At 73.4% G+C, this 113,296-nt stretch carries 96 protein-coding genes, 1 tRNA gene and 5 pseudogenes (1 of these 102 only partly in view); 60 read left to right on the forward strand and 42 right to left on the reverse strand.

Features of this window, described 5'->3' with window-relative positions; all coding sequences use genetic code 11:
* The first annotated feature begins 950 nt into the window (after positions 1-950).
* From ACZ4Z1_RS06870 to ACZ4Z1_RS06920, 11 genes are all read left to right on the forward strand, one after another.
* Positions 951-1,736 carry a hypothetical protein gene (locus tag ACZ4Z1_RS06870; protein ID WP_468485516.1) on the forward strand — a complete coding sequence of 262 codons (786 nt, stop codon included), beginning with the start codon at positions 951-953 and terminating at the stop codon, positions 1,734-1,736.
* A 13-nt stretch (positions 1,737-1,749) separates the two neighbouring features.
* Entirely contained in the window at positions 1,750-2,109 is a 360-nt protein-coding gene (locus ACZ4Z1_RS06875; RefSeq protein ID WP_468485517.1) for a nuclear transport factor 2 family protein, read from the forward strand.
* Entirely contained in the window at positions 2,102-3,163 is a 1,062-nt protein-coding gene (locus ACZ4Z1_RS06880; protein WP_468485518.1) for an LLM class flavin-dependent oxidoreductase, read from the forward strand. Before ACZ4Z1_RS06875 ends, ACZ4Z1_RS06880 begins: the two co-directional genes overlap by 8 nt.
* Positions 3,156-3,815, forward strand: coding sequence for a flavoprotein (locus ACZ4Z1_RS06885; RefSeq protein ID WP_468485519.1), 660 nt, complete (start codon positions 3,156-3,158; stop codon positions 3,813-3,815). The genes ACZ4Z1_RS06880 and ACZ4Z1_RS06885 overlap by 8 nt, the downstream gene beginning before the upstream one ends.
* A complete protein-coding gene (locus tag ACZ4Z1_RS06890; RefSeq protein WP_468485520.1) occupies positions 3,812-4,825 on the forward strand; it encodes a phosphotransferase family protein in 1,014 nt (337 codons plus the stop codon). Before ACZ4Z1_RS06885 ends, ACZ4Z1_RS06890 begins: the two co-directional genes overlap by 4 nt.
* Before the next feature lie 236 nt (positions 4,826-5,061).
* Positions 5,062-5,208: an LxmA leader domain family RiPP gene (locus ACZ4Z1_RS06895; RefSeq protein WP_468485521.1), complete on the forward strand. Its 147-nt coding sequence runs from the start codon at positions 5,062-5,064 to the stop codon at positions 5,206-5,208.
* A gap of 153 nt (positions 5,209-5,361) precedes the next feature.
* Positions 5,362-6,690 (forward strand): M16 family metallopeptidase, encoded by a 1,329-nt coding sequence (locus ACZ4Z1_RS06900; RefSeq protein WP_468485522.1) that lies wholly within the window; start codon positions 5,362-5,364, stop codon positions 6,688-6,690.
* Positions 6,687-8,057, forward strand: coding sequence for a M16 family metallopeptidase (locus tag ACZ4Z1_RS06905; RefSeq protein WP_468485523.1), 1,371 nt, complete (start codon positions 6,687-6,689; stop codon positions 8,055-8,057). The genes ACZ4Z1_RS06900 and ACZ4Z1_RS06905 overlap by 4 nt, the downstream gene beginning before the upstream one ends.
* Positions 8,054-9,124, forward strand: coding sequence for a class V lanthionine synthetase subunit LxmK (gene lxmK, locus ACZ4Z1_RS06910; RefSeq protein WP_468485524.1), 1,071 nt, complete (start codon positions 8,054-8,056; stop codon positions 9,122-9,124). The genes ACZ4Z1_RS06905 and lxmK overlap by 4 nt, the downstream gene beginning before the upstream one ends.
* Before the next feature lies 1 nt (position 9,125).
* Positions 9,126-10,088: a T3SS effector HopA1 family protein gene (locus ACZ4Z1_RS06915; RefSeq protein ID WP_468485525.1), complete on the forward strand. Its 963-nt coding sequence runs from the start codon at positions 9,126-9,128 to the stop codon at positions 10,086-10,088.
* Positions 10,089-10,091: 3 nt separating this feature from the next.
* Positions 10,092-12,509, forward strand: coding sequence for an SDR family NAD(P)-dependent oxidoreductase (locus ACZ4Z1_RS06920; protein WP_468485526.1), 2,418 nt, complete (start codon positions 10,092-10,094; stop codon positions 12,507-12,509).
* 28 nt (positions 12,510-12,537) lie between these two features.
* Here ACZ4Z1_RS06920 and ACZ4Z1_RS06925 read toward each other — a convergent pair whose 3' ends face one another.
* Both ACZ4Z1_RS06925 and ACZ4Z1_RS06930 read right to left on the reverse strand, forming a co-directional pair.
* Positions 12,538-12,972 (reverse strand): MerR family transcriptional regulator, encoded by a 435-nt coding sequence (locus ACZ4Z1_RS06925; protein ID WP_468485527.1) that lies wholly within the window; start codon positions 12,970-12,972, stop codon positions 12,538-12,540.
* 70 nt (positions 12,973-13,042) lie between these two features.
* A complete protein-coding gene (locus ACZ4Z1_RS06930) occupies positions 13,043-13,462 on the reverse strand; it encodes a nitroreductase family deazaflavin-dependent oxidoreductase (protein ID WP_468485528.1) in 420 nt (139 codons plus the stop codon).
* A gap of 622 nt (positions 13,463-14,084) precedes the next feature.
* Between ACZ4Z1_RS06930 and ACZ4Z1_RS06935 the strand changes: the two genes are divergently transcribed.
* The 5 genes from ACZ4Z1_RS06935 to ACZ4Z1_RS06955 all read left to right on the forward strand — a co-directional run bounded on the left by ACZ4Z1_RS06935 (position 14,085) and on the right by ACZ4Z1_RS06955 (position 18,104).
* The gene (locus tag ACZ4Z1_RS06935) at positions 14,085-16,001 is read left to right on the forward strand and encodes an ATP-binding protein (protein ID WP_468485529.1); all 1,917 of its coding nucleotides are present in this window, start codon (positions 14,085-14,087) and stop codon (positions 15,999-16,001) included.
* Positions 15,991-16,440, forward strand: coding sequence for a roadblock/LC7 domain-containing protein (locus tag ACZ4Z1_RS06940; protein ID WP_468485530.1), 450 nt, complete (start codon positions 15,991-15,993; stop codon positions 16,438-16,440). Before ACZ4Z1_RS06935 ends, ACZ4Z1_RS06940 begins: the two co-directional genes overlap by 11 nt.
* Before the next feature lie 2 nt (positions 16,441-16,442).
* Positions 16,443-16,853 (forward strand): DUF742 domain-containing protein, encoded by a 411-nt coding sequence (locus ACZ4Z1_RS06945; protein ID WP_468485531.1) that lies wholly within the window; start codon positions 16,443-16,445, stop codon positions 16,851-16,853.
* 88 nt (positions 16,854-16,941) lie between these two features.
* Positions 16,942-17,499 (forward strand): GTP-binding protein, encoded by a 558-nt coding sequence (locus ACZ4Z1_RS06950; RefSeq protein ID WP_468485871.1) that lies wholly within the window; start codon positions 16,942-16,944, stop codon positions 17,497-17,499.
* Positions 17,496-18,104, forward strand: a complete 609-nt coding sequence (locus tag ACZ4Z1_RS06955; protein WP_468485532.1) for a GAF domain-containing protein — start codon at positions 17,496-17,498, stop codon at positions 18,102-18,104. Before ACZ4Z1_RS06950 ends, ACZ4Z1_RS06955 begins: the two co-directional genes overlap by 4 nt.
* Positions 18,105-18,241: 137 nt before the next feature.
* Here ACZ4Z1_RS06955 and ACZ4Z1_RS06960 read toward each other — a convergent pair whose 3' ends face one another.
* Positions 18,242-19,528, reverse strand: a complete 1,287-nt coding sequence (locus tag ACZ4Z1_RS06960) for an acyl-CoA dehydrogenase family protein (protein ID WP_468485533.1) — start codon at positions 19,526-19,528, stop codon at positions 18,242-18,244.
* Positions 19,529-19,907: 379 nt separating this feature from the next.
* Between ACZ4Z1_RS06960 and ACZ4Z1_RS06965 the strand changes: the two genes are divergently transcribed.
* Positions 19,908-21,122, forward strand: a complete 1,215-nt coding sequence (locus ACZ4Z1_RS06965) for a Gfo/Idh/MocA family protein (RefSeq protein ID WP_468485534.1) — start codon at positions 19,908-19,910, stop codon at positions 21,120-21,122.
* Between the two features lie 91 nt (positions 21,123-21,213).
* Here ACZ4Z1_RS06965 and ACZ4Z1_RS06970 read toward each other — a convergent pair whose 3' ends face one another.
* From ACZ4Z1_RS06970 to ACZ4Z1_RS06985, 4 genes are all read right to left on the reverse strand, one after another.
* Positions 21,214-24,456, reverse strand: coding sequence for an amidohydrolase family protein (locus ACZ4Z1_RS06970; RefSeq protein WP_468485535.1), 3,243 nt, complete (start codon positions 24,454-24,456; stop codon positions 21,214-21,216).
* 319 nt (positions 24,457-24,775) lie between these two features.
* Positions 24,776-26,407 carry a hypothetical protein gene (locus tag ACZ4Z1_RS06975; protein WP_468485536.1) on the reverse strand — a complete coding sequence of 544 codons (1,632 nt, stop codon included), beginning with the start codon at positions 26,405-26,407 and terminating at the stop codon, positions 24,776-24,778.
* 552 nt (positions 26,408-26,959) lie between these two features.
* Entirely contained in the window at positions 26,960-27,862 is a 903-nt protein-coding gene (locus ACZ4Z1_RS06980; RefSeq protein ID WP_468485537.1) for a transketolase family protein, read from the reverse strand.
* A 75-nt stretch (positions 27,863-27,937) separates the two neighbouring features.
* Positions 27,938-28,717, reverse strand: coding sequence for a transketolase (locus ACZ4Z1_RS06985; protein ID WP_468485538.1), 780 nt, complete (start codon positions 28,715-28,717; stop codon positions 27,938-27,940).
* 55 nt (positions 28,718-28,772) lie between these two features.
* Here ACZ4Z1_RS06985 and soxR point away from each other — a divergent pair, with 55 nt between their 5' ends.
* Positions 28,773-29,267, forward strand: coding sequence for a redox-sensitive transcriptional activator SoxR (gene soxR / locus ACZ4Z1_RS06990; protein ID WP_468485539.1), 495 nt, complete (start codon positions 28,773-28,775; stop codon positions 29,265-29,267).
* On the opposite strand, the gene ACZ4Z1_RS06995 is transcribed toward soxR, so the two are convergent.
* Entirely contained in the window at positions 29,258-29,551 is a 294-nt protein-coding gene (locus tag ACZ4Z1_RS06995) for a YiaA/YiaB family inner membrane protein (protein ID WP_468485540.1), read from the reverse strand. The genes soxR and ACZ4Z1_RS06995 overlap by 10 nt on opposite strands.
* 192 nt (positions 29,552-29,743) lie before the next feature.
* Here ACZ4Z1_RS06995 and ACZ4Z1_RS07000 point away from each other — a divergent pair.
* The 6 genes from ACZ4Z1_RS07000 to ACZ4Z1_RS07025 all read left to right on the forward strand — a co-directional run bounded on the left by ACZ4Z1_RS07000 (position 29,744) and on the right by ACZ4Z1_RS07025 (position 35,957).
* Positions 29,744-29,820: transfer RNA gene (locus ACZ4Z1_RS07000), tRNA-Pro, on the forward strand.
* Positions 29,821-30,201: 381 nt separating this feature from the next.
* Complete coding sequence (locus ACZ4Z1_RS07005; RefSeq protein WP_468485541.1) at positions 30,202-30,789, forward strand: hypothetical protein; 588 nt, start codon at positions 30,202-30,204, stop codon at positions 30,787-30,789.
* Positions 30,782-32,086, forward strand: a complete 1,305-nt coding sequence (locus ACZ4Z1_RS07010; protein WP_468485542.1) for an MAB_1171c family putative transporter — start codon at positions 30,782-30,784, stop codon at positions 32,084-32,086. The genes ACZ4Z1_RS07005 and ACZ4Z1_RS07010 overlap by 8 nt, the downstream gene beginning before the upstream one ends.
* Positions 32,087-32,188: 102 nt before the next feature.
* Positions 32,189-33,424, forward strand: coding sequence for a cytochrome P450 family protein (locus tag ACZ4Z1_RS07015; protein WP_468485543.1), 1,236 nt, complete (start codon positions 32,189-32,191; stop codon positions 33,422-33,424).
* A gap of 329 nt (positions 33,425-33,753) precedes the next feature.
* The gene (locus tag ACZ4Z1_RS07020) at positions 33,754-34,992 is read left to right on the forward strand and encodes a D-alanyl-D-alanine carboxypeptidase family protein (RefSeq protein WP_468485544.1); all 1,239 of its coding nucleotides are present in this window, start codon (positions 33,754-33,756) and stop codon (positions 34,990-34,992) included.
* 356 nt (positions 34,993-35,348) lie between these two features.
* A complete protein-coding gene (locus tag ACZ4Z1_RS07025; protein WP_468485545.1) occupies positions 35,349-35,957 on the forward strand; it encodes a DUF309 domain-containing protein in 609 nt (202 codons plus the stop codon).
* A 24-nt stretch (positions 35,958-35,981) separates the two neighbouring features.
* Here the strand turns inward: ACZ4Z1_RS07025 and ACZ4Z1_RS07030 are convergent, their stop codons facing one another.
* From ACZ4Z1_RS07030 to ACZ4Z1_RS07055, 6 genes and pseudogenes are all read right to left on the reverse strand, one after another.
* Positions 35,982-37,094, reverse strand: coding sequence for a TolB-like translocation protein (locus tag ACZ4Z1_RS07030; RefSeq protein WP_468485546.1), 1,113 nt, complete (start codon positions 37,092-37,094; stop codon positions 35,982-35,984).
* A complete protein-coding gene (locus tag ACZ4Z1_RS07035; RefSeq protein WP_468485547.1) occupies positions 37,085-38,344 on the reverse strand; it encodes an MFS transporter in 1,260 nt (419 codons plus the stop codon). The genes ACZ4Z1_RS07030 and ACZ4Z1_RS07035 overlap by 10 nt, the downstream gene beginning before the upstream one ends.
* Positions 38,345-38,364: 20 nt before the next feature.
* Complete coding sequence (locus ACZ4Z1_RS07040; RefSeq protein ID WP_468485548.1) at positions 38,365-39,348, reverse strand: metallophosphoesterase family protein; 984 nt, start codon at positions 39,346-39,348, stop codon at positions 38,365-38,367.
* Positions 39,349-39,471: 123 nt separating this feature from the next.
* On the reverse strand, positions 39,472-39,804 hold the full coding sequence (locus ACZ4Z1_RS07045) for a DUF427 domain-containing protein (RefSeq protein ID WP_468485872.1): 333 nt from the start codon (positions 39,802-39,804) through the stop codon (positions 39,472-39,474).
* A gap of 118 nt (positions 39,805-39,922) precedes the next feature.
* Positions 39,923-40,057, reverse strand: a complete 135-nt coding sequence (locus ACZ4Z1_RS07050; RefSeq protein WP_468485894.1) for a hypothetical protein — start codon at positions 40,055-40,057, stop codon at positions 39,923-39,925.
* A gap of 50 nt (positions 40,058-40,107) precedes the next feature.
* A pseudogene (locus ACZ4Z1_RS07055) lies at positions 40,108-40,383 on the reverse strand (thioesterase family protein); the annotation flags it as partial.
* 203 nt (positions 40,384-40,586) lie between these two features.
* Between ACZ4Z1_RS07055 and ACZ4Z1_RS07060 the strand changes: the two are divergent.
* The 5 genes from ACZ4Z1_RS07060 (at position 40,587) to ACZ4Z1_RS07080 (ending at position 48,081) form a co-directional block, all read left to right on the forward strand.
* Positions 40,587-40,889 carry a hypothetical protein gene (locus tag ACZ4Z1_RS07060; RefSeq protein WP_468485549.1) on the forward strand — a complete coding sequence of 101 codons (303 nt, stop codon included), beginning with the start codon at positions 40,587-40,589 and terminating at the stop codon, positions 40,887-40,889.
* Positions 40,890-41,831: 942 nt separating this feature from the next.
* On the forward strand, positions 41,832-43,895 hold the full coding sequence (locus tag ACZ4Z1_RS07065) for a SpoIIE family protein phosphatase (protein WP_468485550.1): 2,064 nt from the start codon (positions 41,832-41,834) through the stop codon (positions 43,893-43,895).
* 161 nt (positions 43,896-44,056) lie between these two features.
* Positions 44,057-45,469, forward strand: a complete 1,413-nt coding sequence (locus ACZ4Z1_RS07070) for a glutamine synthetase family protein (RefSeq protein ID WP_468485551.1) — start codon at positions 44,057-44,059, stop codon at positions 45,467-45,469.
* Positions 45,469-46,659: an amidohydrolase family protein gene (locus ACZ4Z1_RS07075; RefSeq protein WP_468485552.1), complete on the forward strand. Its 1,191-nt coding sequence runs from the start codon at positions 45,469-45,471 to the stop codon at positions 46,657-46,659. Before ACZ4Z1_RS07070 ends, ACZ4Z1_RS07075 begins: the two co-directional genes overlap by 1 nt.
* Before the next feature lie 144 nt (positions 46,660-46,803).
* On the forward strand, positions 46,804-48,081 hold the full coding sequence (locus ACZ4Z1_RS07080; protein WP_468485553.1) for an MFS transporter: 1,278 nt from the start codon (positions 46,804-46,806) through the stop codon (positions 48,079-48,081).
* 67 nt (positions 48,082-48,148) lie between these two features.
* On the opposite strand, the gene ACZ4Z1_RS07085 is transcribed toward ACZ4Z1_RS07080, so the two are convergent.
* The 3 genes from ACZ4Z1_RS07085 to ACZ4Z1_RS07095 are packed head-to-tail and all read right to left on the reverse strand — an operon-like array spanning position 48,149 to position 53,363.
* Positions 48,149-50,527, reverse strand: coding sequence for a phosphoketolase family protein (locus ACZ4Z1_RS07085; protein ID WP_468485554.1), 2,379 nt, complete (start codon positions 50,525-50,527; stop codon positions 48,149-48,151).
* A gap of 57 nt (positions 50,528-50,584) precedes the next feature.
* Positions 50,585-52,147, reverse strand: a complete 1,563-nt coding sequence (locus tag ACZ4Z1_RS07090; protein ID WP_468485555.1) for a M81 family metallopeptidase — start codon at positions 52,145-52,147, stop codon at positions 50,585-50,587.
* A gap of 37 nt (positions 52,148-52,184) precedes the next feature.
* Complete coding sequence (locus ACZ4Z1_RS07095) at positions 52,185-53,363, reverse strand: ROK family protein (protein ID WP_468485556.1); 1,179 nt, start codon at positions 53,361-53,363, stop codon at positions 52,185-52,187.
* 190 nt (positions 53,364-53,553) lie between these two features.
* Here ACZ4Z1_RS07095 and ACZ4Z1_RS07100 point away from each other — a divergent pair, with 190 nt between their 5' ends.
* From ACZ4Z1_RS07100 to ACZ4Z1_RS07115, 4 genes are read left to right on the forward strand one after another with little or no spacing between them, the layout of a single operon-like run.
* Positions 53,554-55,362 (forward strand): peptide ABC transporter substrate-binding protein, encoded by a 1,809-nt coding sequence (locus ACZ4Z1_RS07100; RefSeq protein WP_468485557.1) that lies wholly within the window; start codon positions 53,554-53,556, stop codon positions 55,360-55,362.
* Positions 55,359-56,315, forward strand: coding sequence for an ABC transporter permease (locus tag ACZ4Z1_RS07105; protein WP_468485558.1), 957 nt, complete (start codon positions 55,359-55,361; stop codon positions 56,313-56,315). The genes ACZ4Z1_RS07100 and ACZ4Z1_RS07105 overlap by 4 nt, the downstream gene beginning before the upstream one ends.
* An 11-nt stretch (positions 56,316-56,326) precedes the next feature.
* Positions 56,327-57,247 (forward strand): ABC transporter permease, encoded by a 921-nt coding sequence (locus tag ACZ4Z1_RS07110; protein ID WP_468485873.1) that lies wholly within the window; start codon positions 56,327-56,329, stop codon positions 57,245-57,247.
* 10 nt (positions 57,248-57,257) lie between these two features.
* Entirely contained in the window at positions 57,258-59,471 is a 2,214-nt protein-coding gene (locus ACZ4Z1_RS07115) for an ABC transporter ATP-binding protein (protein WP_468485559.1), read from the forward strand.
* Here the strand turns inward: ACZ4Z1_RS07115 and ACZ4Z1_RS07120 are convergent.
* Entirely contained in the window at positions 59,465-60,202 is a 738-nt protein-coding gene (locus ACZ4Z1_RS07120) for a L,D-transpeptidase family protein (protein WP_468485560.1), read from the reverse strand. The genes ACZ4Z1_RS07115 and ACZ4Z1_RS07120 overlap by 7 nt on opposite strands.
* Positions 60,203-60,819: 617 nt before the next feature.
* Between ACZ4Z1_RS07120 and ACZ4Z1_RS07125 the strand changes: the two genes are divergently transcribed.
* The gene (locus ACZ4Z1_RS07125) at positions 60,820-62,208 is read left to right on the forward strand and encodes an NADP-dependent succinic semialdehyde dehydrogenase (RefSeq protein WP_468485561.1); all 1,389 of its coding nucleotides are present in this window, start codon (positions 60,820-60,822) and stop codon (positions 62,206-62,208) included.
* 24 nt (positions 62,209-62,232) lie between these two features.
* Here the strand turns inward: ACZ4Z1_RS07125 and ACZ4Z1_RS07130 are convergent, their stop codons facing one another.
* From ACZ4Z1_RS07130 to ACZ4Z1_RS07150, 5 genes are all read right to left on the reverse strand, one after another.
* Positions 62,233-64,389: a SpoIIE family protein phosphatase gene (locus ACZ4Z1_RS07130; RefSeq protein WP_468485562.1), complete on the reverse strand. Its 2,157-nt coding sequence runs from the start codon at positions 64,387-64,389 to the stop codon at positions 62,233-62,235.
* A 309-nt stretch (positions 64,390-64,698) separates the two neighbouring features.
* On the reverse strand, positions 64,699-65,976 hold the full coding sequence (locus ACZ4Z1_RS07135; RefSeq protein WP_468485563.1) for a metallophosphoesterase: 1,278 nt from the start codon (positions 65,974-65,976) through the stop codon (positions 64,699-64,701).
* A 125-nt stretch (positions 65,977-66,101) separates the two neighbouring features.
* Positions 66,102-66,656 (reverse strand): DUF1990 family protein, encoded by a 555-nt coding sequence (locus ACZ4Z1_RS07140; protein ID WP_468485564.1) that lies wholly within the window; start codon positions 66,654-66,656, stop codon positions 66,102-66,104.
* Positions 66,657-66,750: 94 nt separating this feature from the next.
* Positions 66,751-67,602 carry a YndJ family protein gene (locus ACZ4Z1_RS07145; protein ID WP_468485565.1) on the reverse strand — a complete coding sequence of 284 codons (852 nt, stop codon included), beginning with the start codon at positions 67,600-67,602 and terminating at the stop codon, positions 66,751-66,753.
* A gap of 114 nt (positions 67,603-67,716) precedes the next feature.
* On the reverse strand, positions 67,717-67,902 hold the full coding sequence (locus ACZ4Z1_RS07150) for a hypothetical protein (RefSeq protein WP_468485895.1): 186 nt from the start codon (positions 67,900-67,902) through the stop codon (positions 67,717-67,719).
* Here ACZ4Z1_RS07150 and ACZ4Z1_RS07155 point away from each other — a divergent pair.
* A pseudogene (locus ACZ4Z1_RS07155) lies at positions 67,865-68,239 on the forward strand (helix-turn-helix domain-containing protein); the annotation flags it as partial. The gene ACZ4Z1_RS07150 and the pseudogene ACZ4Z1_RS07155 overlap by 38 nt on opposite strands.
* 44 nt (positions 68,240-68,283) lie before the next feature.
* On the opposite strand, the gene ACZ4Z1_RS07160 reads toward ACZ4Z1_RS07155, so the two are convergent.
* Both ACZ4Z1_RS07160 and ACZ4Z1_RS07165 read right to left on the reverse strand, forming a co-directional pair.
* Positions 68,284-69,087, reverse strand: coding sequence for a crotonase/enoyl-CoA hydratase family protein (locus ACZ4Z1_RS07160; RefSeq protein ID WP_468485566.1), 804 nt, complete (start codon positions 69,085-69,087; stop codon positions 68,284-68,286).
* Positions 69,084-70,742 (reverse strand): acyl-CoA dehydrogenase family protein, encoded by a 1,659-nt coding sequence (locus tag ACZ4Z1_RS07165; protein WP_468485567.1) that lies wholly within the window; start codon positions 70,740-70,742, stop codon positions 69,084-69,086. The genes ACZ4Z1_RS07160 and ACZ4Z1_RS07165 overlap by 4 nt, the downstream gene beginning before the upstream one ends.
* 133 nt (positions 70,743-70,875) lie before the next feature.
* Between ACZ4Z1_RS07165 and lspA the strand changes: the two genes are divergently transcribed.
* Positions 70,876-71,490, forward strand: coding sequence for a signal peptidase II (gene lspA, locus ACZ4Z1_RS07170; protein ID WP_468485568.1), 615 nt, complete (start codon positions 70,876-70,878; stop codon positions 71,488-71,490).
* Positions 71,491-71,560: 70 nt separating this feature from the next.
* Complete coding sequence (locus ACZ4Z1_RS07175; protein ID WP_468485569.1) at positions 71,561-72,331, forward strand: PaaX family transcriptional regulator C-terminal domain-containing protein; 771 nt, start codon at positions 71,561-71,563, stop codon at positions 72,329-72,331.
* A gap of 24 nt (positions 72,332-72,355) precedes the next feature.
* Here the strand turns inward: ACZ4Z1_RS07175 and ACZ4Z1_RS07180 are convergent, their stop codons facing one another.
* The gene (locus ACZ4Z1_RS07180) at positions 72,356-73,273 is read right to left on the reverse strand and encodes a triphosphoribosyl-dephospho-CoA synthase (RefSeq protein ID WP_468485570.1); all 918 of its coding nucleotides are present in this window, start codon (positions 73,271-73,273) and stop codon (positions 72,356-72,358) included.
* Positions 73,274-73,529: 256 nt separating this feature from the next.
* Here ACZ4Z1_RS07180 and ACZ4Z1_RS07185 point away from each other — a divergent pair, with 256 nt between their 5' ends.
* From ACZ4Z1_RS07185 to ACZ4Z1_RS07200, 4 genes are all read left to right on the forward strand, one after another.
* Entirely contained in the window at positions 73,530-73,925 is a 396-nt protein-coding gene (locus ACZ4Z1_RS07185) for a TOBE domain-containing protein (RefSeq protein WP_468485571.1), read from the forward strand.
* Positions 73,926-73,965: 40 nt separating this feature from the next.
* Complete coding sequence (gene modA / locus ACZ4Z1_RS07190; protein ID WP_468485572.1) at positions 73,966-74,754, forward strand: molybdate ABC transporter substrate-binding protein; 789 nt, start codon at positions 73,966-73,968, stop codon at positions 74,752-74,754.
* A gap of 22 nt (positions 74,755-74,776) precedes the next feature.
* Positions 74,777-76,876 (forward strand): ABC transporter permease, encoded by a 2,100-nt coding sequence (locus tag ACZ4Z1_RS07195; RefSeq protein WP_468485573.1) that lies wholly within the window; start codon positions 74,777-74,779, stop codon positions 76,874-76,876.
* A 558-nt stretch (positions 76,877-77,434) separates the two neighbouring features.
* Complete coding sequence (locus ACZ4Z1_RS07200; protein WP_468485574.1) at positions 77,435-78,184, forward strand: transglycosylase family protein; 750 nt, start codon at positions 77,435-77,437, stop codon at positions 78,182-78,184.
* Between the two features lie 397 nt (positions 78,185-78,581).
* On the opposite strand, the gene ACZ4Z1_RS07205 is transcribed toward ACZ4Z1_RS07200, so the two are convergent.
* On the reverse strand, positions 78,582-79,769 hold the full coding sequence (locus ACZ4Z1_RS07205) for a lactonase family protein (protein ID WP_468485575.1): 1,188 nt from the start codon (positions 79,767-79,769) through the stop codon (positions 78,582-78,584).
* A 263-nt stretch (positions 79,770-80,032) separates the two neighbouring features.
* Between ACZ4Z1_RS07205 and ACZ4Z1_RS07210 the strand changes: the two genes are divergently transcribed.
* Positions 80,033-81,118, forward strand: a complete 1,086-nt coding sequence (locus ACZ4Z1_RS07210; RefSeq protein WP_468485576.1) for a tetratricopeptide repeat protein — start codon at positions 80,033-80,035, stop codon at positions 81,116-81,118.
* Here ACZ4Z1_RS07210 and ACZ4Z1_RS07215 read toward each other — a convergent pair.
* The gene (locus ACZ4Z1_RS07215) at positions 81,015-82,442 is read right to left on the reverse strand and encodes a lipase maturation factor family protein (protein ID WP_468485577.1); all 1,428 of its coding nucleotides are present in this window, start codon (positions 82,440-82,442) and stop codon (positions 81,015-81,017) included. The two genes, ACZ4Z1_RS07210 and ACZ4Z1_RS07215, sit on opposite strands and share 104 nt — an antisense overlap.
* 96 nt (positions 82,443-82,538) lie before the next feature.
* On the opposite strand from ACZ4Z1_RS07215, the gene ACZ4Z1_RS07220 reads away from it, so the two are divergent.
* Positions 82,539-83,414 (forward strand): Fpg/Nei family DNA glycosylase, encoded by an 876-nt coding sequence (locus ACZ4Z1_RS07220; RefSeq protein WP_468485578.1) that lies wholly within the window; start codon positions 82,539-82,541, stop codon positions 83,412-83,414.
* A 338-nt stretch (positions 83,415-83,752) separates the two neighbouring features.
* Complete coding sequence (locus ACZ4Z1_RS07225) at positions 83,753-83,923, forward strand: hypothetical protein (RefSeq protein WP_468485579.1); 171 nt, start codon at positions 83,753-83,755, stop codon at positions 83,921-83,923.
* 78 nt (positions 83,924-84,001) lie between these two features.
* Here the strand turns inward: ACZ4Z1_RS07225 and ACZ4Z1_RS07230 are convergent, their stop codons facing one another.
* Positions 84,002-84,625, reverse strand: a complete 624-nt coding sequence (locus ACZ4Z1_RS07230) for a TIGR03086 family metal-binding protein (protein WP_468485580.1) — start codon at positions 84,623-84,625, stop codon at positions 84,002-84,004.
* A 57-nt stretch (positions 84,626-84,682) separates the two neighbouring features.
* A complete protein-coding gene (locus ACZ4Z1_RS07235; protein WP_468485581.1) occupies positions 84,683-86,581 on the reverse strand; it encodes an alpha-L-fucosidase in 1,899 nt (632 codons plus the stop codon).
* A 382-nt stretch (positions 86,582-86,963) separates the two neighbouring features.
* On the opposite strand from ACZ4Z1_RS07235, the gene ACZ4Z1_RS07240 reads away from it, so the two are divergent.
* Both ACZ4Z1_RS07240 and ACZ4Z1_RS07245 read left to right on the forward strand, forming a co-directional pair.
* Positions 86,964-88,514, forward strand: coding sequence for an AMP-binding protein (locus tag ACZ4Z1_RS07240; protein ID WP_468485582.1), 1,551 nt, complete (start codon positions 86,964-86,966; stop codon positions 88,512-88,514).
* Positions 88,515-88,677: 163 nt separating this feature from the next.
* Positions 88,678-90,534 carry a protein-arginine deiminase domain-containing protein gene (locus ACZ4Z1_RS07245; RefSeq protein WP_468485874.1) on the forward strand — a complete coding sequence of 619 codons (1,857 nt, stop codon included), beginning with the start codon at positions 88,678-88,680 and terminating at the stop codon, positions 90,532-90,534.
* A gap of 73 nt (positions 90,535-90,607) precedes the next feature.
* On the opposite strand, the pseudogene ACZ4Z1_RS07250 reads toward ACZ4Z1_RS07245, so the two are convergent.
* The 6 genes and pseudogenes from ACZ4Z1_RS07250 to ACZ4Z1_RS07275 form a co-directional block, all read right to left on the reverse strand.
* Positions 90,608-90,913: pseudogene (locus ACZ4Z1_RS07250) on the reverse strand (zinc-binding dehydrogenase); the annotation flags it as partial.
* A gap of 17 nt (positions 90,914-90,930) precedes the next feature.
* The gene (locus tag ACZ4Z1_RS07255; protein ID WP_468485875.1) at positions 90,931-91,137 is read right to left on the reverse strand and encodes a hypothetical protein; all 207 of its coding nucleotides are present in this window, start codon (positions 91,135-91,137) and stop codon (positions 90,931-90,933) included.
* Between the two features lie 52 nt (positions 91,138-91,189).
* Positions 91,190-91,369 (reverse strand): annotated as a pseudogene (locus ACZ4Z1_RS07260) (alcohol dehydrogenase catalytic domain-containing protein); the annotation flags it as partial.
* Positions 91,370-91,453: 84 nt separating this feature from the next.
* Positions 91,454-91,930, reverse strand: coding sequence for an RpiB/LacA/LacB family sugar-phosphate isomerase (locus ACZ4Z1_RS07265; protein ID WP_468485583.1), 477 nt, complete (start codon positions 91,928-91,930; stop codon positions 91,454-91,456).
* An 86-nt stretch (positions 91,931-92,016) separates the two neighbouring features.
* Positions 92,017-92,457 (reverse strand): triose-phosphate isomerase, encoded by a 441-nt coding sequence (locus tag ACZ4Z1_RS07270; protein ID WP_468485876.1) that lies wholly within the window; start codon positions 92,455-92,457, stop codon positions 92,017-92,019.
* Entirely contained in the window at positions 92,454-93,773 is a 1,320-nt protein-coding gene (locus tag ACZ4Z1_RS07275; RefSeq protein ID WP_468485584.1) for an aldehyde dehydrogenase family protein, read from the reverse strand. Before ACZ4Z1_RS07275 ends, ACZ4Z1_RS07270 begins: the two co-directional genes overlap by 4 nt.
* A 154-nt stretch (positions 93,774-93,927) precedes the next feature.
* Between ACZ4Z1_RS07275 and ACZ4Z1_RS07280 the strand changes: the two genes are divergently transcribed.
* The 3 genes and pseudogenes from ACZ4Z1_RS07280 to ACZ4Z1_RS07290 all read left to right on the forward strand — a co-directional run.
* The gene (locus ACZ4Z1_RS07280; RefSeq protein ID WP_468485585.1) at positions 93,928-94,356 is read left to right on the forward strand and encodes a MarR family winged helix-turn-helix transcriptional regulator; all 429 of its coding nucleotides are present in this window, start codon (positions 93,928-93,930) and stop codon (positions 94,354-94,356) included.
* A 138-nt stretch (positions 94,357-94,494) separates the two neighbouring features.
* On the forward strand, positions 94,495-96,648 hold the full coding sequence (locus ACZ4Z1_RS07285) for a restriction endonuclease (protein WP_468485586.1): 2,154 nt from the start codon (positions 94,495-94,497) through the stop codon (positions 96,646-96,648).
* A gap of 33 nt (positions 96,649-96,681) precedes the next feature.
* A pseudogene (locus tag ACZ4Z1_RS07290) lies at positions 96,682-97,674 on the forward strand (phosphotransferase family protein); the annotation flags it as partial.
* A 13-nt stretch (positions 97,675-97,687) separates the two neighbouring features.
* On the opposite strand, the gene ACZ4Z1_RS07295 reads toward ACZ4Z1_RS07290, so the two are convergent.
* A complete protein-coding gene (locus tag ACZ4Z1_RS07295) occupies positions 97,688-98,635 on the reverse strand; it encodes an aminoglycoside phosphotransferase family protein (RefSeq protein ID WP_468485587.1) in 948 nt (315 codons plus the stop codon).
* Positions 98,636-98,702: 67 nt separating this feature from the next.
* Here ACZ4Z1_RS07295 and ACZ4Z1_RS07300 point away from each other — a divergent pair, with 67 nt between their 5' ends.
* From ACZ4Z1_RS07300 to ACZ4Z1_RS07345, 10 genes are all read left to right on the forward strand, one after another.
* Complete coding sequence (locus ACZ4Z1_RS07300) at positions 98,703-98,960, forward strand: MBL fold metallo-hydrolase (RefSeq protein ID WP_468485588.1); 258 nt, start codon at positions 98,703-98,705, stop codon at positions 98,958-98,960.
* 121 nt (positions 98,961-99,081) lie between these two features.
* Positions 99,082-99,267 carry a helix-turn-helix domain-containing protein gene (locus ACZ4Z1_RS07305; protein ID WP_468485877.1) on the forward strand — a complete coding sequence of 62 codons (186 nt, stop codon included), beginning with the start codon at positions 99,082-99,084 and terminating at the stop codon, positions 99,265-99,267.
* Positions 99,268-99,411: 144 nt separating this feature from the next.
* On the forward strand, positions 99,412-100,584 hold the full coding sequence (locus tag ACZ4Z1_RS07310; RefSeq protein WP_468485589.1) for a CapA family protein: 1,173 nt from the start codon (positions 99,412-99,414) through the stop codon (positions 100,582-100,584).
* 209 nt (positions 100,585-100,793) lie between these two features.
* The gene (locus ACZ4Z1_RS07315; RefSeq protein ID WP_468485590.1) at positions 100,794-101,435 is read left to right on the forward strand and encodes a TetR/AcrR family transcriptional regulator; all 642 of its coding nucleotides are present in this window, start codon (positions 100,794-100,796) and stop codon (positions 101,433-101,435) included.
* A gap of 321 nt (positions 101,436-101,756) precedes the next feature.
* The gene (locus tag ACZ4Z1_RS07320; protein ID WP_468485591.1) at positions 101,757-102,983 is read left to right on the forward strand and encodes a cytochrome P450; all 1,227 of its coding nucleotides are present in this window, start codon (positions 101,757-101,759) and stop codon (positions 102,981-102,983) included.
* Between the two features lie 42 nt (positions 102,984-103,025).
* Positions 103,026-103,220, forward strand: a complete 195-nt coding sequence (locus ACZ4Z1_RS07325) for a ferredoxin (protein ID WP_030022493.1) — start codon at positions 103,026-103,028, stop codon at positions 103,218-103,220.
* Positions 103,217-104,512: an NAD(P)/FAD-dependent oxidoreductase gene (locus ACZ4Z1_RS07330; RefSeq protein ID WP_468485592.1), complete on the forward strand. Its 1,296-nt coding sequence runs from the start codon at positions 103,217-103,219 to the stop codon at positions 104,510-104,512. The genes ACZ4Z1_RS07325 and ACZ4Z1_RS07330 overlap by 4 nt, the downstream gene beginning before the upstream one ends.
* Before the next feature lie 94 nt (positions 104,513-104,606).
* Positions 104,607-107,030, forward strand: a complete 2,424-nt coding sequence (gene uvrA / locus ACZ4Z1_RS07335) for an excinuclease ABC subunit UvrA (RefSeq protein ID WP_468485593.1) — start codon at positions 104,607-104,609, stop codon at positions 107,028-107,030.
* 149 nt (positions 107,031-107,179) lie between these two features.
* Positions 107,180-107,392 carry an EF-hand domain-containing protein gene (locus tag ACZ4Z1_RS07340; RefSeq protein WP_030998454.1) on the forward strand — a complete coding sequence of 71 codons (213 nt, stop codon included), beginning with the start codon at positions 107,180-107,182 and terminating at the stop codon, positions 107,390-107,392.
* Positions 107,393-107,995: 603 nt separating this feature from the next.
* Positions 107,996-108,682 carry a transglycosylase SLT domain-containing protein gene (locus tag ACZ4Z1_RS07345; protein ID WP_468485594.1) on the forward strand — a complete coding sequence of 229 codons (687 nt, stop codon included), beginning with the start codon at positions 107,996-107,998 and terminating at the stop codon, positions 108,680-108,682.
* A 144-nt stretch (positions 108,683-108,826) separates the two neighbouring features.
* Here the strand turns inward: ACZ4Z1_RS07345 and ACZ4Z1_RS07350 are convergent, their stop codons facing one another.
* Positions 108,827-110,272 (reverse strand): amino acid permease, encoded by a 1,446-nt coding sequence (locus ACZ4Z1_RS07350; RefSeq protein WP_468485595.1) that lies wholly within the window; start codon positions 110,270-110,272, stop codon positions 108,827-108,829.
* 169 nt (positions 110,273-110,441) lie between these two features.
* Between ACZ4Z1_RS07350 and ACZ4Z1_RS07355 the strand changes: the two genes are divergently transcribed.
* Positions 110,442-110,663, forward strand: coding sequence for a dodecin (locus ACZ4Z1_RS07355; RefSeq protein ID WP_468485596.1), 222 nt, complete (start codon positions 110,442-110,444; stop codon positions 110,661-110,663).
* Positions 110,664-110,721: 58 nt separating this feature from the next.
* Here the strand turns inward: ACZ4Z1_RS07355 and ACZ4Z1_RS07360 are convergent, their stop codons facing one another.
* The 4 genes in view from ACZ4Z1_RS07360 to ACZ4Z1_RS07375 are tightly spaced (each overlapping or abutting the next) and all read right to left on the reverse strand, a layout consistent with a single transcriptional unit that may run on beyond the window.
* The gene (locus ACZ4Z1_RS07360) at positions 110,722-111,591 is read right to left on the reverse strand and encodes an ABC transporter permease (protein WP_468485597.1); all 870 of its coding nucleotides are present in this window, start codon (positions 111,589-111,591) and stop codon (positions 110,722-110,724) included.
* Positions 111,588-112,379, reverse strand: a complete 792-nt coding sequence (locus ACZ4Z1_RS07365) for an ABC transporter ATP-binding protein (RefSeq protein ID WP_468485598.1) — start codon at positions 112,377-112,379, stop codon at positions 111,588-111,590. Before ACZ4Z1_RS07365 ends, ACZ4Z1_RS07360 begins: the two co-directional genes overlap by 4 nt.
* Positions 112,376-113,134 carry a PIG-L deacetylase family protein gene (locus ACZ4Z1_RS07370; RefSeq protein ID WP_468485599.1) on the reverse strand — a complete coding sequence of 253 codons (759 nt, stop codon included), beginning with the start codon at positions 113,132-113,134 and terminating at the stop codon, positions 112,376-112,378. The genes ACZ4Z1_RS07365 and ACZ4Z1_RS07370 overlap by 4 nt, the downstream gene beginning before the upstream one ends.
* Positions 113,131-113,296, reverse strand: partial view of a DUF1796 family putative cysteine peptidase gene (locus tag ACZ4Z1_RS07375; RefSeq protein WP_468485600.1) — the 3' end only. It continues 488 nt past the right edge of the window; 166 of the gene's 654 nt are visible here — the last part of the coding sequence; its start codon lies off the right edge, out of view; the stop codon is at positions 113,131-113,133. The genes ACZ4Z1_RS07370 and ACZ4Z1_RS07375 overlap by 4 nt, the downstream gene beginning before the upstream one ends.

The following is a 113,296-nucleotide window of genomic DNA, read 5'->3' on the forward strand; positions in this document are numbered from 1 at the left end:
AGAGCGAGGGAACACACAGAGGATCTAAGAAAACTTCCAGAGATGAGTCCCTGGCCCTCTTTCGTGGCCCAATGCTCGTGGGGGGGTTCTGCCGGGCCCGGCAGACCAGCCCGACGCGCGTACGGTGCCCCTCCCGGGCTCTCCCGGGAGGGGCAGCGTCGTATCCCCGCTCCGCCGCCGGCGCCGGCTTGCTCATCGCGCGTCGTTCCGGTCACTACCACCTTCCCGCGTCCGATGGCGACCATCCGGTCAAGGGCGAGAACCAGACACGTGCCGCATCTGTCGCGGTGGATGAAGGGGCAGCTCAAGGCCAGGTTCTGGCCGACCCATTCAGACGATCAATGGCGTGAAACCTCCTATCGCTGGTGATCGATCACTTCGTACATTCGCATGGCCGTTCGCTTCCGGGTCTGCTCGGCGGACTCCGTGGCGGCGGCAGCCGGACCGCGGTCCGACGCGGCCGGCTCGGCCATGTGAGCAGGGGGTAATCAGATGGGCCAGACGGGGAAACCCCGACGCGGGCACGGGATACTGCGGCGTACTGAGGCCTGGGGTTCGTAACCCGGGACCGCGCGCTGTGACGGTGCGGATGACGGCGGGCCCGGCAAGCGGCCGCTGACCGGCTTCGCCGGGAAGGACGGCCGCCCGCGGTACTGGGCAAGGGCGGTGCGAGGGTGCTCGCTTCCCTCGATGTCACCTGTCCGGGAGGGGCCTCGGGGACGGGCTTTCGTACGTCCGCGCGTCGATGACGCACTGCCGGACGGCCCGGAGCCCGCTGCTGCGGTGGCTCCCCGGCCGTCCACCGTCCGGCCGTCCCCCGCCACGACCTTCACCTGAATCACCACCAGGCCGCCGGCCTGCACCTGACGTGCGGCGGTCTGCCGGGAACGTGCGGCCGTCCGTGGACCGGTGCACGTGCCGCAGGAACCGGCCGGTGACTCCGGCATCCGGTGTGGACCCAGCGGAACTCCGGATGCGGCGAAAGCGGCGGGCAACGCATCACTCGCAAGGGACAGGAGCTGTCTGAATGGAATGGGTCGGCGGCACGGTGCCGCGGTCACGGTCTCGTGGTGATCTCGGTTCATGCGCGACGGCGAAAGGGCTGTGCCGTGTCGGAACCGGTTGAGGCGTATGAGCGGCGTCCCTCCGGGGCGGCGGTCGTCCGGGTTTTCACCGTGTCCCTCTTCCAGTGGGTGACGCGTCGTCCGGTCCGGAAATCCGAAGACGGTGCGCGGCTGTTCGCACATTCCGCGGCGACGCGTCAGACGATCGTCGTCCTGGCGGTCATGGAGGTTTTCGTCGCCTTCTTCGTGTCCACGATGATTCCGCCCGCGTTCCGCGTTTACCACGCAGTGTTCGAAGTACTGCTGGTCGCGGCCGGATTCGGGGTGGTGGCCGCGCTGGCGCGGCATCCGCACGAGGTGTCCCGGGCCCGACTCGCCCTGCGTACCGGGTTCCTGGGCGACCTGGACCTGCCTCATGAGGCGGTCCGGTCGGCGTCCTACGGGATGCGGACGATCCAGGGGCGGGGGCTGCGCCCCGTACCCGGAGAAACCGGTGGCGTGGCCTGTTCGGTCGGCAGCGCGGTCAATGTACGCATTCACCTCGATCCGCCGGTCGCCGTCGACCTCGGTACATCCGGTGTGGTGCGAGCGACCGCGGTGTACGTGTCCGTGGACGCCACCGGCGATTTTGTACGTGCTGTGAAAGAAGCGTCCGGAGAAGCGTCCCGATAGGGGAAGAGAGAACGTGATCCAGGAAACCACCACGGCGGAAGTCCAGGCCGTGGACCGCCAGCTCGACGCCTACAACCGGCGCGACCTGGAAGCATTTCTGTCCTGTTATGCCGAGACGGCCGAACTGCTCGTGGACGGAGTGGTCGCCGCCTCAGGCAAGGAAGCGCTGCGCGCCGTGTACGCGCAGCAGTTCGCCGGGGCGCAGGTCCGGGCGACGGTCGTCGACCGCCTCCACCTGGGCGCCTGGGTGGTCGACAACGAGCGGGTCGCCGGGGACGGGGTGCCGTCCACGGCCGTGCTCGCCCTCTACCGCGTGCGGGACGGGCTGATCGACCAGGTGCAGTTCCTCGGACAGAGAGCGGCCGATGACTGAGGCGACCGAGGCGACAGAGGCGACCGAGGCGGGCGCCGGCGGGCCCGCTGCGCCGGAACTGTGGCCGAACGGGCGCGCCGGACACGTGTCGGTCTACTTTCCGATCATGCCGGGGCGGCCGGAGTACCTGGTCGGGTTCGCCGAACTCGTGCGGGACACCTCCCTGACGCGCCTGTGGCTGGGGGAGAGCCTGACGCTGGACACCTACCACCTGTTCTGTTACCTCGCCGGCCGGGGCATCAGCGTCCCGGTGGGCACCGCGGTGACCGTCATGCCGCTGCGCCACCCGTACGAGGCCGCCGTGCAGGCACGTTCGGTGGCCGCGATGTCGGGCCGGCCGGTGCTCGCGGGGTTCGGCCCCGGCGGTGTCGACTTCGTCGCCTCGCTGCGGGGCTCGGCGTACCGGAGTCCGCTCGCCGCGAGCCGGGAGTACCTGTCCATGGTGCGCGCCCTGCTGGACGGCGAGACCGTCCGCCGCGACGGCGACTACCACGTACTGCACAGCAGCCTGCCGCCGTTCCCCGACCGGCAGCCGCCCGTCGGCGTCGGTGTGGGCGTCCTCCGGCCGGGCATGGCCCGGGTCGCGGGGGAGACGGCCGACGCCGCCATCACCTGGCTGACCCCGCTGCCCTACCTCCGGGACACCATCCTCCCGGCCGTGCGCGAAGGCGCCCGCGGCCAGGACCGGCCCGCGCCGCGCCTGGTCTCGCTGGTGCACTTCGCCGTGGACCGCCCGGGACGCGACCCGCGGGCTCTGGTACTGGCCGCCAACGGGATGCACCTCGGCTCGGAGCACTACACGGCGATGCTGCGCGGCGCGGGCGTGCCGGCCGACCCCTCGGACCCGGCCGCGGGGGCCGCCGCGCTCGTCGACGCCGGCGTCTTCGTCACCGGCTCCGCCCGCGAGATCGCGGCGCGGGTCAGGGAGTACCAGGCCTCGGGGGTGGACGAGGTGGTGCTCGCCCCGTCCGGCGTACTGCTGCGGTACGGGCTGGACGCGGCCCTGGACGATCTGCGCCTGGTGGTCGCCGAGCTGGAGCGCGGCGATGACTGACCCGGCGCCTCCCGGCGGGACCGGTCCGGTGCCCCCGGCGTCCCAGGAGGACCACGGGCACCAGCCGGTCCTCGCGTTCACGCCGCGCCGGCTGCTGCTGGTGGGTACCGGGGCCATCGGCGTGGCCTTCCTGCCGTACTGGATCAAGTGGCTGCGGCTCGCGCTCCCTCAGGTCGAATGCCGGGTCGTGGTCACCCGGAGCGCGGAGCGCTTCGTGACCCGCGAGGCGCTGTCGGCGCTCAACTCGACGGTGGCGGCGCTCGACGTGTGGCCCGACGAGCCGCGTACCAAGGCCCTGCACGTCGAATGGGCGCAGTGGGCCGAGGCCGTCGCGGTGTATCCGGCGACGGTGGACTTCATCAGCCGCTTCGCCACGGGCCGGGGTGACAGCCCGGCGCTGCTCGCGATGCAGAGCACCCAGGTGCCGATCGGCATCGCGCCTTCGCTGCCGCCCGGCGCGATCCACAATCCCGTGCTGCGCCGGCACCTGAAGGAGCTGGAGGAGCGGCCGAACGTCAGCGTGCTCCCGCCGGAGCGCGGACGCAGCTCCACCACCGGCCGCGACGACGCGTACGTCCCTCCGGAGCTGCCGGGGCTGCTGACCCTGATGGAGCGGAAGCCCGGCCCGCCGGACGGGGTGGCGGACCGATGACCACGCGGGAGCAGCGCGCGCACACTGGCCAAGAGGGGCAGCCCGACCACGAGGAACACCCCGAGCACGGGCGGCTCGTAGCCGCCTACGGGACCCGCTTCACCAGAACCTCCGTCTTCCGTCCTGCGGAGGAGCCGGGCCACCGGTGGGTCAGATCGGGCGGGCCGTCCCGCGCGGCCCCCATGCGGACGCCGCCACCGGAGGCCGTCGACGCCCTCGCCGGACTGCGGACGGGAGCACTCCGTCTCTCCCTGCCCCGGCAGGACGCCGACACGCTCGTCCACCGGGCCGAGGGGGCCACGGTCCTGGCGAAGCTGCTGATGAACCGGCACCCGAAGGAGGCGTACCCACTGGCCCGTGCCCAGCTGAAAGAGCTGGGCACGGCACTCCGGCAACTCCATCGCCTGCCGGCGGGAGGAATCCGTACACCACCGCACACGGGAATTCACCGGCTCGCGCGATGGCTCGCCGGTGCGCCATCCCCTCATGTCGAAGAAGCCACCGCACAACACTTTTTCGAAATGGCCAGGGAGCAGCTGGGTGACGTGCGGTGGAAAACGCTCGAAGAATGGTGCGCCGCGGCCTTGGCGGAGGACGGGGAACGTGTTCTGCTCCACGGAAATCCGGGCAGCGGACTGATCGTTCCCGCGGAGCGCGGGCCCGGCGGCGACCTGCTTGTCGGTGAGGACGTGACCGTCGGGCCGGCGTCCCTCGACACGGGATGGGTGCTGGGCGAGCTGGCCGAGCTGCGGGCAGTCATCCGTTCCAAGGGCGGAATCCAGGCGGCAGAGGCCTGGTCGACACTGGGCCGGGCCTTCCTCGACGGGTACGGCGACGCACTTCCCGCCGCGGCCGGGCAGGCCGCCGTTCTCGGAGTGCTCGCCCACGTCAGGGACTACTGCGCCTTCGTGGGCTGGGACGCGTGGTGGGCGTCCGTCGCGCTCGCGCTCGTCCGTGAGGAGGTCGACGGCGCGGCGGAAAGCATCCTCGTATGGGGTGGTGGGCCGTGATGCCGGGCCGCTGAAATCCGCCGGAGCGCGGATTCCTCAATACGCCGGAGATTCGCCGGGCGGGCACCCCGCTCGGCTCTTCGGCATGCCCGGATTCACGGCGGAAAACGTTTCTCCCGATGGCCACGAAAAAGGCTTCCGGCGAGCGGTCTTCCGGTGATAGAAATTTGTGCAGCGGGCTTCGGGGCTGATTCCGCGGTCCGCTTTACATTTCCTGACGAAGAAAGGGGTGTCCCATGGACGCCGAGAAGCTTTTCGAGGGTTACACCGTCCACACCGACGCCGAGGAGCTGGCCGCCGCCCCCGAGGGTGACGCGCCCGCCACCTCGCCGGTCGTCTTCACCGTCACGGTCAGCCTGGCCACCAAGGCCGAGGGCTGCTGAACCGGCCGGCGCAGTAGCACCGCGAAGAAGCTGAGGCGCCGGCGTCAACTGATCCCGTCAAGTATCGAGTCGACGCCAGCACCTCAGCTCCAAGGATAGAGCGGGGCCGCGGCCATGTGCCGCGGCCCCGGCTCGTTACGGGGAAGAACACCGATGTCCGTTCCGCAACGCCTCGTCCTCGGCAATGGGCTGAGGGTGCTGCTGGACCGCCGGCCCACCGCGCCCGCCGTGGCGGTCAGCGTCCACTACGACGTGGGCTTCCGGTCCGAACCGCAGGGCCGCAGCGGGTTCGCCCACCTCTTCGAGCACCTGATGTTCCAGGGCAGCGCGCAGCACGCCAAGATGGCGCACTGGCAGTACGTCCAAGGGCTCGGCGGCATCGTCAACGGCTCGACCCACCAGGACTACACCGACTACTACCAGCTGATCCCGCCGCACGGCCTGGAGCCGGTGCTCGCCATGGAGGCCGACCGGATGGTCTCCCTGCTCGTCACCGAGGAGAACCTGCGCAACCAGTGCGCGGTCGTCAAGGAAGAGATCCGGCTGAACATCCTCAACCGCGCCTACGGCGGCTTCCCCTGGATCCCGCTGCCCGCGCTGCTCTACCGCACCTTCCCCAACAGCCACAACGGTTACGGGGACTTCGCCGACCTCGACTCCGTGACCGTGGCCGACGCCACCGACTTCTACGGGACCCACTACGTCCCCGCCAACGCCGTGCTGACCGTGGCCGGCGCCTTCGACCCGGACCGCACGGCCACGCTCGTCGAACGGCACTTCGGCGCCCTGCCGCACCGGCCGGCGCCCGCCCCCGTACCGCTCGACGAGCCCGCACCCGCGGGAACGCCGCACGGGCGGCACGCGGACGCGCACGCGCCGCTGCCCGCCGTGGCGGTCGGCCACCGGCTCCCGGACCCGGCGACCGCCCTGGACGCGTACGCGGCGCACATGGTGCTCTGCGAGGTCCTCGCCGGCGGCCCCGCCTCCGGGCTGCACTCCCGGCTGGTACGGGACATGGCGCTCGCCGTGCACGTGGGGGCGGGCTGCGGGCTGTTCAACGCCCTGGACGCACGGGCCCCCGACACCCTGGCGATCGTCGTCACCCACCACACGCACGCCACACCGGAAGCCGTGCTCGCCGAAATCGACGACGTGCTGCGACGGCTCGGCGACACCGGCACCGGCGCGGCGGACCGGCACACGTCCCTCGCCCGCCGCCGGCTCGCCGCCCGCACCCACCGCCGTAACGCCGACCTCCTCGCACGCACCCGCTCCCTCGGCGCGTACGAACTCCTGCACGGCCGGCACGGCCTCGTGGACGAACTGCCCGCCCTCCTCGGCACGGTGACACCGTCCGCGGTCGCCGCGGCGGCCCGGAACCTGCTCGGCGGCCCCCGCGCCGTGCTGCGGCTGCAACCCGGCAGCGCGCCCGTGAACACCCGTACGACGACACCCGAAAACGAAACGGCGCTCACCGGATGACCGGCACCGACCACACCCCGCCCGTGCTGGACACCGTCCTCCCCGGAGGACTGCGCCTGGTGGCCGTACCCGACACGACCGCCCCCTTGGCCGAGATCCGGCTGCGCATCCGCTGCGCCGACGCGGGCGAGGCGCACGCGGCAGCCGCACAGGTGCTCAGCGACGTCCTCCTGCCGGCCACCGCACCGGCGCGCGCGGACGCGGATGCCACCCACTGGGCGGTCGCCGACCTCCTCTGCGCGCGGGACGCCGAGTGGGTGGGCGTCTTCGGCTACACGCCCGCCGACGCGCTGGAGCCGGTGCTGCACGGCCTCGCCGCATGCCTCGCCGAACCTCACTTCACGGACCCCGGCATCACCGAGGCACGCACACGCCTGGCCGCCCAGGTCGGCATCCGGCGCGGCGAGGCCCGCTGGACCGCGATGACGGCCCTGCTGCGCCGCCGCCACCCGGCACGCGCCGTGCCCTACGACATACCCTCCCCGCAGTCGCTGGCGCGCGTCGAGCCCGACGAGGTGCGCGCACTGCACCGCGCCCGGCTCACCCCGCACGGCGCCGTACTCGTCCTCGTGGGGGACTTCCACCCCGGCCGGATCAGCGCGCTGGCCGCGCGCGTGTTCGCCGCCTGGCGAGGCGACGAACACCCGCCGTACACGCCGCCCGTACTACCCGTACCGGCCGGTGAGGTGGCGCTCGTCGACCGGCCCCGCTCCGCACAGGCCGAAATCGTGCTGGCCGGACCCGCCCTGGAGCGTACGGACCCGCGGCGCCCGGCACTGGACATCGCCAACGCCGTCTTCGGCGGCGGCGTCACCTCGCGACTCGGCATGAACGTACGGGAGGACAAGGGCTACGCCTACCTCGCCGGGTCGGCCGTGGAACCCCTGGGCGGCACCCCGGCGACCGTGGTCCGCCTCGCGGCAGGCGAGTCGTCCACCGCCGCCGCGCTCGCCGCGACGCGCGCGGAACTGGCCGCGATGACCACCAGCCCACCCGGCCCGGACGAGATCGCCACCGCCCGGCAGTTCCTCACCGGCCAGCTGCGCACCTCGCTCGTCTCGCCGTCCGCACGCGCGACCCTCCTCGCGAACCTGGTCGCCGAGAACACCGACCCCTCCTGGGCGGACGACTACCCCGCCCGTCTCGACGCCGTCAGCACCGCCGACGTGACCGCTGCCGCCGCCGCGTACTTCACCCCCGACGCCTTCGACACCGCCGTGGTCGGCGACGCCGGGGCGCTCGCCCGGCCGCTGGCGGACGTCCCCGGCGTACGGGTACGGCGCCACGCGGGACTCCACGAGGTGACCGCGGCGACGGACCCCCGCCCGACCCGAACCGCCCGCACCACCCAGGAGGCCGGACGATGAGCGCCGCCAACCGCTACCAGGCCCTCCCCACGGACCTGCGCACCGTGCCGGCCGTCGCACGTCTCCTGCGCCGGCTCGGTCTCGGCACCCTCGACCACGCCGGCGTCGTGTCGCACATCGGCCGCAACGACAACTGGGCCGGCACCACGAGCACCGGCGCCGCCGTCTTCGTCAAACGGCTCGGCGGGCCCCCGGAAGACGTACGGCGGCGACTGGCAGCCGTCCTCGCCCATGAGGAACTGCGCGCACAGGCGGCCGGGACGGCGCTGACCGGCCCGCGCTGCCTGGGATGGAGCGAGGAGGACCACCTCGTCGTCTTCGAACTGCTGCCGGACTCGCGGACCGGCGCGGAACTCGCGGACGACGATGCCTTCGAGCCCGGCCACGCCCACCGGACCGGCGAGATCCTGGGCGTACTGCACGCCCTGGACCCGTCCGGCGCGGTTCCCCTGGACACCGCACCGCCCCCGCTCCCGCCGCTCGCCCACTTCACCGCGCTGCCCCTGGAACGGCACCGGACCGCGAGCTTCGCCGAGCTGGAGCTGTGGCGGCTGCTCCAGCAGGACGAGGAGCTGACCCGAGCAGTACGGCGGCTGCGCGCCGACGAGAGCCGGGCCCCCGCCCGGCCCGTGCACGGCGACTTCCGGCTCGACCAGCTGCTCCTCCACCAGCAGGCGCTCCACCTGATGGACTGGGAGGAGCTGCGGCGCGGCGACCCGGCCCGGGACATCGGCGCCTACACCGGGGAGTGGCTGCACCGCGCGGTCCGCAAACTGCCGGGCGGCACCGAGGAGGACGTCCCCGCGCGCGGAGCACGCGAACTGGCCCGGCTGCGCCCCCTGATCGAACGGTTCCGCAGTGGCTACCGGTCCGTCGGCCGCACCCTCGACAGGGACCTCCTGCTGCGCAGCGCCGGCTTCGCGGGCTGGCACCTGATCGACCGCGTGATGGCCGGCGCCGCCCAGCGCCCCAGCCTGACGCCCGTGGAACGCGCGGCACTGGGCATCGCCAGAACGGTGCTGATCACCCCCGGAGCGGTCACCACGACCCTCGGACTGGAGGACTGACGTGGCGTCCGGAACGACACTGCACCCGCGGGTACGCGCCGCCCTCGACGCCATCGAGGTGGACCCGGAGAAGGGCACCGCCCGCGTCCACGGCACCCTCGTCACCGCCGACCCGCCGCGGGGGCTCCGCCAGGCACTGGCCGACAAGCTGTACGAAGTGCTGCACGCGGGCCTGGACCTGGGGGACACCCTCCGCCCCCGCACCCTGAGCGACCCACCGTTCGAGCGCCTGCTCGCCGAAGCCGTACCGCACCGCGACACCCTGCTGGAACTGCCCGCGGACCGGCTCGGCGGGCGCACGGCCGGCGGCGAGCGCACCGTCACCCTCGACGGGGTGCGCGTCCTGGTCCCGGCGGACGCCGTGACCGAGTCGCAGGGCCGCGCCCTGCTGCGCCTCCCGGCCGGCCGGCCCGCGCTGTCCCCCGGCTTCTTCCTGGTGGACGGCTCCGCGGGGCGCCCGGACGGCGACCACCTCGTCCGCTATTACTTCCACGTCGCGCAGGCGGCGTCGGCCCCCTCGGCCTGGGCAGAGGTGCTGAAGGCGCTCGAAGCGAGCACCGCCCGCTACCGGGCGAAGATCAGCTCGTCACGCCTGTTCTACCCACGCCGGGACGCCCTCGTCGTCTACCTCGACGCACGGGACACACCCGGCGTCGACGTACCCGCCTTCGCCGCCCGGGTCCCCGGCCTCGGGGACAGCACCTCGGTCTTCGCCGGGGAGCTGGCCCCCGGCGTGGCCACCGCCGAGGAACCGTCGGACCCCCGCCCGGGCATGACCCGCATGAGCTTCGGCCAGCACCGCGCCCGGGCCGTGGCCGACGGCCTCGTCGACCACGCCGAGGACCCCGCCGCCGGGACATCCGAAGCGGCCGTGTGCCGCGCACTGACGGCCGCCAACGCGCGCCCGGACGCGCCCTGGCAGAACGCCGGCCGCACGCCGCACCCGAACCCTTCACAGGAGTGACCCATGTCCACGCACACGGAAACCGGGACGCCCGCGACGGCCGGCCGGCGGACCGTACTGATCACCGGCGCGACCTCCGGCCTCGGCCGGTACCTCGCCGAGCGGGTGGCCGCCGACGGCGACACCGTCCTGGTGCACGGACGCGACCCGCAGCGGGTCGCCGCGCTCGTCGACCGGCTGCGCGCGGACGGCGCCACGGCCCGCCCGTACGTGGCGGACCTCGCCCGCCTCCACGAGGCCCGGCAGCTCGCGGACCGGCTGCTGGCCGCGGAACCGCGGATCGACGTCCTGATCAACAACGCGGGCGCCGGCCCGGGCCCCGAAGGCGCCACCCGGGAACTGAGCCACGACGGCCACGAGCTGCGCTTCGCCGTCAACTACCTGGCACCCGTACTGCTGACCCGCGCCCTGCTCCCGGCGCTGCGCCGGTCGCCCGCGGGCCGGGTGGTCAACGTCGGCTCGGCGGCCCAGCTCGACATCGACTTCGACGACCTGGCCATGGAGCGCTTCTACCACGGCTGGGTGGCGTACGGCCGGTCCAAGCTCGCCCTCGCGTCCTTCAGCAAGGACCTCGCGGAGGAACTCGCCGCTGACGGCATCCCGGTCAACTGCCTCCACCCGGCGAACTTCATGCCGACAGCCATGGTGCGCGAACTGGGCACCGACCCGGAGTCCACACTCGAACAGGGCGGCGAGGCGGTCCTCGCACTGACCCGCACGAGGGAAACCGGCGGCTACTACGACGGCGCGGCCCCCGCCACCCCGCACGAGCACGTCCTGGACCCGGACCGCCGCCGTACCCTGCGCTCGGCGACGGAACGGCTGCTGGACGCTCACCTGGACAACGCCCCGGCCGCCGCGGACGACCTGCCCGCCGCGGCGGGCTTCCGGGCCTACGTGGAGCACATCGTCGACGCCCTGCACAGGGCACCGGACCGCGAGGTCCTCGTCCACGGCCAACGGCGCATCACGGCAGCGGAACTGCGCGACCTGGTCCACCGCATGGCACACGCACTGGCCGCCCAGGGCCTGGGCCGCGGCCTGACACTGACCGTGCTCGGCGGGAACCTCCCGGAGGTGATGGCCGCCCGCTACGCGGCCCACCTGGTCGGCTGCCAGGTCAACCACGTCAACGGCGGTCTGCCGGCCGAGGTCCAGGCCGCCATGCTGCGCGACGTGGAGACCCACACCCTGCTCGTCGACCCCCGGTGCGCGGACCAGGCGGCCCGGCTGGTGGCGCTGCAACCGGTGCACAGGGTGCTCTCGCTCGGCCCCGCCGACCTGCCGGCCGCGGCCGACCTGCTGGTGCTCGCCGCCGATCAGACGGCGCAGCCCTTCACCGGCCGGGCCCGGCCGCAGGACGTCTGCGCCTTCACCTACACCGGGGGCACCACCGGGCGCCCCCGGGCCGTCGCGGCCACGTACGAACAGGTCGGCGACCTCTTCACGGACCCGCCACGCGGCACCGACGTGCGGCCCCGTGCCCTGATCTGCACCTCGCTGGCCTACTCGGGAGGGATGCTGGCCGACAGCGTGCTGCGCTCGGCCGGCCTCGTGGTGCTGCACGACACGTTCGACGCCGGGTCCGTCCTGGCCACCGTCGAACGGGAACGCGTGGAGTACCTCTTCCTCCTGCCGCCCCTGCTCTACCAGTTGGTGGACCACCCCGACTCCGCGCACACCGACACCTCCAGCCTGCGCGGCATCGTCTACGGCTGCTGCCGTTCCTCCGCGTCCCGGCTGGCCGACGCCGTACGCCGCTTCGGCCCGATCCTCGCCCAGTCGTACGGCCTGAGCGAGGCGGGCGGCATCAGCGTGCTGGCGCCCGAGGACCACGACCCGGACCGCCCGGACCGGCTGGCCTCCGCGGGCCGGGTCCTGCCGTGGGTGGAGGTGGCGATCCGCGACGAGAACGGCCGGGACCTGCCGGCCGGTGAGCGCGGGGAGATCTGCGTACGCTCCAAGACCGTCATGCGGGAGTACGTCAAGCACCCCGAGGCGACCGCCGACGTCCTGCGGGACGGCTGGCTGCACACCGGCGACATCGGTTTCCTCGACGACGAGGGGTACCTCACGGTCGTCGACCGGCTGAAGGACATGATCAAGGTCGTCACCGAGCACATCTGCCCCGGAGACCTCGAAGAGCTGCTCGACTCCCACCCCGGAGTACGGCAGAGCGCCGTCTTCGGGGTCCACGACGCCGACAACGTGGAGCGGGTGCACGCCGCCGTCGTACCGGTGCCGCACGGCGGAGCCGACGCCGACGACCTGCGGAAGCTGGTCCGCGACACGTGGGGCCCGGTCTACGAGCCGGTCAGCGTCGCCTTCCTGGACGAACTGCCGCTGACCGCGGCCGCCAAGCCGGACAAGCGGCGTCTGCGCGAGATGGCCGCCGAGCGGCACCGGCGGTCCGGCGCGTAAGGACGGTCGCCGTACGCGCGCCCCTGTCTCAACGCGCTGCCGTCTGTGCCACTTCCGAGCGCCCCGGGCAGCCCGCCCGGCCGGCGGTGTCGGCCGGGCCGGGCGGCCGGCGGAGCTCGGAGAGCCGGTCGAGGAGCTGGTCGCGTACGGCGACGAGGTCGTCGATGCGCCCCTGGAGCAGCGCGAGGCGCTGTTCGAACAGCGCGGCCTTGGGCGCGGGGTCGGCGCAGGCGTGCGCGCCGGTCAGCTCGTCCCGCAGGCAGCCGTCGATCAGACGCAAGTCGTCGGTGGTGAGGCCGGAGGCCAGGAGCAGCCGGATGTTCCCCACGGCGCGCACGGCTTCGTCCCCGTAGGTGCGGTAGCCGTTCGCGGACCGGTCGGGGCGCAGCAGACCCTGCTCCTCGTAGTAGCGCAGGGCGCGGGTCGTCGTGCCGGTGGCCCGGGCCAGCTCCCCGATGCGCACGATGGGGCTCCTCCTGACAGGTGGTTTCGTGGTTCCGGGAGGAGCGTAGACCTTGCCGTGGGCGGGGCGGTCACGAGCGGGCGTCCCACCGGGTGAGCACCAGCACCGGAATGCGCCGCCCGGCCCGCTCCTGGAAGTCCGCGAACTGCGGGTCGGCCGCCACTTGCCGCGCCCACAGCCGGTCCCGGTCCGCGCCCACGGCTTCGGCGGCGCGGGCCCGGTAGGTGCGGGTGCCGACCTCGACCGTCGCCACGGGGTGGGCGGCCAGGTTGTAGTACCAGGCCGGCGCGGTGGGCGCGCCTCCGTTGGAGGCGAAGACGGCAAGCCGGTTCTCGCCGTCCGGCAGGTAGACGGCCGGGTTGGTACGCGGCAGGCCGGTCTTCGCCCCGGTGGTGGTCAGCAGGAGCAGCGGCTGCCCTTCGAACATGCCGCCCACGCGGCCCTGATTGGCGCGGAACTCCTCGATGACGCGCTGGTTGAAGGCGTTCATACGGCCCTACCTTCTTGAGTGCGTCCCAGGAGTTCGCGACTCTGGGGTCGCGCGGGTGGGGCAGGGAAGCCGGCGGCGGGCAGTGGCGCGCCGGCGTCCGCGGTGATGTCAGGGAGCGGCCCGGCGGTCGTCATCCCGCCGGTGCCGAAGGTGAACGCGCACAAGGGCATTACGGCCGATGCCCACGGGGGACGGCCGACGGTGGTGTCCGAGGTCTGCATGGGGCCACCTTCGACCTTGACGTCGGCGTGAAGGTCAAGTCGAGCCGTGCTGGGGAGACCGCGGCGCCGCGCGGTGGTGGAGCAGGATCTTCCGTTTCCCGGTGGTGTGGTTGTCGGTCCGAACCGCATTCACGCCCACGAAGGTGGGCAGCCTCTCCGCGGAAGCGACACGACCGGCCGGCTCCGGTGGCCGGGTCCCCCGTCCGTCCGGTCGTCGGTCACGGCTCTCAACTGTGCACACCTGAACGGAAGTTCGGAAAGAAGCGCACTCGCGTACGACTGCCCCCCTCGGGGGGAGGTGGCGCGGGGTAGCGAAACGCCGAAATGCCTCCGTACCCCACCCCCGCAACAACTAGCGTGCGTGCTCCGCGAACCGCCGACGGCCGATCCGGAGGGCGCCGATGCCTGCTGCATTCCCGCAGGGGACCCCTGTCACCCAGGAGACACAGGGTCCCCTGGGCCCCCGTGGTCCCCAGGGGACGGACCCCGCGCCGGCGGCCGCCCGGCGCCGGGAGCGGGAGGGCGGGCGGCACGGCCGGGCCGCGTTCCCGGAGACGGCCGCCGATTCGGCCATACGGACCCGCCTGGTACGCCTCGCCGCCGTGCCCTGCCTCCTCGTCGCCGCCACCTGCTCGGCCGCCACCGCCTTCGTCGTACGGGCCGGCGGCACCGGGCCGACCGGCCGCGAATGGGCCGTACTGCTCGGCGCCTGCGTCCTGGTCTGCGCCATCGTGACGGCCGCCGGCGCGGCGGCCAACAGCGAGGCGCGCGCCGCCGTGGCCCGCTGCGCCCGGCTGCGCGAGGTCTGCGCCCGCAGCCGGCACGACCTCGACGACCTGCTGGACCGGGTCCGCCAGGGCGAATGGCTCCAGCCGCGGGAGAGCGAACCGGCCGCGCCGCCCACCGGCGACACCCTCGACCTGCTCGCCCACGAGGTGGCCGCGGTGGGCCGGGCGGCCGAGGCGGCCGTCGTGGACGCGGTGGCCGTCGCCCGGGGCAACGCCAGCGGCAACGAACAGAAGGTCGAGGTGTTCGTGAACCTCGCCCGGCGCCTGCAGTCCCTGGTGCACCGCGAGATCGAGCTGCTGGACGAGCTGGAGAACCAGGTCGAGGACCCGGACCTGCTCAAGGGCCTCTTCCACGTCGACCACCTCGCCACCCGCATCCGCCGGCACGCCGAGAACCTCGCCGTCCTCGGCGGGGCCATCTCCCGCCGCCAGTGGAGCCGCCCGGTCACCATGACCGAAGTGCTGCGCTCCTCGATCGCCGAGGTCGAGCAGTACCCGCGGATCAAGCTGGTGCCGCCCATCGAGGGCACGCTGCGCGGCCACGCCGTCGCCGACGTCATCCACCTGCTCGCCGAACTCGTCGAGAACGCCTCCGTCTACTCCGCCCCCCACACCCACGTCCTGCTGCGCGCGCAGCTCGTCACGGCCGGCCTCGCCGTAGAGGTCGAGGACCGGGGCCTGGGCATGTCCCTGGACGAGCAGACCCGGATGAACGGGCTGCTCGCCGACCCCGACCATGTCGACGTGGCCGAGCTGCTGAGCGACGGGCGCATCGGGCTCTTCGTGGTCTCCTCGCTCGCCCGGCGGCACGGCATCGTGGTCCGCCTCCAGGGCAACATCTACGGCGGTGTACAGGCCGTCCTCGTCGTACCGAAGGGCCTGCTGGGGCCGGAGTCCGAGCAGCCGCAGGAGGGCGGGCAGTACGTGGACTCCGCAGAGATCACCCTGACGGTGTCCGAGCCGCGCCCCCTCACCGGCGCCGAGGCCGTCTCCCACTACCGGAACGCGTACGACGACGACGCCACCGCCCCCGGGGAGCCCGCCCCGCCCCGCGGCCCGCGCCGCAGGCTCGTACACGCAGCGCACGGAGCGCCGGTCGCCGGAACCGCCACCGGGGTGTACCCGGACGTCGCGTACGGCGACGGAGTGTGGCCGAGCGCGGCCGAGACACCGCACGCCGGCACGCCCGGCGCCGCCGGCCCGGGCCCGGTCCGCCTGCCGCCCGCCCCGCCCACCGCGGCGGACGACGGCGCCCGGCCGAGCCTGCCGCGCCGCCGCAAGCAGGAGCACCTGGTGCCGCAGCTGCGCGGCGAGCCGATCCTGCCGAACGCCGGGCGCCGCGACGGCGGGCCCGAACTCGATCACGACCCCGGCCTGATGGCCGCGTTCCGGCGCGGTGTCAGCCTCGCCGACGACAGCTACGGCAGCCCCGCCGACCACGACGGTTACGACAGTTACCGGGCCGGCGCCGACGCCGGCCACGACAGGCCCGACCCCCGCCGAGGAGACGACCGCGACCATGGTGAGTGACGTGCACGCGCAGGCACATGCGCACCTGCAGGGAGGCCGGCAGACCGACCTCTCCTGGCTGCTGACCGGACTCGTGAACCGCGTACCGCACGCGACCAGCGCGCTTCTGCTGTCCTCCGACGGCCTGGTGAAGGCGGCCCACGGGTTCGACCCGGACAGCGCCGACCACCTGGCCGCCCTCTCCTCCGGCCTGTACTCACTGGCCCGCAGCGCCGGGGTGCGCTTCGGCAACGGCGACGACGTGCTCCAGGTCGTGGTCGAGCTGGAGACCACGTTCCTGTTCGTCTCCACGGCCGGCTCGGGCGCCTGCCTCGCCGTGCTGGCCGGCCGGGAGGCCGATGTCGCGGTCCTCGGCTACGAGATGGGGATGCTGGTCAAAAGCGTACGGCCCTACCTGGCGACGCCGGTGCGACAGCAGGCCCCGGCCGGTGGTCGCTGACCATGGGCGTACGGCGCCGCCGCAGACCGGGCCGGGAGATCCCGTGGCTGGACGACGAAGCCGGCCGCCTGGTCCGCCCGTACACGGTCAGCAACGGCCGTACCCGGCCGACCGCCCACTTCGACCTGCTGACGATGGTGATGGCCACCGGGAAGCGGCCCGTCACCTGCCAGGGCCCCGACTACGCGCAGGTGCTGGGGCTGTGCGGCGGGCCGGTGTCGGTCGCCGAGATCGCCGCGCACATACGTCTGCCCGCCGTGGTCACCAAGGTCCTGCTGGCCGACCTGGTGGACTGCGGGGCGCTCGCCGCCCGCGCGCCGGTGCCGGTGTCCGCCTGCGGGGCAGGCCCTCCGAACCGTACCGACCGAGCCCTGCTGGAGGCGGTGCTGCGTGGACTTCGCAAACGGCTCTGACGCCTTGTCCGCCGATGCCCGGCTCCCGGCCGCGGCGGACTCGTCCCCCGCGCGGCCCGCCGCGGGCCGCGCCGCCGACCCGTTCCCCCTGGCACTGAAGATCCTGGTGGCCGGCGGCTTCGGCGTCGGCAAGACGACCTTCGTCGGCGCGGTCAGTGAGATCGATCCGCTCAGTACGGAGGAACTGCTCACCCAGGTCAGCGTGGGCACCGACGACCTGGCCGGGGTCGAGGACAAGAACACCACGACCGTCGCCATGGACTTCGGCCGGATCACCCTCAGCCGCGAGCACGTCCTCTACCTCTTCGGCACACCGGGACAGGAACGCTTCTGGTTCATGTGGGACGAGCTGTCCAACGGGGCGCTCGGTGCCGTCATCCTCGCCGACACCCGCCGCCTGGACCAGTGCTTCGCCGCCGTCGACTTCTTCGAGCGGCGCGGCATCGCGTTCGTCGTCGCGGTCAACGAGTTCGACGGCTCGTACCACTACGGCCCGGACGAGGTGCGTACCGCCATGGACCTCGCCCCCGGCACCCCGGTCGTGCTCTGCGACGCCCGCCAGTTCAGCTCTTCCACCCAGGTCCTGGTCTCGCTCGTCCAGCACCTGCTGACCTCCGCCCTCGCCGCCACCCGGGAGCTCCCGTGACCCGTCCCGTCCCGCGCGTGTCGTACGCCTCCTACGACCCCACGCGCCATCTGCTGCTCACCCCGGAGGACCACGAGGCGCCGGCCCGCGTCGCCCGGCTGCGCGAGCTGGGCATCGGCGACGCGCCGCTGGCCGCCTTCGACGAGTTCGCGCGCAAGCTGGCCCGGACGACCCGGGCGCCGTTCGCCATGGTCAACTTCATCGACGAGCACCGGCAGTACTTCGCCGGTCTCTACACGTCCGGTGGCGGGCAGGCGCCCGTCGAACTGGGGCCCGCGCCGCCGAGTGCCCAGCCCGGCCGGGTGATGGCCCGCGACCACGGCTACTGCCCGCACGTCATCGTCCGCCGCAAGGCGCTCGTCCTGGAGGACGTGTGCGACTACCCGCGCTTCGCGGGCAATCCGGTCGTGGACGAGATCGGCATCCGCTCGTACCTGGGCGCACCGCTCATCGACCGTACGGGGATGGCGCTCGGCACGGTCTGCGTGGTGGACCTCGAACGCCGTCCGTGGGGGCGCGAGGGTCTGGAGACCATCAAGTCGATGGCGGCTGAACTGGTCGAGCAGATCCACCGGATGGAGCGGCAGCGCACCGAGGAGAGCTGACGGCGGTACGGCTGCCTCGGCGGGTGGCCCGGCTTCCGGGCCGACGGCGCGGAGGCCGGATCGGGTGGCGCGGCCCTCGGGGCGGGTGGCGCGGTCCCCGGGAAGAAGGCCCGCGCCACCCATCCTTCCGGCCCGCCCTAGCCGGTCGGCTGCAATACCGTCCGCTCGTGCACGAGAGAGGCGCGGCGTCCGGTGACCGCGGGCTCGGCGGTCCGGTCGTCCTCCGCCGGGTCCGACGCTTCCCGGCGGACCAGCTTCGCCAGCCGGCTGGACCACTCGCCCTTGGCCGTGCCGAGGGCGAGTTCGCCCAGGCGCAGCAGCTGGATGTCGGAGGTGCCGGCCGGGGCGAAGATGTGGTGGGCGTCCCGGAGGTAGCGTTCCACCGGGCGGTCCGTGAACAGCCCGCAGGCGGCGTGGATGTCCATCGCGTCGCGCGCCGACTCCAGCGCGGTCTCGACGTTGACCAGCTTGGCGTTCATCAGCTCCGCGTCGCAGGGCAGGCCCTGGTCGAGCAGGTGGACGGCGTGGTACGCGGCCAGCCGGGCGACGAGCAGCCGGGACTGGATGCGGCCGAGTTTGATCTTGATGTTGCCGAGGTTCGCCAGCGGCTTGCCGTAGCGTTCCCGCTCCGCGCAGAAGCGGGCGGTCTCGTCCAGTACGGCCTGGTGGATGCCGAGGGACACCGCGGTCAGGTTCGGCCGTCCGTACAGCACGCTGGAGGAGTACGCGACGGCCAGCCCGTCGCCCTCCTGGCCGAGCAGGTTCGCCGCCGGGACCCGGCAGTTGTCGAGGAACAGCTCGCCGAAACTGAAGCCGTGCAGGCCCATGGCCTGCTGCTGAGGGCCGACCCGTACGCCCGGCCGGTCCGCCTCCACCAGGAACGCCGACAGGCCCTCGGACCCCTCGCCCGTGCGGACGACGACGCCGTGCAGGTCGCCGACGTGGCTGTTGCCCACGTAGATCTTGCGGCCGTCGAGGATGTAGTCGTCCCCGTCGCGGACCGCCCGGCTCGTCATGCCGAGCACATGGCCGCCCGACTGCGGCTCGGTGACGGCGATGGTGGGCAGGCACTCGCCGGCGGCGATGGCCGGCAGCCAGGTCTTCTTCTGCTCCTCGCTGCCGAAGTGGATGATCTTCGCGGCGCCGAGCTGGGACGCCTGCACCATGGCGCCCATGGCGCCGCTCACCCGGGACAGCTCCTCGATGATGAGGGTCTTGGCCAGATGCCCGGCGCCCATCCCGCCGTAGGCGCGGTGCACGGTCGCGCCGATCCACCCCTGGCGGGCGATCCGGCGCGACAGGTCATGGCAGACGGTTCGGGCCGCCTCCATCTCGGCTATCCGGGGCCGGACCTCGCCCTCGGCGAATTCCCGCACCCGGCGCCGGAGCGCTTCGTGCCGCTGGTCGGTGAAGTAGCGATGCAAGACGAGCCTCCTCCGCTGAACTCCCCGCGCTGTGCTGCTTGCCTGCGGGCGGCGCACTTCGCGTGTGCGCCGCCGGTCGTCCTGGTCCCCACCCCGCCGTTCCGGACCGTCATGGGGTGCTTACCTCGTGCAATACCCGTTGGCATACCTGCTGCACGGCGCATAAAACATCAACACCGTGCATTTATGCGACCAATGGGAGCGCGTAGAACACCTTCACCACCCCTGTGGTTTACGGTGCGTGCAGCATGTCCGGCGGTGTCCGCGTGGGGTGGCGGAGGGAGGCGCGACACCGGCGGCCCACTGCCCCCGCCGCCCCGTCGTTCCTTGGTCCCGCACCCCGCCGACCATGGAGTCCGTCAGCCTCTGGAGGCCCCTCATGACCGACGATCTGCGCCTGGGCGTCATCGGCTTCGGGCTGCGCGGCGATCTCGCGCTGACCGCCCACCGGCCGGGGTACGGCGCCCGGGTGGCCGCGGTGGCCGACACCGACCCGGACGCGTTGGCGTACGCCACCCGACGCCTCCCCGGCGCCGAGACGTTCACCGACCACCGCGCCCTGCTGCACCACCCCGGTCTCGACGCGCTCCTCCTCCTCACGCCCGACCACACCCACGCGGACCTGGCGTGCCAGGCGCTGCGCGCGGGCCGGCCCGTCTTCGTGGAGAAGCCTCTCGCCATCTCCATAGAGGACTGCGACACGATCCTGCGCACCGCCCACGAGACCGGTACGCGCCTGTACGTCGGCCACAACATGCGCCACATGCCCGTCATCCGCCTGATGCGCGAACTGATCACCCGCGGCGACATCGGCCGGGTCAGGACCGTCTGGGTACGGCACTTCGTCGGGCACGGCGGCGACTACTACTTCAAGGACTGGCACGCCGAGCGGCGGCACACCAACGGGCTGCTGCTCCAGAAGGGCGCCCATGACCTGGACGCGCTGCACTGGCTCGCGAACGGCTACGCGCGCCAGGTGCAGGCGCTGGGCGACCTGACGGTGTACGGCGATCCCGGCATGCGGCGGGCGCCGGGCGAGCCCCGGCCGGACGACTGGCTGGCGCACGACGCGCACTGGCCCCCCGGCAGCCAGCGCGGCCTGAACCCGCGCATCGACGTCGAGGACGTCTCCCTGGTCAACATGCGCCTGGACAACGGGGTGCTGGCCGCCTACCAGCAGTGTCACTTCGCGCCTGACTACTGGCGGAACTACACCGTCATCGGCGACGCGGGACGCCTGGAGAACTTCGGTGACGGGCCGGGCGGTTCGGTACGGGTGTGGAACTCCCGCCAGTCCGGGTACCGCGCGGACGCCGACGCCGTGTACGACCTGCCGTCCAGTGAGGCGGACGACGAAGCCGGGCACGGCGGTGCCGATCCGCTGCTGGTGGACGAGTTCCTGCGGTTCGTCCGCCACGGCGGGCCGACCGACACCTCACCGGTCGCCGCCCGGATGGCGGTGGCGGCGGGCGACCGGGCCACCGCCTCCCTCCGGGACGGCGGCACCCCGCGCGAGGTACCGCCGCTGGACCCGGAGCTGGTGGACTACTTCGAGCGCGGCCAGCCCAAGGAGGGGGGAGGAGGGGAGGGGTGAGGAGGCGCGGGAGGGCGGCGGGCGTACGCCCCGTGCCGCCGCCCCGCCCCGCGCGCCCCTCTGCGCGCCCTTTCGCGTGCGCCCCAGGCCCTCAGCCGGCCGTCCCGCAGCAGGAGTCGCGCCGGTGCTGCCGTCCCACCTCCAGCCAGTTCACCGCGCCCGCCCCGGCCCGGACCGCGCTGCCGTCCGGCGCGGGGAAGGACGCCACCAGGTCCTCCTGCTCGTACAGCCGCCCGCCCCGCAGCACCGCCGCCGTGCGGACCAGCGAGTCGAAGTCGGTGAACGGGTCGCCGTCCACGATCACCAGGTCGGCCAGCTTGTCCTCCTCCAGCGTGCCGAGGTCCCGGTCCGCGCCGAAGACGCGGGCGGGCAGGGCGGTGGCGGTACGCAGCGCCTGCGCCGCGGTGAGCCCGTAGCGGTGCAGGGCGCGCAGCGCCAGGTGCAGGTGCAGGCCGACCGGCGTCAGCGGCTGGTCCGTGCCCAGGGCGACCAGGCCGCCGCCGCGCAGCACCCGCCGGTAGACGCCCACCTCGGTCTCGATGTCGCCCAGCTGCTCCGGGGTGGGGCGGTGGCCCGCGTTCTCCCGTGCCAGTGCGGCGTCCCAGGGCGGCATGAGGGTCGTGACCCGTTCGTCGTCGGCGAGGCCGGGGTCCTCCCCGAGCAGCACGGAGGCGGTGAAGGGGGTGGCGATGAGGTGGAAGTCCGTGCCGGTGTAGATCTCCTCCACGTCCTGGTAGGCATGGCCGGTGGCGGTGACGGCGTGCCCGAACTCCAGACGCTGCGTGGCCTGTAGGTGGGTCGTCAGGTCCTGGCCGAGCTGCACGCCGGGGGACAGCAGGTGGCTTCCGGACCGCACTCCCAGCCGCTGGTGCGCGAAGCGCGCGGCCTCCTCCATGATCCAGCCGGGGGCCCGTACGTACGTCTTGACGAAGTCCCAGTCGAGCGCGGCGCCCCGCTCCAGCGACCGCCGCAGGCCCTCCCGCGTGGCATGGGCGCGGCCCATGCTGTACGCGACACGGCTGCCGTCCAGCAGTTCGCCGCAGGCGAGCAGCCGGGGTCCGGCGAGCGTGCCGGCGGCGACGGACTCCCGGATGCGGGCCTGTTCGTAGGAGAAGCCGCCGAAGGAGACGGCGGTGGTGATGCCGTAGGCGAGCTGGAGCGCGGTCTGCCGGCCGCCGTACGTCGTCTGCCAGGGGTGGGTGTGCGAGTCCCACAGGCCGGGGATCACGGTGCGCGCGGAGGCGTCGACGCGGCGGGCGGCGCGGCGGCCGGCGGCCCGGCCGTGCGGCTCGATGCCGGTGATCCGGCCGTTGCGCACCACCACGTCGACGTCCTCGCGCACCTCCTCGCCGGTGCCGTCCCAGAACCGGCCCGCGTGCACGACCGTGTCCCGGGCGCGCGAACCGCGGTGGTCCAGGGACACCTTGACCGTACGGGCGGGGCCGCCGTCCACGCCGGTCAGCCGCAGCCGGCCGGCGGACAGGTACAGCAGGGTGCGGGAGTCGCCGGACCAGGACGGGTGGTCGGCGCTCTCGTCGGTCAGCCGGCGCGGGGCGCCGTCGGGGCTGCCGTCCGGGCGTACGGGCACCACCCACAGCGCGGATTCGGCGATCAGCGCCATCCACCGGCCGTCCGGTGACCAGACGGGCCCGGAGTCGTAGCGGTCGGCGATCGAGCGCAGGGTGTGTCCGGGGTCCGGGGCGTGCAGCCGGTCCTTGCCGGTGCGGGTGTCGAGGACCCGGATGAGGTTGTAGCCCTCGCGGAAGCGGCGGTTGAGGCGGTTGCGGTCGCAGAAGGCCACGTAGCGGCCGTCCGGGGACCAGCTGGGGCGGCCCGGTACCCCGCCGCCGCCGAGCGGGGCGGTCACCGTCTCCTCGCCGTCGGCCAGATTCCGTACGATGAGATTTCCGGACATGTCGATCGCGGCGAGCCGCCTGCCGTCCGGCGACAGCGCGGGCTGTACCCGGCCCCCGCTCGCCAGCACCGTCTCCTCACCGGTCGCCAGGTCGTGCCGGCGGACCGCGAACAGCCCGTCCCGGTCGTCGGCGTACACCAGGGAGCGGCCGTCGCGGGCCCAGCTCGGCCCGAGGACGTACCGGGTGGCGCCCGCCCGGACGAGCCGCCGCGGACGGCCGCCCGAAGCGGACACCAGCCACAGCGAGTCGAGGGCGGCGAAGGCGACGTGGCGCCCGTCGGGGGAGAGCGCGGGCAGGTGCACGCCGCGTACCGGCCGGACGCCCGTGCGCTCGAAACCGTAGTCCTTGACCTGGTAGCGCGGCCGGCGGAGCGGCAGGCCGGCGGTGAAGGGAATGGTTTCCGCGGTGTCCGGCGCTGCGGGCCGCAGCACCGTGAACTGTCCGCCGACGGTCAGCAGCAGCTCCTCGCGCGAGATCCAGCGCGGCGGTACGGGCTCCACGTCACCGTCCACCGGGACCTCCGCGCCGTCCACGACGAGGGCGCAGGTGGCGCCGGGGCGCTCGGTGGTGCGCAGATAGGCGAGCCGGGGGGCGCCGTCCTTCGCGGCGGGTGCCAGGGCCGGGACCATGACCTGGGTGCCGGCGGCGGCCGTGTGCTCGGTGACGACCTCGCCGCCGCCGTCGGCCCGTACGGACGCGACGGTGCGGCTGTCCAGGGCGGTGCCGGACACCGAGCCGCGCACGAACCACAGCCGTTCGCCGTCCGGCGACCAGGCGGGGTCGAAATCCTCCCACGCGCCGTCCTGGTGGGGGCCCACCTGCCCGGGGCGCCCGGTGACGCGGGTCAGCTTCCGCGTCCGTACGTCCAGCACCCAGATCCGGTACGGGCTGCCCGCCACCGGATCACCGCCCCGCTCGGACGCGAAGGCGATCCGGGTGCCGTCCGGCGACCAGGCCGGGCCGCGGTCGTCCCACGGCCCGTCGGTCAGCTGCCGCAGTTCCGAGCCGTCGGGGCGCAGCGTCCACAGGTGGAAGCCGCCGCCGCGGTAGGCGCAGACGGCGAGGCGGCTGCCGTCGGGGGAGAAGACGGGCCGGGTGGGTTCCAGGTCCGGCGGGGTGAGCGCGTGCGCCGCCCCGCCCCCGCGCGGCACGGACCACAGGACGTTCTGGATCTCGGCGACCAGCCGGTCGCCGGCGGGGGAGAGGGTGGCGGCGCCGTTCGTGGCGGCGGTGAACGAAAGGGCCGGCAGACGGGCGGCTTCGGCGGCGCGGGCGGTGGCGGCGAGCGGGCCCGGCAGCCCGGCCAGTCCGGTGACGGCCGCGGCGGAGGCCGTGCCCTGCAGGAACGTGCGCCGGGAGAAGGGCCGCGGAAGGCGCGCGGTCCGGGAAGCGTCCTCAGATCTGTCCGTGGTGTCCAACGGTCCTCCAGCCATGGAAGGTTGCGTGGTCGGTGCCTGCGGCGAGCCGACTGATCGTGTCACGCACCGATGGCCCGAGGTCAACACCCCGCGAGGCGAGTCTCTTGGCATCCCGCGGGTTCCGGGGAGGGAGTGGGGCCGCAGTTCCGCGGCGGGCGCCCCGCCCCGCCCTCCGGGCGAACGACGCGAAGGTGACGCCTGGGCCCGGATGCCGTCGGCGACGACGGGTGGCGCGCCATCGTCGAGGGGGCCGCGCGCCTTGCCGTACCGCCGGGGTGGCACGGCAAGGCGGTACGGCGGCAGTGTGCCGAGCCGCGTGTCAGCCGGCGTGCGGCTGCCGGGCGGCGGACGAGAGGCGGCCGGCGGCGAGCTTCCACTCCCGGTGCAGGGTGCCCAGGGGAATGCGCTTCTGGAAGAGCGGGGTGCCGAAGACCGTCAGCTGGGTCTGGAGCGAGCCCGACAGGTCCAGCCCTCCGAAGACCTTCCAGTCGGCCGTGGCGGAGCCCTTTCCGTCGGAGGAGCCGGTGACCGCGGCACTGCCTTCGCCGCGCAGGTACGGAGCGATGTCGGCGCTCACACCGGCCATGCCGTACAGGCCGACGCTCGCCTCGGCGCCGAGTGCGGCCTTGGCCCGGCCCGCTGCCGTCACACCGGCCTGTACCGGGGTGGAGGTCAGGCCGGATTCGCTGACCGGCTTCCAGCCCTTGGCCCAGGTGTAGCTGCCGCCGACACGGAAACCGCCCTTGAGGTCCTGCTTGACGTCGACACCGATCCTGCCGTCGGCCTCCACCGAGAGGTAGCAGGTGAGGTCGAGGTTGACGACGACGGGTACCGGGCCGACCTGGATGACCGGGTCCGCGTGCAGCGTGGCGAACGGCATCCGCAGCGGCTTGTCCTTCCCGGTCGACGCGGCGGCCTGGCCCTTGAACTGCCACTGGGAGGACCAGTCACCGGACAGTCCGATGAACGCACCGCCGGGAGCCGTGCCGGTGCCGGCAGTGGCGGAGCCCGCGTGCGTACGGTTGCCGTGGTAGCCGAACTCCACCTTCGGGGAGAGCTGGACGAAGCCGGAGACCGAGGCGGCGGCACTGGCCGGGGCGTCCTCGGCGGTGGCGACCGACGCGCCGACGTCGAGGCGCAGACTGCCCAGAGGCAGCGTGGCGCCATGGGGGCCGAACCGGCGCTCGCCGTTCTTCGCCCAGGACACCTTCACGCCCTTGACCAGCGGCTCGACCGAGATGCCTGCTGGATCGACGGGCACCTTCCCGGCTGCCTCGTCCTTGCCCAGCAGCGCGTCGAGCGTGGCCGGGGCGGTGTTGACCTCCGTGCCTCGGCGCGTCGTGCCCAGCACCTTGGTGACCTTGGCCAGTACGCCGCTGGGGGCGCCAGGGGCGGGCGCGCTCGCGATGACGTCACCGACGGACACGGCCGCATTCTTCCCGGGAGCGGCGGGCCCGGCGGTCTTCCCGGGCCTCGCGGAACCGGAGGAGGGTGCGGAGGAGGAAGGCGTGGGGGAGGAAGGCGCGGGGGCGGAGGGTGTGGGGCTGGAGGGTGCCGGGGTGGCCGGGGGCTTCTTCGGCGAGTTCGCCGGGCCGGCGATGACCGCGCGCCCGCTCTGCCGGTCGTACGAGGCGATCCGTAGCGAGGACTTGTGCGTCGTGTGCCCGTCGCGGGACGGGCGCGCCACGGCGGTGGCACCGGCAGGAGCGGACGGCGCCGGGGCTGCGGCGACCGGCAGCCGCTGCCCGTAGCCGGTGGTGCTGCCGTCAGCGTTGTCGGCGGCGGCGGCCGGCTCGGCAGCCGGGGCGGTGGCTTCCCCGCCTCCGCCACCGGTACCGGCGGCCTCGGAGGTACCGCCGGTACGGCTGGCGCCGGCCGTCGAACAGCCCGCGGCCAGCAAAGAGATGGTGGTCAAAGCAGGTATGAGCGCCTGCTTGGTGATCTTGCGCAAAGTGGGCCCTAGGGGACGTGGGGTGGGGTGCGCCACGACGGAGTCGGCTCCGTGGGCAGCGCCTCACGACAACAGGACGGTTGCGATGTCTCGCGGAACGGATCTGCGTGATCATGCCATGGCCGCCGCATCCGGGGGAACCGTACCGATGTTGAACGATTGGCCCAGACCAAAGAGGATGTTTCGCGATAAATTATTACCTCGCCCTGCCTGGCCCGGAGTTCACGTCCCCTATAACTCAACAGACGGTACACACAAGCTGGTTGGGAGCCGGTCGGCAGGGCCGCGTGCTGCGGCCTGCGGCCGGGGAGCGGCAAGGCCAGAGGCGCGAAGCCGTGCCCTGGTGGGAATCCCTGCACGGGTACGGCCCGCCGTCGGCGGAGGTGTGCCGACGGCGGGCCGTTGTGACAGCAGGCAGCAGGTGAGCGTCCTCGGCGCCGGGCCGGTCGCAGGCCACCGAACTCCTGGAGGACGTCCGCCACCTGGGCCTGCGCGACCTGGCCGCGTCGCTGGACGCGCGCGTGCGGTCCCCGGGCGACGGAAGGCCCGGCGTCACCGGGCCAGGAATCCGGTGATCCGCTCGCGCAGCGACCGCACGTCCAGGCCCTGACCCGCCAGGTGCTCGTCGAGCTGCCCGTAGCGGCGCAGTTCCCGGCGCCCGACGCCGAGGCCGAGCACGCGGTGCGGCACGTGCGCCAGCGCGTCGTTCGCGTGCCGGGTCGAAGTGCCCTCGTGGTACGGCTCGACGATCACCACGTCCGCCGCCGTCGACCCGGCCACCGCGGTACGCAGCGCCGCGGCGTCGAAGGGCCGGACGGTCGTCGCGTACAGCACGGTCACGTCCAGGCCCTCGGTCGCCGCCAGGACGTTGTCCAGCATCGGCCCGACCGCCAGCACGACACCCCCGCGCCCCTCGCGCACCGTCAGGAAACGGGCCCCGTCGACCGGCCGCGGCGCCGCGTTGCTCTGCACGGACAGCCGTACGTACACCTTGTCGTCACCGGCTGCTGCGGCGTGCCGCAGCAGCGCCTCGGCCTCGTCCGGGTGGCCGGGGACGTGCATGGTCCAGCCGTCCAGGCTGTCGAGCAGGGCGATGTCGCCCGGCGCCATGTGGGTGAAGCCGCCGGCCGGCCAGTCGTACGAGCCCGCCGCGCTCACCAGCACCCCGCCCACGTCCTGGTGCCCGAAGTCCAGCTTCACCTGCTCGAAGGGGCGCTCCACCAGGAAGCTGGCGAAGGTGTGCACGACGGGCCGCATCCCGGCCAGGGCGAGGCCGCCGCCCACCCCGACCAGCAGCTGCTCTCTGATCCCGACGTTCACCACCCTCCGGGGGTGGCGTTCCTGGGCGGACCGGAAGCCGTCCAGGCCGATGTCGGCGAGGACGACCGCCAGCCGCGGGTCCTCGTCGAGCAGCTGGGTGGTGACGGAGGCGAAACGTTCGCGCATGGTGTCCATCAGAGAGATCCTTAGGGAAGTCGGTGCGGGTGCAGATACGGGTACGGGTATGGATACGAGGCCGGACGGCGCGCCTCAGGCCGCCTCGGCTTCGCCCTTGGTCTCGGTCTCTGTCTCCGCCTCAGGCTTCGGCTCGCCCGAGTACTCCTTGGGCTCGACCCGGGCGACGACCACGTGCGGCCGGTCCGGATGGGGTGCGGTGAACGCCGCGTACAGCGCCTCGTGGTCGCGCCCGTCCACGGTCACCGCGGACCAGCCGGCGGCCTCGAACCGGGAGGCGATCCCGCCGCGCCAGCCGTGGCTCGACGAGGAGTTGTCGACGACCAGCGTGTGCAGCCGGGACAGGCCCGCGGCGCCCGCGTACGCGATGGCCTCGTGGTTGCTGCCCTCGTCCAGCTCGGCGTCGCCGATCAGGACCCACACCGCCGGGTCGGTACGGTCCTGGGCCCGCAGTCCCAGCGCCGTGCCCACGGCCAGTGGCAGTCCGTGCCCCAGCGAACCGCTGCCGATCTCGGCGCCCGGCACCAGCACCCGGTCCGGGTGGTGGCCGAGCGGCGAGTCGTACGAGCCGAAGCCCGGCAGCCACGCGGTGGGGAAGAAGCCCTTGGCGGCGAGCACCGCGTAGTAGGCCATCGGGCCGTGGCCCTTGGACAGCAGGAACCGGTCCCTGACCGGGTCCTGGGCGGTGGCGGGGGAGACCCGCAGTACCCGGTCGTAGAGCACCCACAGGGCGTCGAGGGTGGAGGTGGCGGCCGGGCCGTGCTTCTCGTCGCCGGTCATCAGGCTCATCAGGCGCGGGAGTTCGGCGAAGTCCGCGTCGCGGACAGTGGGGTCGTTCGTGGTCGTGTTCGTCATGGAAGAGAGCGTGCAACTTCAAGCTCACTTGAAGTCAAGCGCTAGTCTGACGGGCATGACCTCACCCCATGACCGGCTTCCGATCGGCGAGCTCGCCGGGCGCAGCGGACTGGCCGCCTCCGCACTGCGCTACTACGAGGAACTGGGCCTGATCCACTCCGAACGCACCGGCGGCGGACAGCGCCGCTTCCCCCGCGCCACCCTGCGCCGCATCGCCTTCATCAGGGCGGCCCAGGCGGTCGGCCTCTCCCTGGAGGAGACCGGCGCGGCCCTGGCCGAGCTGCCACGCGACCGCGCGCCCAACGCCGCCCAGTGGAACAAGGTCGCCCGCACCTGGACCCGCCGCATCGACCAGCAGATCGCCGAACTCCGGAAACTGCGCGGCCAGTTGTCCAGCTGCATCGGCTGCGGATGCCTGAGCCTGCGCAAGTGCGGCCTCTACAACCCGGACGACGCCGCGGCGGCGCGCGGGGCGGGCGCCCGGTACCTGCTGGGCGACCGCCCCGAAACGGTCGGCGTCCGGACGCCCGACGCCGGCCGTCAGACCTGACCGGGCTTGAAGACGTCCTGCTCGATCAGGAGCTTGTCGATCCTGGCCTTGTCCACCCGGTTGGTGACCTCCTCGACCTCCTGCCGGTCCCGTACACACTTGGCCAGCGTGAACGCCGACGAGACCACGAAGACCAGACCGAGCCCGAGGAAGCCGCGCTCCCAGGCGCCCACGGGCAGCTTGAGGATCCCGACCATCAGGGCGACCAGGGAGAGCCCGAACGAGATTGCGGACTGCACGAAGAAGGCGGTGGTCGTCGGCCGCTGTATCGATGGAGTGGTCATGCGCGTAGGGTCCTGCCCCTCCGCCTGGAGGCGCATGAGTACGCGTACTCATCCACCGCGCGCGCCGGCGCGGGCCGGACCGCGGCGGCCGGCCGGTACCCGTCACCGAAACCTGGCGGTGGACACCCCCTGACATGCGGTATTGTTCTTCCTGCGCGGCCAGCCGGGGAAAAACCCGGACCGGACGGGCATCGGGACGTGGCGCAGCTTGGTAGCGCACTTGACTGGGGGTCAAGGGGTCGCAGGTTCAAATCCTGTCGTCCCGACCAGCGTTTTCGCAGGTCGTAGGCCGTTCTCGCAGGGATGCGGGGCGGCCTTCGCGGCGTTTCGGCGCGGCGCCGACTGACGGCTGCCGACACCCGGCCGCGGCCCGCCACCGGCCGGCCGCGGGCACAAGCCCAACCGGCCGACGTCCGGCGGCGGTTCCTCGGCTGGGATGGCGGGAATCCTCAGTGGTGGGCCGCGGTTTCCCCGTTTTTCACTGTCCGTAAGTGCACTGGTGCGCGATATCGCCCGCGTGACAGGATGCGGGCTGCGGTTTCGGCGGTGACAACTGCGTGCGGGGCGCGGGCGGCCGGGATCCGGGGGAGCTCGGGGGGCGGATGCTGATGGGGGGCGCGCGGACCGGGAACGGGGCGCGGAGCGTGCGCGTGAGGCGGTGGGGGCGGTTGCGCGCGGGCGCGCGGGCCCGGCGCGCACGATATCGGTGTGAGCGGCTGGTCAGGGAACTGGACCTGCCCGTCCCGGCGGACCTGGCGGACGTGTGCCGCGCCGTCGCGGCGCGCCTGGGGTGTCCCGTACGGGTCGTGCCGATGCCGCTGGGCGGTACGGCCTCCGGCCTGACGGCCGGTACCGCCGACGGGTACTGGATCTTCTGCGAACTCCGCACCACTCCCTGGCACCAGACCCACATCGTGCTGCACGAACTCGGCCGTCTGCTGCTGGACCACGGGACGGCCGGTGCGCCCGGGAGCGACACGCCTGGGCGGTACGGGGCCGCCTCGCGGGAGGCGGAGGTGCTGGGCGCGCTGCTCATGGAGCGGGTGGTGCCGTCGGCGGTCGACAGCGGACCGGAGCTGACAGGACGGGCCGCTGATCTCGCAGCCGCCCTGGCGCCCGCACTGCGGCACCGGCGTGCCGAACGGGGCGGCACGGGCCGCGCGCAGGACGCCGGCAGGAAGGACGGCGCCGTGCGCGGCGCCGGCACAGCTGACACGGACGGGGGATCGGGTGTTTGACGTGCTGTACCTGTGTTTCGGCGGGGTGGCGTGGGCCGTCGTCGCCTTCAAGACGCGGGCCTGGCTCCGCGACCGCGGCAACACGGATCTGGGGCTGACGTGTGTGATGAGCGCGGGTGTGGCGACGGTGTTCGTCTTCTCCGCCCCCAGCGTCTATGTGTCGTTCGACCGGCTGACCGGCGTGCCGAACCTGTCGATGGTCTTCCTGTACTCCTCGGTCGTGGTCTTCGCGGCCGGCGCGTTCGTCCTGCTGCTGCGCTGGAACAGCGGTACGGGAGCCGAAGGCCGGGCGCGGGCCCGGTCGCGGTCCCGTACGGCCGTGGCCGCCGTGGCCGTCGCCTGGGCGGTCGCGGTCACCTGCTTCGTCGTCGGGCGGCCGGACGGTGTGGAGCACCCGCGCGACTTCAGTACGGCGTACGCCGGCTCACCGGGAGTGATGACGTTCCTGGTGCTGTATCTGGCCATTTTCGGCACGAGCCTCGCGGGCCTGGGCACCCTCTGCCCGCGCTACGCCCACCAGGTCGGTCCGTCCTGGCTCGCCCGCGGTCTGCGGGTGCTCGCCGCGGGCTGCTGGCTCGGCCTGGTGTACTGCGCCTGCAAGCTGGCCGGCTTCGTGCTGTCCTGGGCCGGGCGTGAGGCGCCGTGGCTCTCCAACGGGGTGGCGCCGCTGAGCGCGTCGGTCGCCGCGGTCCTGGTGCTGGCCGGGCTCACGCTGCCGGCCGCGGGCACCCGGGCGTGCGCCTGGCGCCGCCTGCGCCGCCTGCACCCGCTGTGGAAGGACGTCGCGGCGCTGGCCCCCGAGGTGGCCGAGCGGCGGCCGGCCCGGGCCGGCCGGTGGCAGCTCACCGGCCTCCAGTGGCGCGCCGACCGGCAGATGGCGGAGATCCGGGACGTGCAGCGCGGCATCCGGCGGTACGTGGAGTCGGACACCATCGACATCGCGCGGGAGCGCGGGCGCGCGGTCGTGGCGGACGAACGGCAGCTGGCGGCCGTCGCGGAGGCCGCCGCGCTGCGCCGCGGGCTGGAGAACCGGGCCATCGGGCTCGTACCCGTCCTCGGTGCCGACAGTGTGGTGGTGATGGCCGATGAGCGGCCGGCAGAGCGTGCGCCACGGTGGGCGGAGGGCGGCCGTGAGTACGTGCCGGACGGCCGGGCCTGCGGCTCCCGCCCCAGCCGTGTCGCCGAACTGACGGCGGAGTTCGAGCACTTGGCGCGGGTCGCGGACGTCTACCACTCGCCGCTGACCGACACGGTGCTCACCGAACTGCGGCAGCGCAGCGCCGCGCAGCGGCACTGAGCGGAACGGCACAACGGCCGCCGCCCGCCCCGCCGTCCGGCAGCCACCGCCCGCGTCGCCTGTCACCAACGTCCCGGGACAACACACCTAGAGTCGTGCACCATGCAGAACACCGCCGAGACCGGCCCCGACGACCTCATCGACGTGACGCACCTCCTGGACGACCCGTACGCCGGTTACGCCGCGCTGCGGGACGCCGGGCCCGTACACCGCGTCGCCGGCCCCGACGGACAGCCCGCGTGGCTGGTGACACGGTACGAGGACGTGCGCCGCGGCCTGTCCGATCCACGGCTCTCGCTCGACAGACGCCATGCGCGAAACGGTTACCGCGGCTTCTCGCTGCCGCCCGCGCTGGACGCCAATCTGCTCAACATGGACCCGCCGGACCACACGCGGGTGCGCCGGCTGGTGGCCAAGGCGTTCACGCCCGGCCGGGTCGAGAAGCTGCGGGAGCCCGTACGGCGGCTGGCGGACAGCTTGCTGGACGCGGTGGAGGACGCGGGCCGGGCCGATCTGATGGCGAGTTACGCCGGTCCGCTGCCCATCGTCGTCATCTGCGATCTGCTGGGCGTACCGGAGCGGGACCGCCCGGACTTCCGGAGCTGGACGGACGCGCTGATGACACCCGACCCGGCCCGGCCGGAGCAGGCGAAGGAGGCCGTCGGGGCGATGATGCGCTATTACACGGGCCTGATCGCGGCCAAGCGGACCGCGCCCGGGGACGACCTGCTGTCCGACCTGATCATGGCCAGGGACGGCGGTACGGACGGCGGCGCGGGCCCGGACGCCGACGGGGACCGGCTCACCGAGGACGAGCTGACCTCGCTGGCCTTCCTCCTGCTCTTCGCCGGTTACGAGAACACCGTCCACCTCATCGGCAATTCCGTACTCGCCCTGCTGGACCACCCCGAACGCCTCACGGCGTTGCGTGCGGATCCAGCCGAACTGGCGACGGCCGTGGAGGAGTTCGCGCGCTATGACGGACCGGTCGCGCTGGCCATCCGCCGGTTCCCCGTCGAGGACGTGGAAATCGGTGGCGTACGGGTGCCGGCGGGCGAGACCGTGCTGCTCTGCCTTGCCTCCGCCAACCGCGACCCGCACCGCTTCCCCGGTGCCGACGTACTGGATCCGGGCCGGGACGCAAGGGGGCACCTCATGTTCGGGCACGGCATCCACCACTGTCTCGGCGCGGCCCTGGGCCGGATGGAGACGGAGACCGCGCTGGCCGCTCTCATCAGCCGTTTTCCCGGGGTGCGGCTGGACGTTCCGCGGGCCGCGCTGCGCCACCGCAGGACGCTGCGCGCACGTGGCTTGATCTCGCTCCCCGTCGCCTGGTAATCGCGGGACGAACAAGTTTTTGAGGCATAACCGTTCCTTCATGCGGTAGAAAGGTCGTGAGGCCCGCCCGGTGTGCATCCCCCGTCGCACCGGGCGGGTCCTCGTGCGTACGGGGCGGATGTGCCCGGAGCGCCGTGCCGCGGGCCCCGGCCGGGCCGCTCCCCGCGCTGTGGCCGTCCGTGAGCCTTTGGCCTCCGATGTGCCCGCTGACCTCGCGTTCCGAGCCGGTCCCGTGCGCGCCCCGTACCCGTCCCGTACGTGTTCCGGCGCTTCGGCCGTCTGGCGTAGGTCCCTCTGCGGGTGAAGTGCGTGCTTCCTAGCGTGAAGACATGGCACTTGAGACGCTTTTGTCCCGGAAAGCCGGTGTGCTGGCCGTCATCGCCGCCACCGGGCTGACGCTCACCTCCATACCGGCGGCCGCCCACACCGAGGAGGTGGCCGTGGGCCGGCCGGCCGTGGAACCGGGAGCGGGGGCGGCCGAGGGGCAGCGGGCGGATCAGCTGGGGGACCGTACGGGGCTCGCGGTGGTGGGGGCCGGGGCGCCCGCGCTGCCGGACGGCGTGTCGGCCCGCGCCTGGACGGTGACGGACGTCCGTACAGGCGACGTGCTGGCGGCCAGGAACGCGCACCAGCGGCTCGCGCCGGCCAGCACCCTCAAGACCCTGTTCGCGGTCACCGTCCTCCCGAAATTCCGCGCGGGGGCCGTGCACAAGGTCACCCCGGAGGAGCTGGCGGGCATCGGCCCGGGCAGCAGCCTCGTCGGCATCAAGGAGGGCCGCAGCTACCAGGTCGCCGACCTGTGGCGCGGTGTCTTCCTGCGCTCCGGCAACGACGCCGTGCGGGTACTCGCCTCGATGAACGGCGGCTGGTCGGCCACGGCCCGGGAGATGCAGGCCAGGGCGCGGCAGCTGGGCGCCAAGGACACCGCGGTGAAGTCCCCGGACGGATACGACAGCCCGGGGCAGGTCTCCTCGGCGTACGACCTGAGCGTCTTCGGCCGCGCGGGGCTCGCCAACGCCGACTTCGCCCGGTACTGCGCCACGACGACGGCCCGGTTCCCCAGCAAGGGCGGCCCCTCCTTCGAGATCCAGAACACCAACCGGATGCTGTCCGGCGCCAACGGGATGCCGCGCTACCCCGGCATCGTCGGGATCAAGAACGGCTACACCAGCAACGCGGGCAACACCCTGATAGCCGCGGCCGAACGGGGCGGCCGGACGCTGCTGGTGACCGTCATGAACCCGCGGTCCGGCGCGTCCAACGCCGTGTACCACGAGGCGGGTTCGCTGCTGGACTGGGGCTTCCGCGCCGCGGGCAAGGCCCGCCCGGTGGGCTCCCTGCAGGCCGCCGGAGCCGCCTCCTCGGCCGACGGAGCGCGGAGCGACGCCGAGCGCCGCTCCGCCTCCGTGCGGCCGGTCGCCGCGCAGGTCTCCCGGGAGCCCGGACGGTGGTCGCAGACCACGGGGTGGGCGGTCGCCGGAGGCTTCGCCGTGGCCCTCGCGGTGGGGGCGGTCTTCGGCTGGCGGATGTACGTACGCGGACGGCGCACGCCCGGAGGCGACGCCTGACCGGTGGGCCGTTCCCGATCGCGTGCGGGCGTACGGTGCCGTCGCGATCCGGCCCATGACGCGGCCGGGCCCGCACCCCGTACCGGTGCTGCCGCCCCGGCCGTACACCGTGACGTCGCGCGCTGCACAATCGAACCGTGAACGTGACACGACGCGACGAGGGCGGCGACCCGGCCTGCTGGCTGGACCAGGTGTGCCAGGAGTGCGGCCGGATCACGGACCGCCCGGCCGAGCCAGGCTGCGAACACTGCGGTGCGGGGACCAGGGAGGGAGCGGGGTCCGGGACCGGAGCCGGGAACGAAACCGGTGCCGGGGCCGCTTCCGCGGCGGCCCCGCCGGAACCGGAAGGACGGACCATGGCTGCCCGCGACGCGGATGAGGGCTTGGGCCAAGGCCCGGGCAAAGACCCGGACGGAGGCCTGGGCGGAGGCCCGGACGAACGCCCGGACGAAGCCCCGATCGAAGGCGCCTCATCCCCCTCCCGCGACCGTGACCCCGAAGGCCGCGCCCGCAACGCCCGCCCGCGGGACGGCCTCGGGCGCCCGCTGCCGTACGGCGCGCCGGGTGTGGACCGCCAGCCCGAAGGCGTCGAACGCAGCCCCCGCGAAGCTCTCGCCGAGGCCCAGGATCTCCTGGACCGCGGCCTGCCCTTTCACGCGCACGAGGTGCTGGAGGACGCCTGGAAGATGTCGCCCGAGCCGGAGCGGCAGCTGTGGCGCGGCCTGGCGCAGCTCGCCGTCGGGCTGACGCACGCCGCGCGGGGCAACGCCAAGGGCGGCGCGGCGCTGCTGCTCCGGGGCGCCGGTGCCATCGGCCCGTACGCGGACACCGTCCCGTACGACATCGACGTCGACGGGCTGACCGCCTGGGCGCAGGACCTGGCGGACCGGCTGGACGGGCCGGTGGCGGCGGCCGGGAACGCACCGCGGCTGTGCACCGCCGAGGGCCCCCGGGCGGCGGAGTAGCGGACCGGCGCTGACCGGCCCCGGTCAGCGCACCAGCGCCGGTGACGAGGCCCCCGCCACCCGCAGTGCCGGGGTGCCCGTGCCGTTCGCCGGGACGGTCCAGATGTCGCTGCCCTTGCCGCCGCTGCCCGGCAGCGCGTAGCCGAGCGTGCGGTCGTCCAGCCAGGCCGCCTGGTCGTCCACGCTGCGCTGCTCCGCGAGCGGGTGTTCGCGCAGGGTGCGCAGGTCGAGCACGTACAGCCGCCAGGGGTCGCGGGCCCCTTCCCGTACCCGCTTCTTGAAGGCGAGGCGGGTGTTGTCGGGCGAGAGGGACGGGCACTCCACGTTCTCGCGCAGGGTGCGGGCCGTCCAGCGGCGCAGGTCGCCCTCGACGAGGTAGGTCCGGCCCTTCGTGGCGACCGTGGCGTAGAAGCGGTTGTCGTCGCGGGCGAAGGTGACGCCCCAGTAGTTGACGTCGGGGGAGTGGTAGCGGCGGCCGTCGAGGGTGAGCGGGATCTCCTCCATGTTCTTGATCAGGTAGCCGGTGCGGGTGTCGAGGATCGACGTACGGGTGGAGAAGGACGTGGTGGCGTAGGAGTCGCCGGTGGCGAACATAGTCCAGGACAGCATCCGGCCCGAGGCGGAGACCCGCGCCCGGTTGGGGATGCCGGTCAGGGCGATCCGGCGCTTCTCGCGCAGCCGCCCGTCCAGTACGACGGCGTACGCGGCCGGGGGGATGCCGGGGCGGCGCTGGAGGCACAGGGCGGTGCCGCCGGCCGCGTGGAAGCGTTCGCAGGCGGGGCCGCCGGTGGTGCGGTGGTCCGGGGCCGGGGACGCCTGCGAGCTCATCGCGGTGGCGTCGGGAGCGGAAGGGGCGGCGGCCAGGCGCGCGACCCGTCCCGCCCCGTCCCCGTCCCGCGTACTGCGGAAGTACAACTGCCCGCGGTCCAGGCCGAACGCCGAGGGCGTGTCGGCGGAATCGACGCGTCGGGCCGCCGACACCGTGTAGACCACGGCGACCGTGGTGAGGACGGCCGTGGCGACCGCGATCGCGAGGATGCGAGCGCGCATCGAGAACCCGGCCGTGCTCTTACGGGCTCCTGCTCCGCCCGCCACGTCCTCCGCCTCCGGTGGACCTGCCGTTTCCGTCACGACCATGAGGACCGCCTTTCCGTACGGGGGAGCAGTGCGACGGCGCCCGCGAGGGCGGCCGCGAGGACGACGACGGCGCCGACCAGCGCTGCCCGGCTGCCCCACAGCGTCCAGGCGGCGCCGAAACCGGCGGCGGCGAGCAGTCGGCACAGTGCCTGGCCCGTTTGCAGCAGGGCCATGCCGCTCGCCTGCCGCGCCGCCGGGAGGGCCGGGCCTGCCAGGGCCATGAGCACGCCGTCGGTTGCCGCGTAGAACACACCGACCAGCACCAGCACACCGGCCAGCAGCACGGTGCCATCACTGATGGTGAGCAGCAGCAGATAGGAGGCGAGGAGCGCCGCGTGGCCGAGGAGGAAGGGCACCCGGCGCCCGATGCGGTCGCCGAGCCGCCCGGCGGGCACCGCGAGCAGCAGGTAGACCGCGGCGGTGCCGAGCGGCAGCAGCGGGAACCAGCGCACCGCGAAGTCCAGTTGCCGCTGGAGCAGCAGGTAGACGAACGAGTCGCCGATGGTGGCCGCGCCCAGCAGGGCGGCGGCCAGCATGATGCGCCGGAACGCGGCGTCGCGCAGCGGCTCGGTGATCCTGTGGCGCAGCGGGACCCGCGGCCCGGCCGGTGCGGCATCCACCGGGCCCAGGGCGGCTCGCCCGGGGACGAACGCGACCAGCAGCAGCACGCCCAGCAGCCCGACGCAGAAACTGACCACGAACACCGCGTCGTAAGCGTCCGCGGTCGCCCACAGCAGGGCGAACGCCGCCAGTGGCCCGAGCAGCGCGCCCGTGGTGTCCATCGCGCGGTGCACGCCGAACGCCCGGCCCAGTGCGTCGGGCGGACTGCTGAGCGAGATCAGCGCGTCGCGCGGGGCGGTCCGTACGCCCTTGCCGACGCGGTCGGCGGCGATGGCCGCGCTGATCCCGGCCGTGCCGCCGCCCGCGAGCAGCAGGCCCAGCCGGGACAGCGCGGACAGCGCGTAGCCGGTGCCGGCCACCAGCTTGTGCCGCCCGCCGCGGTCGGCGGCGTGCCCGCCCACCAGCCGTACGAGCGCGGTGACGCCGTTGTAGAGCCCGTCCAGGAACCCGAACTGGAGTGGCGACAGGCCTAGTTGGAGGACGAAGTAGAGCGGCAGCACCGCGGTGACCATCTCCGAGGAGATGTCGGTGACCAGGCTGACCGTGCCGAGCGCGAGGACCGGTCCGGCGACGCGGCCGCGCGTCAGCCGGGTGGTGGCGGCGGCCGCGCCGGTGGTGGCGAGATACATGACGGGTGGCCCTGGTCCGGTCAGTGGCACCGGTAGGACGGGCTGCTGTCCTTCGTCTTCCCGTCCGTGCCGACCAGGTCCCAGGAGAACCCGTCGTCGGTGAAGTTCAGCTTGACCACGCCGAAGGTCTTGGTCAGCCGCTTCTCGCTGTTCCGCTGGACCTCCTCGATCTTGTACGGGCTGGCGCCGCCCATCCCGGCGAGGAGTTCGACCAGGCCCTTCGGGTCGGCCTTGCCGTCCGGGTCCTGCGGCGCGAAGCGCTCGTAGTGGTGGTCGTGCCCGTTGAGCACCAGCTCGGCCCCGGCGTCGTACAGCAGCTTCCACACCGGCCTGCTGACCGGGTCGTTGCCGTGCTCGCCGGAGGAGAACAGCGGGTGGTGCCAGTAAGCGGCCACGCACTTCTTGGAGTTGGCGGCGAGGTCGTTCTTGAGCCACTTGGTCTGCGCGGAGTCCAGGCTGTTGGAGTCCAGTGCGATGAAGTGCCAGTTGCCCTGGTCGAAGCTGTAGTAGCTCTTGCCCTGCGGGTAGGCGACGGAGCCGAAGTAGGACTTGTAGCCGGCGAGCTTGCCGGCCGGGTCGTACGTCTCGTGGTTGCCGGCCACCGGGTGCGTCTTCGCCTTGAACGCGCCCCAGGAGGTGTCGTAGTACTTCTGGAAGTCCTTCAGGCGGGCGTCGTCGTACTGGTTGTCGCCCATGGTGAGCACGAAGGCCGGGTCTATCTTCTTGACCTGGGCCGCGGTCTTCGGGTGCGCGCAGCTGCTGCTGCTCGCGGTGCACCGCTCGGCGATGTCACCGGCGGCGACCGCGGTGAACCCGCCGGCGGCCCGCGCCGCGCTCCGCTCCGGCGCGGCGTCCGCCTGCCCGGCCGGCGACCACAGCAGCGCACCGCCGGTGAGCGCGAGGACCGCGCCCGCGGCGGTGGGTATGCCGGTGCGGGGGTTGGTGAGGAAGGGCTTGGCGCGGCGGGTGGTGCGGGACTTCGCGGTGCGGGGGGTGGGCCTCATGTCCGTCTCCTCGGTCGGCGGGGGTGCCGTTCGGAGGAATCTTGACGACGGTGCATGTACGCGTCAATGAGTGGGACGGAGAATAGTTAGGAAACTTTCCTACTCACCGCTGTGCGGTGCCGTTCACACCAACTCCACCTCGGAGAAGCACAGATGGTCCTTGATCTGCGCGACCGTCGACTTCGGCGCAGGGTAGGCCCACGCGATGTCCTCCGGACCACCGGAAAGTGACCAGTAGGAGGCGTCCCCTTTGAACGGGCAGTGTGTACGGGTCCCCGACGGGACCAGCAGATCCGTCCGCACGTCCTCTGGCGGCAGGTAGTAGCGCACCGGATAACCGGTCTCGTGCAGCAGCAGCGGGCGGCGGCTGTCGGCGACGACCTGACCGTCATGGACGACCCGGACGTGCTCGGTGCCCTGCTCGACGGTGATGCGGTGGCCTGGTACGGACGGCATGACGGTTCCTCTCCGGACGGGATACGGCACCCCTAGAGTCGCACCGCGCGGCGGGCGGACGGCCGAACCGAAGGCGGCGCGCCCCCGACGGGCCGGGGACACGCCGTGCAACGCCGCCCTACACCTCCCGGATTCCCCGCCCCGCCCACTCCGGCGCCGGCCCCGCCAGCCGCTCGTACGCCTCCCCGGGCAGCGGCGCCGCGCGCCCCTCGCCCTGGTGGACGTGCGGGGCGAAGATCTCCTCGGTCGCCACCGGGCCGCCGGACGCGTCCCCACGAACATCTCGTGCACGAACCGCGCCTTCTTCGCACTCACGCCCAGGACCGTCGTCCGTACGAGCAGTTCGGCGCCCCGCGGCACCTCCGCGAGACAGCGCGCATGCGCCTCGACCGTGCGGAGCGAGTGGCCGGTGCGGCTACGGTAGGCCGCGCCGAGGCCGGTCGCGTCCATGAGGGCGTCCGTGGCGAAGCCGAAGACCGGGACGTAGTACGCCTCGCAGAGGCGGCCGTCGTCATCGATCCAGTCGTCCTGGACCGTCCGCCGGAGCGGCAGCCGCCGGAGCGGCGGGCACGCCGCCACCGGGTAGGGCCTACGCTATGGCCCGCGGCCATCGCATCATCTTCAGGAGTCCACACAACCTCTGATGATCACGCGGTGGCCGCTTCCGTTCCCGGCCGGGTCGGCCGCGGTGTCGGCCTCCTCGCTTCGCTCGCCGGCCCGCTGCCCCGCCGACGCCAAGCTGGGTGGACCCAGTACGGCCTCTGACCTGCAAAGATGAGCACATGGCCAGCGAATCCCTGCAGATCCCGCTCGATCAGCTCCGGCATGCCTTCGAGCTGGCGCTGCGGCACGTTGAAGCTTCAGCCGGCAGCACGGTGACACTCGAACACGACTACTTCTGGTCTGTTCCGGGTGGTGAACTGTACGACGTCCCCAACGAGCCGAGAACGATCACGATCGGGCAGCTCTCGGAGTCATGGCAGCACCTTGAGGGCCTGCTCGCCGACGAGGACCGGGCGGTGGGCCACTACCTGGGCTGGCTTGCCGACGTCATCCGGGCGATCGGTCATGGCACTGCCAGCTAGCCACTACGCCAACCCAACGTGACGGCAAATCACAAAGTCGCACTGGAGTACTAAGAGATGTCCCGTAACTGATGGCCGGTCAGGGCGCAGTGGCTGAGTGCGGGAGGACTCGTCGTGGTGGCCTTTCGGTGCGCAGCCGCCGCTCGCCGCCTCCCCCGGGTGGGATTACGGATACCCGGGGCGCTGGTCGCCTTCTGTTCCTGGGTGGGGTCGGGGTTCCTCGTCTCGGTGCTGCCTTTCGGTCTGTTCGGTGCGCTCCTGAATGTGGGCGGTGACTCGTAGGGCGGCGGTGACCCGCCCATGCCGGTCCGGGAGGGCGTACTGGTCGAGTTCGGCTTCGTGGGGATGGGGCTGGGGCCGGCTCTCGCCGCCTCGGCGTCTCTGCGATGCCGCTGGCCGGACGCGTCGGTGGCGGGTCGCGTACGGTCCCGCCGTGGGCGGCTGCCGTCGGTGCCGTAGTCGGACTGGTCTGGCTCTACTGGGCGGCCGGAGGCACTCTGGGAATTGCCAATCCGGCCCAGCGGAACACCGACGGGTACGTGCTGGCCGCTGTATGCGGACACTGGTCCGCACGCCTGTCCGCGTCGCCAAGGTCCCCGCCCTGCGCGGGGTTGTCACTCGGCTGGAGAGCTGACTGCCTCGGACGGGCAGCCGCCTCCGGAAGCCCCCTGTCGAGGGTGGAATGATCTTGCGGTGACTGATGTGGTCACGGTCCGGCCCAGGGTCGTAACAGCGTGTTGAGGTCACCGCAACGACCTCATCAGGGTGGGTGAGGGTGTGCTAGCTGCTGTCAGGGTGGAATGGGGCGGAATAGGGCGGGAGGGGCTCGGGGTATCCCCGCATGTTGCGTACTGGCTGATGCGTAAGTCAGGTGTGCTCGCGCCGCCGGTCCCGGCCTCGTGGACCGGCCACGTACCGGACAAATGTGGCAAAGTTGCGAGCATGGCTGACCGGGGCGCGAAGCGGCCGACCGTGTCGGTGCCGGACGACTGGCCCGCTCATCCGGACCTGACGCTGGCCCTCAACGGCATGGGCGGCTTCGACTGGGACCTCGACAGCGGCCGTATGCACATGGACGGTTCCGCTCTGGAGGTCTTCGACCTGCCGCCGGAGGAGTACGACTCCGATCCGGCCACCCTGGGCTGCCGTCTGCCGCCGGACGAGGCGGCCCGCCTGGACGCCGTCGTCTCCCAGGCGCTGAAGGACGGCAGCGACTCCTACGGTGCCTACTTCCGCGTCCGGCTGCGCGACGGCACGGTGCGCTGGACCCACACCCAGGCCAGCATCCGCCGCGACGCGGCCGGCACACCGCACCGCATCATCGGCGTCGTCCGGGACGCCGGCCAGGAGTACGCACAGGCGGCTGAGCGGGCGCAGGCGCACGCGCGCAAGCTGCGCAACACCGGCCTCGTCGAGCGGACCACGGCGGCGCTGGCGCACGCCAGGACCGTCCACGACGTCATCGGCGTACTCGGCGACGACCAGGCCCTGACCCGGCTGGGCGCGCAGAACGTCATCGTCGGCCTGGTCGAGGCGGGCCGCATCCGGGTGATCCACGAGGGGCAGAAGGGCAGCTTCGTACCGCAGCATGAGGTCCTGCGGGTCGAGGAGGAGTTCCCGATGAGCGAGGCGGTGCGCACCCTCCAGCCGTGCTTCATCCGCTCCCGCGCCGAGTTCGCCGAGCGCTACCCGGCACTCTGGCCGCACCTCGAACGGATGGACTTCGGCTCCGCCGCGTACCTGCCGCTCATCGCGCAGGCCCGGCCGATCGGCGTGGTGGGCCTGTTCTACCGCTCGGAGAACCCGTTCGGCGTACAGGAGCGCAACCTGCTGCTGGCGCTCGGCTCCAGCGTCGCGCAGAGCCTGGCCCGCGCCATGCTCTACGACCAGGAGCACGACCTCGCCGAGGGACTCCAGCAGGCCATGCTGCCGCGCCGCATCCCCGGCATCCCCGGCGCCCAGATCGCCGTCCGCTACCGCGCCGCCCGGATGGGCCGGGACATCGGCGGCGACTGGTACGACGTGATCCCGCTGCCCGAGGGGCGGGTCGCCGCGGTCATCGGCGACGTCCAGGGGCACGACACCCACGCCGCGACCGTCATGGGCCAGCTGCGGATCGTGCTGCGCGCCTACGCCACCGAGGGCCACCCGCCCGCCACCGTCATGACCCGCGCCTCCGCCTTCCTGGGCGAACTCGACACCGACCGGTTCGCCACCTGCACGTACGCCGAGGCCGACCTGACCACCGGGACGGTGCGGCTGGTGCGCGCGGGGCACGTCGATCCGCTGCTGCGGCACGCCGAGGGCCTGTGCCGCCGGCTGGAGGTGGCCGGCGGCCTCCCGCTGGGCATAGCGACCGGCTTCCGCGACCTGGACTATCCCGTCACCACCGTCCACCTGGGCACCGGGGAGACGCTGGTGCTGTACACCGACGGGCTGGTGGAACAGCCGGGCATCGACATCGAGGACGGCGTACGGCACCTGGCCAGGGTGGTGCGCGACGGCCCGCAGGACGTCCAGCAACTGGCCGACCGGCTCTGCGACCTGGCGGCCGAGCAGACGGGCGAGGACGACATGGCGATGCTGATCCTGCGCCGTGGCGGCGAGCCCGCCCCGCCGGCCGCCGGACGGCTCCAGCAGCACGTCGCGCCCGACGACGCGCAGGGGCTGTCGGCCGCCCGCCACATGATCCGCGCCGCGGTACGGGCCTGGGGTGCCCGGGAGCGCGCCGAGGAGGTCGAACTGGCCGCCGACGAGCTGATCACCAACGCGCTGCTGCACACCGAAGGCGCGGCGGTGGTGACCGTACGGATGCCGCACGGCAGCGACCGGCGGCTGCGGCTGGAGGTGGCCGACCGCTCCAGCGCGCTGCCGCGCCGCCGCGATCCGGGCGAGTCCGAGATGTCGGGCCGCGGACTGCTGCTGGTGGACCGGCTGTCGGATGTCTGGGGTGTGGAGCCGCGCGGCAACGGAAAGTGCGTATGGTGCGAGTTCGACTGTCCGTGACGGCCGGTCCGGCCCCAAGGGCGGAGCGGCCGTGCTCTGCCGCCCGGCGGGGCATGCGGCGCAACCGCCCCTGAACCGGGGCGGCGTGGCGCGGACAGCGGGCAGGGGCACAGTTCGATCGGCCGCCGGATGAGCGGCATGGCGGAATGGGGACACGCGCTATGGAACCGGGGCCTGCGCAGCAGTGGGGCGACGCCCGCCGGACGGCGGCACGACTGGACGCGGAGCACGTCCGCGCCATCGCCCTGACCTGGGTCGACAACGCGGGCATCGCCCGTACCAAGACCGTGCCGACGGCCCGGCTGGCGCCCGCCGTGCAGCGCGGCGTCGGCATGTCACCGGTCTTCGACGTCTTCACCTCCGACGACGCGATCACCGCGTCCGCGCACCTCGGCGGGCCCGACGGCGACCTGCGGCTCTTCCCCGACCTGGACCGGGTCACGGTGCTCGCCGCGCAGCCCGGCTGGGCCTGGGCACCGGTCGACCGCTACGACCAGCTCGGCGCGCCGCACCCCGCCTGCCAGCGGCAGTTCGCCCGCCGCATGGTGGACCGCGCCGCCGACGCGGGGCTGGTCCTCCAGATGGGCTTCGAGACGGAGTGGGTCGTCACCCGCGCGCCGGAGGCCGGCAGCGGCGGGCGCGCCGACGGCTCCACGGGCACCGGCGAGGCCTTGGAGTACCCCTGCGCGGGTCCCGCCTACAGCATGACCAGGGTGGTCGAACTCTCCGACTACCTCCGCGACGTGGCCGAGGCGCTGGCCCTCCAGGGCATCGATGTCCTCCAGCTCCACCCCGAGTACGCGCCGGGCCAGTTCGAGGTGTCCACCGCGTCGGCCGATCCGCTGCGCGCCGCCGACGACCTGGTCCTGGTCCGGGAGACCGTACGGGCCGTCTCGCTGCGGCACGGCCTGCGGGCCAGCTTCGCGCCCTCGGTCGTGGCGGGGCAGGTCGGCAACGGCTGCCATCTCCACCTCAGCCTGCACCGCGGCGAACGCAGCCTGCACCGGGTCCCGGACGCCGACTGGGGCCTGGACCCCGACGCCGTACGGTTCCTCGGCGGCGTCCTGGAGGCGATGCCCGCCCTGCTCGCCGTCGGCTGCCCGTCGCCCGCGAGTTACCTGCGGCTGGGCCCGTCCGTGTGGGCCGGGGCCTACCAGTGCTGGGGCGTGGAGAACCGGGAGGCCGCGCTGCGCCTGGTCACCGGCGATCCCGGCGACCCGGACGGCGGGCACGCCGAGATCAAGCCGTTCGACGCCGCCGCCAACCCGTACCTGGCGGTCGGCGCGGTGATCGCCGCCGGGCTGCACGGTCTGTCCACGGGCGCAGCGCTGCCCCCGCCGGTCAGCGGCGACCCGGGCGTCCTGGGCGTCCGCGAGCGCGCCCGGCGCGGCATCGTCCGCCTGCCCTCCTCGCTGACCGAGTCCACCGACCGGCTGGCGGAGTCGACGGTGCTGCGCGAGGCGATGGGCGAGGTGCTGCACGGCGCCGTGATCGCCGTACGCCGCGCCGAGGCGGCGCACTTCGCCGACAGCGAGCCCGACGAGATCGCCGCGGCGACCCGTTGGAGGTACTGATGACCACGCGGCCCGTCAGCGGCGACCCGGACCCGGTTCTGGACCTGGACCTGCCGCCGCTGATCGACCAGCACTGCCACGGCGTGCTGCGCGGCGATCTGTCGGCCGCCGAGTTCGAGTCGTACCTGACCGAGTCGGACCGGCCCGCCGCCGCGGGCACCACCTTCTTCGACACCCAGACGGGCTTCGCCGTCCGCCGCTGGTGTCCGCCGCTGCTCGGCCTCGCGGCGCACTGCCCGCCCGTCGAATACCTCGCCCGGCGGCGCGAACTGGGCGCGGCCGAGACCCGGCGCCTGCTGCTGGGCGGTACCGGTATCGGTACGTACCTGGTGGACACCGGGCTGCCCGGCGATCTCACCGGGGCGCACGAGACGGCCGAGGCGGGCGGCGGCACCGGGCATGAGATCGTCCGGCTGGAGACATTGGCGGAACGGGTCGCGGCAGGCGTGCGGGCGGCAGGGGAGGGGGCCGCGGGCGCGGGAGCCGGGGCGGCCGTCGAGGTGTTCACGGCCGGGCTCGCCGACGCCGTACGGGACGCGGCCCGCACGGCCGTGGGCTTCAAGTCCGTCGCGGCCTACCGCCACGGACTGGCCCTCGCTCCCGAGCCGCCCGCCCCCGCCGACGTCCTGACCGCCGCACGTGACTGGCTCGCCACCGGCGCCCACCGCCTCACCGACCCGGTCCTGCTGCGCCACCTGCTGTGGCTCGCCGCCGGAACCGGCCGCCCCCTGCAACTGCACACCGGCTTCGGCGACCCCGACCTGCGCCTGCACCACGCGGACCCGGCGCTGCTCACCGACTTCGCCCACGCCACCGCGGGCACCGGCACCGACCTGATCCTGCTGCACTGCTACCCGTACCACCGTCAGGCCGCCTATCTGGCGCACGCCTTCCCGCACGTCTACGCCGACGTCGGCCTGGCCCTCGGGCACACCGGGCCGCGCGCGGCGGCCGTACTGGCCGGATTCCTGGAACTGGCCCCCTTCGGCAAACTCCTCTTCTCCACCGACGCGTACGGCCTGCCGGAGCTGTACACCGTCGGCAGCGCCGCTTTCCGTACGGCGCTGGCGGAGGTGCTGGCCGGCTGGGTGCGTACGGGCGCCTGGTCGGCGGCGGACGCCGGCCGGGTCGCGGCGCTGGTCGCCGCGGGTAACGCCCGGCGGGTGTACGGCCTTTCCGGAAGCCGGTAACGCCTGCCGGAGCACGGCCTTTCCGGAAGCCGGCAACGCCCGCCGGCGCACGGGGCCTTCGGGAGGCCGGCAGCCCCGCAGGACGGCGTCCTGATCAGGCCACCCAGGTAAGTGGCATCCCCACCGATCGTGCTTTACTGCCCCGTGCCTCCTGCCATATCCGACCCCAAGCCCCGTCCGCCGCTGCACACCCGCGTCTTCGCCGACATCACCCCGCTGCGCACCTCGGCGCACTACCGGCGCCTGTGGTTCGGCAACACCGTCTCCTGGGTCGGCCAGCAGATGACCGCCCTCGCGGTCTCCCTCCAGGTGTACGCCCTGACCGGCTCCACCTTCGCCGTCGGCGCGGTCGGCCTGTGCTCCCTGGTCCCGCTGGTCGTCTTCGGGCTGTACGGCGGCGTCATCGCCGACACCGTGGACCGCCGTAAACTCGGCCTGTTCAGCGCGGTGGGCGCCACCGTGCTCTCCGTCGCGCTGGCCGCCGCCGCGCTCGCGGGCGTACGGCAGGTGTGGGTGCTCTACACGGTCGTCGCCCTCCAGGCGGTCTGCTTCGCGATGAACGCGCCGGCCCGCTCGTCGATGATCCCGCGCCTGCTGCCGCCCGAGCAGCTGCCCGCCGCCAACGCCCTCAGCTCGCTGACCTCCAACCTCGGCATGATGGGCGGCCCGATGCTCGGCGGCGTCTTCGTCGGCCTGTGGGGCTACCAGGCCGCGTACCTGATCGATGTCGGCTGCTTCACGGCCGCGCTGTACGCCATGTGGCGGCTGCCCGCCATGCGCCCCGACCACGGCGACGACGAGGCGCCGCGCCGGCCCTCCGTCCTGGAGGGGCTGCGCTTCCTGGCCACCCGGCCCAACCTGCGCATGACCTTCTTCGCCGACCTGGCGGCCATGGTGCTGGCCCAGCCCCGCGCGCTGTTCCCCGCCGTCGCCGTGCTCTGGTTCGGCGGCGACGCGAAGACGGTGGGGCTCCTCGTCGCCGCGCCCGCGGTCGGCGCGGTACTCGGCGCGCTGTTCTCCGGATGGCTCGGCGCGGTCCGCCGGCACGGCCTGGCGATCCTCGTCTCGGTCGCCGCCTGGGGCGCGGCCGTCGCCTGCTTCGGTCTGACCCGCCACCTGTGGCTCGGCCTGTTCTTCCTCGCCGTCGCCGGCTGCGCCGACACCGTCTCGATGGTCTTCCGCGGCACCATGCTGCAGGCCGCCGCGCCGGACCGGATGCGCGGCCGCCTCCAGGGCGTGTTCATCGTCGTGGTGGCGGGCGGCCCCCGGCTCGGCGACTTCCTGGCCGGCTCGGCGGCCGACCTGGCCTCACCGGCCGTGGCGGTCGTCGGCGGGGGGCTCGCCTGCGTGGTGACGGTGCTGCTCCTGGCCCTGTGGCGGCGCGGCTTCGCCCGCTACGACGCCCGGGACCCGCAGCCCTGACGGCTTCGCGGTCCACAGGCCTGACGGGGGCCGAGGGGACCGGCCCCTCAGCCGTACACCGGTCCCGTCAACGCCCGCCGCCCGGCCAGCTCCACTCCTCGACCTCCGGCAGGTCCGTGCCGTGCTCGCGGGTCCAGGCGTGGTGGCGCTGCCGTACGTCCGCCATCGCCTGCCGCACCCCGGCGGCCCGTACGGCCAGCCCCGGCACCCGGTCGATGACGTCCATCACCAGCCGGTAGCGGTCCAGGTCGTTGGTGACCACCATGTCGAACGGCGTGGTGGTGGTGCCCATCTCCTTGTAGCCGCGCACGTGCAGGTTGGGGTGGACGGCCCGGCGGTAGGTGAGCCGGTGCACCAGCCACGGGTAACCGTGGTACGCGAAGACCACCGGCACGTCGTGCGGCAGCAGTGCCTCGAACTCCCGGTCCGTCATGCCGTGCGGATGCTCCTCGTGGGGCTGCAGCCGGGTCATGTCGACGACGTTGACGACCCGTACGGACAGCTCCGGCAGGTGGGTGCGCAGCAGGGAGGCGGCGGCCAGCGTCTCCTGCGTCGGTACGTCACCGGCGCAGGCGAGCACCACCTCGGGGCGGGTGCCGGGCGCTTCGGTGCCCGCCCACTCCCAGATGCCGGCGCCGCGCGCGCAGTGCGACCGGGCCTGCTCGATGTCCAGCCAGTCGAAGCACGGCTGTTTGCCCGCGACCACCACGTTGACCACGTTGCGGGTGCGCAGCACGTGGTCGGCCACGCACAGCAGGCTGTTGGTGTCCGGCGGGAGGTAGACCCGTACGGTGTGCGGATCCTTGTTGAGGATGTGGTCGACGAAGCCGGGGTCCTGGTGCGAGAAGCCGTTGTGGTCCTGGCGCCAGACGTGCGAGGTCAGCAGGTAGTTCAGGCCCGCCACGGGCGCCCGCCAGGGGATGTCGCGAGCCGACTGGAGCCATTTGACGTGCTGCGAGGCCATGCTGGAGACGATGTGCGCGAACGCCTCGTACGAGGAGAACAGGCCGTGCCGGCCGGAGAGCACGTACCCCTCCAGCCACCCCTGGCACAGATGTTCCGAGAGCACCTCCATCACGCGCCCGTGCCGCCCCAGGTGCTCGTCGGTGGGCTCGGTCCTGGCCTGCCACGCCTTGTCGGTGGCGTCGTACACGTCCTGGAGACGGTTGGACGCCGTCTCGTCCGGGCCGAACAGCCGGAAGTCGCGGCTCTCGGCGGTCCGCTCCATCAGGTCGCGCAGCAGGCCGCCGAGGACGCGGGTCGGTTCGTGCATCCGGGTGCCGGGCTTGTCGACGGGGACGGCGTACTTCTCGGGATCGGGCAGCGGCAGCGTCCGCACGAGGCGGCCGCCGTTGGCGTGCGGGGAGGAGCCGAGCCGCCGGTCGCCGTGCGGCACACAGGCCAGCACCCGGTCCACCGGCCGCCCCTGGCCGTCGAACAGCTCGCCCGGCGCGTACGACCGCAACCAGCTCTCCAACTGCCGCAGATGGTCCGGATTGTCCCGGACGCCGGAGAGCGGGACCTGGTGGGCGCGCCAGGTGCCCTCGACGGGGGAGCCGTCCACCTCGTCGGGGCCGGTCCAGCCCTTGGGGGTGCGCAGCACGATCACCGGCCAGCGGGGCCGGGACCGCGAACCGTCGCCGCGGGCGGTGCGCTGGGCCGTGTGGATGCGCTCCAGCGCGGTGTCCATGGCGGCGGCCATGGCCCGGTGCACCTGGGCGGGGTCGGAGCCGGTGACGTACAGCGGCTCGTGGCCGTAACCGCGCAGCAGCGCGTCCAGCTCGTCCTCGTCCAGCCGGGCCAGGACCGCCGGGTTGGCGATCTTGTAGCCGTTCAGGTGCAGGATCGGCAGGACCGCGCCGTCGTGCGCCGGGTCCAGGAACTTGTTCGCGTGCCAGGAGGCGGCCAGCGGCCCGGTCTCCGCCTCGCCGTCGCCGATGACGCAGGCCACCAGCAGATCCGGGTTGTCCAGCGCGGCGCCGTACGCGTGCGCGAGGGAGTAGCCCAGCTCACCGCCCTCGTGGAAGGAGCCCGGCACGTTCGGTGCCGCGTGGCTGGGCACCCCGCCGGGGAACGAGAACTGCTTGAACAGCCGGGCCATCCCGGCCGCGTCCCGCCCGACGTCCGGGTACAGCTCCCCGTACGTCCCCTCCAGCCAGGCCCCGGCGAACACCGCGGGCCCGCCGTGCCCCGGGCCCCACACGCACACCGCTTCCTGACCGTGGGTGCTGATGACCCGGTTGACGTGGGTATAGACGAGATTCAGGCCGGGGCAGGTGCCCCAGTGGCCGAGCAGCCGCGGTTTGATGTGCTCGGGGCGCAGTTCCTCGGTGAGCAGCGGGTTGCCGGTCAGGTAGATCTGGCCGGCTGCGAGATAGTTCAGCGCCCGCCAATGGGCGTCGAGATCGAGCAGGTCGCTCTCGGTGAGCGGGGTCGGCGACTCCATCGGGGCCCTCCGTCGGGGGAAAGGTGATCAGGGAGCGCCTCTCCACCGTACGGGCCGTCATGCACCGGCGCCGCGCATATCGGCCGTACCGGCCGGGCCCGTGTCCGCACACCGGCCCGCTCGGAGCAGCACCGGCGTCAGGTCCGGGTCCTCGAAGCCCGCGTCGTCGAACGGGTAGAGCGGGCGGGCGATCCGGTGGTGGCCCAGGCGCGGCAGGTCCTGGTCGACGCCGCCGGGGGTGAGGGCGAGCAGCCAGCCGGCGGCCATCTCGTACAGCTCGGGCTCCAGGTAGCCGATCTTCACGACGACGATGTCGTACGCGGCCGGATCGAGCGTGCCGAAGTCGGCGCGGGTGTGGAAGGGCTTGCGGCGCTCGGTGAGGACGGCCGTCACACCGCCCCGGGTGACGGCGGCGGTGCGGCCGCCTCCGTCGTGCGCCGGGTTGCCGCGCGGGGCTCCGGCGGCGGGCGCCGGCGGGTCTTCGAGGGCGGTCACCGTGCCGGTCAGCTCGTACGGCTCGGCGTGCGGGCCGGTACCGGCGCTGACGTGGCCGCCGGCCTTCAGGGTCACGCGCGCGCCCACCCCGGCGTCGAAGCAGGCGGCCACCGCTGCCGGATCGGTGATGCCCGGGTGCAGCGCCGTGACCCGCCCGCTCGCCAGGTCCTCGTTCGCCAGCAGCCGGCCCAGCATGTACGCGAGGTCGCCCGCGCCGCCCGCGGTCGGGTTGTCGCCGGAGTCGCTGATCAGGAACGGGCGCGCGGGGGACGCCACGGCGCGCGCTACGCAGGTGTCCGCGTCGCCGGTCGGGCCGGCGAAGACGAAGTCGCGGCGCGCGTCCCAGTACTCCTGGGCGAGGCTTCGGGCCTGTGCGAGCGCCAGGTCCGGGTCGTCGCCGGTCACCACCACCGCGGCCCGGCAGCGCTCCTCGTCGGCCCAGGCGTAGCCCACCCAGACCGCCGCGTCCACGATGCCGTCCAGCGCCTCGACCGCGGCGAGCCTGCCGTAGAGGGACTTGGCCGGTTCCAGGCGGGTGCTGGTCTTCTCGCCGGGTAGCAGGACCGGGACCTGCACCCAGGCGCGGTACGGACGGCCCTTGCCGGACGCCAGCCGCTCGACCAGCTTGCGGGCGGCCCGCTCGCGCGTCTCCCAGGCGTCCTCGTGCGGGGCCAGCCGGTGCGCGGTGAGCAGGTCGAGGGGTTCGGCGAAGCGGCGCGAGACATTGCCGTGCAGGTCCATGGCGGCGGAGATCAGGACGTCGGGGCCGAGCGCGTCCCGTACGGCGTCGGTGAGGTCCGCCTCGGCGTCGTCCAGGCCGACGACGCTCATGGCGCCGTGGATGTCGTACACCAGGCCGTCCAGCGGCCCGGCCTCCCGTATCCGCGTGAGGAGTTCGGACTTGATCCGGGCGTACGTCTCCCGCTCGACGGGCCCGCCCGGCAACGCCACTGCGTGCACCAGCGGCACCCACTCGACCTGGTCCGCGAGGTCGCTGTCCGGCCGCGTCCAGGTGTAGCGGGCCAGCAGCCCGGCGCCCCGGGTGATGCGGAAGTCGTCGTAGGTCGAACGGTGCGGGCAGAACTGGCTGGACTCGATGGCCATGCCGCCGATCGCGATACGCATGCGGGGTGCACCTTTCGTCGGATCCGTCGGGGGGTGGTCACGTACGGACGACGGGCAGGGCCGGCAGCCCGCCGTCGGCGGCCAGTTCGCGCAGCGCGGCGTGGCCGGCGCCGAGCAGCCCCGCGTCGGGGCCGCAGCTCGCGGCGACGATGGACAGCTCGCTGGTCGCCATCGGTAGGCAGCGCTCGTACAGCACCCCGCGGACCGCCGCGACCAGCGGTTCCGCCGCGGCGAGGGCCCCGCCCAGCACCACGGCCTCCGGGTTGAAGAAGTTCACCACGACGCCCAGCACCGCGCCGATGTGCCGCCCGGCCTGCCGCACCAGGGTCGTCGCGTGCGGTTCGCCGTCCTCGACGAGCCGCAGGATGTCGGTGGTGGAGTCCGCCTCGATGCCCCGGGCACGCAGCGCGGCGGCGATCGCGGCGCCGCTGGCCACGGACTCCAGGCAGCCGATGTTCCCGCAGGAGCAGGGGCGTTCGGCGGCGGCGTCCACCCGTACGTGGCTGATGTCCCCGGCGCAGCCGCGGGCGCCCCGGTAGAGCCGGCCGTGGCTGATCACGCCCGAGCCGATGCCGCGGCCCGCCTTGACCACCACCAGGTGCCGCAGCGACGGGTGGGCGGCGCGGTGCTCGCCCAGAGCCAGCACGTTGGCGTCGTTGTCGACCACGACCGGCAGGCCGAGGAGTCCGGCGAGCCGGTCGCGCAGCTCGTACAGATGCCAGCCGGGCATCCGGGACGGCGCGATGACGCGGCCCGATGCGGGATCGACGGGCCCGGGGAAGCCGATGCCCGCGCCGCACACGGTGCGTCCGGCCGCGCGCTGGCGGTCGGCCAGCGCGGTCAGCCGTCCGGCGAGCAGGCCGACGGCCGGTTCGGGGCCGGTGGTCAGGTCGAGGGCGCATTCGTCGATGTCGAAGCCGGTGCCGGTCAGGCCGACCGCGCCGGTACGGATGTGGTGGCTGCCCAGGTCGGCGGCGAGCGCGACGGTGCCGCCGTCCGGGACGCGCAGCAGCCGCGGACGGCGGCCGCCGCGCGAGGCGCCCTCGCCGGACTCGGTGAGCAGTCCGGCGTCGACCAGTTCCTGGACGCGTGCGGAGACGGTGGAGGCGGCGAGCCCCAGCTCCCGTACGAGGTCGGCGCGGGAGCGGGCGGTGCCGGTCGCGACGAGTTCGAGGACGTGCGCGGCGGAGCCGGGCTGTTCCTCCGCGGCGGTCATGGCGGTGCCTTTCGGGCGTGCGGAATGCTGCGGGCGCTTTCCCTTCTTTCTTCGGCTGTCGAAGAAAGAGAAAGAATCAAGTGGCCCTCAGTACACCCCAGTTGCCGATGTCCCGCCAGACCCTTGACTTCTTTTCGCGGCCGTCCGTACTTTTCTCGCACTCTTCGACCGGCAGACTCCCGGAGGCAGCATGGGCCCGCGCAGTACCCGCCGACGCGGGCCCGTCCACGCCCTGCTCCGCGCGGTGACCGCGCTGCTGATCGGCGCGGTCGCACTCACCGGATGCGGCCCGGCGGACGGCGCCGTCACCGATGTCGGCGCCACCGGCGGCACCCGGGTCGAAGGCGGTACGGCCACCATGGCGCTGCCGCCCGCCGCCACCCCCAACTGGATCTTCCCGATCGGCACGGCCGGCTACCTGGCCACGTACAACAACGCCGTACAGGACCTGCTCTACCCGCCGCTCTACACGACCGGGAAGAAGGGCGCGGGCCTGACCATGGACAGCCCGCGCAACCTCGCTGAACAGCCCCGCTACAGCGACGGCAACACCACCGTCACCGTCACGCTCAAGAAGGGCTACCGCTGGTCCGACGGCACGCCCGTCACCAGCCGCGACGTGGAGTTCTGGTACGACCTGATCAAGCACGACAAGGAGGAGTGGGCGGGTTACTCGCCGGGTCTGCTGCCGGACAACGTCGAGAAGTTCGAGACGCTGGACGACCGCACCTTCCGGCTGCGCCTGGACCGCGCGTACAACCCCGCCTGGTTCACCGGCAACCAGCTCGCCGACTTCACCCCGCTGCCCAAACATGCCTGGGACCCGCACGACGAGGACCCGAAAAAGGTCTTCGCACGGCTGCTCCGGCACGCCGGGCAACTCTCGGAGTTCGCCACCGACCCGCTCTGGAAAACCGTCAGCGGCCCCTGGCACATCGAGAAGTGGACCACCTCGGGACAGGTCTCCCTCGTCCCCAACCAGCACTACGGCGGCCCCGACAGGCCCCACCTCGACCGCGTCGTCCTCAAGCCCTTCACCACCGCCGACTCCGAATTCAACGTGCTGCGAGCAGGCGGCGTGGACTACGGCTACATCCCGCCGTCGGTCATGGAACAGTCGGCGCGTTTCAAGAAGCTGGGCTACCGCATTGACCCGTGGGAAGGCTGGGCGATCACCTACATCGTCCTGAACCTCAACCACCCCACCGCCGGCCCGCTGCTCCGCCAGACCTATCTGCGCCGCGCCCTCCAGCACCTCATCGACCAGAAGACGATCTCCGACGTCGTCTGGCACGGCAGCGCGGCGCCCACCCGCGGCCCGGTGCCCGCCGCACAGCTGGACCGCGACCCGTTCCCGTACGACCCGAAGAAGGCCGAAGCCCTGCTCACCGCGCACGGCTGGCAGCGCACCGACGGCAGGCTGCGCTGCGCACGCCCCGGCACCGGCCCGGGACAGTGCGGCAAGGACATCCCCGCAGGACAGCCCCTGCGCCTGGAACTCCTCTCCCAGTCCGGCTCCACCGAGACCTCCAACACCATGCAGGAGATCAAGTCCTCCCTGGACAAAGCCGGCATCACCCTGGACATCCGGCAGCAGCCGCTGAACACCGTCCTCGGCACCACCGTCCCCTGCAAGCGGACCGAACCGGTGTGCTCCGCCTGGCAGCTGGGCTTCTTCGGGACCCAGGGCAGCTGGTACTTCCCGACCGTGGCCAGCGGCGAATCGATCTTCGCCACCGGCGCGCCGTCCAACATGGGCAACTGGTCCGACCCGAAGGCCGACCAGCTCATCAAGAAGACCGAGTACTCCGACGACCCGACCGCCCTGCGCGACTACGCCCGCTACACGGCGGACCAGGTGCCCGTCCTGTGGACGCCCAACCCGGCCTACCAGGTCTCCGTCATCCGCAACGACCTGCGCGGCATCGACCAGAACCCCACCCTCAGCCTCGCGCCCCAGGACTGGTACTTCGTCAAGAACGGCGGGGCCGGCCGGTGATCCGCTTCCTGGTCAAACGCGTCGCACAGGCCGTCGTCGTCCTGCTGCTGGTCTCCGTCATCGTCTTCGTCTTCGTCCTGCTGCACCTGCTGCCCGGCGGACCGGCCCGCGCCATCCTCGGCGTCAAGGCCACCCCGGAGGCCATCGCGCACTTCGACCACCGACAGGGGTACGACCGTTCGCTGCCGCACCAGTACGTGATGTACCTCGGGCGGCTGCTCACCGGCGACCTCGGCGAGTCCTACAAGCTCAACCAGACCGTCGCCTCCCTGCTCGGCGAACGCCTCCCGAAGACCGCGCTGCTGGCGGGCCTGTCGGTCGCGCTCGCCGCCGTACTGGCCGTACCGCTCGGCATCCTCCAGGCCGTACGCCGCGGCAGGGCCGCGGACCACCTGCTCACCGGCGCCGCCTTCCTCGCCTACGCCACCCCCGTCTTCTTCCTCGGCCTGGTCCTCGTCCTCGTCTTCAGCCAGCAGCTCCAGATCTTCCCCGCCGAGGCGCCGCAGGCCGGCACGGTCGGCGGCCTGCTCGCCGACGCCCCCGCCCTCGTGCTGCCCGTGGTGACCACCGCGCTCGGCATCATCGCCGCGTTCAGCCGCTACATGCGCTCGGCCGTACTGGACAACCTCGAAGAGGACTACGTACGCACCGCACGCGCCAAAGGGCAGCCGGGCACCCGCATCCTGGCCCGGCACGTGCTGCGCAACGCGCTGATCCCGCTCGCCACCCTCCTCGGGCTCTACCTCCCCACCCTCTTCAGCGGCACCCTCGTCGTCGAGTCGATGTTCAACTACCCCGGCATGGGCCTGCTGTTCTGGAACGCCGCCCAGGGCTCGGACTTCCCCGTACTGCTCGGCGTCACCCTGATCGTCGGCGTGGCCACCGTGCTCGGCTCGCTGATCACCGACATCGCCTACGCCGTACTCGACCCCCGGATCAGGAGCGTCCCGTGACCGCACCCTCCATGGACGCGCCGGGCAGCGCCGGGACCGCCCGGGCCGGGGACGGCGGCCTGGCCGCGACGGCACCCGCCGCCCCCGGGCCCCTGCGCCGCGCCCTCGCCGTCTTCGCCCGCAGCAAACTCGCCCTCACCGGCGCCGCCGTCCTCCTCGGCCTGCTGGCGCTCTGCTACCTCGGCCCGCTGCTGCACCCCACCGACCAGACCCACACCGACCTGTCCCGGGCGAGCCTGCCGCCCGGCAGCCCCGGCCACCTCCTCGGCACCACCGACCTCGGCTACGACATGCTCGGCAGGCTGATGTACGGCGGACAGACCTCCCTCGAAGTCGGCCTCGCCGCCGGCCTCCTGGCCACCCTCTTCGGCACGGTGTACGGCGCGGTCGCGGGCTACTTCGGCGGCTGGGCGGACGCCGCCATGATGCGCGTCACCGACGCGGCGCTCGCCATCCCCGCACTGTTCCTGCTGGTCGTGGTCGCCGCCATCGTCACCCCCAGCAAACCCGTCCTCATTCTCATCATCGCCTCGGTCGCCTGGCTGTCCCCGGCCCGCCTCATCCGCGGCGAGGCACTCGCCCTGCGCAGCCGCGACTACGTCCACGCCATGCGGCTGATGGGCGGCGGCGGAGGCCGGGCCGTCTTCCGGCACATCCTGCCCGGCGCCGCCGGCACCGTCATCGTCAACGCCACCTTCCAGATCGCCGACGCCATCCTCTACGTCGCCTACCTCTCCTTCCTGGGACTGTCCATTCCGCCGCCGGCCGCCGACTGGGGCTCCATGCTCTCCGCCGGCATCACCTACACCCAGGTCGGCCACTGGTGGCTGATCTTCCCGCCCGGCCTCGCGATCGTCCTCGTCGTCGCCGCGTTCAACTTCGTCGGGGACGGCCTGCGGGACGCCTTCGACGTGCGTCTCCGAAAGAGCTGAGGAAGGGCCCATGACCGCCGACCCCCTGTCCGCGACCGCCCGCCCGCCGTCCGGGACCACCGCGCCGCTGCTCAGCGTCGAGGACCTGCACGTCGAGATCGCCGGCCGCGGCCGCACCGTACACGCCCTGGACGGCGTACACCTCGATCTGGCCCCCGGCGAAGCCCTCGGCATCGTGGGCGAATCCGGCTGTGGCAAGACCATGACGGCGCTGTCCGTCCTCGGGCTGCTGCCGAAGGGCGGCCGCGTCACCGGGGGACGCATCCTCTTCCGGGACGGCGGCACCTGCGGCGACGGGAGCGGGGCCGGCGGGGGCGGTGCGAGCGGAAACGGGCCGGGCGGGACCGGTACGAGCGGGACCGGTACGACCGACCTGGCCGCCGCGCCCGAACCCGTCCTGCGGGACGTCCGCGGCAACACCATCGGCATCGTCTTCCAGGACCCGCTGACCTCTCTCAACCCGACCATGACCATCGGCGCCCAGGTCGCCGAACCCCTGCTGCTCCACCAGGAGATCACGCGGCGGCAGGCCCGGGAGAAGGCCGAGGAGACCCTGCGGCTGGTCGGCATGCCGCAGCCCGCCGAGCGGATGAAGAACTACCCGCACCAGCTCAGCGGCGGCATGCGGCAGCGCGTCGCCATCGCCATGGCCCTGGTGTGCGAACCCAGACTGCTGATCGCCGACGAACCGACCACCGCCCTCGACGTCACCACCCAGCACCAGATCCTCGAACTCATCGACGACCTGCGCGCCCGCCTCGGCATGGCCATGATCCTGGTCACCCACGACCTCGGTGTCATCGCCAAGCGCGTGGACCGGGTCGCGGTGATGTACGGCGGCAAGATCGCCGAACGTGCCGGCGTACACCGCCTCTTCGCCGCCCCGCGGCACCGCTACACCCAGGCCCTCCTGGCCGCCCTCCCCGAACGCGCCGAAGGCGAACGGACCACCCTCGCCACCATCCCCGGCCTGCCGCCCGCCCTCGTCACCCGCCCCGCCGGCTGCCGCTTCGCACCGCGCTGCGCCTTCGCGACCGCCCGGTGCCGTACGGAGGAACCGGCCCTGGAGGGGGACGCGGCGCACGGGTACGCGTGCTTCCACCCGGTGGGCAGCGAAGCGGGGGAGCGGACGACCGACAGCGCGCCTGGTACGACCACCCCCTCACGCCCACCCATGCCCGCCTCCCCCACCTCCGTACCCGCGCCCCGGAAAACCCTCCCGAACCAACTCCCCCTCCTGCACCTCACCGACGTCACCAAGCGCTACGCCCTGCACGCCAGCCCCTTCGCCCGGCGCAGAGGAGCCGGGGAAGTCGGCGCCGTCGCCGGTGTCAGCCTCACCGTCGCCCGCGGCGAGACCTTCGGCATCGTCGGCGAGTCCGGCTGCGGCAAGTCCACGCTCGGACGGATGGTCGTCGGCCTGGAACCGCCGACCGGCGGCACGATCCGCTTCGCGGGCCGCGACATCGGCGCCCTGACCCGCCGCGAACTGCGCGCCCACCGCCGCGACGTCCAGCTGATGTTCCAGGACTCCTACGCCTCCATGGACCCCCGGATGCGCGTCGGCACGATTCTGCGGGAGCCGCTGGTCATCCAGGGCATCGGCGACCGTGCCGCGCAGCAGCGGCGGGTCGCCGCCCTGCTCGACGACGTGGGACTGCCGCGCGGCGCCGTGGACCGCTACCCGCACGAGTTCTCCGGCGGCCAGCGCCAGCGCCTCGGACTGGCCCGCGCACTCGCCCTCTCGCCGTCCCTGGTCGTCGCCGACGAACCCGTCTCCGCGCTCGACGTCTCCGTCCAGGCCCAGATCCTCAACCTCCTCCGCGACCTGCAACGCGACAAGGGCCTGACGTACCTCTTCATCTCCCACGACCTGGCGGTGGTACGGCACCTCGCGGACAGCGTCGGCGTCATGTACCTGGGCAAACTCGTGGAGACCGGCCCCGCCCGGGACGTCTTCGCCCGGCCCCTGCACCCGTACACCCGCGGCCTCCTCGCCACCGTCAACGCGCCCGACCCGGCGGCCCCCGCCGCCGGCGCCCCGCTCACCGGCGAAACACCCTCGGCCGCCGCACCGCCCTCCGGCTGCCGCTTCCGCACCCGCTGCCCGGCAGCCCGCGCACGCTGCGCGGAGAGCGAACCCCAACCCACCGAACCCGCCGGCCCCGGACACCGGGTGGCCTGCCACTTCCCCCTCGTGGCGGCCCCCGGGCCCGGTCAGTAGCGGGTGACCGCCGTACGGCCGGAATCCGTACCGATCGCGATGTGCGGACGGGCGGCCGGCTTCACCCACGACACGATGCGGGCCATCGCACGGGCCGGTACGGACACACAGCCCGCCGTCGCCCCACGGCCGTTGACGTGCAGGAAGATGCCCGCGCCACGGCCGCGCACCGGACGGTGGTAATTGAAGCCGATGACCAGAGCCCGGCTGTACTGCACCGGATGGTCCGCCAGCCGCTCGGCCTCCTTCGCCGCGCAGTCGCGCGGACGCGGATCCACCCAGCGGTTGTACGAGGACGAGGCGTTGTCCTGGCACCACCAGGAGGAGCCCCGCACCGGCCGGTACGGAACCTCCGTACCGGCCGGTGCTTCGTCGAGGCCGAAGGCGAACGGCAGGTCATACAGCCCCGTGGGCGTCGTCGACGTCCCCTGTTCGCGGGAACCGCCCTCCACCAGCCCGTTCGCCCCGAACCGCGCGGGCGTCGTACCGACCCGGTGCCAGCGCTTGCCGTACCGCTGCCACCAGCTGACCGCGCCGGTCGTGGAACGCGGGTCCGGGGCGCGGGCCGTGATGAGCTGACTGCCGCCGCCGGTGTCGGCCATACGGGTGGGCAGGGGCCGCCCCGCCGCCGGGGCGGCGGGGGAGCGGGGCACGGCCGGTGCGGAGGCGGGCACGGTCAGAGCGAGCGCGGCCGCACAGGCCACGGTCGTCAGGGTCCTCGCGGAGGTCATGACCGCAATGTAGGGCGCGTGAAGCGGTGCGACGCGCCACAAACCGGACAGGCCACCCGAAGGGGCGCCCGGACGTGGACGGGGGCGCCCACCTCACCGGGTACGGCTCGGGCGACCAGGGGCGGCCCCTCCACCTACCCGGACGCAATCCACCGTGCGTCGGGGCGATAGACCGGCGAAACCCGGGTACCGGGGCCGAAGAACCACGTGCCGTCCGACCCAGGAGGTCTGCTGTGGAGCGGCAACCGATACCGCACCGTACGCGCGCGCCCGGGCAGGAGAGCGAGCCCGTGCCGCCGACACCCACGCCGTCCCCGGGACCCGGCGGACCCGAACCGGGACCCGGCCCCGCGCCGGGACCGACACCAGGACCGCCGGTGCCCGGACCGCCCGACCCCACACCGCCGCCGCCCGCACCGCAGCCCCCGACCCCGTCCCCCGACCCGGTGCCGCGCCCGCCGGGCCCCGACCCCGTACCGGATCCGTCACCGGCCCCCGGACCGCTCACGTAGCCCGGGTCCGGTAGCGACCGCCGGGCCCCGGACGACCAGGATTCGCCACGGGCCCGACGGCCCTCCCCGCCCCCACCCAACCCACCCCACGGGAGGTGCGCCCCCATGGCCATCGCCACGGTCAACCCGGCCACCGGCGAGACGCTCAAGACCTTCGACGCGCTCGACGCGAGCGGCATCGAGGACCGGCTCGTCCGGGCCGAGCAGGCGTTCCGCAGCCACCGCACGACCACCTTCGCCGAACGCGGCGAACTGCTGCGCAATGCCGCCGGCCTGCTGGAGGCGGGCCAGGACGGCATCGCCCGCACCATGACCACCGAGATGGGCAAGCCACTGGCGGCGGCCCGCGCGGAAGCCGCCAAATGCGCGAAGACGATGCGCTGGTACGCCGACCACGCCGAGGAACTCCTCGCCGACGAGGAACCGGACCCCGGCGACGTCAAGGACGCGGGCGCGCGCCACGCCTACGTCCGCTACCGCCCCCTGGGCACCGTCCTCGCCGTCATGCCGTGGAACTTCCCCCTCTGGCAGGTGATCCGCTTCGCCGCGCCCGCACTGATGGCCGGCAACACCTGCCTGCTCAAACACGCCTCCAACGTGCCGCAGACCGCGCTGTACGTGGAGGACCTGCTGCGCAGGGCGGGCTTCCCCGAAGGCTGCTTCCAGACCCTCCTGGTCGGCTCCGGCGAGATCGAGAACATCCTGCGCGACCGCCGGGTCGCGGCCGCCACCCTCACCGGCAGCGAACCGGCCGGACGCTCGGTCGCCTCCATCGCCGCCGACGAGATCAAGAAGACGGTGCTCGAACTCGGCGGCAGCGACCCCTACATCGTGCTGCCGTCCGCCGACCTCGACGCGGCCGTACGCACCGCCGTCACCGCCCGCGTCCAGAACAACGGCCAGTCCTGCATCGCCGCCAAGCGCTTCATCGTGCACACCGACGTCTACGACGAGTTCGCGGTGCGCTTCACCGAACGCATGGCCGCCCTGACCGTCGGCGACCCGATGGAGGAGACCACCGACGTCGGCCCGCTCTCCAGCGAACAGGGCCGCTCCGACCTGGAAGAACTCGTCGACGACGCGGTCCGGCGGGGCGCGGCCGCGCTGTGCGGCGGCAAGCGCCCGCAAAAGCTCACGGCCGGCTGGTTCTACGAGCCGACCGTCCTGGCCGGAATCACCCCCGAGATGCGCATCCACCACGAGGAGGCGTTCGGCCCGGTCGCCACGCTCTACCGCGTCAACAACCTCGACGAAGCCATCGCCACCGCCAACGACACCCCGTTCGGCCTCAGCTCCAACGCCTGGACCCGCGACGAGGACGAACAGCGCCGCCTCGTCCGCGACATCGAAGCCGGCGGCATCTTCTTCAACGGCATGACCGCCTCCCACCCCGCCCTCCCCTTCGGCGGCACCAAACGCTCCGGCTACGGCCGCGAACTCGCCGGCCACGGCATCCGCGAATTCTGCAACGCGACCACGGTCTGGCACGGGTAGGGGCTTTGGGGCCGAGCCCCGTCGTCACTCCTCCCCCGGCAGGGCGAATTCGCACCACAGGGCCTTGCCGTTGCCTCGTGGCTCGGCTCCCCACGCGTCGGAGAGGGCTTCGACCAGCATGAGGCCGCGGCCGGAGGTCGCTGTTTCGCCGGGGGTGCGGCGGCGGGGCCAGCGGCTGGAGCGGTCCTCGACCTCCAGGCGGACGCGGCGGCGGATGCGGGGGCCGGTCGGCAGGAGTTCGACCGTCACCAGGGCTCCGCTGTCCGTGTGGGTGAGTGCGTTGGTGATGAGTTCGGTTGCGGCCACTTCGATGTCGTATGCGATGGAGCCCGCCCGCCACTGGTCCATCGTGCGCCGCAGCATCGCCCGCACCTCCGAGGCGCCGGACGGGTCCGCCTGGTGGACGTGGAGGCGGAAGCGCGGGGTGACGGCCGTGGTTCCGGCGGACGGGGCGCGGTGCAGGAGGACGAGGGCCATGTCGTCGTCGGATCCGGACCGGGCCCACAGCTGGTCCGAGAGCTGGTCGGCGAGGGCTTCCAGTTCGGCGGGGCCGTCCCGTACCGCTGCGGCGAGTGCGTCGATGCCGGACGTGATGTCCTGCCCGGGCTTTTCGACGAGGCCGTCGGTGCAGAGCAGGAGGGTGGAGTCGGGCTCCAGGAAGAGCTGGGTCTCGGGGAAGTGGTCCTGGCCGAACGTGGTGGCCAGCCCGAGCGGCAGTCCGCCGCGTACCGGGTGCCAGTCCGTGTGTCCGGCCGCGTCCCAGAGGAGAGGGCCCAGGTGCCCGGCCCGTGCCACGTGCAGCGCACCGGATTCGAGATCTGCCTGGACGTACGTGCAGGTCGCGAACCGTTCGGTCTCCAGCTCGGCGAGGAAGCGGGAGGCCCGTACGAGCACCGTCTCGGGGGAGTGGCCCTCGGCGGCGTAGGCGCGCAGTGCGATGCGAAGCTGGCCCATGACCGCCGCGGCGTGCGTGTCGTGCCCCTGGACGTCGCCGACGACCAGCCCGGTCCGCCCCTGGGGCAACGGGATGACGTCGTACCAGTCGCCGCCGATGTCCCGCCCGGTGCTCGCCGCGTGGTAGCGGACGGTGACCTCGCCGCCGACGATGTCGGGGACCCGGCGCGGCAGCATCGTGGCCTGCAACCCGGTCGCGAACTCGCGTTCCTGGTCGAAGAGCATGGCCCGCTGGAGGGACTGGGCCACGACGCCGGCCAGCGCCAGGGCGAGGTTTCGGTCCTCGGCCGAGTGCTGTTTGGGTTCGGCGTTGAACAGGCCCAGCGCCGCGATGACGCGGTCCTGCGCGATCAGCGGCAGGAAGACGGCGCTGCCCGAGGGCACCCGGTCCAGGTACGGGCGCAGCCGCGGGTAGCGGGCCATCAGTTCGCCGCGTGAGGACAGGAACGTGGCCCGGCGCGACAGCGCGGCGTCCGACAGCGGCAGCGTGTCGTCGAGCCGGGAGGCCATCATGTCCTCGGGTGTGGCGCCCGGCAGGCCCGTGATGGCGATGACCTCGAAACGGTCGTTGTCGACCAGCCCGAGGATCAGCGCGTCGGCGCCGAAGCGCCGGGCGCCGCCGGTCCCGGTCAGGACCCGGGTGACGTCCGCGACCGACAGGGCGCGGGAGAGGGCCGCCGTGGTCTGCTGCACCATCGCGGTCTGCCGCTGCCGGTTCTCCTGGAGGGACCGCAGCAGCACGGAGTCGGCCATCTCCGTACCGGCTTCCCGGACGAGTCCGGCGATCCGGTACGGGCGGCCGTCCGCGTCCCGCAGGATGCGGCCCTGGGCGTGCGTCCATCGGGGTGTGCCGTCGCGGCAGTGGACGCGGAAGTACGCGCCGTACGAGGGTGCCCCGTCCTGGACGGCCTGGGAGACGGCCGCGTCCAGCCGGTAACCCTCTTCGGGCGGTACACGGGCGGCGAGCGTCGCGGGCCGTCCGTCGTACTCGTCGGGCCGCAGGTCGAAGACGTCCAGCGCACACGGGTCCAGTTCGAGCACGGCGCGGTCCAGATCCCAGTCGAAGGTGCCCGTCCGGTTGAGGGCGAGCCGTTCGCGCAGGTCGAGGGGGTCGAGAGGAACTGCGGGGCGTGTGCTGTCCGCGTCGGGGGCAGGGCCGGCGGCTCGGGGCGGTACGCCGTGGCGCGGGCCGTGGCGGCCGGGCGGAGTGGTGTTCCGTCCGGTCATGACCTGCCACGCTCCAGTCCCGTGGCCGGGACGGACGAACGGCTGCCGGACGGGCCGGCCGGCCGGGGGCGGGGGCCGGATGCCGATGGCGCGCCGGCCCCGGCTGCCCGCCAGGCAGTCGGGACCGGCGACGCCGGGGCCACCACGCCCGCCGCTTCCCCGCGTGGCCCGCCGAAGGGCGACCATCGCAACCGGGAAGCGGCCATGCGCCCACATTAGGACGGGGGTGGGGATTGTGCATTTTGGGTGGGGCGTGGGGGGTATGTCGTGGGGAGGGGTGAGGTGGGGCGGCCGCCCCGCGCCGTGGTCCTAGCTCGCCCCCGCGGGCACCCCGGCCCCCGCCTCCGTCCGCGCCGCCACCGGACGTGTGCTCCGCGTCCGGTGGGCGAGTCGGGCCTTCTTTGTCGCGATGTCGACCGTGTACGCGTCGATCGTCAGCGTCCCGGCCGACGCCTTCAGCAGCATGAACCCGTGTCGGGTGAAGTCCTGCCAGGCGGCGGGGTGGGTGAAGTGGGCCTTGCCGTCGCCCGTCTTGGAGGCGGCGCCGCAGACGATCTGGCGGGTGCCGCGTGTGTGGTCGGTGGGTTCCAGGATCTGGAGGGTGTGGTCGTGCCCCGACATGATCAGGTCGGCGCGGCCGCACACCACCTCCTCGTACAGTTCCTTGAGGTGGATGCCGCTGGTGTAGTTCCCGGTCACGAAGCCGTCGTACGCGCCGGCGCTGCCGTGCTTGCCGTTGTTCAGGTACGGGTGGTGGCCGAGGACCACCTTCCAGCGCGCGCGGGAGGCGGACAGCGCGCCGTCCAGCCAGCGGCGCTGCTCGCGCATGTACGGGCCGTTCCAGTAGTAGTGCGGGTCGGTCTGCGCGACGTATGAGGCGACCGGGTTGGTGTCGAGGGCGAAGAACTCCACGAGCGGCTCACCCTGGGCGCCGCCGGCCGGGAGGGCGACGTTGTAGTAGCGGCTCGGCATGTACCAGCGGCGGGACGTGGCGGCGTACGCGACCTCGCGGTCACCGCGCGACGGGTCGCCGCCGCTGCCGGGGATCAGCCCCGAGCAGTCGTGGTTGCCCAGCACCATCAGCCACGGCACGTCGATACCGGTGTTGGGGCGCTCGAACTTCTCCGCGAACTCCGAGTCGTCGTCGGACTCCGGGCCGTTCTCGTAGATGTTGTCGCCGAGGCCGACCGCCAGCCCGACGTGTTCGGCGCGGCAGATCTCCCGGGCCGCCGCCGTGACCGCGTACTGCTCCTCCTTGCCCGTACCGGCGTCCCCGGTGATCAGGACGGCGTACTCGCCGGAGGGGTTCGGCGCCGACGGGAGCGGGAAGCGGGCCGGAGCGCCCGTGCGCGGCGCGGCGGCCGCGGGCTGCTGCGTCCCGAACGGCAGCGCGGCCAGCGCGGCTCCCGCCACCGCCCCGCCCAGGAGGGTCCGCCGGTGCACACCGCGCGCCGGGGCCGGTGCGTCGGGTGTGCCGTTCGGTGCGCTTTCCGGTACGGCGGTGCCGGCGAGGCCGGGGCCGGCCGTTCGCGTCCACTGTTCCTCGGTCAGGTCCGCCCGCGGCGGGATCAGCTCGTCGTCGCACATGGCTGGTTTCTCTCATGGGCGGCGGGGCAACTGGTGACGGAGCCATGAACGCCGTGTGGACGTATGGGGAGTACGGCGTGGCGCGGCATCCGGCGGGCCGGCGGAGCCGCCGGAGGGCGTCCCGGTCAGCGGCCCTGGCGGGCCAGCCGGCGCAGTGTCCGGCCGCAGTGCCGGGCGTACAGGCGCTGGAAGACCGGGACCGCCGGTCCCGCCAGCCGGGTGTACCAGCGGCCCGGCACGCTGAAGGCCGTCATCGTGAACCACACCGCGCCGCCCTCCCGCATCTCGACCACGAACGACTCCTCGCCGCGCTGCGGGTGGCCGGCCAGCGTGCCGTACGCGAAGCCGATCCGCTCGCTCTCGTACTCGCTCCACACCACCCGGCACGGCGCCCACAGCCGTGCGGGGCCGAGTCCCAGGGCGCACTCCACCCGGACGCCGGGCGCGGCCTCCGGCGCGGAGGCCCGTACCCGTACGCCTGCCGCGCGGTGCATCCGGAAGGACGTGACCGCGTGGCCCGCGGCTTCGAGGACCGCGCGGCCGTGGCCGAGGTAGGTCGCTTCGTGCAGGTAACGGTATCCGCCGGGCAGCGGATGGCGGCGGGTGGCGCCGTTCTCGGGGTAGTTGAAGGAGGAGGGGACGGGGGTGGGAGTGGGGGTGGGGGTGCTGCCGGTTGTCATGCGGGGTGCCTGCTTCCTCGGGTGGGGTGCGGTGGTGGAGGCGTGGGGCCGGGCGGTCACGCGGGTTCGGGGCGGTCGTACGGGTTCGGGGCGGTCACGCGGTTACGGGGGCGGCCGGGCGGGGCGTGGTGGGCACGCCCCTGAGGCGGCGCCAGGCGAGTAGCGCGCACAGGGCGAAGCCGAGTGCGTTGCCCAGGCCGTGGGTGGCCGCCATCCATGCCAGTGTGGGGTGCGGGATGCCGGTTGCCTCGCCGAGCGCCCAGCTCAGGGCGAGCAGCATGGTCACGACGAGGACGGCGGCCGAGACGCCGAGCAGCGTCCGGGTGGTCCGGTCCGGCGTGGTGGTACGGACGTCCCGCCAGGTGACCAGGGCGACCAGCCACATGCCGCCGGTCAGGATCACCGCGCCGGCCAGTTCGGCCCAGTCGTCGACGAAGTAGCCCGCCAGCACGAACAGCGTCCCCACGGGCACGCTGAGCGCGGCGAGCGGCCCGGCCCGGCCGGGGCGCGCGGCGCGGCAGACGAGCCCGGCCGTCAGGGCGGCGGCGAACCCGGCGAAGTGGAAGTGCGGCACGGTCAGCGACAGGATCTGCAGGTCGAAGCCGAACAGCTGGTGGCCCGAGCGTTCGGCGACCAGGGCGACGCCGGCGACCGCCGGGGTGACCAGGGCCGTCAGCACCGCGATCTCGCCGGGCACGAGGCTGCGGGTGCGGGCCAGCCGGCGCGGCGCGTAGAGCGCGAGGGCGAGGGTGGCCAGGGCGTACGCGGCGGCCAGCGCCGTGGCGGCGGCTCCGCGCGGCAGCCACAGGGCGGCCGCGCCCGCCGCGGCCGCCACGGGCCAGCGGCGCCGTATCCAGCGTGTCCCCGGTTCGTCGATGAGCGCGAGTCCGGTCGGCACCACGGCGAACATGCCGAGCATGACGATGAGAGTGACCAGCGTGGTCATGAGGAGGCCTCCAGACCCGGCCCGAAGCCGGTTTGAACGCGTTCAACCCGTCACGCAGAACAGTACGTGACGGGTTGAACGTGTTCAACAGCGCCCCCTGGGGGCGGTGGGAGGTCAGCGCACCGAGCCGTCCCACTGCCACTCCGTACGCCGCGGCAGCCCGGTCAGGGCGGCCCGGCCGGTGCGCTGGAGCAGGACGCCGAACGGCCCGTACCCGGGCGGAGCGGCGGGGGCGTCCGGGAAGAGGCGGGACAGGACGGCGCCGCACAGGCCGTTGTCCGGCGCCCAGGCGCAGTTCATCGACCTGTCGGTGCCCGCCGCCGACGACGAGGGGCTGGCGCCCGTCCTGGCCTGGGCGCGCGCCCACCTCGACCAGCCGCTGACGGTCGAAGACCTCGCGGAGCGCGCCGCGCCCAGCCCGCGCCCCTTCTACCGGTGCCTCCAGGCGGCCACCGGCACGACCCCGCTCCAGTGGCTCCTCGACCAGCGGCTGGCGTGCGCCCAGAGCCTGCTGGAGTCGACGGACCTGCCGGTCGAGAAGATCGGCGAACTGAGCGGCCTCGGCACGGCGAACAACCTGCGGCACCACTTCCTCAAGCGCGTCGGGGTGTCGCCGTCCGCCGGGCGTTTCCCCGTACGGCACCGGTGGCGACGGCGCCCGCCGGGTGAGCGCGCCTGCCGTCACTCCGCCGTGTCCGCCTCCCCGTGCCTCCCCGCTCCCGCGGCGAACCGCGCCGCGCCCTGCACCGCGTCCGCCAGGACGCCCTGCCCGTAGCGGAGTTCCGCGGCCAGGGCGGCTTCCTCCGGCAGGCCCTCCTGGGCCAGGAGGGAAGCGCGGTCGCTGCGCAGGCACGCCTGCGGGAAGCGGGCGATGGCGGCGGCCAGTTCCTCGGCCTCCGCGCGCGCCCGCCCGGTCGGCACCACCCGGTTGACCAGCCCCATCCCCAGTGCTTCGGCCGCGCCGACGGGCCGCCCGGTCAGTACCATGTCCAGGGCCCGGCCGGTGCCGACGAGCCGGGGCAGCCGTACCGTACCGCCGTCGATCAGCGGTACACCCCAGCGGCGGCAGAACACCCCGAAGACCGCGTCCTCCTCGGCGATCCGCAGGTCGCACCAGAGGGCCAGCTCCAGACCGCCCGCCACCGCGTGCCCGCCGACCGCGGCGATCACCGGCTTGTCCAGCCGCATCCGGGTGGGGCCCATCGGCCCGTCGCCGTCCGCCGCGACCCGGTTGCCGCGCCCGGTGCCGACCGCCTTGAGGTCGGCGCCCGCGCAGAACGTGCCGCCCTCGCCCCACAGGACCGCGACGTGCGCGGCGTCGTCGGCCGCGAAGGCGCGGAAGGCGTGGGCCAGTTGGCGTGCCGTGGAGCCGTCCACGGCGTTGCGCGCCTCGGGCCGGGCGAGGATGACCGTCGTCACCGGGCCGGCCCGCTCGACGCGCACCGTGGGATGCGCCGGTCCGCCGTCCCGGCCCCCGCCGGTCATCCGGCGGCCTCCGAGGGGAGCGCCGGCCGGGCCCGGTCCAGGATCGCCGTCAGGTCGGCCGTGGCGGGCAGTGTCCCGAAGGCGTTCCCCCACTCCCCGTCGAGCCGCGAGGCGCAGAACGCGTCCGCCACCGCCGGGTGGCTGTGCCGCACGAGCAGCGCGCCCTGGAACGCGAGCGCCATCCGCTCCGCCAGGGACCGTGCGGCGCGCTGCGCCTGGTCCGGGTCGCCGAGCGTGCCGAGCATCTTGCGGATGCCCGCGACGGCGGCGTCGAGCCGTCGGTCGGCGCCTGCCGCCGCGTCCACCTCGGCGAAGTACGCGTCCAGCGCGGCCGGTTCCTTGCCCAGGGCGCGCAGCACGTCCAGTGCGGCGACGTTGCCGGAACCCTCCCAGATCGACAGCAGCGGCGCCTCCCGGTAGAGCCGCGGCATTCCGGACTCCTCGACGTACCCGTTGCCGCCCAGGCACTCCAGCGCCTCCGCGGCGTGCGCGCTGCCCCGCTTGCACACCCAGTACTTGCCGACGGCCAGCCCCAGCCGGCGCAGCGCGGCCTCGCCCGCGTCCCCGTCCTGGGCCCCGTCCACGGCGGTAGCCAGCCGCATCGCCAGCGTCGTCGCCGCCTCCGACTCGATCGCCAGGTCCGCCAGCACCGCCCGCATGAGCGGCTGTTCGGACAGTGCGCGGCCGAACGCGTGGCGGTGCGCGGTGTGATGCAGGGCCTGCCGCAGCCCGGCGCGCATCCCCGCCGCCGTACCGATCACGCAGTCCAGCCGCGTCATGTTCACCATCTCCACGATGGTCCGCACGCCGCGCCCCGGCTCGCCGACCGGCCAGGCCACCGCGTCCTCGTACTCGATCTCGGAGGAGGCGTTGGAGCGGTTGCCCAGCTTGTCCTTCAGGCGCATCAGCCGCATCGCGTTGCGGGTGCCGTCGGGCAGCACGCGCGGCAGCAGGAAGCAGCTCACCCCCTCGGGCGTCTGCGCGAGCGTCAGGAACACGTCGCTCATCGGTGCCGAGGTGAACCACTTGTGACCGGTGATGCGGTACGTGCCGTCGCCCGCCGGCACCGCCCGGGTCGTGTTGGCCCGGACGTCGGAGCCGCCCTGCTTCTCCGTCATCGACATGCCCGCGATCAGGCCCGCCTTGGTCAGCGGGGGCCGCAGCCCGTAGTCGTACGTACGGGCCGCCAGCAGCGGTTCGTACTGCTCCGCCAGCGCCGGCGCCGAGCGCAGGGCGGGCACGGCGGCGTACGTCATGGAGACGGGGCAGCCGTGCCCCGGCTCGGCCTGCGACCAGACGTAGAACTTGGCCGCGCGCACGAGGTGGGCGCCGGGCCGGGACTCGGCCCACGGCGCGGCGTGCAGCCCGTGTTCCACCGCGACGGTCATCAGCTGGTGCCAGGCGGGGTGGAACTCCACCTCGTCGATGCGGTGGCCGAAGCGGTCGTGGGTGCGCAGCCGCGGCGGCTGCTCCTCGGCCGTCCGGGACTGCTCCTGCACCGCGTCCGTCCCGGCGAGCGCGCCCAGTTCCAGCACCTCCGGCTCGCCCCACCCGGCGTCCGCGCGGCGCAGCGCCTCCAGCAGGGCCGGATCGTCCGCCGTACTGAATCCGGTCAGTGGCGGCGCCTGATTCACGACTTCATGGGTGACGGTCATACCGTGGACGTTACAGATACCGGACAGGCGTGGGAAGGGTGTAACGGGGCAGGGGATGTGATCACCGGGGGCGGCCCCGGCACCCGGCCCGCTTAAGGTGGAGTCCGATCGACGGACTTCGAGGTGACTGAACGTGACGAAACCGGGCCGGACCACCGGGGAGAGCGGTGCGGACCGTGCGGAGGGGGCCAGGGGCGGACGGCGGGTGCCGCTGCTTCTCGCGGTGGCCGGCGCCGCCTACCTGCTCGACCTGTGCAGCAAGCTGGCCGTGGTCGCGGAGCTGGAGAACCGTGCCCCCGTCAAGGTGCTCGGCGACTGGCTGGAGCTGCGGGTGATGCGCAACTCCGGCGCCGCGTTCGGCATCGGCGAGGCGACGACCATCCTGTTCACGGTCATCGCGGCGGCCGTCACCGTGGTGATCTTCCGCCTGGCGCGCAGGCTCCACAGCGTCCCCTGGGCGATCGCGCTGGGCCTGCTGCTGGGCGGCGGGCTCGGCAACCTGACCGACCGCCTCTTCCGCACCCCCGGCGACCTCCGGGGCGCGGTGGTCGACTTCCTCCACGTACGCGGCTTCAGCGTCATGAACTTCGCCGACTGCGCGATCGTCTGCGGCGGCATCGGGATCGTGCTGTTCTCCTTCCTCGGCTGGGAACTGGACAACGAGCACAAGGTGGAGAAGGCGGCGGAGGAGAGCGTCGCGACGGCCGCGGAGCGGGACGGGACGGCACACGACGGCATGTCCCGGTGAGGGATGCCCGTTCCGCGCGGCAGGAGGCGGCCGTCACCGGCCCGCCGGGCACCTCCTAGGATTCCGGCCGATGGACCACGACACATCCGTACGCGACGACGCGCGGCACCTCGGCCTGCGGCCGCTCACCGCCCGCTCCATCGTGCTCAGCACCCTTCTGGGCCACCACCCGCCCCGCCTCCCGGCGCGCGCCCTGGTACGCGTCGGCGAACTCTTCGGCATCGCCGAGGGCACCGTCCGCGTCGCACTGTCCCGGATGGTCGCCGCCGGCGAGCTCCAGCAGGACGACGGCACGTACGGACTCACCACACGGCTGCTGGAACGCCAGGCGCGCCAGGACGAGAGCCGTACGCCGCGCACCCGGCACTGGGACGGCGGCTGGGAGATCGCCGTGGTCACCGCCGAAGCGCGCCCGGCCGCCGAACGCACCGCACTGCGCCAGGCCATGGCGGAACTGCGCCTCGCCGAACTCCGCGAAGGCACCTGGCTGCGCCCCGCCAATCTGGAACGCGCCCGCCCGGACGTGGTCACCCGGCAGTGCACCCTGCTCACCGGCACCCCCGACGGCGACCCCGCGGAACTGGCGCGCGGGCTGTGGGACCTGGACGGCTGGGCGGCGCGGGCCCGCGCACTGCTGGCCGCGCTGTCCGGCGCCGCGTCACCGGCCGGGCGCTTCACCGTCTCGGCCGCCGTACTGCGGCACCTCCTCGCGGACCCGCTGCTGCCGGACGCCCTGCTGCCCGCCGACTGGCCGGGCACCGGACTGCGCCGCCGCTACGACGCCTTCGAGGCCGAGCTGCGCGAGCTGCTGCGGCAGTACGTGACGCCCGGCGGAGCTTGAGAGCAAGCGGCGCCGGCCGGTGCTTCAGCGGCCCTCGAAGAGGAAGTCCAGGAAGAGGGTCGCCGACAGCAGCGCGGCGCTGCCGCCCGCCGTGAGCCCGTTACGGGTCATCCGCGCGTCCAGCCGGACGAACGCCTTGCGTCCGCGCGGCGTGCCGAACCCGCCCGACGACAACACGTCGCGCGCGTCCATCTGCACCGACAGCAGACCCTGCGAGCCGCCGCGCTGCAGCAGCGTCGTGTCGTCGAGCGTGGACAGCAGCGCGAGCAGCGCGTCCATACGGGCCGTCACCTCGGAGGCGCCGACCGCTCGGGACTGGCGCAGCGCGGGCAGGGCCACGCCCAGCACGTTCGGGAAACCGGAGCGGGCCTGGCCGACGGCGCCGGGCACACCGTAGTACTGCCGGGCCCGGCCGCCCGGCGAGCGGCTGGCCGCCGGGGCGCCGCCGTCCGGCAGACGGGCCAGGGTGGCCGCCGCCTCGCAGGTCTCCACGTCCGAGCGGCAGTTCGTGGCGGCGGCGCCGGCCACCAGCAGGCCCACGGACCACAGGGCGCCCCGCTTGCCGGGCGCGCCCGCGCCCGCCTGGAGGGCGCGCTGCTCACCCGCCCGGCCCAGGCGCCCGAGCTGTTCGCGCAGCCGCCGGTCCAGCGGCCGGCCCATGGCGGCCTCGGCCATGGAGGCGAAGGGGGCGTGCAGCAGCTCGGCGGCGTGCAGCGCGAGCGGGTCCGGCTTCGGGGCCAGCACCGTCTGCGCCGTACAGGCGGCGACGGCGAGGTCGGCGAGGCGCAGCGGGAGGGGGCGGTCCGGGGAGGGGTGCGGGACCGTGTGCAGGACGGGGCGCTCGTGCGCCGGCGGCACGTCGCCGCGCGCGGCCTCCGGCCGCAGCCTCCGCATGATCGACCGGCCGCGGACCGCGGAACGTGAAGAAGTAGGAGTACCCATCGGTTCGCGCTCCCTCCGTGTTACGCCACACCCTCCCGAATCCCTTCCAAAAGAGTACGGCTTCCCCCACCCGGCCGACGCTCCGCCCCCTGGTATGTCCGGTCTGCGCCCCCGCGCCACGCGCGCGGCGCGCCGCGGCGCCGGTCACCCGCGCCGCGACCGCACTTGTCGCTTCCTCCAGCGCCCCTCGCACCTGCGAGGTGCTTTCGCACGGAGTAATTGCAGATGAGACAGCATTTGCCATACGGTGCCGCACATGCAGTCCTACACGATCGGCCAGGCCGCACGCCTGCTCGGCGTCAGCCCCGACACGGCCCGCCGCTGGGCCGACGCCGGCAAGGTCCCCACCCACCGGGACGAATCCGGCCGCCGGCTGATCGACGGCCGTGACCTGGCCGCGTTCTCCACCGAACTCGCCAAGAACGGCGCCACGGAGGAAGACACCTCCCACACCTCGGTCCGCAACGCCTTCCCCGGAATCGTCACGGCGATCAAGCTGGGCGACGTGGCGGCGCAGGTGGAGATCCAGGCCGGTCCGCACCGGCTGGTCTCCCTCCTGACACGGGAAGCGGTGGAGGAACTCGGACTGGAGGTCGGCGTGCGGGCCACCGCCCGCGTGAAGTCGACCAATGTCCATGTCGACCGCGCCTGACGCGCGTCGTACCGCTCGCGTCCCCAAGGAGCCGATCCCGATGTCCCGCACCTGCGGCGTCACCCGTCGCCGCGCCGTCGCAGCGGCACTGACCGTCGCCGTCCTCGCCCCGCTCACCGCCGCCTGCGGCAGTGGTGACGACTCGTCCGCCGCGGAAGGCGGGACCACGCTCAAGGTCCTGGCCGCCGCGTCCCTGACCGACGTCTTCGCCAAGGCCGCCGACGCATACCACAAGGAACATCCCGACGTCACGGTCAAGTTCTCCTTCGCCGGCTCCCAGCAGCTCGCGGCCCAGGTCAACCAGGACTTCCCGGCCGACGCCCTGGTCACGGCCGACACCCGGACCATGGACGGACTGCACGGCAAGACCGGCGAGCCGCAGACCATCGCGAAGAACCGCCTGGTCATCGCCACCGCCGACGGCAACCCCCAGCACATCACGGGCCTGCGGGACCTGGCCTCCACCAACAAGCTCAAGGTCGTGCTCGCCGCGCCCGCCGTCCCCGTCGGCCGCTACAGCAAGAAGGTTCTGGACCGGCAGGGCATCACGGTGCAGCCGGTCTCCCAGGAGCAGGACGTGCGCGGCGTGCTGAGCAAGGTCGAACTGGGCGAGGCGGACGCGGGCATCGTGTACGCCACCGACGCGATGACCGCGCCCGACAAGGTCGACGCCGTCCAGGTGCCGGACGAGCAGAACGCGATCGCCGAGTACCCGGCCGCCACGCTCAAGGTTTCCCGGCACGCCGAGGAGGCCGCCGCGTTCGTGAAGTGGCTCGGCGGCGCACAGGCGCAGAAGATCCTGCGCGACGCGGGCTTCCAGAAGCCGTGACCGTCCCGCGAGCCGTCACGTCATGAAGCACGACCACCGGGACCGCGGCCCCGCCGGGCACCGGCCCGCCGGACACGGCCGGAAGACCACCCCGGGCCTGCGCGCCCCCCTGGCCCTCGCGCTGCCCGCCGTCCTGGCGGTGGCGTTCCTGCTGGTGCCCATGGCGGGCATCCTCACCCGTACGTCCTGGAGCGACCTCGGCACCCACCTGACCTCCGCCGAGGTCACCGAGGCGCTGCGGATCTCCCTGGTGGTGTCCTTCTGGTCGCTGGGCCTGTCCCTGCTGCTCGGCGTGCCGCTCGCCTGGCTGCTGTCGCGCGTCGACTTCCCCGGCAAGGCCGTGGTGCGCTCCCTGGTACTGCTGCCCATGGTGCTGCCGCCGACCGTCGGCGGTGTGGCGCTGCTCCTCGGCTTCGGGCGGCGGGGCCTGCTGGGCGGCCTGCTGGACAGCTGGTTCGGCGTACAACTGCCGTTCCACACCGCGGGCGCCGTGGTCGCCGCGACCTTTGTGTCGATGCCCTTCCTCGTCATCAGCCTGGAAGGCGCACTGGCCGGGCTGCACGTGCGCTACGAGGAGACGGCGGCCTCGCTCGGCGCCGGGCCGCTGCGCGTCTTCCGCACGGTCACCCTCCCCATGATCGCCCCCGGTCTCGCCGCCGGAGCGGCCCTGACCTGGGCGCGGGCACTCGGCGAGTTCGGCGCGACGATCACCTTCGCGGGCAACCTGCCGGGCGTCACCCAGACTCTGCCCCTCCAGGTCTACCTGCTCCTCCAGGACAGTCCCGAGGCCGCCACCTCCGTCTCCCTGCTGCTGCTCGTCATCGCCATGGCCGTCCTGGTCGCACTGCGCGGCAGATGGGCGGGCGGGGGCGGCGCGGTCCGGGGGCGCACGAGCGGCGCGGTGACGCGTACGGACGCGGACGGCGACGGGGCACCGGATGCCGGCGGCACGTGGCCCGACCACATGACCGGCGCATCCGCCGCCTCCGGCACGCCCGCCTCCCCGGGCCCGCCCACCGCCACCACCGCGCACGCCGACGGCGCCGACGCCGCCCCCACCGCCCCCGGCGACGGCTCGGGTACCGGGCGGTGGCCGCTGCACGCGGACGTCACCGGCTTCAACCAGCTCACCCTCGACGCCGCCCCGGGCACCACCATCGCCGTCGTGGGCCCCAACGGCGCGGGCAAGACCACGCTGTTGCGCGCCCTGCTCGGCCTCACCCCGCGGGCGCACGCCGTACTGACGCTCGGCGCGCGGGACGTCACGGCCCTGCCGCCGCACCGCCGCGGCGTCGCCTGGGTCCCGCAGGACGGGGCACTCTTCCCCCACCTGACGGCCCTCGGCAACACGGCGTACGGGCTGCGCGCCCATGGCACCGGCCGCGCCGAGGCCCGCCGCGAGGCCCAGCAGTGGCTGGACCGGCTCGGCGTCGGACACCTCGCGCACCGCCGCCCCGCCCAGCTCTCCGGCGGCCAGGCCGGACGGGTCGCGCTGGCCCGCGCCCTGGCCGCCCGCCCCCGCCTGCTGCTGCTCGACGAGCCGCTGGCCGCCCTCGACCAGAGCACCCGCGCACACGTCCGGCACACACTGCGCCGGCACCTGGCCGGCTTCGGCGGCGTCTGCCTGATGGTCACCCACGACCCGGTCGAAGCGGTCTCGCTCGCCGACCGCGTCCTGGTCCTGGAGGACGGGCACGCGATCCAGGACGCCGCTCCGGCCGAGGTGACCCGGCATCCGCGCTCGCCGTGGGTGGCGCGGATGCTCGGCCGCAACGCGTGGCCGGGCACCGCCACCGGCGACGGGCTGCGGCTCGCGGGCGCCGGGCGGCTGGTGGCCGCCGACCCGCTGCCCGAGGGCACCGGCGCGCTGGCGGTCATCGGCCCCGAAGCGGTCTCCGTGCACCGGACCCGCCCGTCCGGCAGCCCGCGCAACGTCTGGCCGGGCCGGGTACGGGAGATCACCGCGCTCGGCAGCCGGCTGCGGGTCCTGGTCGGGTCGCCGGAGGTACCCGACCTGGTCGGCGAGATCACCCCGCAGGCCGCGGCGGAACTCGGCCTGGCCGAGGAGACCGAGGTCTGGGTGAGCGTGAAGGCGACCGAGGTGACGCTCGTACCGGTGTGAGCCCGGAGGCAGGGCCGCCGGCCGTACGGGGGTGAGCCCGGCGGTGCGGCCGCCGCCCCCCGGCCGTACCGGTCCGAACGCGCCGCACCCACCCAAACTCTCCGTAGGGATGGCGGCGTTGCGCCGCCCTTGGGGGTCCGTGCGCGGTGCGTGCGGACCCCCGCCGCGCGTGCCGCGAGCCCCTGAACGCGCTCCGACGGCACCCCCGGCTCGGACAAGCGCTCGATACGCCCGGGCAGGCCATGCGCTCCGGCTGCGGAGGTGCGCCCCTACCCGGCAGAGGGGGGCGCCATGCGGAGCCGTCGGCCCCCACTCCGGCGGTGCGGAGGCAGGCCGTACCGCCGAGGCGCTACCGCGCGCTCTCCCGGTGCCGTCCGTGGCCGTGGTTGTCTCGTACTCGTCGAATTCATGACGGCTCGGAAAACGCACCGCAGGAACCCGGTGAAACCGCGGGACATACTCTGCGCAAAAGCCGGACGCGGACGGGTATTTCACGGGGCGTCATGCATCCCCATGGCCGCCGGGAAACCGCGCGGTGAACGACGGGAGCACAGGTCGATGGAATTTCCTCAGGGATCGGAAACGAGCGGACGCGGTGAGGTCCGGGGGCGCGGGGCCCGGGGAGCGACGGCGGCAGCGGTCCTGCTGGCGGCCGGCGCGCTGAACGTGGCGGCCGAAGGTCCGGCCGAAGCCCGCAGCGGTGCCACGTGGGACCGCCTGGCCGGGTGCGAGAGCGGGGGCAACTGGCGGGCCGACACGGGGAACGGCTTCTCGGGCGGGTTGCAGTTCGCCCACTCCACGTGGCGTTCCTTCGGAGGCGGCAAGTACGCCTCCAGGGCGTCGCGGGCCTCCCGGGCGCAGCAGATCAGGGTCGCGGAACGGGTGCTGGCCCGCCAGGGCTGGGGCGCGTGGCCGGCCTGCTCGGCCCGGCTGGGCCTGCGCTCGTCCGGCGCGCGGCACAGCGCGCCGCACTCCGAGGCGCGCCGGCCGGCGCCGCGCGCCGACGCGCAGGCCCGCAAGAACGGCTCCGGCCGGTACCGCGAACGGCTGCGCAGCCCCCGGCACCGTGAGCAGCAGTACGGCAGCCGGTACGGCCACCGCAAGCCGTACAAGCAGCGCGCCGTCCGGCCGCAGCGGACATCCGGCGGGCATGTCGTCAATCCCGGGGAGACGCTGAGCGGAATCGCGTACGCATACGGCTGGGGCTGGCAGGAGTTCTACCGCCTGAACCGCCAGGTGATCGGCGCGAATCCGCATCTCATCCACCCGGGAATGCGGCTCGCCGTCCGTAATTCCGGCACCCGCTGACCGTACCGGTCGAGGCGCGTGTTTCCTTCCCACCCTTCCGGGAATTCTCCGTGACGAATTCCCCTGGAACGGCGGTCCGGCTGGGGGCGGGCGGACCGCCGCGGGAAGCGGTGGGCACCGGCAGGCCGTCCGTGGCGTCGCGGACGGCCTGCGCACGCGTGGACCGGGCGCTTCCGGGCGGCGTAGGGGGAGACGGGAGTCACCTCGCACCGACGGTGCCGGCCGAGTACGACGGCCCGGCCCGGCGGCGGTTCGCCGTCCACCTGGCGGCGGTCGAGCGGGACAGGACCCGGACGGCTCCTGAGACAGGGGCGGCTCCTGAGACAGGGGACGGACCCAGAGGCAGGGGACGGGCCCTGAGACACGGGACGGCTCCTGCGGCCGGGCCCCGGTGCTCTCACAGCGGCAGCACGCACACCGGCACCGGCGCCGGGAACGGATCGCCCAGCCGCCGCAGCCCACCCCGGGCGCCCACCGCGAACACCGTCACCGATCCCGACCTCTGGTGCGCCGCGAAGAGCAGCCGCCCGTCCGGCGAGAAGGCGATGTGCCGGGGGAAGTCGCCGCCGGACGGCACCGTGTCCAGCAGCCGCAGCCGGGCGCCCGCCGCCTCGACCGCGTAGCGCGTCAGGCTGTTGTGGCCGCGGTTGGCCAGGTAGGCGAAGGCGCCGTCACGGGTCACCAGGAACTGCGCCGGGTAGCTGGTCCCGGGCCCGGTTCCGGTGGACTGCGGCGCGCCCGGCGTGAGCGTGCCGGTGGCCGGGGCGTACGCGCAGACCACGGCGGTGTTGTCCACCTCGTCGGCCAGGTAGGCGTGGCGGCCCGACGGATGGAAGGTCAGGTGCCGCGGGCCGGCGCCGGGGCGCAGCGTGGCGTACGAGACCTGGGTGAGCTTCCCGGCGGTGGTGTCCAGCCGGTAGGTGTGGACGGTGTCGTTGCCGAGGTCGACGGCGAGGACGTGGCGGCCGTCCGGGCTGGTGACGATCTGGTGCGCGTGCGGGCCGTCCTGCCCCGGTCCCGGCGGGGGAGCGGAGTGGACGACCAGGTCCGTACGCTCGCCGAGCGCGCCGCCCCGGGCCGGGTCGACGGGGTGGACGGCGACGCTGCCGGAGAGGTAGTTGGCGCTCAGCAGCCAGCGTCCGCCGGGGTGCACGGACAGGTGGCACGGCCCGGCGCCGCCGGTGGAGCGGCTGCCGAGGACCCGGTGGCGCCCGTCGGCGCGCAGCGCGATGGCGGTCACCGCGCCCTGCCGCTGCTCGTTGACCGCGTACAGGGTCCGGCCGCAGGGTGAGAGGGCCAGGTAGGAGGGATCACCGACGCCGCCGATCACCCCGGCCGCGGTGATCCGGCCGCGGGCCGTGTCATACGTACCCAGGCCCACGCCGGTGCCGCCGCCCGCCACCGACATGTATGTCCCCAGGAGGAGCGGCCGGACCGCGTGCGGTCCCGTACGGGGCCGGGGCTCGGCTCGTGCGGGAGCGGCCGCGCCGCCGAGGCTGCCGCCGGCCGCGGTCAGCGCGGCGCCCGCCGCGGCCGTACGCAGGAAGCGGCGGCGGTCGGTCCCGGTCCGTGCCGTGCTGTCCATGCCACACCTCGGGGTTCCGGAGATCGCGGTCGGCAGCCAGGGTGGCCCGGTCCGGGCGCCCCGGCAAGGGGCGCGGCGCGGCTCGCGTGGCGCGCCGGGGTCGGCCGGAGGCCGGACGTCCCGTACACCCCGATGATGACCAGGTCCCCCTCGCGTAGGACCGCAGGCATACGGCACGACCAATCCGTGGAGGGATTCGCCGCACCCCCCTCCTTCCGTAGCTTCGTGATCAAGCACATGCGCGACCAGGAGGCCACGGATTCATGTACGGCAAGGCATTCGCCCCGGAGTACCAAGGCGAGCTGGGCACCGCCCTGAGCGTGAACTCGTCCTACGAGGACGTGCTCGCCACGGCCCGCCGCGCGCGGCGCGACGCCCGCACGGACGTGGAGCGCGCCCGGGCCTCGCTGGCCGTCGCCGAGGCCAACCGGCGCCTGGGGCGGGTGGACGAGGCACGCACGGCCTGGCGCGAGAGCTACCGCAGCGCACGCCGCGCCGGTGACCGCGGCGCGATGTCCTGGGCCCTGTGGAGCGGCGGCACGCTCGCCCGGCAGTGCGGCGGCCTCGCGCTGGCCCGCAGGCTGCTGGCCTGGGCCGTCACCCTCGCCGACGAGGGCGGCGACCGGCTGGCGCACGGCTACTCCATCGCCGGGCTCGCCGAGACCGGCCGGATACAGGGCGACTACGAGGCCGTCGCCGACCTGCACGAGCAGCTGCTCGAACAGGCACGGGCGCACGGTGAGACCCGCCACATGGTGTGGGCGATGTCCGGCATCGCGCAGATGCACCGCAACACCGGCGGGTACGCGAAGGCGCTGGAGCTGTTCGAGGAGTCCGCGCGGATCGCCGCCGACGGCGACGACGCACGGGGCCGCGCCTGGTCGCTGCGCGGTGTGGCCGACGTGCTGTCCGTACGGGGCGAGACGGAACGCGCCCTCGACCTGCTCACCGAGGCCGAGACGATCTGCCGCACCATGGACCTGGCGAGCGCCCTGGCCTACAACCACAAGATGCGCGGCAACGTCCTGTTCCGGGCGGGGCGGTACGCCGAGGCCCGCGCGGTCTACGCCGGGGCGCTGCGCGAGTTCGAGGACATGCACGAGCCGCGCGGCACCGCCCTCTCCCGCCTCGGACTGGTCAAGTCCCGCTCCCGGATGGGCGGCTCGAAGGACCGGACGCTCGCCGAACTCGACGAACTGGAGCGCGACTTCGGCCGGATCGGACTGCGGCACGCCCGCGACATGGTCATCGCTTTCCGTGCCGAGCTGCTCCCGTCGGCGGAAGGAAGTCCCGCAGCTCCGTACGGTGCCACCACGCTCCGGTCTCCCGCAGTTCCCGCCACGTCGTGAAGCGGTACTGGAACAGCCGGGCCCGCACCAGCGCGGGCGGCGCGTCGGGGAACGGGTTGTGGCGCAGCAGCCGCAGTGTGTCGGGGTCGTTCTCCAGCAGACGCTCCACGAACGGCCCGAACCAGCTCCGCGCGTAGGCGGGGGAGAGCGCCGCGAACCACATCAGCCAGTCCAGGCGCAGGTGGTAGGGCGCGTACTGGCGCGGCAGCCGCCGTACGCCGCCCGGCTTGCCCCGGAACCCGTACTCCCGCCACACCGCGTCCGGCGAGGCCACCGCCGAGTCCGTGCCCTCGATCACGATCTCCCGGCGGACGCGGGTGACGCTGCCGAAGGCCCCGTAGGAGTTGACCAGGTGCAGCGGGTCGAACGAGGTGTTCATCAGCTGCCGCCGGGACAGCAGATTGCGTACCGGACGGTAGCTGCGGTACGCGACGAAGACGGTGACGGCCACGGTCAGCACCGCGAACCACACCGGGGGAGCGGCGGAGGCGGACGCGGGCGCGCCGGCGATCCAGGAGACGTCCACGGCGGACAGGGCCAGGGCGACGGTCAGCCAGTTCAGCCAGGCGAAGTTGCCGGACAGCACCAGCCACAGCTGCGTCACGGCGATGCCCAGAGCCGCCCAGGTGGCCACCGGCTGCGGAGTGAACAGCAGCACCGGCAGCGCGAGTTGCGCGACGTGGTTGGCGGCCGTCTCGACCCGGTGCAGCGGCTTGGGCAGCCGGTGGAAGAACCAGCTGAGCGGGCCCGGCATCGGCTGCGTCTCGTGGTGGTAGTACAGGCAGGTCAGATCGCGCCAGCAGCGGTCGCCCCGCATCTTGATCAGTCCGGCCCCGAACTCCACCCGGAACAGCAGCCAGCGCAGCAGCCACATCACGAGCACCGGCGGCGCCGTGTCGTCGTTGCCGAGGAAGACGGCGAGGAAGCCGGTCTCCAGCAGCAGCGACTCCCAGCCGAAGCTGTACCACGTCTGCCCGACGTTGACGATCGAGAGGTACATCGCCCACAGCACCGCCCACATCGCCATCGCCACGCCCAGCGGCACCGCGTCCGCGGCCCCGGCGGCCACGGCCGCGGCCAGCAGGGCACCCGCCCGGGACCACAGGGCGAAGAACCGGTCCGAGTAGTGCCAGTGGAAGACCGAGGGCGCCTTGCGGAACGGCGCCCGGCGCAGGAAGTCCGGCACCGGTGTCATACCGCGCTCGCCCATCAGCGCCCGGAACTGCCGGGCCGCCGCCACGAACGCCACCAGATACAGCACGGCCAGCATCCGCTGGAACACCAGCCGCCCCAGCCATATGTCGCTCTCCGTGAACCAGTCCACGAGACCATCCCTAGCACCGCGCGGGCACCTGGTCGCCCGTCCGGCACGCGGCACGCACGAGATGTACCGGACCGCCGCACCGTGCAGGCTGGAGTCATGCCCGAACTGCCGGAAGTCGAAGCCCTGCGGGAATTCCTGGACGGGCACGCCGTCGGCCGTGTCCTGGTCCGCGCCCAGCCGGCCGCCGTCAACGTGCTCAAGACGTACGACCCGCCGCTGACCGCCCTCGAAGGCGGCACGGTCACGGCGGTGGCGCGGCACGGCAAGTTCCTGGACCTCGCCGTGGGCGGTCTGCACCTGGTGATCCACCTGGCCCGCGCGGGCTGGCTGCGCTGGCAGGACGCCCTGCCCGACGCCCCACCGCGCCCCGGCAAGGGCCCGCTGGCGCTGCGCGTCCGGCTGAGCGCCGAAGGGACCGGCCCGGAGCCCGGCTTCGACCTCACCGAGGCCGGTACGCAGAAGCGGCTGGCCGTCTACTGCGTGACCGACCCCGCGCAGGTCCCCGGTGTCGCCCGGCTCGGGCCCGACCCGCTGGCGGCGGACTTCACGGAGGAGTCCCTGGCCGCCCTGCTCCAGGGGGAGCGGCGGCAGATCAAGGGCGTACTCCGGGATCAGAGTGTGCTGGCCGGTATCGGCAACGCGTACTCCGACGAAATCCTGCACGTGGCCCGCATGTCCCCCTTCAAGCCCGCCGCCCGCCTGGGCCCCGAGGACACGGCCCGCCTCCACGCCGCCGTACGGGACACGCTCATGGAGGCGGTGGAACGGTCCAGAGGAGTCGCCGCCGGGCAGCTGAAGAAGGAGAAGAAGAGCGGGCTGCGGGTGCACGGCCGTACCGGGGAGCCGTGTCCGGTCTGCGGTGACACCATCCGCGAGGTCTCCTTCAGCGATTCCTCGCTCCAGTACTGCCCCACGTGCCAGACCGGCGGCAAGCTGCTGGCCGACCGGCGGATGTCCCGGCTCCTGAAATAGGGCCCGTGCCGTGTACGGCAACCGGGTGAACGGCGGGCGGCAACCGGAAGGCACCGGACGGCGGACCGGTGGAGCCGCGGGGCCCGTCGGGCACGGTGCGGTGACCGGCGGACGGGCCGAGGCGGAATTGCTGCATTCTCCCCGACTTGACTTCATATCCGGTAAATGTCGAGCGCGCACCGGTCGCGGTCGCTAATCTGGTGGACGACGGACGACCTGTCTGGGAGACGCCAACACCCTTGGCCCGTCGCGGGAAGCGCCACAAACCCTGGCTGACATCCCGGTTTGTGCGAAGGCGCCACCGCGTCGGAAGTGTCCCCTTGATGAAGGAGTGCGTGGTGGCAGTGGAAAACGCGCAACGCAAGCAGCCGCGGCCCAAGCAGGGCGAGCGGCCGGGTCGGATCAGGGAAGTCCGCAATCTGGAGGTCTGGGGCCGCTGTGTCCCGGTCAGAGTCGCCGGCTGCGACGACGACCCCACCGAGACCCACATCTTCCGCGGCATCGACTGACCGGGCGCGCCGCACCGGCCGGCCGGCCCGCGGGCCGCGCACGGCCCGCGGACTCCGGCCGCCCGGCGCCGGCGGGCTTCACGGCCGGCGGCCCAGCAGGCACAGCAGCCGGGTGAGGTCGTCGGCCCCGGGCGGCGGCGGCACGGGATCGGCGAACATCTCGGTCTCGGCGAGTTCGTCCGCGTACGGCTCGACCTCGCGCAGCGCGGCGGCCGCCAGCTCCTGCGGCAGGCGCTCGTCGGTGCGGAGCGCGCGCGACAGGTCCCAGGAGTGGACCACCGCGTCCATCGTCATCTGCGAGCAGTACGCGGTGGCCGTGCTGTCCCCCGACGACAGGTGGACCGTACGGTCCAGCGCGCCGGGCTCGGAGAACGCCGTCACCGCGGCCACCGCCGCCCGGCCCCACGCCCCGGCCGGGTCGTCACCGAGCTGGTCACCGTCGTACGCGTCCCCGACCTCCTCGACCGTGGCGCCGTCCCGCACCAGCCGGGGCACCCACAGCTGCTCCACGGTCAGGTGGCCGACCAGGTCGCGTACCGTCCAGTCGGCGCACGGCGTCGGGTCGTCCCACTGGTCGTCGCGCACCCGGTGGACCCGGCTGCCGAACAGGGCGATGGCCTCGCCGTGCCGCCGCAGGATCTCGTGGTGATCACCGGTCCCTTCCGTGCCGGGACCGTTCCTGTCCTTCTCGTGCTGGTTCATGCTCACCGAGGATAGGAGCGGGTACGGCGGTCACCGCGGCGCGACGCACGGTCGCGCTCACGACGGATACAGCGCGCCGCGCGGCACGATCTGCTGCTCCTGGCTAGGACTGGACCACAGCAGCTTCAGGTGCGCCTCGCCGGTGCGCTCGGTGTGCTCGACGCGGAGCGTGTGCCGGTGCCCGGCGGTCAGCGCGACGGCCGCCCGGTCGGTGCGCGGCTCGTGCGGGGTGGCGCTGTCGATGACGAGCCGGCCGTCCACCCACACCCGTATGGTGTCGTCGGAGACGGTGGTGAGGGTGTACGTCTGGCTGAAGAGCGGCCGGACCGTGCCGCTCCAGCGGGTGCTGAAGTGGTCCGCCGGGATGCTCGCGGCGGGGGAGCCGTCGAAGCGGTACGACGTGTTGATCACCGGGTCGGTGGTGGTCACCGCGGGCGGGCCGGTGAACCTGTCGTTCGCCCAGCTCCGTGCCGTCAGCCCGGTGCCGTGCCCGGCGGGCGCGGCGGCCGGCGGCCGGACGGTGAGCCGGATGACGGTCGCCTCGGGGCCGGTGGGCGGGCCGGCAGGCGTGAGGTCGAAGCCGTCGCCCGCCGGGGTGACGGTGACCTTCCGGGAACTGCCCAGCACCCGCGCGGACGTGACGCGCAGCGGCGCCTTGGCGGTGAGGTGAAGGGGCCTCCCGGCGGCGGGCCAGGCGGTGACCGACGCGTACAGGGCGTCGCCCTTACGGGAGACCGTGCCCCAGGACGGCTCGCCGACCAGCCCGGTGTGCCCGGCGCCGTACACGGCGTCGCCCCGACCGTGCGCGGCCAGCCAGCGTCCGGTGGCGCGGAGCCGGTCGACGGACGCCTGCGGGATGCGCCCGTGCCGGTCCGGGCCCACGTTGAGGAGGTAGTTGCCGCCGCGCCCGGCGACCGCGAGGAGGTTGCGGACGACGGTGGCGGTGGATTTCCAGTTGCTGTCGTACCGGGCGAAGCCCCAGTGGTCGTTGAGCGTCATGCAGCTCTCCCAGAGCTGACCGGCCACGGGCTCCGCGGGGATCTCCTGCTCGGGGGTGCCGTAGTCACCGTCCACGACGCGCCTCTTGCCCGCCCGGTTGTTGACGATCAGATCAGGGTCCAGGCTGTGCAGATACGCCTGGAGGTCGGCGCCGTCCCGCGGTGACCAGCGGTTGACGGGATGGTCCGCGTCCCACTCCCCGTCGAACCACAGCAGCGCCGGGTCGTACCCGTCCACCAGCTCCTTGAGCTGCGCGTACATCCGCTTCTTGTAGCGCGGGAAGGTCGCCGGGGCGGCGAAGTCGGGGTCGTGCCAGTCCCAGATCGAGTAGTAGAACCCCAGTTTGACGCCTGCCGCGTCGGCGGCCTCCTTCAGTTCGGCCAGGATGTCGCGGTGCGGGTCGAAGGCGGAGTGGTCGCGCAGGTTCCACCGGTTCTGCTTCGTCGGCCACATCGCGTAGCCGTCGTGGTGCTTGGACGTGATGACGATGTAGCGCTGGCCTGCCTCCTTGGCGGTCCTGACCACCGCTTCCGCGTCGAACGCCGCCGGGTCGAAGGTGGCGGCCTGCCGCTCGTACGCGGCGGTGGGGATGGCGCACTGCCGCTTGATCCACTCGGCGTTGCGGCAGACGGTGCCGTCGGGCCGGGTGTACTCGCCCTCCAGGTTCGTGTACGCGCCGAAATGGATGAACATGCCGAAGCGGTCCTGGCGCCACCAGGAGGTGCGCTCGGAGACGAAGGGGTCGTCGACGGCGTGGTTGGTGCCCGGCCCGGCGGTCCGGTGCCGGGGAGTCTGGCCGGGAACGCGGTCCGGGGCGGCGGCCGTCGTGTCCGTGGGGGCCGTGGGGGCCGTGGGGGCCGTGGCTGGGGTGTCGGCACCCGTCAGCAGGGCGCCGAGCAGGGCCGTGGCCGTGCCCAGGGTGCCGAGGAGCCGGGCCGGTCTCGTGCGGCTGCGCATCACATGCTCCTTTCCGGTCGGTCACCGGCCGGCCGGTCGTCCGCTCCAGCCGGTCATGTCCATGTCTGGAGTGCCCTCCCGCATGGTGCAGCCGTGGCGCCCCCGCCGGAAGCCCCCCGGCGGGACAGACATCGGAGCACCAACCCCGAATGCCTGGCGGAATACGGACGGTTGGTGGCCGCCGGCAAGACATACCTCGGACCTCACGTGACGGTCAGCCGTCCGGCGATCCGCCCCGGGCGCACCGCCGCCCCTTCCGTACCACCGCCGGAACCGCCCCCGCCACACTGTCCCGAAACCATACTGACGCTCTGTCAGCACTCTGGCGGGCTGCCGGAACCGCCTGTTCAATGGGCGCGAGCCGCAACTGTCTGGAGGCTGCATGGACGTCGCCGCCACGCCCCCCGCCATCCGCTGCGCCGGAGTGGAGCGCACCTACCCCGCGTTCCACGAACGGGCCGCCCGTATCGCCGCCGGGCTGCGCGCCCTGGGGGTCGGACCCGGGGAGCGGATCGCGATCGTGCTGCGCAACGAGCCCGCGCACCTGGAGATCGCCGCCGGCGCGGCCCGGCTGGGCGCCTCGGCCGTCCCTGTCAACTGGCACTTCCGGCACGACGAGCTGCGGCATGTGCTCAGCGACAGCGACAGCAAGGTCGTCTTCGCGCACACCGACCTGCTGCCGGGCGTCGCCGCCGCCCTCCCGGACCGGGCCCGCCTCATCGAGGTGCCGGTGCCCGACGGCACGGCCGCCGCCTGCGGCTTCCCGCCCCCGCCGGTGACCGGCGACCACCCCCTCCTGGACGCCTGGCTCGCCGGCCATCCGCCGCTGGCCGACGAAGCCGCCCGCCGGCCGTCCACCGTCATCTACAGCTCGGGCACCACCGGCCGGCCCAAGGGAGTACTGCGCGACCCGGTCGGCGAGGAGCAACTCGCCGAAGCGGTGACGAAGTTCTTCGAGTACTTCGCCGTGCGGCCCGGCGGCCGCACCCTGATCCCCGCGCCCCTCTACCACGCCTCGCCCAGCCAGCACGCCGTCCTCGCCCTCGTCGGCGGCCTGGACATCACCCTGATGCCGCGCTTCGACGCCGAGGAGTTCCTGCGGCTGGTCGAACGCCACCGCATCCAGCAGACGCAGATGGTGCCGACCATGTTCGTACGGCTGCTGCGGCTGCCCAAGGAGGTCCGCGAACGGTACGACCTGTCCTCGCTCACCTCGGTGGTGCACGCCGCCGCGCCCTGTCCGCCGCACATCAAGTACGCCATGATCGACTGGCTGGGCCCGGTGCTGCGCGAATACTACGGCGGCAGCGAAACCGGCGCCGTGACCTGGTGCGACAGCCAGGAGTGGCTGGCGCATCCCGGTACGGTCGGCCGGGCCGAGGGGACCTGCTCGGTGGTGGTGCTGGGCCCGGACGGCGCGGAACTGCCCACCGGCCGGACCGGTGAGGTCTACATCAAGCCGTCCGACACCTGGCCGCAGTTCACCTATCTCGGTGACCCCGCCAAGCGCGCGGCAATGGAGGCCGGGCGGATGCCCGGCTACGTCACGATCGGCGACATCGGCCACCTCGACGCCGACGGCTACCTCTACCTCAGCGACCGCCGCAACGACATGGTCATCTCCGGCGGCGTCAACATCTACCCGGCCGAGATCGAGGGCTGCCTGCTCGACCTCGAAGGGCTGCGCGACGCGGCCGTGTTCGGCATCCCCGACGAGGAGTTCGGCGAAGCGCTCGCCGCGCACGTGGAGCCCGAGCCGGGCACCGGACTGACCGCCGAGGACATACGGGCCCACGTCGCCGACCGGCTCGCCTCGTACAAGGTGCCCAGGACCGTGGTCTTCGAGGAGCACCTGCCGCGCGACGAGTCCGGCAAGCTCTTCAAACGGCGGCTGCGCGACCCGTACTGGGCCGGGCGCGACCGCGCGATCTGAGCCGCCCGTCCGCCGTACCACGATGGCCGAAAAGAGCGCCGAAACCCAGGCAACCCGCCGATCACCCGCTCCCTCTTTCCGGGCAACCGACCGGACCGAGAAGGGACGCAAGGTGAGTACGAGACTGAGACGCACGGCCGTGGCCACGGCGCTTACGGGTGCGATGCTCCTCCCCGCGGCGCCCGTGGCGGCACAACCGCCGCCCGTACAGGCGGACTTACGGGCCGATGCCGACCGCGACGGCGCGGTGGACGTCACCGGGCCCTCCGACGAAGCCGGCGAGGACCGGTGGACACCGGACCGCGGAGCGGTGTTCCTGCCCAACATCGACGACGACGCCGGGCGGTGCCGCAGCACCGGCCCGGACGGGAAGCCGCTGCCCGAAGCGGAACTCGACCGCTGCAACGACGCCTCCGACGAGGAGGTCAACGGCAAGGAGGACGAGAAGGACCTGGCGCGGCTGCGCACGGTCCCCGTCCCGAACGCCGCCGACGGGTCCACGGGCACGTTCCGCGTCGCCTCCGGAGCACCTCACGTACGTCTGTTCCTCAAGCGCCCGGCCGGCTGGGAGCCGGTCAGCCCCGCCACCCGGCTCTCCGCCACGGAACTGCGCAAGGGCGTCGAACTGGGCCTGGAGGGCAAGGACGTCGTACGGGACCGCGCCCGCTGGGACGGCACCGCACACCTCGACTTCACCCTCACGTCCGGCGGCACCCGCACCAGCGACCGGGTGGTGCTCCGTGTGGCCCCGCTGCTGACCCACCACCACTTGCAGCGGACCCAGCGGCTGCTGGTGACGGAGCTGCCGGGGACCGGCGCGTACGCGGCCGCGCAGCGCACGTTCGTCCGGCAACTGGAGGCGGAGGCCGGCCGGGCGGGCATCACCGAGCCGCCGGTGAAGTTCACGAAGAACTCCGACGTCTGGGCCCAGGACTTCGTCGAACCCGCGTACGCGAGCATGCCGGGCCCCGGCGGGAAGCCGCGGTCGTTGCGCATCATGCTGCGCTCGGCGCAAGACCTCCGCACATCGGGCCGGCAGCTGTTCGAGCAGATGCGCGGTCCCGGCGTCGGCGTCGTCCAGTTGTGGGGCGCCGAGCCGTCCAAGGACCCGTCACTGGACTCCATGGGCAACCTGGAGACGATCCCTCCCTACACCCACCAGGGCAGGTCCTTCCCCGCCGGGCGCATCATCATGGGCGAGCGCAAGGACAGCGGGGCCAAGCCGGCGGCGGCGATGCGTGAGCTGCTGGAGGCGCAGGGCGCCCAGAGTCCGCTGCTGCTCGACACGTCGTGGCTGGCCGTGGGCCACGTCGACGAGTTCGTGCAGTTCCTGCCCGCCACCACCGGGCGCGGCTGGAAGATCGGCGTCGCCGACCCCGAGGCGGGGATGAAGATCCTGCGCGCCGCCGAGGCCGCGGGTCACGGCGCGCAGCGGGTGTTCTCCGCCCCTGACGCCCCGCAGTCGCCCGCACCGAAGGAGACGATCACGCAGGCGCTGGCGTCCGCGACACTGCGTGCCGACAACGCGCTGGCGACCCGGCGCATCAAGGCCGACCTGGAGGTCCTCAAGCGCGCCACCGGGGTGACCGACGCGGAGATCGTGCGCGTCCCGGCCCTGTACACCCGGGGCAGCGCGACCGACCAGGAAGGGGTGCGGATGCCGCGGCTGCAGCGGATGGGCGGTACGGACGCGCCACCGGCAGCAGTGCGACACGGGCAGCGGAAGGGCCTTGGGCCCACGGTACGCAGTGCCGTGGAGACCGGCGCGTACTTCCCCGGTGCCGTCAACGGCGTGCTGCTCGGCCCGGACCGCTACCTGGCGCCCCGGCAGTGGGGCCCGGTCATCGACGGCAAGGACGTCTTCGCCGAAGCGGTGACGCGCGCCTACCGGCGGGCCGGGCTGCGGATCTCCTACATCGACGACTTCCACACGTACCACGCCGGCGGCGGCGAGGTGCACTGCGGGACCAACACCCTGCGCGACACGTCCCGCCCTTGGTGGACGCCTCCGGGTTCCTGAGAAGGCCCCGGCCCCCTCCCGGGAGGGGGCCGGGGCGGCACGCGCCGTCACAGCCCGCCACCACGATGCGGATCTCGTCGTTGTAGATCCGGAACGGCGAGAGCCGCGCCGTCTCCTGGTCGGGTGCGCAGCCGAACTGCTGGAACGTGCCGCCGCGGATCGGCCGGATCAGGCCGTCCTCGATGGCGCGTACGTCGCCGGTGCAGCCGGTGACCACCTGCCGGCCGAGCGGATGACCGGCGGTCAGCTCGTCGGCGCTGGTGGCGACGGCGTCCGCGCCGAGCCGGCGGGCGACCGCGAGCCGGTCCTCGTTGATGTCGACCACCGAGACCGAGGTGGCACCGGCACGCTGGGCGACCTGGAGGCAGAGCAGGCCCATGGTGCCCGCGCCGTAGATCAGGAAGTGGTCGCCAGTTCGGGGCCGACGATGTCGAAGCCGCGCAGGATGGTGGAGAGCGGCTCGATGAGCGGGGCGTGGCGGAGCGCGACGGTCTCCGGGAGGTGGTAGCAGTTGCCGGCCGGGACCTTGACGTACTCGGCGGCGGCCCCGTCCACCGTGATGCCGATGGTGCCCCACTTCGCGCAGAGGTTGCCGTGGCCGATGGAGCAGAAGTGGCATGTTCCACAGTAGGTAGACCGCGGGCTCGCCGGAGAACTCGTGCCCGGGGATCACCGGGTACCGCGTCGGCCCGAACTCGCCCGCCAGCATGTGCACGTCGGTGCCGCACAGTCCGGAGGCGGCCACTTCGACGATCACGTCGTCCGGGCCGGGCACCGGGTCGGGGACCTGGCCGACGGACAGCTTCTCCGGTTCCTCGATGACAACTGCGCGCATGGTCGTGACCGCCTTTCGAAGGGGGAGGAAGGGGCGGAGGACGGGCTCAGGCCGCGGGGCGTCCCCGGGACGGGGCGGCCGGGCTCAGGCCGTGGGCACGCCCGGGTACGTCAGGTTGCGCGACTCGACCTGCTTGATCTTCTCCACCTTCGGTGTGGAGCCGCCCCCGGCGAAGTCGCAGGCCAGCCAGTGTCTGAGGCACACCAGGGCGGCCTCGACGCCCATGGTGCGGCTGCCGAAGCAGGCGATCTGCGCGTCGTTGGACTTGCGGGCGCGCTCGGCGCTGTAGCTGTCCGGGATCTGGGCGGCCCGGATGCCGGGCACCTTGTCGGCGGCGATGGCCATGCCGACGCCGGTGCCGCAGACCAGGACGGCGCGTTCGTGCTCACCGCGCGCGACGCCGCGCGCGACCCGCTCCGCGACGTCCGGGTAGTCCTCGCCGTCCGCGGCGCTCAGATCGGTGACCCGGTGGCCGCGTTCGGTGAGGTACGCGGCCATCGCGTCCTTCATGGCGGTCGCGGCGTCGTCGGCGCCGAGGGCGATGCGGTACGTGTCCTGCACGGTGAACTCCCTAGGGGCGAAAGGGAAGCGGGGCGGGCACGCTGCCCGCGGCGACTTCTTCGAGGACCTGGCGCAGGCCGGCGGTGTCATGGGCGAGCCGGCCCAGGAACAGGCCGTCGACACTGCCGGCCAGCCGGCCGAAGGTGCCGGGTCCGGCGGTGCCGCTCCGCGTGTCCGACCGCGACGTACCGGGCGCCCGCCTCGGCGAGCATGTCCGCGGAGACCTCGCCGGTCCACGCGCCGGTCCCGGCCCAGTGCACGTTCTGGGCGCCGTACGCGATGCCCGTACCGGCCAGCAGCTCCCGGGCACCGGCCAGGGCGGGGAAGGCCGGCAGGACGAACAGGTCGACGGACCGGGGCAGTTCCGCCAGGGCGCTTTGGAGGGCGGCCACGTCCGCGAGCCACTTCCGGGTCGCGGCCAGCCCGAAGTAGAGCTTCAGTGATTCGTTATATTTCCCTGTCGCGTGCGATTTCTGTGGTGTGGTGTGGTGGGGGAGGGGTGCCGCGGGTGGTGCTACGTCCGTCAGGCCAGCGGCTTGGACAGGACCGCCTTGCGGTGACTGAACGTCTCGATCGAGTACCGGCCGTGGTAACGGCCCATCCCGCTCTCGCCGACCCCGCCGAACGGCAGGTCCGACACGGTCAGATGGGCGACCGGCAGGCCGAAGCCGAGCCCGCCGGACGAGGTCTCCTCGGTCAGTCGCCGCCGGGTCTGCGCGGACTCCGTGAAGGCGTACAGCGCCAGCGGCTTGTCGCGCTCGTTGACGAAGCCGATGGCCGCGTCCACATCCTCGACCTCGACGATGGGCAGGATCGGCCCGAAGATCTCCTCCCGCATTACCGGGGCGTCGGGCGACACGCCGCCGAGCACGGTCGGCGCGATGTACTTCCGGTCCCGGTCGTGCGTGCCGCCCACCACCGTGCGGCCCGAGCCGAGCAGGCCGGTCAGCCGGTCGAAGTGCCGCTCGTTGACGATGCGGCTGTAGTTCGGCGCGGCGGCCGGGTCGTCGCCGTACGCGGCGGTGACGGCGCGGGCGAGGGCGGGCTCCAGGCGGGCCGCCGTCTCCGGGTCGGTCAGGACGTAGTCCGGCGCCACACAGGTCTGGCCCGCGTTGAGGAACTTGCCGGCCACCAGTCGCGCGGCGACCGCGTCCGCGTCCGTACCGCGGTCCACGAAGGCGGGCGACTTGCCGCCCAGCTCCAGGGTGACCGGCGTCAGGTGCTCGGCCGCCGCGCGCATCACGATGCGGCCGACGGTGCCGTTGCCCGTGTAGAAGATGTGGTCGAAGCGCTGCTCCAGCAGGGCCGTCGTCTCCGGCACACCGCCCTCGACCACCGCGACCGCGTCCGCGTCCAGGAAGCGGGGCAGCAGGCGGGCCACGGCGGCGGAGGTGGCGGGTGCCATCTCGCTGGGCTTGGCGACCACGCAGTTGCCGGACGCCAGGGCGCCGACCATGGGCGCGAGCAGCAGTTGCAGGGGGTAGTTCCAGGGGGCGATGACCAGGACGACGCCCAGCGGGTCGTACACCGTCCACGCTTCCGCGCCGCTCAGGTGGGGCGGCACCGGCGCGGGCTCGGGCCGCAGCCACTGCGTCAGGTGGTCGAGGGTGTGGTCGATCTCGCGCAGCGTGAAGTCGATCTCGGTCCGGTACGCCTCGGCCTCACCCTTGCCCAGGTCCTCGTGCAGGGCCGCGGCGAGGTCTTTGCCGTGCTCGGTGAGCAGGGCGCGCAGCCGCCGCAGCTGCTCGGTGCGCCACTCCAGGGGAGTGGTGCGGCCGGTGCGGAAGGTGGCGCGCAGCCGCGCGACCACGGCGTCCGGCTGCTCGGGGGTGCTGCTGGTCATGGTGTCTCCGATGCGTGCGGGGTGGAGCGAGCCGGGCGCGGCGGGGTGTGTGGGGCCTCGCCCGGGGTCAATCGCTTGACAAGGTCAAGCACCGACTCCAGTCCATGTAAATGCCAACAATTGCCGAAGTCAAGTAACCCGTTATCCTGGCCGCGTGTCCGACACCACCCGGCCCACCCCCGACGACCTCCTCCCGCCGTTCGCCGGCACGGTGCGCGGCTACTACGACGACCTCGCCGCCGCCGCGCTGCGGCACGGCCTGAGCACCGCGCAGGCCCGCGCGCTCATCGCCCTGGAGGAACCGCTCTCGATGAGCGCGCTCGCCGGCCACCTCGTCTGTGACGCCTCGAACGCGACCCGGCTCATCGCCCGCATGCAGGAGCGCGGGCTCGTACGGCGGGAGGCCGCACCCCAGGACCGCCGGAGCAAGGTGGTCACCGCCACCGAGGAGGGCCGGGCGCTCGCTCTGCGGGTGCGCGCCGACATGCACGCCGTGCGCGACGCGCTCGAAGCGCTCACGCCCGAGGAGCGCACCGCCCTGCTGCCCCTGCTGGAACGCCTGCGCACGCTCCTGGGCCGCTGAGGCCCGGCGCCCCGGTCCAGCTCGACCCGGCGGGGGACGACCCGTCGGGATCCCGCTAAAGTCGGATGAATACCCGCTGGTGGAAGGGCCTGTGCGGGCCGTTCGGGGTGGGCTGCCCCAGGGGAGGACCAGATCCACATGAGTCGCCGCTCCAACGGATTAGTGGCCGTCTGGGCCGAGGCGCAGCGTCAGCAGCAGCGCCGCCAGGAGGCTCAGCGGCGGGCCGGCGAACAGGCCCGCCGCGACCAGGAGCGGCAACAGCGCGACACCGAGCGCGCCATGGCCCGTATGCAGCGCGAACGGCAGGCCGCGTACCGGCAGCACCGCGAGGCCGACGCCCGCCGCCGCACCGGGGAACTGGAAGCGCGCATGGCCGAGTTGTCCGGCCTGCTGGCCGGCGGCTGCCGGGCCCCGGCCTTCACCGCCGACGCGCTGCGCCGTCCCGAGTACGTCGAGCCGTTCGCGCCCGGCCGGCTCGCCGTGCCCGTACCGATGCCCGACCCGGTCGCCTACCAGCCGCAGGTCACCGGCTGGAGCCTCGGCGGCGCCCGCCGCGCGCAGGCACAGGAAGAGGCCCGGGCCCGCTACGAGCACGACTGGCACGCCGCGCAGGCCGCGGAGGCGCAGCGCCTGCGCCAACTGGAGGACTACCGGCGGCAGTACGACCAGTGGGCCGCCGGGCAGCTCGCGGAGATCAGGAGCCACAACGCCGCGGTCGAGGCACTGCTGACGGGGCTGCGCGGCGGCGACCCCGACGCGGTGGTGGAGTACTTCTCCGCCGCGCTGTACGCCGTCACCGGCCGGCCGGAGGGCTTCCCGCGCCGCGTCCGCGCCGCCTACGACCCGGCGGCCCGCCAGCTCGTACTGGACTGGGAACTGCCCGGCTTCGACATCGTGCCCGCGGCCAAGTCGGTGCGCTACATGTATACGGCCGACCAGGACAAGGACGTCGCCCGGCCCGTCACCCAGCGGCGGGCGGCCTACCGCGACGTACTGGCCCAGTCCGTCCTGCTGGTGGTGCGCGACCTGTTCGCGGCGGACCCCGCCCGCACGCTCGACTCGGTGGTGGTAAACGGCTTCGTCGACGACGTGGACCCGGCCACCGGGCGCCCCGCGCAGCTCTGCCTGGCCACCGTCGCGGCCCCCAGGGACGCTGTCGAAGCACTGCACCTGGCGCAGGTCAGCGCCGTGGACTGCCTGACCGGCGCATTGCGCGGGCAGCTGTCGGCGCGCCCCGACCAGCGGGCCGCGGTCCGGCCGGTGCGGCAGCCCGGCGACGTCGGCGGCGGTGTGGTGACGCACGGCGGCGCGGCGGAGCCGGACCTGTTCACCATGGACCCGATCGCCTTCGAGGACCTGGTCGCCGAGCTGTTCCGCGCGATGGGGATGCAGGCCGTGACGACACAGCGCTCCGGGGACGGCGGAGTGGACGTGGACGCGCTGGACTCCGACCCCATCCGTGGCGGCAAGATCATCGTGCAGGTGAAGCGGTACCGCAACACCGTGCCGCCGACCGCCGTGCGCGACCTGTTCGGCACCGTCCAGTCCGAGGGCGCCAACAAGGGCGTCCTGGTGACCACGTCCCGCTTCGGCCCCGGCGCCCACGCCTTCGCCAACGGCAAACCGCTGACCCTCGTCAGCGGGCCCGAACTGGTCGACCTGCTGGCCCGCCACGGCCTGCGCGGCCGCCTCGGTGACACCCCGGTTCCCCACCAGCGGCAGGCACCCGCCGAAGAGGAAGGGACGGAGCGGCCCCGGCAGGCCCTGGACACGGCCCCGGAGCCGGAACCGGCCCCGCAGAACTCCGACTCCGGCAGCATCCTCGGCATGAACTGGTCCGGCAGCGTCTCCCTCGACGTCTGCGCGCTGGTCTGCCAGGGCAACCGCGTACTGAGCGACGACCACTTCGTCTTCTACAACAACCCGCGCACCCCGGACGGCACGGTACGGATGCTGTCCGGCTTCGCCCCCGACCGGGCCGCCGTGCAGGTGGCCTTCGACGCGCTGCCCGCCACCGCGGACCGGCTCGTCCTCGTCGCGGCCGTCGACCCGGAGACCGACCCGCACGCGGACCTGTCCGGCTTCACCGACGCGGGCATCCGCCTCGTCGACGCGTCCGGCGCCGAACTCGGGCAGCTGGAGGTCTCGGACGGCCGCAGCGGCGAGACGGCGCTGGTCCTCGGCTCCTTCCGCCGCCGCGCCAACGGCGACTGGGACTTCGTCCTCGGCGGCAAGGGCTACGAAGGCGGCCTGGAGGCGCTGGTGCAGGAGTACGGGATCGAAGTCGCCTGACCTGCGACGAGCGGTGATCGCTGAATTGTGGGCATGGTGACGAATGAGGACGCGTCTCTCTCAGCGGCCGACTGCGACGACCGGCCCCGGGCCGGTACCCGTGCCTGGGTGGAGAAGCGGGTGGGCGGCGGGTGCCGCGTCGAGTCCGCCGGACGGCTGCGCGGTGGCTGGGCCTCGGAGATGCGGCGGCTGCGGACCGGCGCGGGCGGGGGCGGGGACGGCGAGCCCCGGTGGCTGGTGCTCAGGTCCTGCGTCAGGCCGTTCTTCGTGCGGAGCGCGGCGGGACTGCTCACGCGCGAAGCGGACATCCTGCGTCTGCTCGGCGGTACGGACGTGCCGGCGGCGGCGTGCCACGCGGTGGACGCGACGGCGGAGCACTGCGACCACCCGTCGTTGCTGATGTCGCTGCTGCCCGGCAGCGGGCGCGTGGACGAGGCGGAGGCGGCCCTGCGCACGCCGCTGCCGGCGCGCCAGCTCGTCGGCATCCACCAGGTACGCGTCCCGGCCGGGGCCCGCCCGCGCGTGTACGAGGCACGGGCCGCGCCGGACCGGGTGCGGCTGCCCGGAGCCACCGGCCGCCCGGACCTGTGGCGGCGGGCCGTGGACGTCATCCGCCGCGACCCACCCGCGTACCGGCCGTGCTTCCTGCACCGGGACTTCCACCCCGGCAATGTGCTCTTCACCGGGCAGGGCGCCGGCCTGCGGATCACGGGCGCCGTCGACTGGGTGGAGACGTCCTGGGGACCGGCCGGCCTCGATGTGGCGCACTGCTCGACGGCGCTGGCACTCCTGCACGGCGTCCCGGAAGGCATGCGGCTGGCCGACGCCCACCTGACGGCCGGCGGGACGCTGAGCGACGACCCCGCCGATCACCTGTACTGGCGCGTCCTGGACGCCCTCGGGTTCGCCCCCGACGCCGAGAAGGCCGGAACGCCGTGGCGGGAGCCGGGACGCGACGACCCGACGCCGGCCCTGCCGGCGAGCAGGCTGGAGGACTGCCTCGAAGAACTGTTCCGCCGCTTCGGCTGTGCACCGGGCCTCACAGCCCCGCCAGCGCGGCCAGTGTCGCCGCCACCTCCAACTCCTCTTGCCCGTCCTGGATGTCGCCGTGATCGGCGCACCACAAGGCATTCTCCACGGTGCGGGCCGCCGCCCATGCCAGCAGGCGGGCCGGGTCCTCGCCGAGGGCGTCGGCCACCAGCGCGAAGCGTTCGCGCAGGACCGGGCGCGGATCGTCGTACTCGAAGGGGTCGTCGATCTGCTCCAGCAGCGGCCAGGGGTCGTAACCGGGGTCACCGACCATGGGCTTGGGGTCGATGGCCAGCCACGGCCGGCGCCGCGCGGAGAGGACGTTGCCGGGGTTGAAGTCGCCGTGCACCACGACCTCGCGGGTGGCGGTGGCGGGCAGGTCGCGCAGCAGCCGGGCGCCGAGCCGGACGAGGCCGGGGTCGTAGCCGGGCCGGATCCGGGCCATGCGTTCCTCGGTCGTCCCGGCCCATTCGGCGCACACGTCGGCGACCCGCTCCAGTTCGCCGTCGGGCGGTGCGGGCGCGGCCCACAGGTCACGCAGTACGTCGGCGGCCAGCAGCAGCCGTTCGGCCGCGGGGAGCGGGCTGTCGTCCAGTTCCCCGCCCGGCGTGCAGCGTTCGACCAGCAGCGCGTACCGCTCCCGGTCGTGACGCAGCAGCCGTACGGCGCCGTTTCCGTCCCATGCGCGCAGGGCCGGCGCCTCTCCGGCTGCCTCGCGGTGCGGCCAGGTCACCTTGAGCACCGCCTCGCCGCCGTCCGGGAGTTCCACGGGGGCGACCCACGAGCAACTGCCGCCGTGCAGTGGCGCGCCGAGCCGCAGGTCCCACTGCTCCTGGACGGCCCGGACGGTGGCGGGCAGCCGGTCCAGCCACGCGCGTCCGTCCGTGGTGCGGCCCACGGTGGCGTACACGGGCAGGTCGGCGGGGAAGAGGTCGTCGTTCAGCGGGGCTCTTGCCATTCGGGCACCTTAGCCCGCGCGGTGGGCCGCCGGGATTTCGGAGAGCACTTCCAGCAAGCCTGCGGCCATGTGCGGGACCCGGCCGGGGTCGCTGCGGGCCCTCGGAGTGGACCCGGCCGGGCTGGACCTGGTCGCCTTCACCCACTTCCACGGGGACCACACCGGGTGCGTGGACCGTCTCGCGCGCGAGGGGGTCCACGACTTCGGCGTCCACTTCGCCGACCAGCAGCTGGGCGCCGTCGACAGCGGCGGGCGCCGGCGCGCCCGGGGTGACGGGGTGTTCCAGCCGGTCCCGTCGGACACCCCCTGGGGCAAGGCCCGGTGAGAGAGTCCCGCCGGTCCCAGCCGACTGAACTGGACCAGTCGTTCCGTTACGGAGGAGGTGCACCGTGTCCCCGGCAGGCCGGCCCCGCGCCTTCGGCATGGACGAGGTCCTGGAAGCCGCGATGCGGCTGTTCCGGGAGCAGGGTTACGAAGCGACTTCGCCGGCCCGGCTCCGGGAAGCCACTGGCCTGTCCTCGGCGAGCCTGTACGGCGCTTTCGGCTCGAGCAAGGGCTATTCGAGCGGGCGGTGGAGCGTTACCTCGCCGGGCCGGGCCGTGCCACCGGCGCCATCGGCGACACGTCGCTGAGCCCGTGCGAGGCCGTCACCCGCATGCTCCACGGGCCGATCGGCATGCAGGCCGACACATCGCACCCGCGCGGCTGCCTCGTCGCCGTGTCCGGCACCGTCCGGGCCGCCGGGGAGGACGAGTCGGGCTGTTATGCGTGCTGGCATGAACCAGTACCGACCGTACGGCGCCGCCCTGCTGCTGACAGCCCTGGCCGTGGGCTGCGCGGCCCAGCAGGGTGCCGGACGGCCCCCGCGCCCCGCCTCCGGTGGTCACACTTCCGCCTCCGCGAACGGCGCGCCGCAGCACTCCGCCCACCGGGCCTCCGCGGGCTTCACCCTCGCCGCCTCCGGGGACGTCATCGCCTCGTACCCGTCCGTACTGGAGACGGCACGCCAGGACGCCGGAGGCGACGGCTACGACTACCGGGCCATCCTCGCCGGGGTGAAGCCCGTGATCGAAGGGGCCGACCTGGCGATCTGCCACCTGGAGACGCCCTTCGGCCCCGATGGCGGCCCGTTCACCGGCTATCCGGTCTTCAAGGCGCCACCCCAGGTGGCCGACGGGCTCAAGGCCACCGGTTACGACGCCTGCTCCACGGCCTCCAACCACACCCTCGACGACGGCGCCGAAGGCGTCCGGCGCACCCTCGACACGCTGGACCGCGCCGGGATCAAGCACGCCGGCTCGGCCCGGGACGCCGCCGAGGCCCGCCGGCCCGCGCTGCTGAAGGCGCCCGGCGGGGCACGCGTGGCCCAGCTCTCGTACACCTACGGCACCAACGGCGTCCCGCAGCCGAAGGGCAAGCCGTGGACGGTCCGCGTCATCGACGCCGGGAAGATCGTCGCGGACGCGCGGGCCGCCCGCCGGGCCGGTGCCGACGTCGTCGTGGTCAGCCCGCACTGGGGCACCGAGTACCGGACCGAACCGGACGCGCAGCAGCTCAAGGTCGCCAAGGCGCTCACGGAAGCGCGTACGCGCGGCCGGCCCGACATCGACCTCGTCATCGGGACCCATGCACACACCCCGCAGCCGTACGAGAAGCTGAACGGCACCTGGGTGGTCTACGGCATGGGCGACCAGATCGCCGGGATCATGGAGAGCCCGCGCGGCAACTGGGGCACCATCGCCCGCTTCCGCTTCGAGCCGCCCGTGAAGGAGGGGGCGCACTGGCGGGTCACCAAGGCCGAGTACATCCCCCAGCTCTCCGCCCACGGGCCCCCGCTGCGCATGGTCAACCTCGCCGCCACCGGGGACCGTTCCGACGTACGGGAGGGCATCCGCGAGGCCGTCCTCAGCCGGGGAGCGGAGGGGGCCGGGCTCACGATGGGCCGGTGACGGACGCACCGGTGAGGGCGTCGGACCGGTGACGGGGCGCACTGTGCGGGGCGGCGCGGCGGTGGCCCGGTTCGGGAGCGTTCCGCGATGTGAAACCCTGAAGACCGGCCCGGACCGGTCGTGAGCACCACGGACACGGGCTCGCCGGGCGGCTGCCCGACCGGCGGACGGTGACAGCGGTGCGGGACGCGGAAAGGGGCGTGACGGCGGTGGGTGAGAGTGCGGCCGTACGGTCCCGCAATCCACGCGGGCAGGGCGAGCGCCTGCGCGAGGAACTGCTGCGCGCCACCGAACGCCTCCTCGAAGAGGTCGGCAGTGAGGACGCCCTGTCGCTGCGCGCCGTGGCCCGCGAGGCGGGCGTCGCCGCGCCCAGCATCTACCGGCACTTCGCCGACAAGACCGAGCTGGTCTGGGCCGCGCTGGAGGTCAGCTACGAGCGGCTGAGGGCGGCGATGGCGGAGGCGTCGGAAGCGGCGGGAACCGACGACCCGGTGGACCTGCTCCGTGCCCAGCTGCGTGCGTACTGCCGGTACGCCGTCGACCACCCCGCCAAGTACCGCCTGCTGTACGAGACCCGGCAGACGCCGGTCGAACCGGAGCGGCTGGCCGGGCACCCGGCAGGGCGCCTGGTGCGCGGCCTGCACGACGCCCTCACCGCGTGCGAGGCCGCCGGGTGGCGGGTGCGCGGCACCCGCGAGGAGGCGCCGTACGTGCTGTGGGCCGCGGTGCACGGCCGGGTCATGCTGTGGCAGGTCATGCCCAGCCGCAAGGACGCCGAACGGCTGTACCGCTACGTGGACGAGATCCTGCATCTGCTGATGGAGCGGGAGGGGCGGCCGACGGCCTCTTGAGGCCCGCGGACCGCGTTGACGGCCTCGTGGAACCTGCGGACCGCACTCGTCGGCACTGTAATGGCCTGCGGATCGCCGTGAGGCCCGCGGCCCGCTTCGTCGGCCCCACATGCCCCGGCCAAACGGGACAAATGGCGCCCGATCCGGGCGCTTCGGGAGTGCACCGCTTTTTCCGACATCCTGTCGGCGCGCCGCTCCGCGTCTCCCTCGGGACCCCACCCCCGCCGTCGCACCCGTGCATTACGCATGTAAGTTTACGGGCGTTAGGTGAACGTCCGACACAGGGCGCACGCCCCTGCCCGCGTGCTCCCAAGGAGCGACATGACCCCCTCTCCCGCCCCCGCGCCGGCCACCGCGCCCGCGCTGCCCGTGCAGCCGCCGCAGGGCTGCCCGTTCGACCCGCCCGCCGAGTTCGCGCGGCTGCGCACCGAGGCGCCGCTGTCGAAGATCTCGCTGCCGGACGGCACCGAGGCCTGGCTGGCCACCCGGTACACCGACATCCGCGCCATCCTCGGCGACACCCGCTTCAGCTCCGACACCACCCGCCCCGGCTACCCGCTCAGCGGCATGACGGGCGGCGCCACCACCGAACACCGCGGCTTCATCCGCATGGACCCGCCGGAGCACACCCGACTGCGCCGCATGGTCACCCGGGAGTTCATGGTCAAGCGCGTCGAGGCGATGCGGCCCGAGATCCAGCGCCTGACCGACGAGCTGTGCGACGCCATGGAGCAGCGCGCCGGCCAGGACGTGGACCTCGTCGAGGCGCTGGCGCTGCCGGTGCCCTCGCTCGTCATCAGCCTGCTGCTCGGCGTCCCGTACGACGACCACGAGCTGTTCCAGCGGCTCACCGGCACCCTGCTGTCCCGTACGGTCGGCGACGACGAGCGGGAGAAGGCGCGGGAGGAACTGCGCACCTACCTGCACCAGCTGGTGAGCGCCAAGGAGGCGGCCCCGGGCGACGACATCCTCGGCCGCCTGATCACCGAGCAGCAGGTCCCCGGCGAGATCACCCACGACGACGTGGTGGCCTTCGCCGCCCTGCTGCTCATCGCGGGCCACGAGACCACCGCCAACATGATCGGCCTGAGCGCGCTCACCCTGATGCGCGACCGGGAGACCGCCGACCGCCTGCGGGCCGAGCCGGGCCTGATCCGCGGCGCCGTCGAGGAACTGCTGCGCTTCCACAGCATCATCCGCAACGGGCCGCGCCGCGCCGCCACCGAGGACATCGAGATCGGCGGGCAGCTGATCCGGGCCGGGGAGGGCGTGGTGGTGGCCGTGCCGTCCGCCAACCGCGACCCCGAGGTCTTCGAGGACCCCGACGCGCTCGACGTGTGCCGCCCCAACGCCCAGCACCACGTCGCCTTCGGCTACGGCATCCACCAGTGCCTCGGCCAGGCCCTGGCCCGGGTCGAGCTCCAGGTCGTCATCGGCACCCTGCTGCGCCGCTTCCCCGGGATGCGGCCCGCGGTCGCCGTGGACGAGATCCCGTTCCGCAGCGACATGGCGATCTACGGATGCCACACCCTGCCCGTCACCTGGTGACACGCCCTTCCCCCGCCCCGCCTGCCTCAGGAGACTCCTGCCATGAACATCACCCTCGACGCCGACAAGTGCTGCGCCGCCGGCCAGTGCGTGCTGATCGCTCCCGACGTCTTCGACCAGCGTGACGAGGACGGCGTGGTCGTCCTCCTGGACGCCGCGCCGCCCGCCGACCAGCACGACATGGTCCGCGAGGCCGCCGCCATCTGCCCGGCCGCCGTCATCCAGGTACACGAGTGAGCCCCCGCCGCATCGCCGTCGTGGGCGCCTCGGCGGCGGGCCTCGCCGCCGCCGAGGCCCTGCGCCGCTTCGGCTGGACCGGCACCCTGACCCTCGTCGGGGACGAGCCGCACCCGCCGTACGACCGGCCGCCGCTGTCCAAGCAGCTCCTCCAGGGCGCCTGGCAGCCCGACAAGCTGCACCTGCGCGCCGCCGAACAGCTCGACGCCCTCGCCCTCGACCTGCGCCTGGGCACCCGGGCGACCGGCCTGGACACCGCGACCCGCACCCTGACCCTGGACAGCGGCGAGCGGCTGGCCTGCGACGGTGTGATCGTTGCGACGGGCGTCGCGGCCCGCACCCTGCCGGCGGCCGCCGGGCTGGACGGTGTGCACACGCTGCGCACCCTGGAGGACGCGCTCGCCCTCAAGGACCGGCTGTCCGGCACGGGCCGGCGCCTCGTGGTCGTCGGCAACGGCGTCCTGGGCTGCGAGGCCGCGGCCGTGGCGCGCGAGCTGGGCCATGAGGTCACGCTCGTCGGGCGCGAAGCGCTGCCGATGGCCCGTACGGTCGGGCCGCAGATCGGCGAGCTGCTGGCGGCCGAACACCAGGAGCGCGGCGTACAGCTGCGTACCGCCGCTGTCGACGGCTTCGAGGCGGACGGGGACGGGCCGGCGCGGCGCGTGACCGCCGTACGGCTGGCCGACGGCACCCGGCTGCCCGCCGACACGGTGCTGGTCGCCATCGGCTCCGAGCCCGCCGTCGGCTGGCTGCGCGGCGGCGAGGGCCCGGACGAGAGCCTGGACACCACCGACGGGCTGCGCTGCGACGCGTACTGCGCGGCCGCGCCCGGTGTCTACGCCGCCGGTGACGTGGCCCGCTGGCAGCACCCGGTGCACGGGCGCCACCTGCGTGTCGAGCACCGGATGAACGCCACCGAGCAGGGCATGGCCGCCGCCCGCAACCTCCTCGCCGAGCTGGAGGAGACGCTGCCGGACGGCGGGGACGGGGCACTGGCCCCCGCCGCCGGGCGGGAGCGCCGTCCGTTCACACCGGTGCCGTACTTCTGGTCCGACCAGTACGGCCTGAAGATCCAGGCGTACGGAGTGCTCGGCGGCGCCGACCGGTCCGAGGCCACCGTCCTGGACCCGGACTCCAGGAAGGCCGTGGCCCTTTACGGGCGCGCCGGCCTGGCCACCGGCGTCCTGGCGATCGGTGTGCCGCCCCGCCAGGTCAGGGGCCTGCGGGCGCTGATCGCGACGCCCGCTCCCTGGGACGAGGCCCGCGAGGGCGTACGGAACGCCCTCGCGTGACGGCTGCCGCGGGCCCGTCCCTCCCCGACCACGGGGACGGGCCCGCGCGCCGCCGCTCGGAGCCGGTGTCCCAGAGTGACCGATCATGGAAGGCATGACCGACTCGTACGTACGGGTGCGCGGCGCCCGTGAGCACAACCTCCGCAGTGTCGACGTGGACATCCCGAGGGACACCGTCACGGTGTTCACCGGCGTGTCCGGCAGCGGCAAGTCCTCGCTCGCCTTCGGCACCGTCTACGCCGAAGCCCAGCGCCGCTACTTCGAGTCGGTGGCCCCCTACGCCCGCCGCCTGATCCACCAGGTGGGCGCCCCGAAGGTCGAGGACATCACCGGGCTGCCGCCCGCCGTCGCCCTGGAGCAGCGGCGCTCGGCCCCCACGTCCCGTTCTTCCGTCGGCACCGTCACCACGCTCTCGAACACCCTGCGGATGCTGTTCTCGCGCGCCGGTACGTACCCGGACGACGCGCCGGAACGGCTGGACTCCGACGCCTTCTCGCCGAACACCGCGGCCGGCGCCTGCCCGGAGTGTCACGGCCTGGGCCGCGTCCACCGGGTCACCGAGGAGTCACTCGTACCGGACCCGTCGCTGTCCATCCGGGACGGCGCCGTCGCCGCCTGGCCCGGCGCCTGGCAGGGCAAGAACCTGCGGGACGTGCTGGCCGCGCTCGGATACGACATCGACAAGCCCTGGCGCGACCTGCCCGCCGCCGACCGGGACTGGATCCTGTTCACCGATGAGCAGCCCGTCGTCACCGTGCACCCCGTACGGGAAGCGGGCCGCATCCACCGCCCCTACCAGGGCCGGTACATGAGCGCGAAGCGCTACGTACTGCACACCTTCGCCGACTCCAAGAGCGAGACACTGCGCAGACGCGTCCAGCGCCACCTGGTCTCCGCGCCCTGCCCCGGCTGCGGCGGGCGGCGGCTGCGGCCGGAGGCGCTGGCCGTCACCTTCGCGGGCCACGACATCGCGGAGCTGTCCGGGCTGCCGCTGAGCGCCCTCGCGCGGCTGCTGCGGCCCACGGCGGAGGCCACGGACGACGGGGTGGCGCCGGCCCTGGCCCGCGACCTCGTCGCCCGTATCGACGTCCTCACCGAGCTGGGGCTGGGCTACCTCGGCATGGACCGGGCCGCCCCCACCCTGTCCTCCGGCGAACTCCAGCGGCTGCGGCTGGCCACCCAGCTCCGCTCCGGCCTGTTCGGCGTCGTCTACGTCTTGGACGAGCCCTCGGCAGGTCTCCACCCGGCGGACACCGAGGCCCTGCTCACCGTCCTCGGCCGCCTGAAGGAGGCGGGCAACACCCTGTTCGTCGTCGAGCACGACATGGACGTGGTGCGGCACGCGGACTGGATCGTGGACGTCGGCCCCAAGGCCGGCGAGCACGGCGGGCGGGTCCTGCACAGCGGGCCGGTCGCGGGCCTCGCGCAGGTCACCGAGTCCGCCACCCGGCGCTTCCTCTTCGACGACGCACCGCCCGCCGCGCGCCCGCACCGCGAGCCCGTCGGACAGCTCTCCCTGCACGGCGTCACCCTGCACAACCTGCGCGGCGTGGACGCCGCCTTCCCGCTCGGCGTCTTCACGGCCGTCACCGGCGTGTCCGGGTCCGGCAAGTCCACGCTGGTCACCCGGGTCCTCGCGGACGCCGTCACCGACCACCTCGGCGCGGGCCCCGAGGAGGACGAGGAGAACGCCCCCCGGGCACAGCTCACCGGCGCCAAGGGCCTGGAGGCGGTCGGCCGGCTCGTGCGCGTCGACCAGAAGCCCATCGGCCGCACCCCGCGCTCCAACCTCGCCACCTACACCGGCCTCTTCGACGCCGTACGCAAGGTCTTCGCCGCCACCGACGAGGCCCGCGCCCGCGGCTACACGGCGGGCCGCTTCTCCTTCAACGTGGCGAGCGGGCGCTGCGAGACCTGCCAGGGCGAGGGCTTCGTCGCCGTCGAGCTGCTCTTCCTGCCCGGTACGTACGCGCCCTGCACCGCCTGTCACGGCGCCCGCTACAACCCCGAGACCCTGGAGATCACCCACCGGGGCCGCACCGTCGCCGACGTGCTCGCCATGACGGTGGACACCGCGGCGGACTTCCTCGCCGACGTACCGGCCGCCGCCCGCGGCCTGCGCACCCTCCAGGAGGTCGGGCTCGGCTACCTGCGCCTGGGCCAGCCCGCCACCGAGCTGTCCGGCGGCGAGGCCCAGCGCATCAAACTGGCCACGGAACTCCAGCGCGCCCACCGCGGCCACACCCTCTATCTGCTGGACGAGCCCACCACCGGGCTGCACCCGGCCGACACCGAAGTACTGCTGCGGCAGCTGCACGGGCTGGTGGACGCGGGCAACACCGTCGTGGTCGTCGAGCACGACATGGGTGTGGTCGCGGGCGCCGACCACGTCATCGACCTGGGGCCGGGCGGCGGCGCGGCCGGCGGCCGCATCGTGGCCACCGGCACCCCGGCCGAGGTGGCGGCCTCGCCGGACAGCCGTACGGCGGCCTACCTGGCGCGGCGCGCCGGGGGCTGATCCGGGGGGCTGATCCGGGGGCCGGCCCGGTGGCCGATCCGGGCGCGGGGGCCGGGAGAGCGGGCCGGGGCGGGGTCCGGAGTGTGGTGACAGTCGGTTAATGTACCCAGGTCAACTCAGTGGTACAGCGACTTCAAGGGGGCACTCCCGTGGCAGACATCGAGGCGGCCAAGGCGGCGTTCAACCGGTTCGACGCGGACGGCGACGGCCTGATCACCGCGGACGAGTACAAGCGGGCGATGGCGGAGATGGGGGACCCCTACGTCACCGGGCCGGTCGCCGAGGCCGTCATCGCCGCCAAGGACGCGAACGCGGACGGCAAGCTCTCCTTCGAGGAGTTCTGGAAGTCGCTGCAGGGCTGACGCTCCCCGGGCGCCCGGCCCTCCGAGGGCGCCGCGCCCGCACGGGCCGCACACGCGGCCGGCCGACCGGCCGGCCGCGTTTTTGTTTTCCGCGCGCCTATTGCGCTCATAGATTTCCCCGATCAATCCCTTTTCCGGGTGACCGGCGCCACTTCCTTACGCGCCGCGCCGGTGAATGGTGACGCGGGCCACAAGGGTTTCCGTGCGGGGCCTGCCAATCGCGTTCCGAGGCCATTTCAAGCGGTTTTCGCCGGGTGGGCCGCCGGGCCCCGAACGTGACGCGCAGCACGGGACTTCGGTCCCTTACGGCCTTTCTTAGTAAACCACCACTGTGCGGCAGCGGCCCGCGCTCTTGGACTGAGCTGCGCCACCGCGCCCTTGCTACGTAAAAGGGCCGTAGCCGAGGCACTCCCGGCCGCTATTGCTTTCCAATTTCGCCGTCGCTAATCATTGCTGAGGCGCCGGGATGAAGCGTCGCGTAAATGCCCCAGGGGCGGACGCGGACAAGAACCCGGTTCTCGTGCCGCCAGTGGCTTCCTGCTCGTACCTCCCGCCAATGGCTGCCGCCCGCTCATTTCAGTGATTGGAAGAGGATTTCCCCGCATGACCGCTCACACCCTGCTCCGCTCCGTTCGCCTGACCAAGACCCACAAGCTCTCCGCCGCCGTGCTGGCCGCCGCCGGCGCCACCGCGGCCCTGACCGTCCCCGCCGCGACCGGTGACGCGCACGCCGCCGCCTCCGCCGCTCCGGCCGCGGTCAAGCCGGTCTCCGCGAACGGCCAGCCCGCGGGTGCGAACACCAAGGCCGCCGACGCGACCGAGGTCGCCGACGCCAAGGACGCGACGGACACCAAGACCCTCGCCGACTCGGTGAAGGTCACCGCCGTGGCCGCCCAGGGCCACACGGCCAAGGAGGCCGCCAGCCGTGCCGCCGACCGCAAGCCGGTCGAGGCCCCCAAGCCGAAGTACGCGAACAACCTGGACGGCTGGATCAAGGAATCCCTGGCCATCATGAAGCAGAAGGGCATTCCCGGCAGCTACGAGGGCCTGCACCGCAACATCATGCGGGAGTCCAGCGGTAACCCGAACGTCGTCAACGACTGGGACATCAACGCCAAGAACGGCATCCCGTCCAAGGGCCTGCTGCAGGTGATCCAGCCGACGTTCGAGCAGTACCACGTCGAGGGCACGGCCAACGACCTGCTGGACCCGGTCGCCAACATCACGGCCGCCGCGAACTACGCCGCCCATCGCTACGGCTCCATGGACAACGTCAACTCGGCGTACTGAGCCCGGTGAGCAGGCAGCCGCGGCACCCGGACCGCACCGCCCGGGACCACCCTCCCGGGCCGGGCAGGCCACCGCCGCACGCTGACACGAGAGCGCCCCAGGACCAGCACGGTCCCGGGGCGCTCCGTCGTGTCCGGGGCGCGGTCACAGCCGCTCGTCGCCGTCCTCCGGCTCTTCGATCTCCCGCTCCGCCTTCGCCAGCTCGGAGCGCCGGTAGGAGTACGCGAAGTAGATGACCAGGCCGACCAGGAGCCACACCGCGAAGCGCACCCAGGTCTGCCACTCCAGGAAGGTGATCAGCCAGAGCGAGAAGACCACCCCGACCGCGGGCACCACCGGCATCCCGGGGGTGCGGAACGTGCGCGGCAGGTCGGGCCGCTTGTACCGCAGCACGATCACCGAGACGCACACCACCACGAACGCCAGCAGGATGCCGATGTTGGTCAGCTCGGCGGCCTCCCCGATGGGCAGGAAGCCCGCGACGGCGGCCGAGGCGACGCCGACGATCCAGGTCACCCGGGTCGGCACGTGCCGCCGCGGATGGGTCTTGGCGAACCACTTCGGCAGCAGTCCGTCCCTGCTCATGCTGAACCAGACCCGGGTCACGCCCAGCATGAATGTGAACATGACCGTGAGGATGCCGATGATCGCGCCCACCGCGATCACATCGGCCAGGCCGCTCAGCCCCACCGACTTGAACGCCGTCGAGAAGCCGCTCTCCGGGTCGATGTCCGTGTAGTTCTGCATGCCGGTGAGCACCAGGCAGGCCAGGACGTACAGCACCATCGAGATCAGCAGCGAGTAAAGGATCGCCTTCGGCATGTGCCGCTGGGCGTCCTTGGACTCCTCCGCCGCGGTGCTCATCGCGTCGTAACCGAAGACCGCGAAGAAGACCGTGGCCGCGCCCGTGAAGGCGCCGCTGACGCCGAACGGGAAGAACGGCGTGTAGTTGCCGGTCCTGACGTGGAAGAAGCCCACACCGATGACCAGCAGCACGACCAGGACCTTCAGGCCCACCACGATCGTCTCGAAGCGCGCCGCGTTCTTGATGCCCAGGGTCAGCAGATACGCGATCAGCAGGCACAGCGCCGCCGCGAACAGGTCCACCCGGTGCCCCTCGCCGGTCCCCGGCGCCCCCAGCATCCAGGCGGGCAGCTCCACCCCCGTCTCGCCGAGCAGGAAGCTGAAGTAGCCCGAGATGCCGATCGCGACGACCGCCACGATCGCCGTGTACTCCAGCAGCAGGTCCCAGCCGATGAACCAGCCCGCCAGCTCGCCGAGCACCGCGTAGCCGTACGTGTACGCCGAGCCCGCCTTCGGGATGAGCCCGGCGAACTCGGCGTAGGAGAACGCGGCCGCCGCGCTGGCCACGCCCGCGACCAGGAACGACAACAGGACCGCCGGTCCCGCCTTGCCGTTCGCGACGGTCCCGGCGAGCGTGAAGATGCCCGCCCCGATGATGCCGCCGACGCCGATGGCCGTCAGCTGCCACAGCCCCAGCACCCGGTTGAGCTGTTCGCCCGAGCCGCCTTCCGCCTCCCGGATGAGTTCGATCGGTTTACGCCGCCATACTCCCTGCCCCGCGCGCATCACCGCACCACTTCCTCTCGTCGTCGGCCGACGGCCGATCATCATGGCCCTTCGGAGGCGGCAGGGGAAGGAGATCCTTAGGTGCGGCGGAGTGGAACCGGGAAATCCGGGCACCCAGGGCGTGAGCACGGACAGTCGGCTCGTACACCGGCAGGCTGAAGGAGCGGTCATGACGAATCACACGTACCGGGTGACGGAGATCGTGGGCACGTCCCCGGAGGGCGTGGACGCCGCGATCCGCAACGCCGTCCAGCGGGCGGCCCAGACGTTGCGGGGCCTTGATTGGTTCGAGGTCAAGGAAGTACGTGGGCACATCGTCGACGGGGCGATCGAGCACTACCAGGTCGGGCTGAAGGTCGGCTTCCGGCTGGAGGACGCCGAGCAGGGCTGAGCCGGACCGCGGCGTCCGCCCGGGCCTGAGGCCGGGCGGATGCCGTGTCCTGACCGGTTCACGAGTACCGGGTGACCAGTCCCCGGCGGCGGAAGGAAGCCAGCATCCGGCCCAGGAAGAACAGGGCCAGGACCAGCAGCGCGGCGGTGCCCAGCGTGGCCACGGCCAGCTCGTGCCACGGCGTGGGCCCGTCCCCGGCCAGCGCGCGCCCGGCGGCGAAGACATGGGTGGTCGGCAGGGCCTCGGCGACCGGGCGGAGCGGCGCAGGGAGGGTCGAGACCGGGTAGAACACCCCGGAAAGGGGCATCACCACCGACAGTCCGCCCCAGACCAGCGCCTCGGCGCCGCTGCCGTACCGCAGCACCAGACCCACCACCGCGAGGGCCACTGCCCACCCGCAGAGCAGCAGCAGCGCCGCCACGGGGACCAGCCCCAGGCCGAGCGTCGTCACGTCGAAGGCGTACGCGGCGAAGGCCAGCGACGCCACCGCGAAGGTGCTCAGCGCCGTACGGACCAGGGCGAACAGCCCCACCCCGGCCAGATACTCCCAGCCGCGCAGCGGCGTGGTGAGCAGACCGATCACATTGCGTGACCAGGTTTCCTCCAGGAAGCCGGTGGCCAGCGAGATCTGCGTCTGGTGGACCAGGTGCCACAGCACGGTGCCGCTGAGCAGGAACACCGCAAGCGCGGGCCCGGTTCCCAGCTCCGTGGCGCCTCCGCCCGCTTCCGTACCGCCGCCGGCCGCCTTCGCGGCGAACAGACCGATCGAGCCGTACAGCAGCGTGTCGACGACCGGCCAGACCAGCACGTCGAAGATCCGGTGCGGGCTGCGGCGCAGCACCAGCCAGTGGCGGCGGGCGACGGCCCGGACGCGGTGGGCGCTGGCCGCGGCCGGAGTGCGCAGTTCCGGAGACTCGGTGGCACTCATACGGCACCGGCCCCTTCCCGGTCCTGCCCGGCGCGCTCGCGGTCCCGTTCCTCCGCCAGGTGGAGGAAGACCCCTTCCAGGTCCTGCTGCGCGAACTGCCGCGCCACTTCCTGCGGCGTACCGTCCGCGGTCACCCGCCCGGCCGCCAGGAAGACCACCCGCTCGCACAGCCGCTCCACCTCGACCATGTCGTGGCTGGTCACCAGCAGCGCGGTGCCGTGCCGGGCGCACAGGTCCAGCAGCCCGGTGCGGACGCGCAGAGCGATGTCCGGGTCCAGCGCGGCGGTGGGCTCGTCCAGGACCAGCAGCCGGGGCGTGTGCAGGGACGCCTTGGCGATGCCGACCAGGGTCCGCTGGCCGCTGGACAGCTCGGTGCCGATCGCGGCGGCCAGGTGCCCGATGCCGAAGTGCTCCAGGGCGTCCTCCACCGCAGCGCGCGGGGCGCGCAGCCCGTACAAATCCGCGTACAGCCGCAGGTACTCGCGCACCCGCAGCCGGTCGGGGAGCGGCAGGTAACCGGCCGCGAAGCCGATGCCGCGCATGGCGGCCGCGCGTCCGGCGGGCAGCCGGTGGCCGAGGACGTGCACACTCCCGGCGTCCGGCGCGACCGCGCCCAGGCACATCAGCAGGGTGGTGGTCTTGCCCGCGCCGTTGGGCCCGAGCAGCCCGACCCGCTCGCCCTCCCGCACGGACAGCCGTACGCCGTCCACGACCCGGCCGCGGCGGTACTCCTTGACCAGGTCGCGCGCGTCCAGGACAGGCGGCGGCGCGGCGCCGCGCGCGGTCATGCCTCCACCCCGGCCGGCTGCGGGCGGCGTACCGGCGACCAGACGCGTTCGGCGCGCAGCGGCCCGCCCCGGGCCAGCAGGCTGCCGTGGTCGGCGGCGAGCGGGGCGAGCTGCGAGCCGTAGCAGAGCACCGCCTCCCGCTTGCGGGCCCACTGCGCGTCGGTGAGGACGAGGTCGTGCGCGAGGTCGAGGCGGTAGCGGGTCGCCAGGGCCTGATACGAGAGGCCGAAGGTCCGGTCGCTGCCGAGGGCGCGGTCGGTGTCCGGGGTGCCCCACTCGGGCAGGTGGCCGGTGTAGGGCAGGTCGGCGTACAGGAGAGGCGGCGGCGCGCCCAGTCCGTCGAGGACGTGCAGGGCGCGGTCGCGTACCCGCTCGTGGTCGGGCTGATTGGTGCCGATGGGCAGGAGGACGAGCGGGAACGGTGTTGGCAGGGCGCTCAAGTACGCGTCGATGCCCGTCAGTTCACCGCCTTCGCCGTACGGGCCGTCGGGGTGGTCCAGTACGGTCCGGCCCACGCCGAGCAGGGCGGCGGCCCGCGCGTCCTCGGCGAGCCGGGCGCGGTGCGCCTCGGTGGCGGTGGAGAAGCCGCAGGTGCTGTCCCACCAGGAGACGGCGTGGTGTGCGGCGGGGGCGCCGCCGAACACGGTCACCACGGTCACCGGGGCCGGGAGCCGGGGGATCAGACCCGCCAGGGAAAGGGCGGCGTCGTCGAAGTGCGGGGAGAGGATGACGGTGCGCGGCGGGGGAGGCGTCATGCGGATTCCTTAGTGCCGGGGCGGTGCGGTGGGGCCGGGGAGGGGGTGAGTACGGGAATCAGGGCGGCGTCCCAGGCGGCGTCGTCGCCCTCCCAGCGGCCGGGGACGGCGGCGACGGTGCCCCAGGTGATGCCGGGGCCGAGCGCGTCGGCGTCGGGCGGC

This window comes from Streptomyces sp. NPDC030165, from assembly GCF_055573595.1.

What these genes read in the sequence shown, in the direction of transcription:
- ACZ4Z1_RS06880 (WP_468485518.1), top strand. Translation starts at nt 2,102, where the DNA reads ATGACTGAGGCGACCGAGGCGACAGAGGCGACCGAGGCGGGCGCCGGC.
- ACZ4Z1_RS06885 (WP_468485519.1), top strand. Translation starts at nt 3,156, where the DNA reads ATGACTGACCCGGCGCCTCCCGGCGGGACCGGTCCGGTGCCCCCGGCG.
- ACZ4Z1_RS06890 (WP_468485520.1), top strand. Translation starts at nt 3,812, where the DNA reads ATGACCACGCGGGAGCAGCGCGCGCACACTGGCCAAGAGGGGCAGCCC.
- ACZ4Z1_RS06895 (WP_468485521.1), top strand. Translation starts at nt 5,062, where the DNA reads ATGGACGCCGAGAAGCTTTTCGAGGGTTACACCGTCCACACCGACGCC.
- ACZ4Z1_RS06900 (WP_468485522.1), top strand. Translation starts at nt 5,362, where the DNA reads ATGTCCGTTCCGCAACGCCTCGTCCTCGGCAATGGGCTGAGGGTGCTG.
- ACZ4Z1_RS06905 (WP_468485523.1), top strand. Translation starts at nt 6,687, where the DNA reads ATGACCGGCACCGACCACACCCCGCCCGTGCTGGACACCGTCCTCCCC.
- lxmK (WP_468485524.1), top strand. Translation starts at nt 8,054, where the DNA reads ATGAGCGCCGCCAACCGCTACCAGGCCCTCCCCACGGACCTGCGCACC.
- ACZ4Z1_RS06920 (WP_468485526.1), top strand. Translation starts at nt 10,092, where the DNA reads ATGTCCACGCACACGGAAACCGGGACGCCCGCGACGGCCGGCCGGCGG.
- ACZ4Z1_RS06930 (WP_468485528.1), bottom strand. Translation starts at nt 13,462, where the DNA reads ATGAACGCCTTCAACCAGCGCGTCATCGAGGAGTTCCGCGCCAATCAG.
- ACZ4Z1_RS06935 (WP_468485529.1), top strand. Translation starts at nt 14,085, where the DNA reads ATGCCTGCTGCATTCCCGCAGGGGACCCCTGTCACCCAGGAGACACAG.
- ACZ4Z1_RS06940 (WP_468485530.1), top strand. Translation starts at nt 15,991, where the DNA reads ATGGTGAGTGACGTGCACGCGCAGGCACATGCGCACCTGCAGGGAGGC.
- ACZ4Z1_RS06945 (WP_468485531.1), top strand. Translation starts at nt 16,443, where the DNA reads ATGGGCGTACGGCGCCGCCGCAGACCGGGCCGGGAGATCCCGTGGCTG.
- ACZ4Z1_RS06965 (WP_468485534.1), top strand. Translation starts at nt 19,908, where the DNA reads ATGACCGACGATCTGCGCCTGGGCGTCATCGGCTTCGGGCTGCGCGGC.
- ACZ4Z1_RS06980 (WP_468485537.1), bottom strand. Translation starts at nt 27,862, where the DNA reads ATGGACACCATGCGCGAACGTTTCGCCTCCGTCACCACCCAGCTGCTC.
- ACZ4Z1_RS06985 (WP_468485538.1), bottom strand. Translation starts at nt 28,717, where the DNA reads ATGACGAACACGACCACGAACGACCCCACTGTCCGCGACGCGGACTTC.
- soxR (WP_468485539.1), top strand. Translation starts at nt 28,773, where the DNA reads ATGACCTCACCCCATGACCGGCTTCCGATCGGCGAGCTCGCCGGGCGC.
- ACZ4Z1_RS06995 (WP_468485540.1), bottom strand. Translation starts at nt 29,551, where the DNA reads ATGACCACTCCATCGATACAGCGGCCGACGACCACCGCCTTCTTCGTG.
- ACZ4Z1_RS07015 (WP_468485543.1), top strand. Translation starts at nt 32,189, where the DNA reads ATGCAGAACACCGCCGAGACCGGCCCCGACGACCTCATCGACGTGACG.
- ACZ4Z1_RS07020 (WP_468485544.1), top strand. Translation starts at nt 33,754, where the DNA reads ATGGCACTTGAGACGCTTTTGTCCCGGAAAGCCGGTGTGCTGGCCGTC.
- ACZ4Z1_RS07025 (WP_468485545.1), top strand. Translation starts at nt 35,349, where the DNA reads ATGGCTGCCCGCGACGCGGATGAGGGCTTGGGCCAAGGCCCGGGCAAA.
- ACZ4Z1_RS07030 (WP_468485546.1), bottom strand. Translation starts at nt 37,094, where the DNA reads ATGGTCGTGACGGAAACGGCAGGTCCACCGGAGGCGGAGGACGTGGCG.
- ACZ4Z1_RS07035 (WP_468485547.1), bottom strand. Translation starts at nt 38,344, where the DNA reads ATGTATCTCGCCACCACCGGCGCGGCCGCCGCCACCACCCGGCTGACG.
- ACZ4Z1_RS07040 (WP_468485548.1), bottom strand. Translation starts at nt 39,348, where the DNA reads ATGAGGCCCACCCCCCGCACCGCGAAGTCCCGCACCACCCGCCGCGCC.
- ACZ4Z1_RS07045 (WP_468485872.1), bottom strand. Translation starts at nt 39,804, where the DNA reads ATGCCGTCCGTACCAGGCCACCGCATCACCGTCGAGCAGGGCACCGAG.
- ACZ4Z1_RS07060 (WP_468485549.1), top strand. Translation starts at nt 40,587, where the DNA reads ATGGCCAGCGAATCCCTGCAGATCCCGCTCGATCAGCTCCGGCATGCC.
- ACZ4Z1_RS07065 (WP_468485550.1), top strand. Translation starts at nt 41,832, where the DNA reads ATGGCTGACCGGGGCGCGAAGCGGCCGACCGTGTCGGTGCCGGACGAC.
- ACZ4Z1_RS07070 (WP_468485551.1), top strand. Translation starts at nt 44,057, where the DNA reads ATGGAACCGGGGCCTGCGCAGCAGTGGGGCGACGCCCGCCGGACGGCG.
- ACZ4Z1_RS07075 (WP_468485552.1), top strand. Translation starts at nt 45,469, where the DNA reads ATGACCACGCGGCCCGTCAGCGGCGACCCGGACCCGGTTCTGGACCTG.
- ACZ4Z1_RS07085 (WP_468485554.1), bottom strand. Translation starts at nt 50,527, where the DNA reads ATGGAGTCGCCGACCCCGCTCACCGAGAGCGACCTGCTCGATCTCGAC.
- ACZ4Z1_RS07090 (WP_468485555.1), bottom strand. Translation starts at nt 52,147, where the DNA reads ATGCGTATCGCGATCGGCGGCATGGCCATCGAGTCCAGCCAGTTCTGC.
- ACZ4Z1_RS07095 (WP_468485556.1), bottom strand. Translation starts at nt 53,363, where the DNA reads ATGACCGCCGCGGAGGAACAGCCCGGCTCCGCCGCGCACGTCCTCGAA.
- ACZ4Z1_RS07100 (WP_468485557.1), top strand. Translation starts at nt 53,554, where the DNA reads ATGGGCCCGCGCAGTACCCGCCGACGCGGGCCCGTCCACGCCCTGCTC.
- ACZ4Z1_RS07110 (WP_468485873.1), top strand. Translation starts at nt 56,327, where the DNA reads ATGGACGCGCCGGGCAGCGCCGGGACCGCCCGGGCCGGGGACGGCGGC.
- ACZ4Z1_RS07115 (WP_468485559.1), top strand. Translation starts at nt 57,258, where the DNA reads ATGACCGCCGACCCCCTGTCCGCGACCGCCCGCCCGCCGTCCGGGACC.
- ACZ4Z1_RS07120 (WP_468485560.1), bottom strand. Translation starts at nt 60,202, where the DNA reads ATGACCTCCGCGAGGACCCTGACGACCGTGGCCTGTGCGGCCGCGCTC.
- ACZ4Z1_RS07125 (WP_468485561.1), top strand. Translation starts at nt 60,820, where the DNA reads ATGGCCATCGCCACGGTCAACCCGGCCACCGGCGAGACGCTCAAGACC.
- ACZ4Z1_RS07130 (WP_468485562.1), bottom strand. Translation starts at nt 64,389, where the DNA reads ATGACCGGACGGAACACCACTCCGCCCGGCCGCCACGGCCCGCGCCAC.
- ACZ4Z1_RS07135 (WP_468485563.1), bottom strand. Translation starts at nt 65,976, where the DNA reads ATGTGCGACGACGAGCTGATCCCGCCGCGGGCGGACCTGACCGAGGAA.
- ACZ4Z1_RS07140 (WP_468485564.1), bottom strand. Translation starts at nt 66,656, where the DNA reads ATGACAACCGGCAGCACCCCCACCCCCACTCCCACCCCCGTCCCCTCC.
- ACZ4Z1_RS07145 (WP_468485565.1), bottom strand. Translation starts at nt 67,602, where the DNA reads ATGACCACGCTGGTCACTCTCATCGTCATGCTCGGCATGTTCGCCGTG.
- ACZ4Z1_RS07150 (WP_468485895.1), bottom strand. Translation starts at nt 67,902, where the DNA reads ATGAACTGCGCCTGGGCGCCGGACAACGGCCTGTGCGGCGCCGTCCTG.
- ACZ4Z1_RS07160 (WP_468485566.1), bottom strand. Translation starts at nt 69,087, where the DNA reads ATGACCGGCGGGGGCCGGGACGGCGGACCGGCGCATCCCACGGTGCGC.
- ACZ4Z1_RS07165 (WP_468485567.1), bottom strand. Translation starts at nt 70,742, where the DNA reads ATGACCGTCACCCATGAAGTCGTGAATCAGGCGCCGCCACTGACCGGA.
- ACZ4Z1_RS07175 (WP_468485569.1), top strand. Translation starts at nt 71,561, where the DNA reads ATGGACCACGACACATCCGTACGCGACGACGCGCGGCACCTCGGCCTG.
- ACZ4Z1_RS07180 (WP_468485570.1), bottom strand. Translation starts at nt 73,273, where the DNA reads ATGGGTACTCCTACTTCTTCACGTTCCGCGGTCCGCGGCCGGTCGATC.
- ACZ4Z1_RS07185 (WP_468485571.1), top strand. Translation starts at nt 73,530, where the DNA reads ATGCAGTCCTACACGATCGGCCAGGCCGCACGCCTGCTCGGCGTCAGC.
- modA (WP_468485572.1), top strand. Translation starts at nt 73,966, where the DNA reads ATGTCCCGCACCTGCGGCGTCACCCGTCGCCGCGCCGTCGCAGCGGCA.
- ACZ4Z1_RS07195 (WP_468485573.1), top strand. Translation starts at nt 74,777, where the DNA reads ATGAAGCACGACCACCGGGACCGCGGCCCCGCCGGGCACCGGCCCGCC.
- ACZ4Z1_RS07200 (WP_468485574.1), top strand. Translation starts at nt 77,435, where the DNA reads ATGGAATTTCCTCAGGGATCGGAAACGAGCGGACGCGGTGAGGTCCGG.
- ACZ4Z1_RS07205 (WP_468485575.1), bottom strand. Translation starts at nt 79,769, where the DNA reads ATGGACAGCACGGCACGGACCGGGACCGACCGCCGCCGCTTCCTGCGT.
- ACZ4Z1_RS07210 (WP_468485576.1), top strand. Translation starts at nt 80,033, where the DNA reads ATGTACGGCAAGGCATTCGCCCCGGAGTACCAAGGCGAGCTGGGCACC.
- ACZ4Z1_RS07220 (WP_468485578.1), top strand. Translation starts at nt 82,539, where the DNA reads ATGCCCGAACTGCCGGAAGTCGAAGCCCTGCGGGAATTCCTGGACGGG.
- ACZ4Z1_RS07230 (WP_468485580.1), bottom strand. Translation starts at nt 84,625, where the DNA reads ATGAACCAGCACGAGAAGGACAGGAACGGTCCCGGCACGGAAGGGACC.
- ACZ4Z1_RS07235 (WP_468485581.1), bottom strand. Translation starts at nt 86,581, where the DNA reads ATGCGCAGCCGCACGAGACCGGCCCGGCTCCTCGGCACCCTGGGCACG.
- ACZ4Z1_RS07240 (WP_468485582.1), top strand. Translation starts at nt 86,964, where the DNA reads ATGGACGTCGCCGCCACGCCCCCCGCCATCCGCTGCGCCGGAGTGGAG.
- ACZ4Z1_RS07245 (WP_468485874.1), top strand. Translation starts at nt 88,678, where the DNA reads ATGCTCCTCCCCGCGGCGCCCGTGGCGGCACAACCGCCGCCCGTACAG.
- ACZ4Z1_RS07275 (WP_468485584.1), bottom strand. Translation starts at nt 93,773, where the DNA reads ATGACCAGCAGCACCCCCGAGCAGCCGGACGCCGTGGTCGCGCGGCTG.
- ACZ4Z1_RS07285 (WP_468485586.1), top strand. Translation starts at nt 94,495, where the DNA reads ATGAGTCGCCGCTCCAACGGATTAGTGGCCGTCTGGGCCGAGGCGCAG.
- ACZ4Z1_RS07295 (WP_468485587.1), bottom strand. Translation starts at nt 98,635, where the DNA reads ATGGCAAGAGCCCCGCTGAACGACGACCTCTTCCCCGCCGACCTGCCC.
- ACZ4Z1_RS07300 (WP_468485588.1), top strand. Translation starts at nt 98,703, where the DNA reads ATGTGCGGGACCCGGCCGGGGTCGCTGCGGGCCCTCGGAGTGGACCCG.
- ACZ4Z1_RS07305 (WP_468485877.1), top strand. Translation starts at nt 99,082, where the DNA reads ATGCGGCTGTTCCGGGAGCAGGGTTACGAAGCGACTTCGCCGGCCCGG.
- ACZ4Z1_RS07310 (WP_468485589.1), top strand. Translation starts at nt 99,412, where the DNA reads ATGAACCAGTACCGACCGTACGGCGCCGCCCTGCTGCTGACAGCCCTG.
- ACZ4Z1_RS07320 (WP_468485591.1), top strand. Translation starts at nt 101,757, where the DNA reads ATGACCCCCTCTCCCGCCCCCGCGCCGGCCACCGCGCCCGCGCTGCCC.
- ACZ4Z1_RS07325 (WP_030022493.1), top strand. Translation starts at nt 103,026, where the DNA reads ATGAACATCACCCTCGACGCCGACAAGTGCTGCGCCGCCGGCCAGTGC.
- uvrA (WP_468485593.1), top strand. Translation starts at nt 104,607, where the DNA reads ATGACCGACTCGTACGTACGGGTGCGCGGCGCCCGTGAGCACAACCTC.
- ACZ4Z1_RS07345 (WP_468485594.1), top strand. Translation starts at nt 107,996, where the DNA reads ATGACCGCTCACACCCTGCTCCGCTCCGTTCGCCTGACCAAGACCCAC.
- ACZ4Z1_RS07350 (WP_468485595.1), bottom strand. Translation starts at nt 110,272, where the DNA reads ATGCGCGCGGGGCAGGGAGTATGGCGGCGTAAACCGATCGAACTCATC.
- ACZ4Z1_RS07355 (WP_468485596.1), top strand. Translation starts at nt 110,442, where the DNA reads ATGACGAATCACACGTACCGGGTGACGGAGATCGTGGGCACGTCCCCG.
- ACZ4Z1_RS07360 (WP_468485597.1), bottom strand. Translation starts at nt 111,591, where the DNA reads ATGAGTGCCACCGAGTCTCCGGAACTGCGCACTCCGGCCGCGGCCAGC.
- ACZ4Z1_RS07365 (WP_468485598.1), bottom strand. Translation starts at nt 112,379, where the DNA reads ATGACCGCGCGCGGCGCCGCGCCGCCGCCTGTCCTGGACGCGCGCGAC.
- ACZ4Z1_RS07370 (WP_468485599.1), bottom strand. Translation starts at nt 113,134, where the DNA reads ATGACGCCTCCCCCGCCGCGCACCGTCATCCTCTCCCCGCACTTCGAC.